The 109,753-nt window shown below is 62.9% G+C and carries 117 protein-coding genes and 1 pseudogene (2 of these 118 only partly in view); 45 read left to right on the top strand and 73 right to left on the bottom strand.

Annotated elements, in window-relative coordinates:
* The 4 genes from MESCI2_RS0128515 to MESCI2_RS0128500 all read right to left on the bottom strand — a co-directional run.
* Positions 1-331, bottom strand: the 5' portion of a protein-coding gene (locus MESCI2_RS0128515; RefSeq protein ID WP_027039441.1) for a succinylglutamate desuccinylase/aspartoacylase domain-containing protein. It extends 725 nt beyond the left edge of the window; 331 of the gene's 1,056 nt are visible here — the first part of the coding sequence; its start codon is at positions 329-331; its stop codon lies beyond the left edge, outside the window.
* Between the two features lie 87 nt (positions 332-418).
* Positions 419-1,591: an MFS transporter gene (locus MESCI2_RS0128510; protein ID WP_027039440.1), complete on the bottom strand. Its 1,173-nt coding sequence runs from the start codon at positions 1,589-1,591 to the stop codon at positions 419-421.
* Positions 1,592-1,717: 126 nt separating this feature from the next.
* Complete coding sequence (locus MESCI2_RS0128505) at positions 1,718-3,094, bottom strand: FAD-containing oxidoreductase (RefSeq protein ID WP_027039439.1); 1,377 nt, start codon at positions 3,092-3,094, stop codon at positions 1,718-1,720.
* Positions 3,091-3,552, bottom strand: coding sequence for a membrane protein (locus MESCI2_RS0128500; RefSeq protein ID WP_027039438.1), 462 nt, complete (start codon positions 3,550-3,552; stop codon positions 3,091-3,093). The genes MESCI2_RS0128505 and MESCI2_RS0128500 overlap by 4 nt, the downstream gene beginning before the upstream one ends.
* Before the next feature lie 141 nt (positions 3,553-3,693).
* Between MESCI2_RS0128500 and MESCI2_RS0128495 the strand changes: the two genes are divergently transcribed.
* The gene (locus MESCI2_RS0128495; RefSeq protein WP_027039437.1) at positions 3,694-4,251 is read left to right on the top strand and encodes a sugar O-acetyltransferase; all 558 of its coding nucleotides are present in this window, start codon (positions 3,694-3,696) and stop codon (positions 4,249-4,251) included.
* 4 nt (positions 4,252-4,255) lie between these two features.
* Here MESCI2_RS0128495 and MESCI2_RS0128490 read toward each other — a convergent pair whose 3' ends face one another.
* On the bottom strand, positions 4,256-5,245 hold the full coding sequence (locus MESCI2_RS0128490) for a GlxA family transcriptional regulator (RefSeq protein ID WP_027039436.1): 990 nt from the start codon (positions 5,243-5,245) through the stop codon (positions 4,256-4,258).
* A gap of 127 nt (positions 5,246-5,372) precedes the next feature.
* Here MESCI2_RS0128490 and MESCI2_RS0128485 point away from each other — a divergent pair, with 127 nt between their 5' ends.
* Positions 5,373-6,017: a cysteine hydrolase family protein gene (locus MESCI2_RS0128485; protein ID WP_027039435.1), complete on the top strand. Its 645-nt coding sequence runs from the start codon at positions 5,373-5,375 to the stop codon at positions 6,015-6,017.
* A gap of 59 nt (positions 6,018-6,076) precedes the next feature.
* Here MESCI2_RS0128485 and MESCI2_RS0128480 read toward each other — a convergent pair whose 3' ends face one another.
* The 9 genes from MESCI2_RS0128480 to MESCI2_RS1000000139090 form a co-directional block, all read right to left on the bottom strand.
* The gene (locus MESCI2_RS0128480; protein WP_027039434.1) at positions 6,077-7,756 is read right to left on the bottom strand and encodes a formate--tetrahydrofolate ligase; all 1,680 of its coding nucleotides are present in this window, start codon (positions 7,754-7,756) and stop codon (positions 6,077-6,079) included.
* A 313-nt stretch (positions 7,757-8,069) separates the two neighbouring features.
* Positions 8,070-9,194 (bottom strand): DUF2333 family protein, encoded by a 1,125-nt coding sequence (locus tag MESCI2_RS0128475; protein ID WP_027039433.1) that lies wholly within the window; start codon positions 9,192-9,194, stop codon positions 8,070-8,072.
* A gap of 206 nt (positions 9,195-9,400) precedes the next feature.
* Positions 9,401-10,705 carry a DUF6638 family protein gene (locus tag MESCI2_RS0128470; protein WP_027039432.1) on the bottom strand — a complete coding sequence of 435 codons (1,305 nt, stop codon included), beginning with the start codon at positions 10,703-10,705 and terminating at the stop codon, positions 9,401-9,403.
* A gap of 9 nt (positions 10,706-10,714) precedes the next feature.
* A complete protein-coding gene (locus MESCI2_RS0128465) occupies positions 10,715-12,625 on the bottom strand; it encodes an AAA family ATPase (protein WP_027039431.1) in 1,911 nt (636 codons plus the stop codon).
* 24 nt (positions 12,626-12,649) lie between these two features.
* Positions 12,650-13,795, bottom strand: coding sequence for a hypothetical protein (locus MESCI2_RS0128460; RefSeq protein ID WP_027039430.1), 1,146 nt, complete (start codon positions 13,793-13,795; stop codon positions 12,650-12,652).
* A 31-nt stretch (positions 13,796-13,826) separates the two neighbouring features.
* Positions 13,827-14,915: a hypothetical protein gene (locus MESCI2_RS0128455; protein WP_027039429.1), complete on the bottom strand. Its 1,089-nt coding sequence runs from the start codon at positions 14,913-14,915 to the stop codon at positions 13,827-13,829.
* Between the two features lie 311 nt (positions 14,916-15,226).
* On the bottom strand, positions 15,227-15,616 hold the full coding sequence (locus MESCI2_RS0128450; RefSeq protein ID WP_027039428.1) for a c-type cytochrome: 390 nt from the start codon (positions 15,614-15,616) through the stop codon (positions 15,227-15,229).
* 95 nt (positions 15,617-15,711) lie between these two features.
* Positions 15,712-16,458 carry a LysR substrate-binding domain-containing protein gene (locus MESCI2_RS01000000135840; protein ID WP_245270488.1) on the bottom strand — a complete coding sequence of 249 codons (747 nt, stop codon included), beginning with the start codon at positions 16,456-16,458 and terminating at the stop codon, positions 15,712-15,714.
* Positions 16,362-16,568 carry a helix-turn-helix domain-containing protein gene (locus MESCI2_RS1000000139090; RefSeq protein WP_245270487.1) on the bottom strand — a complete coding sequence of 69 codons (207 nt, stop codon included), beginning with the start codon at positions 16,566-16,568 and terminating at the stop codon, positions 16,362-16,364. The genes MESCI2_RS01000000135840 and MESCI2_RS1000000139090 overlap by 97 nt, the downstream gene beginning before the upstream one ends.
* A 100-nt stretch (positions 16,569-16,668) precedes the next feature.
* Here MESCI2_RS1000000139090 and MESCI2_RS0128440 point away from each other — a divergent pair, with 100 nt between their 5' ends.
* Positions 16,669-17,565, top strand: coding sequence for a DMT family transporter (locus MESCI2_RS0128440; RefSeq protein ID WP_027039427.1), 897 nt, complete (start codon positions 16,669-16,671; stop codon positions 17,563-17,565).
* Positions 17,566-17,634: 69 nt separating this feature from the next.
* Here MESCI2_RS0128440 and MESCI2_RS0128435 read toward each other — a convergent pair whose 3' ends face one another.
* Positions 17,635-18,246: a thymidine kinase gene (locus MESCI2_RS0128435; protein WP_027039426.1), complete on the bottom strand. Its 612-nt coding sequence runs from the start codon at positions 18,244-18,246 to the stop codon at positions 17,635-17,637.
* A 258-nt stretch (positions 18,247-18,504) separates the two neighbouring features.
* Here MESCI2_RS0128435 and MESCI2_RS0128430 point away from each other — a divergent pair, with 258 nt between their 5' ends.
* From MESCI2_RS0128430 to choV, 3 genes are all read left to right on the top strand, one after another.
* The gene (locus MESCI2_RS0128430) at positions 18,505-19,440 is read left to right on the top strand and encodes a choline ABC transporter substrate-binding protein (RefSeq protein WP_027039425.1); all 936 of its coding nucleotides are present in this window, start codon (positions 18,505-18,507) and stop codon (positions 19,438-19,440) included.
* Positions 19,441-19,563: 123 nt separating this feature from the next.
* Positions 19,564-20,418, top strand: a complete 855-nt coding sequence (gene choW, locus MESCI2_RS0128425; RefSeq protein WP_027039424.1) for a choline ABC transporter permease subunit — start codon at positions 19,564-19,566, stop codon at positions 20,416-20,418.
* A complete protein-coding gene (choV, locus tag MESCI2_RS0128420; protein ID WP_027039423.1) occupies positions 20,415-21,596 on the top strand; it encodes a choline ABC transporter ATP-binding protein in 1,182 nt (393 codons plus the stop codon). Before choW ends, choV begins: the two co-directional genes overlap by 4 nt.
* A gap of 50 nt (positions 21,597-21,646) precedes the next feature.
* Here choV and MESCI2_RS0128415 read toward each other — a convergent pair whose 3' ends face one another.
* A complete protein-coding gene (locus MESCI2_RS0128415; RefSeq protein ID WP_027039422.1) occupies positions 21,647-23,053 on the bottom strand; it encodes an ATP-binding protein in 1,407 nt (468 codons plus the stop codon).
* Complete coding sequence (locus tag MESCI2_RS0128410) at positions 23,050-23,766, bottom strand: response regulator (RefSeq protein ID WP_027039421.1); 717 nt, start codon at positions 23,764-23,766, stop codon at positions 23,050-23,052. Before MESCI2_RS0128410 ends, MESCI2_RS0128415 begins: the two co-directional genes overlap by 4 nt.
* Positions 23,767-24,018: 252 nt before the next feature.
* Here MESCI2_RS0128410 and MESCI2_RS0128405 point away from each other — a divergent pair, with 252 nt between their 5' ends.
* The 4 genes from MESCI2_RS0128405 (at position 24,019) to clpS (ending at position 25,619) form a co-directional block, all read left to right on the top strand.
* Positions 24,019-24,321 (top strand): hypothetical protein, encoded by a 303-nt coding sequence (locus MESCI2_RS0128405; protein ID WP_024504541.1) that lies wholly within the window; start codon positions 24,019-24,021, stop codon positions 24,319-24,321.
* A 39-nt stretch (positions 24,322-24,360) separates the two neighbouring features.
* Positions 24,361-24,594, top strand: a complete 234-nt coding sequence (locus MESCI2_RS0128400; RefSeq protein WP_013529962.1) for a hypothetical protein — start codon at positions 24,361-24,363, stop codon at positions 24,592-24,594.
* A gap of 215 nt (positions 24,595-24,809) precedes the next feature.
* The gene (locus tag MESCI2_RS0128395; protein WP_027039420.1) at positions 24,810-25,166 is read left to right on the top strand and encodes a hypothetical protein; all 357 of its coding nucleotides are present in this window, start codon (positions 24,810-24,812) and stop codon (positions 25,164-25,166) included.
* Positions 25,167-25,313: 147 nt separating this feature from the next.
* On the top strand, positions 25,314-25,619 hold the full coding sequence (gene clpS / locus MESCI2_RS0128390) for an ATP-dependent Clp protease adapter ClpS (protein WP_027039419.1): 306 nt from the start codon (positions 25,314-25,316) through the stop codon (positions 25,617-25,619).
* 2 nt (positions 25,620-25,621) lie between these two features.
* On the opposite strand, the gene MESCI2_RS0128385 is transcribed toward clpS, so the two are convergent.
* Genes MESCI2_RS0128385 through MESCI2_RS0128370 form a run of 4 tightly spaced genes read right to left on the bottom strand, consistent with a single transcriptional unit; the run spans position 25,622 to position 32,468 of the window.
* Positions 25,622-27,703 (bottom strand): membrane protein, encoded by a 2,082-nt coding sequence (locus MESCI2_RS0128385; protein WP_027039418.1) that lies wholly within the window; start codon positions 27,701-27,703, stop codon positions 25,622-25,624.
* A 3-nt stretch (positions 27,704-27,706) separates the two neighbouring features.
* Positions 27,707-30,529: a DUF4159 domain-containing protein gene (locus tag MESCI2_RS0128380; protein WP_027039417.1), complete on the bottom strand. Its 2,823-nt coding sequence runs from the start codon at positions 30,527-30,529 to the stop codon at positions 27,707-27,709.
* Positions 30,526-31,464 carry a DUF58 domain-containing protein gene (locus tag MESCI2_RS0128375; RefSeq protein ID WP_027039416.1) on the bottom strand — a complete coding sequence of 313 codons (939 nt, stop codon included), beginning with the start codon at positions 31,462-31,464 and terminating at the stop codon, positions 30,526-30,528. The genes MESCI2_RS0128380 and MESCI2_RS0128375 overlap by 4 nt, the downstream gene beginning before the upstream one ends.
* Positions 31,464-32,468 carry an AAA family ATPase gene (locus MESCI2_RS0128370; RefSeq protein ID WP_013529968.1) on the bottom strand — a complete coding sequence of 335 codons (1,005 nt, stop codon included), beginning with the start codon at positions 32,466-32,468 and terminating at the stop codon, positions 31,464-31,466. The genes MESCI2_RS0128375 and MESCI2_RS0128370 overlap by 1 nt, the downstream gene beginning before the upstream one ends.
* A 154-nt stretch (positions 32,469-32,622) precedes the next feature.
* Here MESCI2_RS0128370 and MESCI2_RS0128365 point away from each other — a divergent pair, with 154 nt between their 5' ends.
* From MESCI2_RS0128365 to MESCI2_RS0128355, 3 genes are read left to right on the top strand one after another with little or no spacing between them, the layout of a single operon-like run.
* Entirely contained in the window at positions 32,623-33,252 is a 630-nt protein-coding gene (locus MESCI2_RS0128365; protein WP_027039415.1) for a DUF1285 domain-containing protein, read from the top strand.
* Entirely contained in the window at positions 33,252-33,884 is a 633-nt protein-coding gene (locus MESCI2_RS0128360) for a CoA pyrophosphatase (RefSeq protein ID WP_027039414.1), read from the top strand. The genes MESCI2_RS0128365 and MESCI2_RS0128360 overlap by 1 nt, the downstream gene beginning before the upstream one ends.
* Positions 33,881-35,146, top strand: a complete 1,266-nt coding sequence (locus MESCI2_RS0128355; protein ID WP_027039413.1) for a CCA tRNA nucleotidyltransferase — start codon at positions 33,881-33,883, stop codon at positions 35,144-35,146. Before MESCI2_RS0128360 ends, MESCI2_RS0128355 begins: the two co-directional genes overlap by 4 nt.
* 1 nt (position 35,147) lies before the next feature.
* Here the strand turns inward: MESCI2_RS0128355 and MESCI2_RS0128350 are convergent, their stop codons facing one another.
* From MESCI2_RS0128350 to hemF, 3 genes are all read right to left on the bottom strand, one after another.
* Positions 35,148-35,333 (bottom strand): DUF1059 domain-containing protein, encoded by a 186-nt coding sequence (locus MESCI2_RS0128350; RefSeq protein ID WP_013529972.1) that lies wholly within the window; start codon positions 35,331-35,333, stop codon positions 35,148-35,150.
* A 231-nt stretch (positions 35,334-35,564) separates the two neighbouring features.
* Positions 35,565-35,825: a DUF1344 domain-containing protein gene (locus tag MESCI2_RS0128345; protein WP_027039412.1), complete on the bottom strand. Its 261-nt coding sequence runs from the start codon at positions 35,823-35,825 to the stop codon at positions 35,565-35,567.
* A gap of 311 nt (positions 35,826-36,136) precedes the next feature.
* On the bottom strand, positions 36,137-37,051 hold the full coding sequence (hemF, locus tag MESCI2_RS0128340; protein WP_027039411.1) for an oxygen-dependent coproporphyrinogen oxidase: 915 nt from the start codon (positions 37,049-37,051) through the stop codon (positions 36,137-36,139).
* 114 nt (positions 37,052-37,165) lie between these two features.
* Between hemF and MESCI2_RS0128335 the strand changes: the two genes are divergently transcribed.
* Entirely contained in the window at positions 37,166-37,423 is a 258-nt protein-coding gene (locus tag MESCI2_RS0128335) for a hypothetical protein (protein WP_027039410.1), read from the top strand.
* Positions 37,424-37,450: 27 nt separating this feature from the next.
* On the opposite strand, the gene soxR is transcribed toward MESCI2_RS0128335, so the two are convergent.
* Both soxR and MESCI2_RS0128325 read right to left on the bottom strand, forming a co-directional pair.
* A complete protein-coding gene (soxR, locus tag MESCI2_RS0128330; protein ID WP_027039409.1) occupies positions 37,451-37,894 on the bottom strand; it encodes a redox-sensitive transcriptional activator SoxR in 444 nt (147 codons plus the stop codon).
* A 130-nt stretch (positions 37,895-38,024) separates the two neighbouring features.
* Entirely contained in the window at positions 38,025-38,483 is a 459-nt protein-coding gene (locus MESCI2_RS0128325; RefSeq protein WP_027039408.1) for a tRNA (cytidine(34)-2'-O)-methyltransferase, read from the bottom strand.
* 284 nt (positions 38,484-38,767) lie between these two features.
* Here MESCI2_RS0128325 and MESCI2_RS01000000135835 point away from each other — a divergent pair, with 284 nt between their 5' ends.
* Genes MESCI2_RS01000000135835 through MESCI2_RS0128300 form a run of 5 tightly spaced genes read left to right on the top strand, consistent with a single transcriptional unit; the run spans position 38,768 to position 43,817 of the window.
* Entirely contained in the window at positions 38,768-39,391 is a 624-nt protein-coding gene (locus MESCI2_RS01000000135835; RefSeq protein WP_245270486.1) for a hypothetical protein, read from the top strand.
* Positions 39,378-41,264, top strand: coding sequence for an ABC transporter ATP-binding protein (locus tag MESCI2_RS0128315; protein WP_032901410.1), 1,887 nt, complete (start codon positions 39,378-39,380; stop codon positions 41,262-41,264). Before MESCI2_RS01000000135835 ends, MESCI2_RS0128315 begins: the two co-directional genes overlap by 14 nt.
* 10 nt (positions 41,265-41,274) lie before the next feature.
* Positions 41,275-43,158, top strand: a complete 1,884-nt coding sequence (locus MESCI2_RS01000000135830) for an ABC transporter ATP-binding protein (RefSeq protein WP_032901409.1) — start codon at positions 41,275-41,277, stop codon at positions 43,156-43,158.
* Between the two features lie 5 nt (positions 43,159-43,163).
* A complete protein-coding gene (locus MESCI2_RS0128305) occupies positions 43,164-43,505 on the top strand; it encodes a DUF6984 family protein (protein WP_027039406.1) in 342 nt (113 codons plus the stop codon).
* Positions 43,506-43,817 carry a DUF6665 family protein gene (locus MESCI2_RS0128300; protein WP_027039405.1) on the top strand — a complete coding sequence of 104 codons (312 nt, stop codon included), beginning with the start codon at positions 43,506-43,508 and terminating at the stop codon, positions 43,815-43,817.
* Between the two features lie 3 nt (positions 43,818-43,820).
* Here MESCI2_RS0128300 and MESCI2_RS0128295 read toward each other — a convergent pair whose 3' ends face one another.
* From MESCI2_RS0128295 to MESCI2_RS0128285, 3 genes are read right to left on the bottom strand one after another with little or no spacing between them, the layout of a single operon-like run.
* Positions 43,821-44,165: a cupin domain-containing protein gene (locus MESCI2_RS0128295; RefSeq protein WP_027039404.1), complete on the bottom strand. Its 345-nt coding sequence runs from the start codon at positions 44,163-44,165 to the stop codon at positions 43,821-43,823.
* A 5-nt stretch (positions 44,166-44,170) separates the two neighbouring features.
* Complete coding sequence (locus MESCI2_RS0128290) at positions 44,171-44,590, bottom strand: type II toxin-antitoxin system VapC family toxin (RefSeq protein ID WP_032901408.1); 420 nt, start codon at positions 44,588-44,590, stop codon at positions 44,171-44,173.
* Complete coding sequence (locus MESCI2_RS0128285; protein WP_027039402.1) at positions 44,590-44,880, bottom strand: type II toxin-antitoxin system Phd/YefM family antitoxin; 291 nt, start codon at positions 44,878-44,880, stop codon at positions 44,590-44,592. Before MESCI2_RS0128285 ends, MESCI2_RS0128290 begins: the two co-directional genes overlap by 1 nt.
* 260 nt (positions 44,881-45,140) lie before the next feature.
* Here MESCI2_RS0128285 and petA point away from each other — a divergent pair, with 260 nt between their 5' ends.
* The 6 genes from petA (at position 45,141) to MESCI2_RS0128255 (ending at position 50,721) form a co-directional block, all read left to right on the top strand.
* Complete coding sequence (petA, locus tag MESCI2_RS0128280; protein ID WP_027039401.1) at positions 45,141-45,701, top strand: ubiquinol-cytochrome c reductase iron-sulfur subunit; 561 nt, start codon at positions 45,141-45,143, stop codon at positions 45,699-45,701.
* 16 nt (positions 45,702-45,717) lie between these two features.
* Positions 45,718-47,019, top strand: a complete 1,302-nt coding sequence (locus MESCI2_RS0128275) for a cytochrome b (protein WP_013529985.1) — start codon at positions 45,718-45,720, stop codon at positions 47,017-47,019.
* A gap of 28 nt (positions 47,020-47,047) precedes the next feature.
* The gene (locus tag MESCI2_RS0128270) at positions 47,048-47,920 is read left to right on the top strand and encodes a cytochrome c1 (RefSeq protein ID WP_027039400.1); all 873 of its coding nucleotides are present in this window, start codon (positions 47,048-47,050) and stop codon (positions 47,918-47,920) included.
* A gap of 229 nt (positions 47,921-48,149) precedes the next feature.
* Complete coding sequence (locus tag MESCI2_RS0128265; protein ID WP_027039399.1) at positions 48,150-48,845, top strand: acid phosphatase; 696 nt, start codon at positions 48,150-48,152, stop codon at positions 48,843-48,845.
* A gap of 175 nt (positions 48,846-49,020) precedes the next feature.
* The gene (locus MESCI2_RS0128260) at positions 49,021-50,166 is read left to right on the top strand and encodes an alpha-hydroxy acid oxidase (protein WP_027039398.1); all 1,146 of its coding nucleotides are present in this window, start codon (positions 49,021-49,023) and stop codon (positions 50,164-50,166) included.
* A 9-nt stretch (positions 50,167-50,175) separates the two neighbouring features.
* A complete protein-coding gene (locus MESCI2_RS0128255) occupies positions 50,176-50,721 on the top strand; it encodes an adenine phosphoribosyltransferase (protein WP_013529989.1) in 546 nt (181 codons plus the stop codon).
* A 165-nt stretch (positions 50,722-50,886) separates the two neighbouring features.
* Here the strand turns inward: MESCI2_RS0128255 and MESCI2_RS0128250 are convergent, their stop codons facing one another.
* The 7 genes from MESCI2_RS0128250 to MESCI2_RS0128220 all read right to left on the bottom strand — a co-directional run bounded on the left by MESCI2_RS0128250 (position 50,887) and on the right by MESCI2_RS0128220 (position 57,028).
* A complete protein-coding gene (locus tag MESCI2_RS0128250) occupies positions 50,887-51,357 on the bottom strand; it encodes a MaoC family dehydratase (RefSeq protein ID WP_027039397.1) in 471 nt (156 codons plus the stop codon).
* 2 nt (positions 51,358-51,359) lie between these two features.
* Positions 51,360-51,830 (bottom strand): MaoC family dehydratase, encoded by a 471-nt coding sequence (locus MESCI2_RS0128245; RefSeq protein ID WP_027039396.1) that lies wholly within the window; start codon positions 51,828-51,830, stop codon positions 51,360-51,362.
* A gap of 123 nt (positions 51,831-51,953) precedes the next feature.
* Complete coding sequence (gene corA, locus MESCI2_RS0128240; protein WP_027039395.1) at positions 51,954-52,928, bottom strand: magnesium/cobalt transporter CorA; 975 nt, start codon at positions 52,926-52,928, stop codon at positions 51,954-51,956.
* A gap of 233 nt (positions 52,929-53,161) precedes the next feature.
* Entirely contained in the window at positions 53,162-54,265 is a 1,104-nt protein-coding gene (ychF, locus tag MESCI2_RS0128235) for a redox-regulated ATPase YchF (RefSeq protein ID WP_027039394.1), read from the bottom strand.
* A 90-nt stretch (positions 54,266-54,355) separates the two neighbouring features.
* The gene (gene pth, locus MESCI2_RS0128230) at positions 54,356-55,081 is read right to left on the bottom strand and encodes an aminoacyl-tRNA hydrolase (RefSeq protein WP_027039393.1); all 726 of its coding nucleotides are present in this window, start codon (positions 55,079-55,081) and stop codon (positions 54,356-54,358) included.
* 23 nt (positions 55,082-55,104) lie between these two features.
* Positions 55,105-55,746 (bottom strand): 50S ribosomal protein L25/general stress protein Ctc, encoded by a 642-nt coding sequence (locus tag MESCI2_RS0128225; protein WP_023809827.1) that lies wholly within the window; start codon positions 55,744-55,746, stop codon positions 55,105-55,107.
* 247 nt (positions 55,747-55,993) lie between these two features.
* Positions 55,994-57,028, bottom strand: a complete 1,035-nt coding sequence (locus MESCI2_RS0128220) for a class I SAM-dependent methyltransferase (protein WP_027039392.1) — start codon at positions 57,026-57,028, stop codon at positions 55,994-55,996.
* Between the two features lie 293 nt (positions 57,029-57,321).
* Between MESCI2_RS0128220 and MESCI2_RS01000000135825 the strand changes: the two genes are divergently transcribed.
* On the top strand, positions 57,322-59,328 hold the full coding sequence (locus MESCI2_RS01000000135825; protein WP_032901407.1) for a putative bifunctional diguanylate cyclase/phosphodiesterase: 2,007 nt from the start codon (positions 57,322-57,324) through the stop codon (positions 59,326-59,328).
* Positions 59,329-59,419: 91 nt separating this feature from the next.
* On the opposite strand, the gene MESCI2_RS0128210 is transcribed toward MESCI2_RS01000000135825, so the two are convergent.
* The gene (locus MESCI2_RS0128210) at positions 59,420-59,848 is read right to left on the bottom strand and encodes a MarR family winged helix-turn-helix transcriptional regulator (protein WP_027039391.1); all 429 of its coding nucleotides are present in this window, start codon (positions 59,846-59,848) and stop codon (positions 59,420-59,422) included.
* Positions 59,849-59,997: 149 nt separating this feature from the next.
* Here MESCI2_RS0128210 and MESCI2_RS0128205 point away from each other — a divergent pair, with 149 nt between their 5' ends.
* Positions 59,998-60,855: an alpha/beta fold hydrolase gene (locus MESCI2_RS0128205; protein ID WP_027039390.1), complete on the top strand. Its 858-nt coding sequence runs from the start codon at positions 59,998-60,000 to the stop codon at positions 60,853-60,855.
* 71 nt (positions 60,856-60,926) lie between these two features.
* Here the strand turns inward: MESCI2_RS0128205 and MESCI2_RS0128200 are convergent, their stop codons facing one another.
* On the bottom strand, positions 60,927-62,168 hold the full coding sequence (locus MESCI2_RS0128200) for an MFS transporter (RefSeq protein ID WP_032901482.1): 1,242 nt from the start codon (positions 62,166-62,168) through the stop codon (positions 60,927-60,929).
* Positions 62,169-62,341: 173 nt separating this feature from the next.
* Here MESCI2_RS0128200 and MESCI2_RS0128195 point away from each other — a divergent pair, with 173 nt between their 5' ends.
* The gene (locus tag MESCI2_RS0128195; RefSeq protein WP_027039388.1) at positions 62,342-63,226 is read left to right on the top strand and encodes an AraC family transcriptional regulator; all 885 of its coding nucleotides are present in this window, start codon (positions 62,342-62,344) and stop codon (positions 63,224-63,226) included.
* A gap of 21 nt (positions 63,227-63,247) precedes the next feature.
* Here the strand turns inward: MESCI2_RS0128195 and MESCI2_RS0128190 are convergent, their stop codons facing one another.
* From MESCI2_RS0128190 to lgt, 6 genes are all read right to left on the bottom strand, one after another.
* A complete protein-coding gene (locus MESCI2_RS0128190) occupies positions 63,248-64,183 on the bottom strand; it encodes a ribose-phosphate pyrophosphokinase (RefSeq protein WP_013530002.1) in 936 nt (311 codons plus the stop codon).
* 237 nt (positions 64,184-64,420) lie between these two features.
* A complete protein-coding gene (locus MESCI2_RS0128185) occupies positions 64,421-65,047 on the bottom strand; it encodes a hypothetical protein (RefSeq protein ID WP_027039387.1) in 627 nt (208 codons plus the stop codon).
* Between the two features lie 43 nt (positions 65,048-65,090).
* Positions 65,091-66,242, bottom strand: a complete 1,152-nt coding sequence (locus MESCI2_RS0128180; protein WP_027039386.1) for a M24 family metallopeptidase — start codon at positions 66,240-66,242, stop codon at positions 65,091-65,093.
* Complete coding sequence (pgeF, locus tag MESCI2_RS0128175) at positions 66,242-67,036, bottom strand: peptidoglycan editing factor PgeF (protein WP_027039385.1); 795 nt, start codon at positions 67,034-67,036, stop codon at positions 66,242-66,244. Before pgeF ends, MESCI2_RS0128180 begins: the two co-directional genes overlap by 1 nt.
* Positions 67,037-67,143: 107 nt before the next feature.
* The gene (locus MESCI2_RS0128170; protein ID WP_027039384.1) at positions 67,144-68,232 is read right to left on the bottom strand and encodes a class I SAM-dependent methyltransferase; all 1,089 of its coding nucleotides are present in this window, start codon (positions 68,230-68,232) and stop codon (positions 67,144-67,146) included.
* A complete protein-coding gene (gene lgt / locus MESCI2_RS0128165; protein WP_027039383.1) occupies positions 68,229-69,083 on the bottom strand; it encodes a prolipoprotein diacylglyceryl transferase in 855 nt (284 codons plus the stop codon). The genes MESCI2_RS0128170 and lgt overlap by 4 nt, the downstream gene beginning before the upstream one ends.
* Before the next feature lie 166 nt (positions 69,084-69,249).
* Here lgt and MESCI2_RS0128160 point away from each other — a divergent pair, with 166 nt between their 5' ends.
* The 3 genes from MESCI2_RS0128160 to MESCI2_RS0128150 all read left to right on the top strand — a co-directional run bounded on the left by MESCI2_RS0128160 (position 69,250) and on the right by MESCI2_RS0128150 (position 70,784).
* Positions 69,250-69,552, top strand: coding sequence for an accessory factor UbiK family protein (locus MESCI2_RS0128160; RefSeq protein ID WP_013530008.1), 303 nt, complete (start codon positions 69,250-69,252; stop codon positions 69,550-69,552).
* 345 nt (positions 69,553-69,897) lie between these two features.
* The gene (locus MESCI2_RS0128155) at positions 69,898-70,398 is read left to right on the top strand and encodes a YbjN domain-containing protein (RefSeq protein WP_013893499.1); all 501 of its coding nucleotides are present in this window, start codon (positions 69,898-69,900) and stop codon (positions 70,396-70,398) included.
* Positions 70,399-70,424: 26 nt separating this feature from the next.
* Positions 70,425-70,784 carry a tRNA-binding protein gene (locus MESCI2_RS0128150; RefSeq protein ID WP_027039382.1) on the top strand — a complete coding sequence of 120 codons (360 nt, stop codon included), beginning with the start codon at positions 70,425-70,427 and terminating at the stop codon, positions 70,782-70,784.
* On the opposite strand, the gene MESCI2_RS0128145 is transcribed toward MESCI2_RS0128150, so the two are convergent.
* From MESCI2_RS0128145 to MESCI2_RS0128130, 4 genes are all read right to left on the bottom strand, one after another.
* Positions 70,781-71,803, bottom strand: coding sequence for a glycosyltransferase family 4 protein (locus MESCI2_RS0128145; RefSeq protein WP_027039381.1), 1,023 nt, complete (start codon positions 71,801-71,803; stop codon positions 70,781-70,783). The two genes, MESCI2_RS0128150 and MESCI2_RS0128145, sit on opposite strands and share 4 nt — an antisense overlap.
* 220 nt (positions 71,804-72,023) lie before the next feature.
* Positions 72,024-73,439, bottom strand: coding sequence for an ATP-binding protein (locus tag MESCI2_RS0128140; protein WP_027039380.1), 1,416 nt, complete (start codon positions 73,437-73,439; stop codon positions 72,024-72,026).
* A 49-nt stretch (positions 73,440-73,488) separates the two neighbouring features.
* Positions 73,489-74,208, bottom strand: coding sequence for a response regulator (locus MESCI2_RS0128135; RefSeq protein WP_013530014.1), 720 nt, complete (start codon positions 74,206-74,208; stop codon positions 73,489-73,491).
* The gene (locus MESCI2_RS0128130; RefSeq protein WP_027039379.1) at positions 74,195-74,728 is read right to left on the bottom strand and encodes a MarR family winged helix-turn-helix transcriptional regulator; all 534 of its coding nucleotides are present in this window, start codon (positions 74,726-74,728) and stop codon (positions 74,195-74,197) included. Before MESCI2_RS0128130 ends, MESCI2_RS0128135 begins: the two co-directional genes overlap by 14 nt.
* 244 nt (positions 74,729-74,972) lie before the next feature.
* Here MESCI2_RS0128130 and MESCI2_RS0128125 point away from each other — a divergent pair, with 244 nt between their 5' ends.
* The 3 genes from MESCI2_RS0128125 (at position 74,973) to MESCI2_RS0128115 (ending at position 77,106) form a co-directional block, all read left to right on the top strand.
* Positions 74,973-75,866 (top strand): branched-chain amino acid aminotransferase, encoded by an 894-nt coding sequence (locus tag MESCI2_RS0128125; protein WP_013530016.1) that lies wholly within the window; start codon positions 74,973-74,975, stop codon positions 75,864-75,866.
* Between the two features lie 145 nt (positions 75,867-76,011).
* Positions 76,012-76,329: a hypothetical protein gene (locus MESCI2_RS0128120; RefSeq protein ID WP_023809804.1), complete on the top strand. Its 318-nt coding sequence runs from the start codon at positions 76,012-76,014 to the stop codon at positions 76,327-76,329.
* A gap of 138 nt (positions 76,330-76,467) precedes the next feature.
* A complete protein-coding gene (locus tag MESCI2_RS0128115; protein WP_024505622.1) occupies positions 76,468-77,106 on the top strand; it encodes an MBL fold metallo-hydrolase in 639 nt (212 codons plus the stop codon).
* A gap of 128 nt (positions 77,107-77,234) precedes the next feature.
* On the opposite strand, the gene MESCI2_RS0128110 is transcribed toward MESCI2_RS0128115, so the two are convergent.
* From MESCI2_RS0128110 to MESCI2_RS0128100, 3 genes are all read right to left on the bottom strand, one after another.
* Positions 77,235-77,663 (bottom strand): BA14K family protein, encoded by a 429-nt coding sequence (locus MESCI2_RS0128110; RefSeq protein ID WP_023809802.1) that lies wholly within the window; start codon positions 77,661-77,663, stop codon positions 77,235-77,237.
* A 183-nt stretch (positions 77,664-77,846) separates the two neighbouring features.
* A complete protein-coding gene (locus MESCI2_RS0128105) occupies positions 77,847-78,059 on the bottom strand; it encodes a cold-shock protein (protein WP_013530020.1) in 213 nt (70 codons plus the stop codon).
* A gap of 321 nt (positions 78,060-78,380) precedes the next feature.
* Positions 78,381-78,593 (bottom strand): cold-shock protein, encoded by a 213-nt coding sequence (locus tag MESCI2_RS0128100; protein ID WP_006202520.1) that lies wholly within the window; start codon positions 78,591-78,593, stop codon positions 78,381-78,383.
* A 491-nt stretch (positions 78,594-79,084) separates the two neighbouring features.
* Between MESCI2_RS0128100 and MESCI2_RS0128090 the strand changes: the two genes are divergently transcribed.
* On the top strand, positions 79,085-79,528 hold the full coding sequence (locus MESCI2_RS0128090) for a Kazal-type serine protease inhibitor family protein (protein WP_027039377.1): 444 nt from the start codon (positions 79,085-79,087) through the stop codon (positions 79,526-79,528).
* 16 nt (positions 79,529-79,544) lie between these two features.
* Here MESCI2_RS0128090 and MESCI2_RS01000000135820 read toward each other — a convergent pair.
* The 6 genes and pseudogenes from MESCI2_RS01000000135820 to MESCI2_RS0128060 form a co-directional block, all read right to left on the bottom strand.
* Positions 79,545-80,165 (bottom strand): annotated as a pseudogene (locus tag MESCI2_RS01000000135820) (flavodoxin family protein).
* 109 nt (positions 80,166-80,274) lie between these two features.
* The gene (locus MESCI2_RS0128080; RefSeq protein WP_027039376.1) at positions 80,275-80,499 is read right to left on the bottom strand and encodes a hypothetical protein; all 225 of its coding nucleotides are present in this window, start codon (positions 80,497-80,499) and stop codon (positions 80,275-80,277) included.
* Between the two features lie 106 nt (positions 80,500-80,605).
* Positions 80,606-80,743 (bottom strand): hypothetical protein, encoded by a 138-nt coding sequence (locus MESCI2_RS1000000138630; RefSeq protein ID WP_164482279.1) that lies wholly within the window; start codon positions 80,741-80,743, stop codon positions 80,606-80,608.
* A 44-nt stretch (positions 80,744-80,787) separates the two neighbouring features.
* Positions 80,788-81,057, bottom strand: coding sequence for a hypothetical protein (locus MESCI2_RS0128070; protein WP_027039375.1), 270 nt, complete (start codon positions 81,055-81,057; stop codon positions 80,788-80,790).
* A complete protein-coding gene (locus MESCI2_RS0128065) occupies positions 81,054-81,323 on the bottom strand; it encodes a hypothetical protein (RefSeq protein WP_027039374.1) in 270 nt (89 codons plus the stop codon). The genes MESCI2_RS0128070 and MESCI2_RS0128065 overlap by 4 nt, the downstream gene beginning before the upstream one ends.
* A gap of 144 nt (positions 81,324-81,467) precedes the next feature.
* Positions 81,468-81,674 (bottom strand): cold-shock protein, encoded by a 207-nt coding sequence (locus MESCI2_RS0128060; protein WP_027039373.1) that lies wholly within the window; start codon positions 81,672-81,674, stop codon positions 81,468-81,470.
* A gap of 331 nt (positions 81,675-82,005) precedes the next feature.
* Between MESCI2_RS0128060 and MESCI2_RS0128050 the strand changes: the two genes are divergently transcribed.
* Positions 82,006-82,200, top strand: a complete 195-nt coding sequence (locus MESCI2_RS0128050) for a hypothetical protein (protein WP_027039372.1) — start codon at positions 82,006-82,008, stop codon at positions 82,198-82,200.
* A gap of 198 nt (positions 82,201-82,398) precedes the next feature.
* Entirely contained in the window at positions 82,399-84,021 is a 1,623-nt protein-coding gene (locus tag MESCI2_RS0128045; protein WP_245270485.1) for a tetratricopeptide repeat-containing sulfotransferase family protein, read from the top strand.
* A gap of 143 nt (positions 84,022-84,164) precedes the next feature.
* Here MESCI2_RS0128045 and MESCI2_RS0128040 read toward each other — a convergent pair whose 3' ends face one another.
* On the bottom strand, positions 84,165-84,518 hold the full coding sequence (locus tag MESCI2_RS0128040; protein ID WP_027039370.1) for a DUF1428 domain-containing protein: 354 nt from the start codon (positions 84,516-84,518) through the stop codon (positions 84,165-84,167).
* 74 nt (positions 84,519-84,592) lie between these two features.
* Positions 84,593-85,021 carry a VOC family protein gene (locus MESCI2_RS0128035; RefSeq protein WP_027039369.1) on the bottom strand — a complete coding sequence of 143 codons (429 nt, stop codon included), beginning with the start codon at positions 85,019-85,021 and terminating at the stop codon, positions 84,593-84,595.
* A 237-nt stretch (positions 85,022-85,258) separates the two neighbouring features.
* On the opposite strand from MESCI2_RS0128035, the gene MESCI2_RS0128030 reads away from it, so the two are divergent.
* Positions 85,259-85,873, top strand: a complete 615-nt coding sequence (locus MESCI2_RS0128030; RefSeq protein WP_027039368.1) for a glutathione S-transferase family protein — start codon at positions 85,259-85,261, stop codon at positions 85,871-85,873.
* A gap of 14 nt (positions 85,874-85,887) precedes the next feature.
* Here the strand turns inward: MESCI2_RS0128030 and MESCI2_RS1000000137615 are convergent, their stop codons facing one another.
* The 7 genes from MESCI2_RS1000000137615 to MESCI2_RS0127995 all read right to left on the bottom strand — a co-directional run bounded on the left by MESCI2_RS1000000137615 (position 85,888) and on the right by MESCI2_RS0127995 (position 95,454).
* The gene (locus MESCI2_RS1000000137615) at positions 85,888-86,046 is read right to left on the bottom strand and encodes a hypothetical protein (protein ID WP_023809790.1); all 159 of its coding nucleotides are present in this window, start codon (positions 86,044-86,046) and stop codon (positions 85,888-85,890) included.
* 145 nt (positions 86,047-86,191) lie between these two features.
* Positions 86,192-86,491: a HigA family addiction module antitoxin gene (locus tag MESCI2_RS0128020; RefSeq protein WP_027039367.1), complete on the bottom strand. Its 300-nt coding sequence runs from the start codon at positions 86,489-86,491 to the stop codon at positions 86,192-86,194.
* A gap of 12 nt (positions 86,492-86,503) precedes the next feature.
* Positions 86,504-86,785, bottom strand: coding sequence for a type II toxin-antitoxin system RelE/ParE family toxin (locus MESCI2_RS0128015; RefSeq protein WP_027039366.1), 282 nt, complete (start codon positions 86,783-86,785; stop codon positions 86,504-86,506).
* A 128-nt stretch (positions 86,786-86,913) separates the two neighbouring features.
* Positions 86,914-88,440 carry an ABC-F family ATP-binding cassette domain-containing protein gene (locus tag MESCI2_RS0128010; RefSeq protein WP_027039365.1) on the bottom strand — a complete coding sequence of 509 codons (1,527 nt, stop codon included), beginning with the start codon at positions 88,438-88,440 and terminating at the stop codon, positions 86,914-86,916.
* 390 nt (positions 88,441-88,830) lie between these two features.
* A complete protein-coding gene (gene uvrB / locus MESCI2_RS0128005; protein WP_027039364.1) occupies positions 88,831-92,001 on the bottom strand; it encodes an excinuclease ABC subunit UvrB in 3,171 nt (1,056 codons plus the stop codon).
* Between the two features lie 128 nt (positions 92,002-92,129).
* Positions 92,130-93,752 carry a DUF2778 domain-containing protein gene (locus MESCI2_RS0128000; RefSeq protein ID WP_027039363.1) on the bottom strand — a complete coding sequence of 541 codons (1,623 nt, stop codon included), beginning with the start codon at positions 93,750-93,752 and terminating at the stop codon, positions 92,130-92,132.
* Between the two features lie 436 nt (positions 93,753-94,188).
* Positions 94,189-95,454 carry a hypothetical protein gene (locus MESCI2_RS0127995; RefSeq protein ID WP_027039362.1) on the bottom strand — a complete coding sequence of 422 codons (1,266 nt, stop codon included), beginning with the start codon at positions 95,452-95,454 and terminating at the stop codon, positions 94,189-94,191.
* A gap of 106 nt (positions 95,455-95,560) precedes the next feature.
* On the opposite strand from MESCI2_RS0127995, the gene MESCI2_RS0127990 reads away from it, so the two are divergent.
* On the top strand, positions 95,561-96,589 hold the full coding sequence (locus MESCI2_RS0127990) for a CapA family protein (protein ID WP_027039361.1): 1,029 nt from the start codon (positions 95,561-95,563) through the stop codon (positions 96,587-96,589).
* A 357-nt stretch (positions 96,590-96,946) separates the two neighbouring features.
* A complete protein-coding gene (locus tag MESCI2_RS0127985; RefSeq protein ID WP_050596736.1) occupies positions 96,947-97,897 on the top strand; it encodes a DUF3137 domain-containing protein in 951 nt (316 codons plus the stop codon).
* 17 nt (positions 97,898-97,914) lie between these two features.
* Here MESCI2_RS0127985 and MESCI2_RS0127980 read toward each other — a convergent pair whose 3' ends face one another.
* On the bottom strand, positions 97,915-98,658 hold the full coding sequence (locus MESCI2_RS0127980; protein ID WP_245270484.1) for a YegJ family protein: 744 nt from the start codon (positions 98,656-98,658) through the stop codon (positions 97,915-97,917).
* Positions 98,659-98,851: 193 nt separating this feature from the next.
* Between MESCI2_RS0127980 and MESCI2_RS0127970 the strand changes: the two genes are divergently transcribed.
* The 4 genes from MESCI2_RS0127970 (at position 98,852) to MESCI2_RS0127955 (ending at position 102,180) form a co-directional block, all read left to right on the top strand.
* Entirely contained in the window at positions 98,852-99,094 is a 243-nt protein-coding gene (locus tag MESCI2_RS0127970) for a DUF1344 domain-containing protein (protein WP_027039358.1), read from the top strand.
* Between the two features lie 190 nt (positions 99,095-99,284).
* Complete coding sequence (locus MESCI2_RS0127965; protein ID WP_027039357.1) at positions 99,285-100,907, top strand: FAD-binding oxidoreductase; 1,623 nt, start codon at positions 99,285-99,287, stop codon at positions 100,905-100,907.
* Positions 100,908-100,922: 15 nt separating this feature from the next.
* Positions 100,923-101,555: a hypothetical protein gene (locus MESCI2_RS0127960; RefSeq protein WP_027039356.1), complete on the top strand. Its 633-nt coding sequence runs from the start codon at positions 100,923-100,925 to the stop codon at positions 101,553-101,555.
* A gap of 94 nt (positions 101,556-101,649) precedes the next feature.
* The gene (locus MESCI2_RS0127955) at positions 101,650-102,180 is read left to right on the top strand and encodes a dihydrofolate reductase family protein (RefSeq protein WP_027039355.1); all 531 of its coding nucleotides are present in this window, start codon (positions 101,650-101,652) and stop codon (positions 102,178-102,180) included.
* Between the two features lie 27 nt (positions 102,181-102,207).
* Here the strand turns inward: MESCI2_RS0127955 and MESCI2_RS0127950 are convergent, their stop codons facing one another.
* From MESCI2_RS0127950 to MESCI2_RS0127940, 3 genes are all read right to left on the bottom strand, one after another.
* The gene (locus tag MESCI2_RS0127950; RefSeq protein ID WP_027039354.1) at positions 102,208-102,729 is read right to left on the bottom strand and encodes a hypothetical protein; all 522 of its coding nucleotides are present in this window, start codon (positions 102,727-102,729) and stop codon (positions 102,208-102,210) included.
* 150 nt (positions 102,730-102,879) lie between these two features.
* Entirely contained in the window at positions 102,880-104,010 is a 1,131-nt protein-coding gene (locus MESCI2_RS0127945; RefSeq protein ID WP_027039353.1) for a hypothetical protein, read from the bottom strand.
* A gap of 6 nt (positions 104,011-104,016) precedes the next feature.
* Positions 104,017-104,451 (bottom strand): hypothetical protein, encoded by a 435-nt coding sequence (locus tag MESCI2_RS0127940; RefSeq protein ID WP_027039352.1) that lies wholly within the window; start codon positions 104,449-104,451, stop codon positions 104,017-104,019.
* A 740-nt stretch (positions 104,452-105,191) separates the two neighbouring features.
* Here MESCI2_RS0127940 and MESCI2_RS0127935 point away from each other — a divergent pair.
* Positions 105,192-106,130, top strand: coding sequence for a YegS/Rv2252/BmrU family lipid kinase (locus tag MESCI2_RS0127935; RefSeq protein WP_027039351.1), 939 nt, complete (start codon positions 105,192-105,194; stop codon positions 106,128-106,130).
* Positions 106,131-106,222: 92 nt separating this feature from the next.
* On the opposite strand, the gene MESCI2_RS0127930 is transcribed toward MESCI2_RS0127935, so the two are convergent.
* The 3 genes in view from MESCI2_RS0127930 to MESCI2_RS0127920 are tightly spaced (each overlapping or abutting the next) and all read right to left on the bottom strand, a layout consistent with a single transcriptional unit that may run on beyond the window.
* Complete coding sequence (locus MESCI2_RS0127930) at positions 106,223-107,140, bottom strand: NAD(P)-dependent oxidoreductase (protein WP_027039350.1); 918 nt, start codon at positions 107,138-107,140, stop codon at positions 106,223-106,225.
* Positions 107,137-108,348: a mandelate racemase/muconate lactonizing enzyme family protein gene (locus tag MESCI2_RS0127925; RefSeq protein ID WP_027039349.1), complete on the bottom strand. Its 1,212-nt coding sequence runs from the start codon at positions 108,346-108,348 to the stop codon at positions 107,137-107,139. Before MESCI2_RS0127925 ends, MESCI2_RS0127930 begins: the two co-directional genes overlap by 4 nt.
* Positions 108,345-109,753, bottom strand: partial view of a GMC family oxidoreductase gene (locus MESCI2_RS0127920; protein WP_027039348.1) — the 3' portion only. 208 nt of this gene lie beyond the right edge of the window; 1,409 of the gene's 1,617 nt are visible here — the last part of the coding sequence; the start codon falls outside the window, past its right edge; its stop codon occupies positions 108,345-108,347. Before MESCI2_RS0127920 ends, MESCI2_RS0127925 begins: the two co-directional genes overlap by 4 nt.

Here is a 109,753-nt window from a genome sequence, read left to right as displayed (position 1 = left end):
CGGCGAGCAGCGGAAAGCCGCGGTTGAAATTGGTGCGCGTGCCGAGATGGAAGCGGCCCTGATGCTCGCCGAAATGATATTGCGCCCGGCCGATCGGATTGGCCCAGGGCACGATGGTGAGGTCGCCCTTGATGCGGCCTTCGGCCTCCGCCTTGGCAAGCATCGGCATCAGCGCGTCGATGGCGACGACGCCCGGCAATTCGCCGGCATGGAGTGCCGCCTGCAGGTATGCCGAAGGAGCAGCCTTGTCGGAACCAGTGAAGCGGAACAGCGGGAATTCGTAGGAAACCCCTTCGCTTTCGCCGGCGATGCGCTCGATCGATTTCTGCATGACTTCCTCCATCAAGAGCCAGAAGACATGCGATTTGAAGGCGCCGATGTCGATTGGTCCAGCCTGCCGCGCTATGGGCGCAAGAGACTATTCAGCCGGAAGCGGGACGACCGGCGCGCGCCGGTCCAGCGCCTGCGACAGCACGGCGACGGTGACCGCCAACAAAGCGAGTGCTGCGCCGACCAGCGGCAAATTGGCATAGGAAACACCGGCGGAAAGGGCCACGCCGCCGATCCAGGCGCCGCTGGCATTGCCGACATTGAAGGCGCCCTGGTTCAGCGTGGCGGCGAGGTTCGGCCCCTCGGAAGCGGCCTCGACGACCCGGATCTGCAGCGGCGGCACAACGACGAAGATCAGCAGACCCCACAGGAAGACGATGCCGACGGCAACGCTTGCGATTGCGCCGAACTGCCTGAAGCCAACGAAGAGCAGGGCCATCAGCAGCAGCGTGCCGATCACTGTCGGCATCAGTTTCCAGTCGGCCAGTCTGCCGCCGATAATGTTGCCGATGGTCATGCCCGCACCGAACAGCAGCAGAACCCACGTGACTGCGGAGGTCGACAAGCCCGATACCTCGGTGAGGTAGGGTTTGATGTAGGTGAAGACGGTGAACAGGCTTGCAGAGGTCAGCGCCGCGATCAGCATGGCCAGCCAGACCTGCAGCTTGCCCAGCACGCGCAGCTCGCCGCGCAGGCCGCCACCGCTTGGCTGGGCGACATCGGACGGCACCAGCCAGGCGATCGCTGCCACCGAGATCAGGCCGATACCGACCACGGCAACGAAGGTGGAGCGCCAGCCGAACGCTTCGCCAAGTGCGGTTCCGGCGGGAACACCCAGGATGTTGGACAGCGTCAGCCCGGCGAACATCAGCGCGATGGCGCTGGCGCGTTTGTTGCGGGGCACCAGGCTGGCGGCAACGACCGAGCCGATGCCGAAGAAGGCGCCATGGCCGAAAGCGGTGAAGACGCGCGCGGCCATCAGCGTCCAGTAGTTGGGCGAGATGGCGCAAAACAGATTGCCGACGACGAACAGCACGGCCAGCCCGACCAGCACCGGCTTGCGCGGCAAATGCGCAGTGGCCATGGCGACGATCGGGGCGCCGAAGACGACGCCCAGCGCATACCCTGTGACCAGCAGGCCCGCAGATGGGATCGACACGCCGAGGTCGGCGGCGACCTCGGGCAGCAAGCCCATGATGACGAATTCGGTTGTGCCGATGCAGAAGGACGCAATGGCAAGCGCAAGGATCGGCAAGGGCATGGAGTGTCCAGACTGAATCGGTTCAAATTCGACACTGCGCGAAGGACGCCACCGTGCGCAAGCTGCATTGCTGCATTGCAGCGATGCAGAAAAGGAAGAGCTTTGAAATGGATCGCCAACAGGCTGTCAGGCCAGCGGCTTCAGCTCCTGGGCAATGGTGGGCAGCAGTTCCGAGACATTGGGGTGGATGTGGACGGCACGCGCCAGCGTGTCGACGGGCGCCTTGGCGTACATCAGGTCGAGCACGCAATGGATAGCCTCATCGCCGCCGGGGCCGAGCACCGAGCAGCCGAGGATCTCCCTGGTGTCGGCATCGACCAGGATCTTCATGAAACCCTGCGTCTCGCCCTTTTCGATAGCGCGGCCGACGCGGGTCATCGGCCGCTGGCCGACCAGCGCGCGACGGCCGGATTTCTTAACCGCGGCCTCGGTCATGCCGCAGCGGCCGAGCGGCGGGTCGATATAGAGCGCATAGGCTTCGATGCGATCACTGACCTTGCGCGGATCGTTGTCCAGCAGGTTGGCGGCGACGATCTCGTAGTCGTTGTAGGAGGTGTGGGTGAAGGCGCCCCTGCCGTTGCAGTCGCCCATCGCCCAGATGCCGGGCACGCTGGTGCGCAACTGGTCGTCGACGGTGACAAAACCGCGCTTGTCGATCTCGACGCCGGCCCTTTCCAGGCCGAGATCGTCCGTGTTGGGCGTCCGCCCCAGCGCTAGCAGCACGTGCGAGCCGACCGCCGGTGGCTTGCCGGCGGAGAAGGTCACGGCGATGTCGTCACCCTGTCTGGCGAAAGCGATGTCGTCGGCGCCGACATGGACCGCGATGCCTTCGTTTTCGAGGATCGACAGGATGGCGGCGGAGACATCCTCGTCCTCGCGGCCGGTCAGGCGCGGGCTCTTCTCGATGACGGTGACTTCCGCGCCGAAGCGGCGGAACATCTGCGCGAATTCGAGCGAGATGTAGCTGCCGCCGACGACAATGAGATGGCGCGGCAGCACGTCGAGGTCCATCATCGACGAGTTGGTCAAATAGTCGATATCGTGGATGCCGGGCAGGTCTGGGACCGAGGCGCGGCCGCCGGTGTTGAGGAAGATCTTTTCGGCGGTCAGCAGATCGTCGCCGACGCGCACCGTGTTGGCGGATTCGAAACGCGCATGGCCGCGATAGAGGGTGCATTTGTCCATGCCGGCGATCCAGGTTTCCAGATTGCCGCGAGCGTCGTTGGCCACCTTGTCCTTGCGCGCCTTGACCACCTTGTAATCCACGCCGACAGGGCCTGAGAGCGTCACGCCATAGTCGGCGGCGCGGCGCGCCAGATGCGCGGCATAGGCGCTGGCGACCATGGTCTTGGTCGGCATGCAGCCGGTGTTGACGCAAGTGCCGCCGACCAGTTTGCGCTCGATCAGCGCCACGCTCATGCCGGCGGCCGTCAGCCGTCCGGCCAATGGCGATCCCGCCTGGCCGGCGCCGATGATGATGGCGTCGAAGGCTTTTGCCGTCATGCCACCGCCGCCACGATCAGCAAGCCGCCGATGATCGCCACCGCGTCCTCGATGAAGGCGGCGGGCGGATCCTTGCCGAAGGCGGCTGCCAGCCTGCCGCGTGCTTCGGCGCCGCCCAGCGTGCCGATGACAGCGCCGATGGCGCCCGCGACCAGGCCGCCGATGGTGGCGCCACCAGTGGCGCCGATCACCGCGCCGGTGAAAGCGCCCATGATGATGCGAGCGCCGAACTGCTGCGGTACCTTGCGGCTCGGAGTCGATGGCAACTGGTCGGTGACCAACTCGACAATGGCCAGGATGGTGAAGATGCCGACAGCCGCCCAGTGGCTCATGAAGCTCGCCCAGGTGCCGGCAACCGGCAGCCAGCCGAGATAAGCGCCCCAGGCGACAGCGGCCGGCGCGGTCATGGCGCGAAGACCGGCAATGACGCCGATCAGAAGTGCGAGAATATAGAGCATGGTCGATCCCCCTCGATCACCGGGCCAGGACGGCCTTGAGTCACAGGCTACCATAGGTCCAATATTTGACCAGTACTGGCATCGGCGCTTTTCTGTTGGCTGTACCTGTGCTTTGCAAGGACGTGAACTGGAGACCGCGTCATGGCTGAAAGCGAGCGCGTGAAGATGGTGGCCGGCGAATGGTACACCTGCCTCGATGATGAACTGGAGTCCTTGCGGGTGATAGCGCGAGATGCGGTGTTCGAGCACAACTTGCTGCCGCCGCGGCAACGCGGCAATCTTGGACCGGGTCTGAAGGCACTGCTAGGAAGAGCCGGCGAGGGCGCCCGTATCGAGGCGCCGTTCCACTGCGCCTATGGCTTCAACATCTTTCTCGGCGACAGCGTGTTTCTCAATGCCGGCTGCACCATCCTCGACACGGCGAGCGTGCGCATCGGCAACGCAACGCTGCTCGGCCCCAATGTGCAGATCTACTGCGCCGAGCACCACAAGGAGGCCAGTGGGCGGCAGGCCGGACTGGAGATCGCCCGACCGGTCGAGATCGGCGCCAATGCGTGGATCGGCGGCTCAGCCGTCATCCTTGGCGGCGTCAGCATCGGTGAAGGCGCCATTGTCGGCGCCGGCGCGGTGGTGACGCGCGACGTGGCGGCGAACGCCACGGTGGTCGGCAATCCGGCGCGGCCAGTCAAGCGGGTTTGAACGATCAGGACGACAGCACCACGCGTTCGTCCCGATCGGCCCGCCTGGAGAACTCGCGCCGGTATTGCGCCGGCGATGTCCTGAGCCTTGCCGAAAAATGCTGGCGCAGCGAGGTGGCGCTGCCGAAGCCGGCTTCGAAGGCCACCATGTCCATGGATTTCTCCGTCGCTTCCAGCAGACGCTGCGCCAGTTCGACCCGCTGGCTGGTCAGCCAATCGCCAAAGCTGGCGCCAATCGATTTCTGAAAGCGCCGGGTAAAGGTGCGGCGGGTCAGGCCGGCGGCCTCGGCGACGCTGTCGAGGCTATGCGTCTCGCCAAGCGTAGCGCGAACCGAGTCCAGGGCCTGGGTGAAGCGGTCGGCATCGGCGCCTCTTGCCACGGAATGCTCGATGAATTGTGCCTGCCCGCCTTGCCGATGCGGAGAAAGCACGATCTGGCGGGCGAGCCGCAGTGCCGCTTCCGCGCCGTAGCGGGCGCGCACGATGTGGAGACAGCAGTCGAGGCCGGCGGCGACGCCGGCCGAGGTGACGACATCGCCATTGTCGACATAGAGCACCGCGGCATCGACAGCGATGTCAGGATGGAGTGTTTGCAATTGTTCGCAATAGGCCCAGTGCGTCGCGGCACGTCGGCCGGAAAGCAGCCCGGCCGCGGCGATGGCAAAGGTTCCCAGGCACAGGCCGACGATCAAGGCGCGGCGTTGGTGCGCCCGGCGCAACGCCTCCATCAGCGGCGGCGATGCCGGCTCGCCGAGATGATGCCAGCTTGGAATGATGACGATATCGGCGCCGTCGAGCCCTTCGAGCCCATGCGGCGCGGCAATTGTCAGTCCGGCCTCGGTGTGGATCGGGCCAGGCTTAACCGCGCAGATACGGAAGTCGAAGCGCGGCAGGCCAAGTGCTGTCCTGTCCTCGCCGAAGACCAGGCACGGCACGGAAAGATGGAACGGGCTGATGCCGTCGAAGGCGAGGACGGCAATGATCGGGTCGGTCATGGGTGCTTCCGGCGGTTGAATGCAGATTGTCCCGATTCTTTCGGATGATGTCAATTGGGCCACTTTCGGCAGCTCGGCAACCCGCCTATTTTCCACCCATCGCATTCAAGCCGGAAAGGAAAACACCATGTCTGACCCAGCCAACACCACGCCACGCCGGGCGCTGATCGTCGTCGATGTGCAGAACGATTATGACGGCGGCAATCTGGCCATCCAGCATCCGCCATTCCGCGACAGCGTCGTCCATGTGGCACGCGCCATGGACGCGGCGGCAGCGGCCGGCATCAAGGTGGTGGTCGTCAAGCAGATGGCGCCCGAGACCTCACCGATCTTCGCCAGGGGAAGCCATGGCGGCGAACTGCATCCCGAGATCGCCAGGCGTGAGCGCGACCATTATGTCGAAAAGAACCTGCCCTCCGCCTTCACCGGCACTGATCTGGAAGACTGGCTGCGCGCCAACGCCATCGATACGATCACGGTGGTCGGCTACATGACGCACAATTGCGACCTGTCGACCATCATCCACGCCGTGCATATGGGCTTTGCCGTCGAGTTCCTGTCGGATGCGACGGGCTCGGTGCCTTACGCCAACAGCGCCGGCTACGCCTCGGCCGAGGAGATCCACCGCGTGGTCACGATCATCCTGCAGTCGCGCTTTGCCGCCGTGCTCAAGACCGCGGAATGGGTCGAGTGCCTGCAGACCGGCGCGCTGCCGGAGCGCGACACGATCTTCGGCTCCAACCAGCGGGCGCTGTCGCGCAGCGCTGCTTAGGGCTATCCGAAAGGGCGCCGCATCGCTGCGGCGCCCTTTCTGTTTTGAATTGAAGGACTTTAGAACAGGCCTTCGATATGGCCCGCCTCGTTGAGGAAGATCTTTTCCGAGGACGGCGCCCTCGGCAGGCCGGGCATGGTCATGACCTCGCCGCAGATGATGACGACGAAGCCGGCACCGGCCGAAAGCCTGACCTCGCGCACCGGCACGGTGTGGCCGGTCGGCGCGCCGCGCAGGTTCGGGTCGGTCGAGAAGGAATACTGGGTCTTGGCCATGCAGACCGGCAGGTGGCCGTAGCCGGCGTCTTCCCAGGCCTTGAGCTGGTCGCGCACCGACTTGTCGGCGATCGCTTCCGAGCCGCGATAGATGCGCTGGACGATGGTGTTGATCTTCTCGAACAGCGGCATGGCATCGGGATAGAGCGGCGCGAACTGCGAGGCGCCGGATTCGGCCAGTGCCACCACCTTGTTGGCGAGATCCTCGATGCCGGCCGAGCCGTGAGCCCAGTGCTTGCACAGGATCGCTTCTTCGCCCATCGAGGCGACATAGTCCTTCATCGCCTGGATCTCAGCGTCGGTGTCGGAATAGAAGTGGTTGATGGCCACCACCGCCGGCACGCCGAACTGCCTGATGTTCTCGATGTGACGGCCGAGGTTGGCGCAGCCCTTCTTCACCGCCTCGACGTTTTCCTTGCCGAGATCTTCCTTCTTGACGCCGCCATTCATCTTCATGGCACGCACGGTGGCGACGATGACCGCCGCCGCAGGCTTCAGGCCCGCCTTGCGGCACTTGATGTCGAAGAACTTTTCAGCACCGAGGTCGGCGCCGAAGCCGGCTTCGGTAACGACGTAGTCAGCAAGCTTGAGCGCCGTCGTGGTGGCGACGACCGAGTTGCAGCCATGCGCGATGTTGGCGAACGGGCCGCCATGCACGAAGGCCGGGTTGTTCTCCAGCGTCTGCACCAGGTTCGGCTGCATGGCGTCCTTGAGCAACACGGCCATGGCGCCGTCGGCCTTGAGGTCGCGGGCATAGACCGGCGACTTGTCGCGGCGGTAGGCGACGATGATGTCGCCGAGGCGCTTTTCCAGATCCTTCAGGTCGGTCGACAGGCACAGGATGGCCATGACCTCCGAGGCGACGGTGATGTCGAAACCGCCCTCGCGCGGGAAGCCGTTGGCGACGCCGCCGAGCGAGCAGATGATCTCGCGCAGCGCCCGGTCGTTCATGTCCATGACGCGGCGCCAGACGACGCGGCGGGTGTCGATGCCGAGCTCATTGCCCCAGTAGATGTGGTTGTCGATCAGCGCCGAAAGCAGGTTGTGCGCCGTGGTGATGGCGTGGAAGTCGCCGGTGAAGTGGAGGTTCATGTCCTCCATCGGCACGACCTGCGCATAGCCGCCGCCGGCGGCACCGCCCTTGACGCCGAAGTTCGGGCCGAGCGAAGCCTCGCGGATGCAGACGATCGCCTTCTTGCCGATGCGGTTCAGGCCGTCGCCAAGGCCGACCGTGGTCGTGGTCTTGCCTTCACCGGCCGGCGTCGGGTTGATGGCGGTTACGAGGATCAGCTTGCCGTCCTTGTTGCCCTTCACCGACTTGATGAATTCGGCAGAGATCTTGGCCTTGTCGTGGCCGTAGGGCAGCAGGTGTTCGGTCGGGATGCCGATCTTCTGGCCGATCTCCTGGATCTGCTTTTTCTTGGCGCCGCGCGCGATCTCGATGTCGGACTTCACTTCGGCCATGACGGCTTTCCTCTGGATTGGACGGTGGAGGGGACGGGTTTGATCTTATTGGCAAGCAGGTTGGAACCGGGCGCGGGCATGTTCTAACCCTGTCGCTGCCGCGGCGTCAACTTGTATGCAACTATGTTTCCTCTAGAGAAAATTCCTCTGCGGACCGGCCGACCTGTCGTCGGTTCTTCCTGGCTCCGTTGCCGCGCCGTATAGAAGCCAGAGGACGCGCCGTTCCGCCGTCTCAAAACAGCCGCACAATGCACGGAATGCGACAGAGGCGACGGCGCAAATTCGCCATCGCCTGGTCCCTAATGGAACAGCGCTACTGCGTCAGAACGTTGCTGATTTCGACCATGTTGGAGCGCACCCTGAGCACATAGAAGCCCATCGTCGTCAGATGCGTCGGCAACAGCCAGCCATCCTCGCGGCCATTGGCGATGATGAAAGGCTGGATCTTCAGCGCCGAAACGAACTGCGAGTCCATCGTGTCCCACAGGTTCTGCAGATGCTTTTCCTTGATGACGTCCTCGAAGTCGGCCTCGGCGCCCTTCATCAGGCCGTAATAGCCATAGAGCTGGCCATAGGCGAACCAGTAGCGGTCGTCGGCGCGGAAGTCGAACCAGCCATTGTTGTGGTTCTCGGCGCGTTCCTTGAGGATAGCCGAGGTCGAGCCGATGTCGGATGAGATACGGTCGATATATTGCTTCAGATTGTCGGCGCGGGCGTCGAATGTCGCCTGGCAGGTGGCAAGGCGAGCGTTGAAGGAACGCAGCATGCGCACGGCGTCGCGATAGTAGCTTGGCGTCGGCGTCTTGGGGCCGAACGGATTCAGGCCGAAATACCAGGTCTCCTCGTCGAACTGCAGGTTGCCGCGGGCATTCTGCAAATCGCTGTCGATCTGCGAGGTGGTGCGCACACGACCAAGATTGTCGGCGAGTTCCGTCGCGGTGCGCCGCACCGCCTGGTTGATGCCGCGCTGGAACGAAGCCTTGTTGTCCATCCACGGCGTATGGTCCCAGTCGATGCCGAACAGGCCAAGCTTGTAGAGGATCATCGACGAGATCCAGGCATTCTGGTTGACGTTGAAGTCGGTCAGATCGGCGGCGATCTGGGCAATGCCGGAGTTGCCGCAGGTCTTGGCGGTGTCGGTGCCGGCGCCGGCGGAGACCTGTTCGCCGGCGGAGACATTGCGCTTCTCGAACGTGTAGGTGTCGGGATAGTTCGGGTTGAAATTGTTCCACCATTGGGTGGCATAGAAGAAATTGGCGTAGAGGCCGATCAGCACCAGCAGAGCAAGGCCGACCGCCGCCTTGAGGATCCAGCCGCGCTGCGTGTACCAGCGCCCGGCCCACAGGAACGGCCACAGGATGACGCCGATCAACAGGCCGATGCCGCGGCCAATCCACTGGAAAATGCGGGTGAAGAAGTTCACGATCGGATCGAGCATGGCTGTATCACCCCCTCAAAGCATGATGCCAAAAAGTTGCAGACTTTTGGATAACATCATGCGCCAAAACAACAAGTTAGAACGAAATGACGGTTCATTTCGTTCTAAAGCGCGTCGCGTCGAAACGGATTCATGCGACGCGCTTTAGGTCTTTGGTTTATGCATATCGTTTTCCCAAAACCGAGGTCACTTTTGGGCGACATGCATTAGTCAGTCAGGCCGTAGAGGCGTGTGCGAAACGCCACCTTGTCCTTCAAATATGTGGTTTTGAGAACGTCCACAACATGCGATCGCCACGCGTCGCTGAAGCCGCCATAGTCCTTGTAGAAGCCGTCCTTGTTGAAGATGTAGCGCGAAACGAAGTCCGACGGCACGAAATCCGAGATCAGCCGGTTGGTCAGCCAGGCGTCGGGGTGGTCTGGCTTGGCGCGGATCACCAGGAAACGCTGCTGCGGGAAGACATCCTCGATCTTGAGGTGGCCGAGCTGGGCGATCTCGCGCTTGGCGGCGTTGAGGAAAGGGAAATTGCCGTCCCTGGTGATCAGGTCGGCATGGCTCTGGATCCAGGTCTGCAGCCAGACCTTGTCGACATTGGTCAAGTTGCGGTTCGGCTCGGCGTCGCGGATCAGCGCGCGCACCACCATCTCGGCGCGGTGCTCGAGATAGCCCGAGGCCTCGACCCAGGAGGCGCGCGGCAACTCGATGCGGCCGGTGGTGGCGAGGAACTTGTACACCTTGTCGGCGTCGTTGATCGAGAGATAGCTGACCTGCCACGGCCGCGAGCGGCGGAAACCGGGGGCGGCCGGATCGCTGATCACCGTCGTCACATCCGGGTCGACGAACACGTAGAGCCCGCCGAAATGGCTGGTCCAGTAGGCGTTGTGGCGGAAGATCACCTGGTCGGGCACCAGCGCGTTCTCGCGGATGTCGCCGCAGATCTTGGCGAGCTCGACCATGCGGTTCAGCATGGCGCTGTCGCGCCAGGCGTCGGGCTCCTGCTTCAGCCGGTCGACGAGCTTGCCGAGCTCGGCGGCCTTGCCCAGCACATCCTCGGCCGACAGCACCTTGAACTCGACCTGGCTGATCGACAGCAAATCCTCGATGTCGTTGACCTTGGGAACGGAATCCTCGATCTCGCCGTAGATGACGTCCTTGATCGTCAGCGCATCGATGGCGCGCTGGTTCTTGGACATGAACTCGAACATCAGCTGCGAGGTGTTGGAGAAGGCGGTGTGCACCACCGGCAGGTCGATCTGCGACGGCGTCAGGATGATGAAGCGGCGGTTGACCTCGTTGGGATCGAGATAGTCATAGTCGTCGCATTCCTCGGCCACTTCGGGCGAGAAGCCGGTGCGGTCGATCTGGAAGGTCTTCAGTTTCGTCGGCTTCAAGCCGAACGCGGCCAGCGCCTTGTTGTAGCGCTGGATCAGATGCGGCTCGTCGACCGTCAGCAGCCGGCCATAGATCAGCTCGTTGTCGCGCAGGAGATCGGGTTTCTTGGCGGGGCTCATTGCCTACCTCTAGGCATTCCACAGCCCCTTCTTCTTCATCTCCTCCATCTCGCGCGCGGCCCGTTCGCGCAGGCGGGCGTCGCGCAGCAGCTTTTGTACGGCGGAGTCGTCGGATTTGTCGGAATAGCGGAACTCCGAGTCGGCGTAGCGGTTGATCTCCTGCATGACCATGTCCATCGAGAACGGCCCGCGCAGTTCCTCGATCATCGCTTTCTTCTCGTCGTAGCCCTTGTGCATGAAGAGTTCCGGCTTCTCGAACCAGTCGTCGGGAAGCTCGATGTCCATGGCGCGCATCTTGATGGCGTCGGTGACGTTCTTGATGGCGCGGCCGGTGAAGCGGGGCTCGGCATCCTTGATCAGGTGCAGATAGGTGCCGATGTCGGCCATCGATTTCGGTGCGCCGTTCTCCTTCATGTAGCGTTCGTAGACCTTCATCAGCCCATCTTCCTGCGGCTTCTCGTGCTCCTCATAAGCCTCGGTCACGGCGCGCTGGATCTCCTGCGCGGCGTAGAGATCGTGGTCGCCGAGCGGGATCTTGTGGTTTTTTCCCGCCAGCAGGACAAAAATATCGATGTAGTCGTCGCGGCTCTGCGGCCCGTCGACCAGCCAGCGGGCGCCGGCGCGCTGGCGCAGCGCGTCGTCGACATTTTCGGGATAGTTGGAGAACATGCCGAACGAGCAGTTGCCGCGCACCACGGTGCCGGCACCGGCGAAGGCATCCATCAAGACGCCGGTGATTTCCTGCTGGCCGGCGGAGGCGCGGTCGTCGGAGCGTCTGGCCGCCACCTGGTCGATGTCGTCGATGGTGCCGAAACCGATGACGCGCGGGTTCAGCACATTGTTGATGAACTGGCGGCAGTTCTGGCCTGATTTGCCCTGATAGGACGAGATCTGGTCGACGCCGAAATTCTCGTAGGCAAAGGGATAGCCGGCGACCTGGCAGTAGCCGTTGACGAGGCCGGCGATCATCTGGATCAGCGTCGTCTTGCCGGTGCCGGGGGCGCCGTCGCCGATGAAGGTGAACAGGAAGCCGCCGAGCTCGACGAACGGATTGAGTTCGCGCTCGAAATCGTAGGCCATCAGCATCTTGGCGAGCTTGACCGACTGGTATTTGGCGATGTGGTTGCCGACGACCTCTTCCGGCTTCTTGAAGGTCATCACCAGCGGTTTTGAGCGCTTGCCCGGCGCGACGTCGAAACCATCGAGGGTGAAATCGTCGGCATCGATACGGATATGGGTGTTCTCGAACGGGCCGATGCCGTCGAAGCGGCCCTTGCGGGCCAGAAGCCCGTCGATGGTGACGCGGGCGAACGCACGCGCCCTTGTCATCAAATCGGCGTCGTCGGACGATCCCGATATCGCCTTGTCGAGGCCGGCGAGGATAGACTTCACCGCATCCTGCGGCGTGTCGAACAGGAAGTCCGGTTCGGGACTGTCGTTGGGCGCCTCGCCGTCGCTGTCGATCAGCTGGAAGAGATAGGAGGCGAGGCTGAAGGCCGAAATGTAAGCCGAGGCCGACAGAAGCTTCTTGAAGGTGGACGCCTCGTCGCCTTCGAGCGGGGCGCGGGTGTTCCTGGCCTGCAGGCTTTCGAGGTCCGAGCCTTCGGCGAAGACATCCGATATTGCCAGCGCGATCGCCGTGCCGCGCCGGGCGCGAAACAGGAGCGTGTGCTGCGGAATGGTCAGCAGCTGGTCGTCGGGATGAACGGCGCCGACGGTCTTGGCCAGCTCGACCTCGCGCGTGCGGCGCACCGAACCGACCGAGACGGTCGAAACGAAGCGGCGGTTGGTGCCGGCAAGCGCTGTGCCGGAGGAGCTAGACGGGTCCTCCAGCACGACGACGCGGGTGATGAAGCTCTGCGCGGTGGCGCGGTGCTTCTCGATGGCGGCTTCCGGGATGGTGGTCAGGCCGGTATCCATGAAGGGTGCTCCGTGGTGTGACGGTCAGACGTCTGAGATGACCTGTCCGTTGGACAGAATGTGAACCTTGTAGCCGGCAAAGATCTTCTGCGCCTCGCCGGCGGCGTAGAGCGCCTGATAGGCTTCGTGCGGGATCAGCGCATGGTTTTCGTAGCTCGACACACCCTGGCGCGCGGCTTCCAGATCGTCGGTGTTGATGAAGAATTCCTGCGTCGTCTTCTCGCTGGAAAACAGGCCCTTGCGGCCGGGCTTTTCTGCCTTGGAATAGACCTCCTGGATGGTCCAGGTCAAAAGCCAGGCATTTTCCGGCTTGCGCACCTTGGCCAGAACCTCGGTCACCGTCGAATTGTTGTCGGTGATGCCAGCCGAATAGAACGGGCCGAGCACAACGCGGCGCAGCTGCTTGGGATGCAGCGGCTCGAAATCCTTGTCGAGATTGACCGCGATGGTCGCCGGCGACAGCGTATAGGCGGAGTTCTTCTCGGTGAAATCGTCGAAACGGTGGGCAAGCTCGGGATTGAGCAGGCCATCGACCGGCAGCGGAATATCGATCGTCTCGTTCAGCTTGCCGTTTCTGTCGACGAGCTGGCGGATCATCGTTTCGGACGAATCTTCCACCGTCACCATGTAGACCAGAGGCAGGTTGGCGCTGCCGTCGAACGTCGCCCAGTGGACGAGATAATAAGGCCGCCCCGTCTTCGGATTGACCGAGACCTTGGCCGTTTGCGCCAGGGTGAACGGGCCGAAAGTGTTCTCGCTTTTCACGTCCTCGAGATAAAGCCGCTCGGCCATCGACTTCTGCAGCGCCTCGGGGAATTCCTTGTGGCGCAGGATGAAGTCGGCCATTTCCTCGCGCAACTCGCCGGCGAGCGGGATGTTGGCAAGCCGCGCATCGGCCTGGCGGCGGTCGTTTTCCAGTTCGAGCAGGTTCTGGAACACCGGGAAGCCGCTTTCGGCGCGCGAAATGCGGAACGTGTCCATGAAGCCCAGCCGGTTGCGCCAGCAGGAAAACGACTTGTCGAGCCGGGCGATGTATTCGGCGACGATCTTGGCGACGATGCCATGCCGGTAGAGCGGCGAGCGATCGTCGCGCATGAACACTTCAAGGCCGTTCAGCGCGGCCGTGATGGCGGAGAAATACCGTGCCGCCGCTTCGTTTTCGGGGGTCATGCCTGTGCGCTCGCGGGCAGTCCTGTCACCCCTAAGACTGCACGTAGTTTGCCGAATTGTGCTTCTTCAGCACCTCGTCGAAGCGGCGGGCGAAGGCATCGTCGGCCAGCTTCTTGCGGCGCTGGATGTCGGCCGTGGCGACCATGTTCTTCTCGTGCATCTCGAGCAGGTCGCCGATGTGCTTTTGCGAAGCGGCACCGATGCCGGCCATGGTTTCCTCGGCGGTGTTGTCGACCTGGCTGCCCAGCGTGTTGATCTTGTGGGCGACGTCCTGCTGAGCTGCGGTCTTCAGCGAATCTTCCAGCGCCTTGTAGAGCACGATGCGCTGCTCGGTATCGATGGTCAGCTTGTTGATCAGCGTCGACTGCGCGGCGATCTGGTTGTTGAGCGAATCGACGAAGGTCTGGAACATCGAGGTGTAACGCTCGAGCGTCTGGCTCTCGGCCAGAAGCTCCTGCTCCTTGGCCTGCTTTTCGTTGTATTCCGTCGCCAGCTTGGAGCGGTCGCCTTCGAGCTGCGTGCGGTCCTTCTGGCTGGTGGAAGCGGCGATCTTGTTTTCGATGTCGAGCAGCATCGGGTTGAGTTCCTCGATGCGCTTCTGCACGGCTTCGAGATTGGTCATGGTGGTCTTGCGGCGCTCGATCACCTGCGACAGGCTGGTTTCCGAGGTCTTGTAGCGTTGGTCGAGGACCTCTTTCTGCGCCTTCAATATGCCGACGATGGTGTCGGACTTGACCAGCAGTTCCTGCAGATTGCCGGCCAGCGACATGTTGCGTACGCGGTCGGTGCGCATGCGCTGCTTGCTCTGGCTGGAGAAGACGCCGATGAACTTTTCCCAGCCGGTGTAGTTCTTCATGCTCTCGAACTCGGCGCCGAAGACGTTGGTGGCGTCCTCCAGCCCGATGATCAGGTCGGCAATGTTGCCTTCCATCACCTTCTGCTGCTTCAGCACATCCTCGATGCGGGCGTTCTCGAGGTCGAAATTGGCGTCGCCGATCTTCTTGTCTGATGTGGCGAGCGTATCAAGCATGGTGCCGGACTGCTCGATCTTGGAGCGCATGTCCTGCACGACCTGCTTGGTCTTGGCAATTTCGGCGTCGAAATTCTGCAATGTCGCCATTGGGGCCTCCCGCTTCGGCATGACGTCGCTGGTCGCGAACAGCGGCGAATATATGTGGGGCATCGGGGGATTGAAAGACGTGAAGACAAGGGCGGTGTGAAAACAAAAGAATCCATCAGGGTCTTGAAAGCCAGTGAAGGCGGGGGCCTGGCGTGATTAGCTTGCCGGCCAGCCATAGTTCAGCTGTCATTGAACTTTCACGCGGCTAGGCGAAGGCGCACGGATGCCTTTGTATTGGGCAAACCACCGAAGCAATCGCGGCCGCGATATGCGAGGAGAAAGCCGGCTTTACAGAGCTGACGAACAGCGGCTCAGGGTTTGGGATCGGCCTTCAGATAGGCGATGACATTGGCGATGTCGTCGTCCTTGGTCAGGCCGGCAAACGCCATCTTGTTGCCGGGCACTTTCAGCTTGGGTGCCCTGAGATACTCGGCGAGATTGGCTTCATCCCAGACCAGGCCGGCGGCGCCGGCACTCTTCATCGCCTCTGAATAGCGGCCAAGAAAACTCTCGGCGCTTCCGGCGGTGCGGCCAACGACGCCCAACAGATGCGGACCGACCTTGTCGCGGTCGGTGGCTGCTTCATGGCAGGCCATGCACCGGTTGAAGACTTTCTTGCCAAGGGTTGGATCACCGCCGGCATGGGCGGCGAGCGAGGTGGCGAGGAGAAGAATGCTGGCGAACGAAGCGGCTCGAAACATGGCTGACCCCGGAGAGCTCTGGCTGGCGGCCTTATAGGGCCGAGGCCTTAAGAAACGCTGCACCGCGCCGGGATTGCGGAAGACAGGCCTTCGGGTCAGGCCTGTTGTGCCAGATCGCGGCGCAGGAAATCATTCAGCCGCTCGACTGCCTGGGTCGTCGACAGCGGGTTGCGCAGGATGCCGATTTCGAGGTCCGGCAGCACCGGAAGCCCTTCATTGCCGCCGACGATGCGCAGCGACGGCGGTACGCTGCGCAGGGCGAGGCCAGCCACCGCGAGCCCGGCCTGGACGACGGCGATCAGGCCAAGCAGAGAGGCGCTCGAATAGGTACAGCGATAGGAGCGGTCGGCATCGCCCAGCGCCTGCAGGACGTTCATCCTGGCGGCGCAGCCCGGTTCGAACAAGGCGACCGGAAGCGGGTCGGTCTCCCAGGCGACATGGTTGGGCGAGGCGACCCAGACGAAGCGTTCCAGCCGGATCACCTCAAGCGGCTGCTCCGGCAAGCGGGTGATGATCGCCAGATCCAGCCGCCCCTCCGCCAGCGTCTTCACCAGCGCGGTCGACTGTTCGCAGATCAACTCCACCGTCACCAGGGGATGCTCCGCCGCAAAGCGTGAGAGCACGGGCGGCAGGAGGAAGGCGGCATAATCGTCGGGCACCCCCAAGCGGACGCTGCCTGTCTCCTTGGGCCGGGTGACGCTTGCCCAGGCTTCATCCGACAGTTTCAGCAACCGGCGCGCATAGATCAGGAAATCCTCGCCGATCGCATTGGGAGTGACGGTTCTGGGACCACGCACCAGAAGCTGGTTGCCGACCATCTCCTCCAGCCGCTGCATCTGCATGCTGACCGCGACTGGCTGCGGCCGACCCTGGGTGCTGCATTGGAAAGGCTGCCGCTCTCGACGACGGCGACGAAGGTTTTCAGCAGATTGAGATCGAGTGGCGCGGCCATGGTGCTATCAGCATATCGAATAGGTCATTCCAAATCTATTCGCTTGTTTGAAGGTGGTGCCAGTGACCAGATGGTTGCTGGGATCGCTGGGAACCACCACATGACGGACGTCTCGACAGCCCGCTTCCCGGCCGCGAGCCTTGCTCTGGCAATGGTGATCGCAGGCACGGTCGGCGCCTTCGCCACGGAATCGGGGCTGCATCCCGTCGCCGTCGTCTTCTGGCGATGCGTGTTCGGCGCGATCTTCCTTCTCATATGGTGCCTGTTGCGCGGCTACCTGCCGGATCGGACGCTGTTGCCGTCCCGGCTTGCCCTTGCAGCACTTGCCGGCGTGTGCATGGTGCTGAGCTGGACGGCCTTCTTCGCAGGCTTCGCCATGACGTCGATCGCCACGACGACGATTATCTACCATATCCAGCCGTTCTTCGTGGTCCTGATCGGTGTCGTCTTCCTCAAGGAGCGCATCTCGCCCGACCAACTGCTGTGGATGCTCGGTGCGTTTCTCGGCGTCGTGCTGGCCAGCGGCCTGGTCTTCGCGCACGGCCATGCCGATGCCAACTGGGCGCCGGGCATTGCGCTGACGCTGGGCGGCGCACTGCTCTATGCCGTTACAACGATCCTCGCTAAAGGCCTTGGCCAGCAGCGCGCCGAAATCACGGTACTCTGCCAGACGGTGGTGGGGGTCGTCATGCTCGCCCCGTTCGCCGGCATCGGCCAACATATTGCGCCTGCGTCGTGGGGCTGGCTGCTCGGCATCGGCGTGCTGCACACTGGTATCGCCTATGTGTTGATGAATTCGGCCTTTCCGCGCCTGACCACACCGGTGATCGGCGTCATCACCTTCATCTACCCGGTCGTCGCCATCATCGTCGACTGGGCGATCTATGGGCATCCCCTCGGACCGGCGCAGGCAGTCGGCATGGCGCTGATCGCGTTGGCGACGCTTGGTGTCCGGCTTGGCTGGCGGTTTCCGAGACGGCGTGTCTCGACCGTGTGAGCCCGGAGCAAATCCCGGGAAAGCACATAGCGCTTCCCCTGGAATTGCTCCAAAAGCCAAGAGACAGAGTCAGCCTTTGATGAAGCCGATGAAATCGTCTGGCGTGGCGCGGCCCATCTCTTCCTCCCAGTGGCGGCGGCAGAGCGACACATAGACGTCCTTGCCGATCGCCACCTGCTCGCCCTGGCGCGCCACCTTGCCATCGGGGCCGAGGCGCACGACCATCGTCGCCTTGCGGCCGCAGCGGCAGATGGTGCGCACTTCGCGTAAATCGTCGGCGATGGCCAGCAGCGCGCGCGAGCCGGAAAACAGCTTGCCCTGGAAATCGGTGCGCAGGCCGTAGCACATGACCGGGATGTTCAACCGGTCGGCGATGCGGGCGAGCTGCCAGACCTGTTCTTCCTCCAGGAACTGCGCCTCGTCGACGAAGACGCAATGCACCGATGTATGCGCGTGATGATCGGCGACGCGGGCGAACAGATCGTCGCCATCGCGGAACATCTCGGCTTCCGTCTCTAGGCCGATGCGCGACGAGATCAGGCCGGTGTCGCCCTTGCGGTAGTGGCCGGCGACGAACAGCATCGTGCCCATGCCGCGCTCGCGATAATTGTAAGAGGCCTGCAAGAGCATCGTCGTCTTGCCGGCGTTCATGGTCGCGTAGTGGAAGTAAAGCTTGGCCATGCCGCTCTTTTAAGGCGACTTGCCCTGATACGGGGAGGGGCGGTCGCCCGCATTCCCCTGAAAAAGCCGGCCGGTCTTCGAAAAAGCCGTCCGGCATGGCAAAAGCGCCTGATGTGTCGCTGATTGGCCAGCCCGCGCCGTTGATCGTGATTGCCTTAATGCTTGAAACCACACCAGAATGGTGTTTGGCTGACGAAACAAGGCGGGCAGAGAAACCGTAGCTACGCTTCGCCAAAGAATCACAATGGGAGACTGTCTATGTCGCGTATGAACTCTTTCGTCGCCGGCCTCGGCCTGGCGGCTTTTTTGTCCACCAGCGCTGCCTTTGCCGGCGATCCGGCGAGCTGCAAGGCGGTGCGCCTTTCCGATGTCGGCTGGACCGACATCCAGGCGACGACCGGCGTCGCCTCCGTGCTGCTGACCGCGCTCGGCTATGAGCCGCAGACGATCCAGCTGTCGGTGCCGGTGACCATGGCGTCGCTGAAGAACAAGGACCTCGATGTCTTCCTCGGCAACTGGATGCCGTCGATGACCAACGACATCAAGGACTACACCGCCGACGGTTCGGTCGAGACCATCAGCGAAAACCTCAGTGGCGCCGGCTACGGCATCGTCGTGCCGACCTATGTCGCTGACGCCGGCGTGAAATCGCTGACCGATATCGGTAAGTTCAAGGACAAGTTCAACGGCAAGATCTATGGCATCGAGGCCGGCAATGACGGCAACCGCATCATCCTCGACATGATCAAGAACCCGAAGGACAATCTCGAAGGCTTCGAGCTGGTCGAATCCTCGGAGGCCGGGATGCTGACGCAGGCCGAGCAGTCGATGAAGAGCAATGAATGGATCGCCTTCCTCGGCTGGACGCCGCATCCGGTGATGGGTGCCATGAAGATCACCTATCTCGATGGCATGGGCGACAGCGGCTTCGGCGCCGCCACCGTGCACACCAATGTGCGCAAGGGCTACACCACCGAGTGCCCGAATGCTGGCAAGTTCATCGCCAACCTGAAGTTCAATCTCGACATGGAAGGCGAGATGATGGACGCGATCCTGAAGGGCGCCGACGCCAACACGGCCGCGACCGACTGGCTCAAGAAGCATCCGGACGCGGTTGCCCCGTGGATCGCCGGCGTGACCACTTTCGATGGCGGCGACGCCGCTGCAGCCGTGAAGACTGCGCTCGGAAGCTGAGCAGGTCTTGCGTTCGGCGTGACCGATCAAGAGGGGCAGTCACTGTAGAAAGGGCTGCCCTTTTTCATATCCTGTGACAAGATGACCGTCCGGCAAGGACGGCGACTGCCAAAGAGGGGCAAGATGGATCCGATTTCAAAATTCTTTGTCAGTTACAAGATCCCCATAGGCGAATGGGGCAAAGCGTTCTTCACCTTCCTTACCGATAATTTCAACACCTTCTTCCGCGGTCTCTCCGGCGGTTTGAATTTCCTGCTCGACGGAGTGGTCGACTCGCTGCTGCTGGTACCGCCGGTCCTTCTCATCGCGCTGATTGCACTGCTTGCCTATTATCTGCAGCGATCGAGAGGCTTGGCCGTGGCCGTATTTTTCGGGTTGCTGTTCATCCTCAACCAGAACCTCTGGAAGCAGACGGTAGAGACGCTGGTGCTGGTGGTTGCCGCCGCCGCCGCCTCGATGGCCATCGGTGTGCCACTCGGTATCTGGGCGGCGCACAAGCCGAAGGTCTATCGCGTCATGCTGCCGGTGCTCGATTTGATGCAGACCCTGCCGACCTTCGTCTACCTCATCCCGGTGCTGACGCTGTTCGGCCTCGGCAATGCGCCCGGCCTCATCGTCACCATCATCTTCGTCATCCCGACCGCGGTCAGGCTGACGCATCTCGGCGTCGTCTCGGTGCCGAAGTCGATCGTCGAGGCCGGCGAGGCGTTCGGCGCCACCAAGAGCCAGTTGCTGTGGAAGGTGGAGCTGCCCTCGGCGCTGCCCACCATCATGGCCGGTCTGACGCAGTGCATCATGCTGTCGCTGTCGATGGTGGTGTTTGCCGCACTGATCGGCGCCGGCGGCCTCGGCACCGAAATCAACCGGGCGCTGGGTTCGCGCAAGATCGACCTCGGGCTTGAGGCGGGCCTCGCCATCGTCGTTTTGGCCATCGTGCTCGACCGGATGACCCGCATCGCCGTTGGAGGCAAGAAATGACCGTCGCCGTCGATTTCCGGAACGTCGATATCGTCTTCGGCGCCGACCAGGCCGGATCGCTGAAGATGATCGACGCCGGAGCCAGCCGCGCCGAGATCCTCGAAAAGACCGGCAATGTACTGGGTTGCGCCGGCGCCAGCCTGACGGTGAACGAGGGCGAGATCTCCGTGCTGATGGGCCTCTCCGGTTCGGGCAAGTCGACATTGCTGCGGGCGGTCAACCGGCTGAACGTCGTGTCGCGCGGCCAGGTTCTGGTCAAGGATGGCGACAAGACCGTCGATGTCGTCACCTGCGACGAGGCGACGTTGCGGCGCCTGCGCCAGAAACAGGTGGCGATGGTGTTCCAGCAGTTCGGCCTTTTGCCCTGGCGCACCGTGGAGGAGAATGTTGGTCTTGGCCTCGAACTCGCCGGCGTACCGGAGCAAGAGCGCAAGGAGCGCGTGCAACGCCAGCTCAAGCTGGTCAATCTCGACCAGTGGTCGAAGAAATACGCGCATGAGCTGTCGGGCGGCATGCAGCAGCGCGTCGGCCTGGCGCGGGCCTTCGCCACCGAGGCGCCGATCCTGCTGATGGACGAGCCGTTCTCGGCGCTCGACCCGCTGATCCGCACCAAGCTGCAGGACGAATTGCTGCAGCTGCAGGCCGAATTGAAGAAGACCATCATCTTCGTCAGCCACGACCTCGAGGAGGCGCTGAAGATCGGTTCCCACATCACCATCATGGAGGGTGGGCGCATCGTGCAAACCGGCGCGCCGGAGGACATCGTGCTGCGCCCTGCCAACGACTATGTCCGCGACTTCATCGCCAATGTGAACCCGCTGTCGGTGCTGACCGCCTGGAACGTGATGCGAGACCGTCGCGATCTGGAGCACGGCAAGGACGGCTGGGTGTGGCTCGACCGCCGCAAGACGACGCGCTTCAAGATCGACGATCACGGGCTGGTGGCGGCCGCCGAACGCGATGGCAAGCCGGCGGTCTGGGTGTCGTGCGCCGATGTCGAAGGCCAATCCGAGGAAGCCGCGCAAGTGTTCTGGGCCAATCCGGGCACCTCGCTGAAAACCGTGATGCTGGCCATGCACCGTTCGCAGACCGCTCCCGTGGCGCTGTTCGACGATCAGTCGCGCTTCGTCGGCGCCATCGGCATCCGCGACGTGCTGAGCGCGGTGCTGAGAAGGTAGGTTCTTCGGAACTCAATATCGACGAGGCAGCGACCAATCGCGCCTCTTTTTTAAGCCGCCAGCGGCAGGCGCAGTTGCGTCAGCAGGCCGCCGCCCGGGTTGTTGGACAGGCGGATCTCGCCGCCGGCGGCGCGCGCGATGTTGCGGGCAATGGTCAGGCCGAGGCCCAGGCCGCCGGTCTGGCGGTTGCGCGACTGTTCGAGGCGCACGAACGAGCCGAACACGGCATCGATCTGTGCCTGCGGTATGCCCGGCCCCTCGTCGCGGATGGTGAGCAGGATCATGTCTTCCGACCGGCGCAGCGAAAGATGCGCCTTCTTGCCGTAGGTGACCGCGTTCTGCACCAGATTGGTGACGCAGCGCTTGAGCGCGACCGGCCGCGCCATGCAGATCAGCCCGCGCGAACGGGTCTCGTCGTCGAACGACACGTCGTCATAGCCGTCGGCGATCGATTCCACGAGCGACCAGAAATCGATGCGTTCGCTCTTCTCCTCGGTCACTTCGAAAGTGGCGAAGTCGATCACCGAGCTGGCGATGCCCTCGACATCGGCGAGGTCGTGCGCCAACGCCTCGCGGACCGCCGATTTGCGCAACAGCTCCAGGCGCAGGCGCATCCTGGTCATCGGCGTGCGCAGATCATGCGCCAGTGCCGCTGCCAGATGTTCGCGGTCCTCGACATATTCGCGCAACCTTGCTTGCATGGCGTTGATCGCCTTGGCGGCGGCTCGCACTTCGCGGCTGCCGCTCTCGGCGATCGGCGGGCTCTTCAGATCCTTGCCGATCCGGTTCACGGCGGTCTCCATCATCCGGTAGGGCGCCGTCAGCCGGCGCAGCGACCAGATCGACATGATCACCACCAGCCCTGCGATCAGCGAATAGAGCGGCAGGCTGTCGAAGCTCAGGATCGGGCCGACCGGCGTGATCGGCTCGGTGAAGTTCAGCCATTGGCCGTCGGCGAAGCGCAGCGAGGCCGTCAGCTTGTCGCTCTGGGCGAAGTCGGCGGCCAATACCAGAAGGTCGCGCTCGACCTGGCCGATGTCGGGTCCCGGCGTCGTGCCGTCCGCGTCATCACCCTCGCGCGTCGCCGGATCGCGGCGCACGCGTGCATCGGTGATGCCGAATTTCGACAGCCTGCCGACGAGGATGTCTTCGAGTTCGGCTAGTTCGTCATCACCGGCGATCGACGAAGTGACCGCCGGCGTGTCCGAAACGGTGAGCGCGTAGGTTGAATTGAACAGGCCGGTCGCCGTCGCCTTGCGCTCGTCCGGACTGGCGTCATGCATGAGCTGAACCAGCGAGAAGGCACGGTCGTTGAGCCGGTAGAGGTCGACGACGTCGTTGGCGGCGGCGCGGTCGCGCGACACGATGTAGAGGGTCGCGACCTGGCTGATCAGCAGCCCGGCAATGACGATCAGCAGCACCCAGACAGGCAAGGTCTGCGGCAGGAAACGTCTCATTCGGAGGTCGTCTCGGGCAGGAACTGGTAGCCGCCGCTGCGCACGGTCAGGATCAGTTTGGGCGTTTTGGGGTCGTCTTCCATCTTGCGCCGCAACCGGCTGACAAGGATGTCGATGCTGCGGTCGAAGGAATAGTCGCTGTCGCCGCCGGACAGTTCGATGAGCTGGTCGCGGGTCAGCACGCGCTGCGCGCTCTTGACGAAGGTCTGCAGCAGGTTGAATTCGGCCATGGTCAGCTCGACCCTGACATCGTCGGGTGCGATCAGCCGGCGCCGAGCACAGTCCATCGTCCAGCCGGCGAAGCGGTAGATCTGCTTGGTGGAGGCGCGCTTGGGCTCGGCGGCGCCATTGCGCCTGAGCACGGCGCGGATACGCGCCAAAAGCTCGCGCGGATCGAATGGTTTGGGCACATAGTCGTCGGCGCCCATTTCCAGGCCGACGACGCGGTCTGTCGTCTCGGTGACGGCGGTCAGCATGATGATCGGCGTCGAATACTGGGCGCGCAGGTCGCGGCACAGCTCCAGCCCGCTTTTGCCGGGCAGCATCACGTCGAGGACGATGAGGTCCACCTGAACGCGCCGCAGGATGGTCTCCATCTCGATGCCGTCGGCGGCAACCGAGGTGTGCAGGCCTCGCTTCTGGAAGAACTCCTGCAGCAGGTCGCGAATACCCTTGTCGTCGTCGACGATCAGTATGTGTGCGTCGGATTTCACAGCAGCCCTGTCATTGTTGCCAAGCCCTTCTGTCTTTGATTGCCAAGCCCTTCTGTCGCAACCCACACGATAGAATTCAGGCCATATGTTGGCCAGTGGCTATGATGGGTTCACACCGGCTTTCTCAGACACACTCCAGAAACAAAATTCTACAGTTCAGAAAAACTCCTGAAAAATTTCAAGGGCATAACTGATCTCGTGGCGGTCAGGTCATCGGCTGCGACGCTAGTCTCCGGGTTTACGGATAAACCGATGCCAAGGTTGTCGATCAGTTTGTTGGGTGCGTTGCTGGGCTTCTGCCTGGTCACTGCCGCTGTCGGACAATCGGACGCAAAGGCCACGCTCACAACCCGGAGCGAACGGTGCGCCAATCTCAGCCACCAATTTGATGAAGCCCTCGAAACCCATGCCACGGCAACGCAGGTCACCGCGGCAAAGGCACTTCAGAGAAAGGGCAACCGGTACTGCGCCGCCAAGAAACAGGCGCAGGGCATCCGGATGCTCGCCAATGCTTTGAAGCTGCTTGGAGTGACGCCGAACGACCCGGTTCAGTAGCACTCAGAAACTTGACCCGCATAAAAAGGAAACGAAGCCATGAAAAAGTCCATCCTCTCCGCCACCGGTCTCGCCGTCGCTCTCGCTTTCGCGATGCCGGCTCTCGGCAACGCCGCCGCCACCACGACCGCTGCTCCGGCTGCTTCGACGACCACCGCTCCGGCGACTGCCGCTCCGGCCAAGGCTGCTCCGAAGAAGGTCGTCAAGAAGACCGTCAAGAAGCACAAGAAGGCTGCCGAGAAGGCCGTCAAGAAGGACGCCCCGAAGACCTGATAAGGTCCGGCACAAAATGCCGGCCTGTTGACCAAGGCCGCTCCAGCTGGTTTCGGCTGGAGCGGCCTTCTTCCTGTCCGAACCGCTGAAGCCCTGACGTTGGCGATGAAGCGGGTCGATGGGCTCAACTGATCTTGACGAAGTCTGGCACCGGCAGCTTCCGCCTCGACTGACACTTAACCCGTTTGCAACGCCGACCGTGTAGGACAATCCGCATGAAGAAGCGGCTTTCGTCCATTTTGCGCTCGATGGTGATCGGCGGCCTGGTTGCCACCGGCGTCGCCAGGGTGCTGATCCTGTTCACCGCCAGCCCGGTGCCCGATCCGGCCAGCGGACGCACCGAGCCTTCGCTGTTCGCGCCGGCGATTTCCACCAACTGGGACTATATCACGCCGGCACAGACCTGGCTGCTGGTCATGCTGACCGGCGCGACGCTGATCTGCGTCGCCGCATGGCCGATCGCCACCTGGCTGGAACGCCGGGCGGATGCCGGTGGAAACCGCTTTCGGTCCAATATGCCGTCGGCCACGGCCGCTCGGCAGATTCCCAGCCGCCGCATGTTCGGCCGTTAGGACCGTTGAACGGCAACCGACACCTTCCCACATGATTGTGGATGGCCGCGTCGGCGGACACCGGTTTCGCGCGTCGATCAAAATGGACGACCGTTTTCACCGGTACCAGAATGACGGTCACGTCGCTTACGCAAATTGTTGGTTCCGATGCCTGAAATCACCACAAAACCGCGCGTCCAGGTCAAGCCGCAGGTCGAACGGCCAAAGCTGTACAAGGTCATCCTCATCAATGACGATTTCACGCCGCGCGAATTTGTGGTGACGGTGCTGAAGGGCGAGTTCAAGCTCAGCGAAGACCAGGCGCATCGCGTGATGATCACCGCGCATCGTCGCGGCGTCTGCGTCGTCGCCGTGTTCACCAAGGATGTCGCCGAGACCAAGGCGACGCGCGCCACCGATGCCGGCAAGGCCAAGGGCTATCCGCTGATGTTCACGACGGAGCCGGAAGAGTAGCCCTACCGTCCCTCGCGGTACCACATCGAACCCATTGCCAGAAGCAGCAGGCCGAGGCCGAGGAAGCCGCCGAACAGCGGCACGCGCGAGACGGCCTTGAGCACGCTGTCGTCCGTGGTGCGCAGTCCGATCCAGTCGTTGCCGGACGCGGCACCAGCCGAGCGCACCGGCACGATGGAGGGTAGCGTCACGTCGCTGCCAAGGGCTGTGGACGGCGCCAGCCGGCGCACGCTGCCGCCGGTGGCTTCAGCCGGCGCTTTCAGCCGGCTTTCGGTGGAAATCACGTCGGCGAATTCCGGTGCGTTGACCGGCCCGACATGGGCGAGCGCGGTGAGGTCGCCATTGGCGACCTGATAGAGGCCGATCTCGCTGGTCTCGACGCTGCCGAGGAAAACGCCGGGCTCGGATTTCTCGAGCTTGACGGTCAAGGTCTTGCCGGACGGGGTGATGATCTGGGCGGGGCCGGGATCGTCAGCCATCGTCTGGCGGCGGATTTCCAGCACCATGCCGCGGCCGTCGGCGGTCAGCCGCTCCTCCTCCAGTTCAGGCTCCTTCATCAGCCAGTGCGCGATGCGCCGGTAGAGCTGGACATGCGGGCCGCCGCCCTCGAAGCCGCGCGCCCACAGCCAGCCCTGATCGGACAGCAGCATGCCGACGCGGCCTTCGCCCTTACGGTCGAGCAACAGCAGCGGCCGGTTGTCGGCGCCCTTCATCACCACTGCGCCTTCGGGATTCTGCACGCCGATGGTGCGGAACCAGCGGCTCCAGTGCGGCGGCTCGGTGGCAGAGCCATCCAGCCCACGCGTCACCGGATGGCGCTGGCCGAGTTCGGTGAGGCGCGGATAGAAGGCCTTGTCGACCACCTCGCCGGTCGGCATTGCCGGCAGGGCGGACATCAGCGGCGTGCGCGCGATCGAGCTTTCGCCGGCATATTCGGGGCCGGCCGCGATCAGCAGCGCGCCGCCCTTTTCGACATATTCGGAGATGTAGTCGTAATAGAGGATCGGCAGCACGTCGCGGTGCTGGTAGCGGTCGAAGATGATGAGGTCGAAATCCTTGATCTTTTCGACGAACAGTTCGCGGGTCGGGAAGGCGATCAGCGACAATTCGTTGATCGGCGTGCCGTCCTGCTTTTCCGGCGGCCGCAGGATGGTGAAATGGACGAGATCGACCGAGGCGTCGGATTTCAGCAGATTGCGCCAGGTGCGTTCGCCGGCATGCGGCTCACCGGAGACAAGCAGCACACGCAGATTCTCGCGAATGCCGTCGATGAGCGCGATGGCGCGGTTGTTGGTGTCGGTCAGTTCGCCCGGTTCGCGGTCGATGGCGAGTTCGACGATGTTGCGGCCGGCGCCCGGAATGGTGACCTGCAGCGGCATCGCCTGGCCGACAGTGGCGTGCTCGACCGCGACCTGCTCGCCATTGACCGAGACGCGCACATCGACCGGGCCGGTCTCGTTTTCGGTCGAGATGACGCGGTAGGTCATGTCGAGGGGCTTGCCGACTAGGCCGAAGCGCGGCGCGTTCTCGAAGCGGATGCGGCGGTCCTTTTCGTGGTCGTTGCCGGTGATCAGGGCATGCAGTGGGGCGTTGAAATCGGGCGCGGCCGGGGGAGCGTCATGGACCTCGCCATCGGTGATCATGATGGCGCCGCCGATGCGTGACGGCGGCACGTCGCGGAAGGCGCCTTCAAGCGCACCGAACAGCCGTGTCTCGGTGCGCTCCTCGGCGGCCTCGGATTTGCCGGCCTCGACGACGCGCACGTCGAACTGCTTGAAGCGGCCAAGACGCTGCTGCAGCCCGGCCAGTGCCTCGTCGGTCTGCTTGGTGCGGTCGCCGATATCCTGGCTCTGGCTGCGGTCGACAATCAGCGCGACGACGCTTTTCAGCGGCTCGCGCTCCTCGTTGAGGAACACCGGGTTGAACAGGGCGGCCGCGAGCGCCACCAGGGCAATGAAGCGGAAGACCGAGCCGCGCTGGCGAAACCACAGGCCGACCAGTGCCAGCAGCGCCAACGGCACCAGCGCCAAGGCCAGCAAGGGCCAGGAGATCAGCGGTTCGAAAGAGATCGACCAGTTCGTCATGACTTACTGCCCCAGCCGTTCGAGCAGTATGGGCACGTGCACCTGGTCGGATTTGTAGTTGCCGGTCAGCATGTACATCATGATGTTGACGCCGGCACGCAGCGCGTAGATGCGCTGCATCGGGTCTGCCGGTACGGTCGGCAGCAGCGGATCGCCATTCTCGTCGACCGCCCAGGCGCCGGCGAAATCATTGGCGGTGATCATGATCGGCGAGACGCCGTCGCCGGTGCGCACCGGCCGGTTCTCGGCATTGCTGGCGTCGAGCGAGGCCTCCACCCACAGTGGGCTGCCGGCGAAGCGGCCGGGGAATTCGGGCAGGATGAAGAAGGATTTGGTCAGCACGTGGTCGGATGGCACCGGCTCCAGCGGCGGCACGTTGAGGTTGCCGAGGATGTCGCGCAGCCGCTCCGTCGCGGGGCTGGTCGAATCGGCGCCGATGCCGTTGGCGAACTGGTCGCGGGTGTCGAACAGCACCGTGCCGCCCTGCTGCATATAGGCGTCGATGCGGGCGATGGCGGCCTGGCTCGGCATCGGGGCGGCCGGATCGATCGGCCAGTAGATCAGCGGATAGAACGACAACTCGTCCCTCGAGATGTCGACGCCGGCCGGCTCGCCCGGTTCCAGTGCCGTCTTCTCGACCAGAAAGCGCGTCAGGCCCTCGAGCCCGGCGCGGCTGATCGAATCGTCGCCCGGCACGCCGGTCAGCACATAGGCGATGCGGGTCTTCGAAATCGCCTCGATGGCCACCTCGTCTCCCGGCTTGGCGTCGTCGGCGCGGGCACGGTCGGCATGACCGAACAGGCTACCCAGCGCAATAAGGACCGCGGCGGTGGTTGCCACGGCACCGGCGCGGCGCGGCCGGCGTGAAAACAGGCCGCCGATCCAGAATACCGCCAGCGTGTCGAGCAGCATCAGCACCAGGGCGGCCGCCACCAGCGCGCCCTTCAAACTGCGCGATTCGTCAAAGGCATACTGGATCGAGGTGATGGGAACAGTGATTTGCGGGCGCGCCAGCGGGGCCAGCGTGCTGTCGGCTTCAAGCAAATTATGGGCAAATACACCCGTCTCGGAACCATAGAGACCGGGCGGGTTTTCAAAAGTCACCGGCAGCGCGCCGGCGCCCGGTACAAGCGGCCGCGCATCCGGCGTCGGCGGCACCAGTGAGCCGTCGGCTGCAATCATGCGATAAGGCGCCAGCGATGCCGCGGCGGCTTCGGCATTGGCGATGGCCGCGCCCTGGTTGCGCGACAGCTGCACGATGCGGCGCAGCATCTCGACGAAGCTGCCAGAGATCGGCAGGTTCGACCAGGTCGCCTCAGGGGTGACGTGGAACAGCACCAGCGTGCCCTTGCCTTTCTTCAGTCCGGTGACCAGCGGCGTGCCGTCGGCAAGGGCCGCCCAGGTGCGCTCGACGATATCGGGTGTCGGCTCGGCCAGCACCTGCCTGCTGACGGTGACCTCGGTCGGCGGCGCCAGATCGGCGAACGGGCCGGCCTTGGGGAATTCGGTGACAGGCTGCGGCGACGTCCATGACAGCGCGCCGCCGAGCGAACGCTCGCCGGTGCGCAGGCGGACCGGCAGCAAATCGTCGTCATCGCCCGCCGTGGCCAGCCGCGAACCGGCGAAACGCACCAGCGTGCCGCCATTGTTGACCCAATCGACAAGTCTCTGCCGGACCTGTCCGGGAATGGTGCCGATATCGGCCATGACGATCATCGCGGGCTTCTGGTCGAGGATCTGCGGGATGGCGTCGGCAAGATCGGCGCTGGAGGGTTCGACCAGATCGGCGAAGGGCTGCAGCGCCCGCCTGATGTAGTAGAGCGGCGACAAGAGCGGCTGCGCCTGGTCGGCCTCGGCCTGCGACAGCAGCCCGACGCGGCGGCGCTTGGAGCTTTCGTCGAGGACGCGGACGGCACCGGCCTGGCGCTCGCCGTCGAGCGCGATCGAAGCGAAGTCGTTGCGCAGCTCAAACGGCACCGCCATGGTGCCGGTGGCGGTGGTTTCGCCAGGCGAAAAGGTCAGCGTCGCATCGGCGATGCGGCGGCCCTTGTCATCGAAGGCGCCGGCGGTGACCTGAGCCGGGGCAGGGTCGCCCGGCGCGCGGATGGCGGTCAGTGCAAAGCCATCGACCTGGTTGTCGGCGGCGGTCAGGCCGGTCAGCGACAGCCTGTCGGCGGTTGCCCAGACGACACGCGTAGCATTTTTCGACAAAAGCGTGTTGAAGGCGGCTTCATCGCCTTTTGCCGCCAGGCCGTCGGCAAGCACGGCGACGCTGGCCCCGGGCAAGGTCTCCAGCACGCCGGCGACGCGGGCATAGACGGCGGGCCGGTCGGTCGGGATCGGCCGCGGCTTGGCGGCACGCAGCCGGTCAAGGGCGGTGGCGGCATCGAACGGGCCGATCTCGGCATTGGCCTTTTCGGCGGTGAAGGCGATGACGACCGGCACGCCGTTGGCGCCGGCATCGTTGATCAGCCGCTCGGCGGTGGCGACGCGTTTGCCCCAGTCGGCGGCACTTGCCCAGTCATTGTCGATGACCAGGGCAAGGGCGGCTCCCTCGGCCGGCAGCTTTTCGCGCGGGTTGAAGACCGGGTCGGCCAATGCCGCGACGATGAGGGCCGCCATCAAGAGCCTGAGCAGCGTCAGCCACCACGGGCTCTGCTGCGGCGTCTCCTCGCGCTTCAGCACGCGCGCCAGGATCTTCAGCGGCGGGAAGATTTCGGTCTGCGGCTTGGGCGGCGTCAGCCTGAGCAGCCACCAGATCACCGGCAGTGCCAGCAGGCCCCACAGCACCATGGGGGCGCCAAAGGAAAGCGGCAGCCAACTCATGCGACAGCCTTTCCGGCACGACCGCCGGCGGTCGGCCTGACCGAGGGGCCATCAGCGGTCATCGCCATGTGCAGCCGCACCAGCGCGTCGGAGGCGAGCCGATCGGTGTGGTTGACGGTAAAGCTCCAGCCAAGCCGCTTGCACCAGGCCGCCAGTTCATGGCGGCGGGCGGCGTAGAGCAGGCGATACTCATCACCCAGCATTTCGGCGCGGCCGGCGGTCAGCTTGTCGCCGGTCTCGGGATCGGTGAATTCGGTGCGGCCGGCATAGGGGAAGGTCTCCTCGGCCGGGTCGGCGACCTCGATCAGGTGGGCACGCACGCCGTGGCGGGCCAGCACGTCGAGCCAGGCCATCGTCTCTTCGACCGGATCGAGGAAGTCGCTGACGATGACGATGTCGCAGAAGCGCCTGATGTCGGACAGGTCGGGTTTTGCCGGCAAATCGCCCGCATGCATCAACTGGGCGGCGATGCGTTCGGCGCCGTTGCGGGCGGTGAACGGGTCGGTGAGGCCCGGCCAGGCGATGCGCTCGCCGCTGCGCGACAACAGTTCGGCCATGGCCAGCGCCAGCACCAGCGCGCGCGATTGCTTGGAAACGCTGGCGCCGGTCGATTTGTAGAGCATCGACGGCGAGGGGTCGGCCCACAGCCAGACCGTATGGGCGGCTTCCCATTCGCGGTCGCGCACATAGGTGTGGTCGTCGCGGGCCGAGCGGCGCCAGTCGATGCGCGAGGAATCACCCTCGACATAGGGTCGGAACTGCCAGAAATTCTCGCCGATTCCGCGCTTGCGGCGGCCATGCCAGCCGGCGATCACGGTGTTGACGATGCGGCGCGCCTCGACCAGCAGGTCTGGCACAAGCGAGGCTCGCAACCGGCCACGGGCGAGCGCGTCGCGCGTCGCTGCCGGAGCCTGGACCTCGCCGATGCGCGGCATCAAATCCCTTTCACGAGTTTCGCCACCACGTCACGCACGCTGGTGCCTTCGGCGCGGGCGGCGAAGGTCAGCGCCATGCGATGCTGCAGCACCGGCTCGGCCAGCGCACGGACGTCGTCGACCGAGGGCGCCAGCCGTCCGTCGTAAAGCGCGCGCGCCCTTGTGCACAGCATCAGCGCCTGGCTGGCGCGCGGGCCGGGACCCCAGGCGACGTTCTTGTCTGTCTCGGCATTGCCTTGGCCGGGACGCGCCGAGCGCACCAGCGTCAGGATCGCCTCGACGACGCTTTCAGGCACCGGCATGCGGCGGATCAGCGTCTGGATCTCCTTCAGCCGCACCGGCTGCAGGACGTTCTGGGCTTTCGCGTCCTCGATGCCGGTGGTTTCCAGAAGGATGCGGCGCTCTGCCTCGATTTCGGGATAGAGGATATCCACCTGCATCAGGAAGCGGTCAAGCTGGGCCTCGGGCAACGGATAGGTGCCTTCCTGCTCCAGCGGGTTTTGGGTTGCCAGCACGTGGAAGGGCGCCGGCAGGTCATGGCGGGCGCCGGCAATGGTGACGTGGTATTCCTGCATGGCCTGCAGCAGCGCCGACTGGGTGCGCGGCGACGCGCGGTTGATCTCGTCGGCCATCAGCAACTGGGCGAAGATCGGCCCGGAGATGAAGCGGAAGGAGCGTTTGCCGGTTTCGTCCTGCTCCATCACTTCGGAGCCGAGGATATCGGACGGCATCAGGTCCGGCGTGAACTGGATGCGACGCGAATCGAGGCCGAGCACGATGCCAAGTGTTTCGACCAGCTTGGTCTTGGCGAGGCCCGGCACGCCGACCAAAAGCGCATGGCCACCGGCCAGCAGCGCCACCAGCGTGCGCTCGACGACGCTTTCCTGTCCGAAGATGACCCGGCCGACCCCGTCGCGGATACGGGAGATGTCGGCAAGCGCCTTTTCGGCCTCGGCGATCATGTCCTTTTCGCTGATCGGGCTTTCCTTGACCATCACGCTCATGCCGCATCGATCCTTGTGGTTGGAATACCATGGCTGGAACAACGGCTGCACCATACCATAAGTTGCCGCGATTCGGCCTCGCGTGGCGCCTATGTCGAAACTTAAATCACAGACTTAGGCTGACAAGCGCAACAACAGTGACTATTTCGTGACCATGACGGGACCCTTGGGACATCGTGAAGAAAGCCTGACTGATGCCACCGAGGCGCGTGGCCTCGAGGCGCTCATCTCTCGCGCCGCCCGTGCCGGCAAGGGCGCAGCACCCGTCGAACGCTGGAATCCCGACTTCTGCGGCGATCTGGACATGGAGATCAAGGCCGACGGCACCTGGTTCTATCTGGGCACGCCGATCGGGCGCATGCCGCTGGTGCAGCTTTTCTCCTCGGTGCTGCGCAAGGACGCCGATGGCAGGACCTATCTGGTGACGCCGGTGGAAAAGGTCGGCATCCGCGTCGCCGATGCGCCGTTCATCGCCGTCGAAATGGACGTTTCGGGTGCCGGCGAAGCGCAGACCATCACCTTCCGCACCAATGTCGGCGATGTGGTCGAGGCGGGGCCGGAACGGCCGTTGCGGTTTGTCGACGAGAACGAGACCGGCGGATTGAAGCCCTATGTGCTGGTGCGTGGCCGTCTGGAGGCGCTGGTGGCGCGGCCGGTTATGTATGAACTGGTCGGGCATGGCGAGGAGATCGAGATCGGCGGCAAGACGATGTTCGCGGTGCGCTCCAAGGGCGCCGTGTTCCCGATCATGCCGGCGGACCAGTTGAAGCGGCTGAGCGCGTGATGGACCAGGTGACGCCGGCGCCGTTTTCATCCGCGGATTTTCGGGCGCGTTTTGCCGTGCAGCCGGATGCGCATGCCGGCGACGATTATGGCGATCATCGCTTCAACCCCGGCCATCCGCGCCTCAACCAGGGCAAGGCGCTGCGCAATGCCGCGGTGCTGATCCCGGTCGTCGATCATGAGGGCGATGCGACGGTTCTCCTGACCAAACGGGCCGAAAAGCTGCGCAGCCATTCGGGGCAGGTGGCATTTCCCGGCGGCACCATCGATCCGACCGATCCGAGCCCTGAGGCGGCGGCGCTGCGCGAGACCTTCGAGGAGATCGGGCTTGGGCAAGACCGCATCGAGATCATCGGCCGCATGCCCGACTATGTCGCCGGCAGCGGCTACCGCATCGCGCCGGTGCTGGGCATCGTGCGGCCCGGTTTCCAACTGACGCTCAACGCCGACGAAGTCGATGCCGTCTTCGAAGTGCCGCTGCGCTTCCTGATGGACCCGGCCAACCACAAGCGCGACAGCCGTATATGGAACGATCTCGAATGGTTCTTCTACGACATGCCTTACGGCGACCGGCGCATCTGGGGCGTCACCGCCGGCATCCTTCGTACCCTCTATGAAAGGCTCTATGCGTGAGTGTCTCGATCGCGGGCAGGGCTGATTGGCTCACCGACAAGCATCTGCAGCGCCTGCTGTTCGCACTGACCGAAGGCGGTGAAGAGGCGCGAGTCGCCGGCGGCGCGGTGCGCAACACGCTGATGGGCCAGCCTGTCGCCGACATCGACATCGCCACCACCTGCCTGCCGCAGGAAACCCTCCGCCGCGCCGAAGCGGAAGGCTTCAAGGCGGTGCCAACCGGCATCGAGCATGGGACAATCACCGTGGTTGCCGGCGGAAAACCTTATGAAATCACCACGTTGCGCGCCGATATCGAGACCGACGGGCGGCGCGCGAAAGTGTTGTTCGGGCGCGACTGGAAGCTCGACGCCGAGCGGCGCGACTTCACCATCAACGCGCTTTATGCCGAGGCCGATGGTAAGGTGGTCGACCTGGTTGGCGGCATTGCAGACATCGAGGCACGCCGGCTGCGCTTCATCGGCGACCCGGAAGCGCGTATTCGCGAGGATTATCTGCGCATCCTGCGCTTCTTCCGCTTTTTCGCCTGGTACGGCAACGGACGGCCGGATGCCGAAGGACTGAAGGCCTGCGCCCGGCTTAAGGAAGGGCTGGCCCAGCTTTCGCCCGAGCGAATCTGGTCGGAACTGAAGAAGCTTTTGTCGGCACCTGATCCCTCGCGGGCGCTGCTCTGGATGCGGCAGGCCAGTGTTTTGACCGCTGCGCTGCCGGAAAGCGAGAAATGGGGCATCGACGCCATCCACGGGCTGACCAGGGCAGAGAAGGATCTGGGGTGGGCAGCCGACCCGCTGCTCAGACTGGAAGCGATCGTGCCGCCCGATGCCGCTCGCATGAAGACGCTTGCCGAGCGGCTCAAACTCTCGACCGCCGAAGCGGATCGCCTGCGCCACTGGGCGCTTGCCACCGCCGTCGAGCCGAAGACGACCGAGGCCGAACTGGCGAAAAGGCTCTATCGCGGCGACCGGAACGGGTTTGTCGACCGTCTGCGGCTGTCGCTTGCGGCAGCCAGGGTGCGCGCCGTCGAGGACAATGAGGCGCTGCTCGAAGCCGGTGGCTTTTCGCGCCTGCTTGCCTTCGCCGTCAAATGGGAGAAGCCGTTGTTTCCGCTGAAAGGTGCCGATCTCACGGCGCTCGGCGCAACTCCAGGACCGAAACTCGGCGAAATCCTCAGGAATCTCGAGGCGGAATGGGTCGAAGCCGGGTTTACCCCTGATCGCGACGCGCTCCTCAAGCGCGCCGCCGAAGCCTTGAAGGCCGGGTAGATCAGGCCGCGTCGCGGGTCTTTTCGATGCGCGAGCGGATCGCCTCGATCATCGTCTCGCGGATGACCGTTTCGCCATGCGTCTCGCGCATGTGCTCGACGGCACGGCGCATGACCTCGGCCTCCTCGTCGGCACGCGTGTGCCAGTCACAGCCGGGCACGAGCGACCCGCAGTGAAATTCCTTCATGGGATTTTCTCCTTTTCCTCCGTGGAGCCTGGTCGAGGCTCCGGTACTTTTTTTGGCTCATGACCGGTCCCAGGGTTGAAACCGCGGACCGCGAGCGGGTGAGAAGCATAACACAGATGGGGTGGTATTGGTTGCCGTCAACGGCAAAAGGGCGGAGCGGCGTCGCTCCGCCCTTGCGCTACGCCGAAAAAGGAAAGGATATCGTCTCATCCTGCCCTGGCACGCAAGCCATCATTTTGCGGCCTTGACGGCCTCGGCGACCTTGTTCTTGCCCTTCATATCCCATGAGACGCGGACCTTTTCACCGACCGTCAGGCCAGGGTCCTTGAAGGTCTTGGGAAGCGTAAAAGACGATCCATCATCGAGGACCAGGCTCATGGCCGTCGTGTCAAAGGTCTTGATCGTCCCGGTGGTGTGCTTGACGGCGGCGAACGCCATCGAACCGGAAGCGAGAAGGGCAGCGGCGGCAGCCGAAACAATGATCTTGCGCATTGCGAAGTACTCCTGGAAAGGCGGGTATCTTTTTGACGAAGATGTCCCGCATCGTCTTGGGCCGTCCGGTCGCGTCGGGTCGCGGCTCGCTTTGTCTTGACGCAATTCCGGTCGGAAAGCCGTTTCGCACTTTCCTGGAATTGCGCGCAGGCGAACCGCCGGCGCTTCCCGACCCGGTGCCACAAATAGACCAGTCTTTTCAACAGCCTATTAGACGAAAAAGAAATTTTTCGCCGCACCGCGCGCCACATTCCATGCCCATTTCGAGCGAATGGGACATCAATGCGGCTCACGCCGGGCTCACCATTTTGTTACGGCCAGCGGACCTCGGGCGGCAGGCTGGAGAGAATGGACGCGACATTGCCGCCGGTCTTCAGTCCGAAGATGGTGCCGCGATCGTGAAGCAGATTGAATTCGACATAGCGGCCGCGGCGGATGAGCTGTTCGTCACGGTCGCCATCGGTCCAGTTCTCGTTGAAGTTGGCGCGCACGAGGTGACCGTAGACGACGAGAAAGGAGCGGCCGACATCCTGGACGAAGTTGAAATCGGCATTCCAGCCGCCTTTGTCCTCGCCCGAATGCAGCCAGTCGAAGAAGATGCCGCCGGTGCCGCGCGGCTCGTTGCGGTGCGATAGATAGAAGTACTCGTCGCACCAGGTTTTGAATTTCGGGTAATCGGCGACCGCGGCATTCTTCTCGCAAGCGAATTGCATGGCGCGGTGGAAGGCGACCGTGTCGGGGTCGTCCTGGGTGCGGCGGCGATCGAGCACCGGTGTCAGATCGGCGCCGCCGCCGAACCATTGGCGCGATGTTACCACCATTCGCGTGTTCATGTGCACGGCCGGAACGTTGGGATTCCAGGGATGCGCGATCAGCGAAATGCCGGATGCCCAGAAGCGCGGGTCTTCCTCGGCACCGGGCATCTGCTTCCTGAATTCGGGCGAGAACTCGCCATGGACGGTCGAAGTGTGAACGCCGATCTTTTCGAAGACGCGGCCGTGCATCATCGACATGGTGCCGCCGCCGCCGCGCCCCTCGTCACGTTCCCATGGCGTCTTCTCGAAGCGGCCGGGCGACCACGAGGCCAGCGGCCCGCCAAGGTCCTGCTCGATCTGCTCGAAGGTGGCGCAGATGCGTTCGCGCAGCGCCTCGAACCAGAGGCGCGCCTTCATCTTCTTTTGTTCGATGTCGGCGGGCAGCCCTGCCGGTATTTCAGGTCGTTCCAAGTGCCGTCTCCGGTTGCGGGGCGTGAGTCGACAAAAGACTCGTCTTTTCCGGGCGCGATCCCTAATCTCTTAGGGGACAGGGTCAAGTGTCATAACGGTGCAAGGAGTTGTTTCGTGCGCACCCCGGCAAGACCGCCGCTGGATGGCCTGAAGAAGAGGCTCGACCAAAGCCGGGCCGAACACGCGCGCATGCCGCGCGATGGTTTCCTGCGCGAGACCTTCGTGCTGCCGCGCTCGGATGCGCGGCTCAAGGCCAAGGAATGGTTCGAGCGCTTTCCCAAGCAGGCCTACTGGACCGAGATCGAAAGCTGGTTCGAGCGGCCGGGCGACCTGATCGAGTTCACCATCAGGCGGTTGCCGGCGGCGGACTGAAAGGCGACTTGCCTCCCGACAAGGGGTTCAGCCGGCCACCAGCCGCCTAGCCCCTGTGCCTTCCCTCGCCAGCCGGTCGCCCTTATTGCGCAGCGGGCATTTGTCGATCGACATGCAGCCGCAGCCGATGCAGTCGGTCAGCCCGTCGCGCAGTTTCTTCAACTGGGCGATCTTGTGATCGAGCCCGTCGCGCCAGGCGGTCGACAAAAGGTTCCAGTCATCGCGTGTCGGCGTGCGGCCTTCGGGCAGCGATGCCAGGGCTTCACCGATCTCGGCCAGCGAGATGCCGACCTCCTGCGCCACTTTGATGATCGCCACACGTCGCAGCACGTCGCGGCCGTAGCGGCGCTGGTTGCCCGACGTGCGGTGGCTGCGGATCAGGCCGCGGGCCTCGTAGAAATGCAATGCCGATACCGCCACCCCGCTGCGCATGGCCACCTGGCCGACCGTCAATTCCGTTACAGGCGCCATGTCTGATTTTCCGCCCCAATTTGCGCTTGACCTCAAGTTAAGTTGAGCTTGTAGCGAAGAAACCCTGGATGTGCAAACGAAGGAGAAGGCGATGTGCGCCTGGGTCAAGATGACGGGAGACGGAGTGCCGTTATCCGAGTTGCCGGATGGCTTCGCCCGCCACCATGGCGACGGAAAGCGCGACGTTGATGCTGCGCGCCGTACCCTGCATGGGAATGGTCAGCCGCGCATCCGCCGCCTGATGGACAGGATCCGGCACGCCTGCGGATTCCCGGCCAAACAGAAGAATGTCGCCATCGGCGAAGGTGAAGCTGGTGTAAGCGGTCGTGGCCTTGGTCGACAGCAGCACCACTCGGTTCGCGCGGGCTTTCCGCCAGTCCTCGAAGGCGTGCCAGTCGACATGCCGGGTCAGGGCAGCCATTTCGAGGTAGTCCATGCCGGCTCGCTTGAGCGCTTTGTCGGAGAGCGGAAAGCCGGCCGGTTCGATGATGTCGACGCCGAGCCCGAGGCAAGCGGCGAAGCGCAGGATTGTCCCGGTGTTGCCGGCAATATCCGGCTGGTAGAGCGCGATGCGGAGACGACAGTTCATTTCCGCGTCCTTCTAATAAGTGGCAGATCGGCCACAGCGTATCAGCGGTTTTGGAAATTGCTGGACCTGCGGGTGGCCATTTTCTGCGAAGTCGGGTATGTCAGTTCCATTGTCAACCCGAACCGATGGAGGGGAAATTCATGATGACCATGCACATCCAGCGCCCCTCTCGTGGGCTTACCTGCCTGCCGGCGGCTTCGGTACGACGATTCTCCTGACTCTCTAAGACTTGATCGCACCGATTCCCGCCGAAACGATTTTCCGGCTCTTGAAGGAATCCTGCGATGTTTTTCAAAAAGTCAAAAGGGCTGAACGCCCCACCTGAACCTGTCCAGACCGATGCTCGCCATCGTGTCCGGACCGACGATCGTCGTCATGTTCAGACCGACGCAATGCGTGCCTCCGGCCGAATGCCGGCGGACGAAATTGCTTCGCCTTTTTATCTCTATTTTCACACGGAGGACGGACCGATGTTCGATCCCTACAGAATACCGGGCTCAAGGAGCCTGCATATCCACCGACTGCCTACCTGGGCGCTGCTGATCGGCGATACCTATTCGTCGGCGGTTCACGCCGAGATCCGCCGCCGGCCACATCGCGGCATGCTGCCGGACGTCGATTTCTCGCGCGCGGTTCCCGACCCGGGCCGGCCGTCGCTGGTGCGCCGGATCATCCGTTTGATCCGGCCCGGCGCGAAAATCCGGATCGTGAACAGTGCGCCGTCAGGATCGTCAGGCGCGCCTGTCGGCGAAAAGCCCGCGAGCCCCTATATTGCGCGAAGCAGGCCGACGGTCCGGATGATTCCAGACCGTCGGCCCTTGACGCCATGGGTTCCGGGGACTTCGTACGCTCACGTGCCGCGTAAGCGGCAAACACATTTCACAGGCATGACCTATGTTGTTGTTTAGCTGGTTTGAAAAAAGGCTCGATCCGTTCCCCGCGGCGGAACCGGTCGAGCCGCCCAAGACGCTGGTTGCCTTCTGCGTGCATTATACGCGCGGCGCGTGGCCCTACATTCTTTTCGACGCGGTGCTGGTGACGGCCATCGCGATCGCGGAAGTATGGATGTTCGGCTTCCTCGGGCGCATCGTCGACTGGCTGTCGGGGCAGAATCGCGAAACCTTCCTGCAGACGGAAGCCTGGAAGCTCGCCGGCATGGCCTTCATCGTGCTGTTCGCGCTGCCGGGCACGGTATGGCTGCATTCGCTCCTCAATCAGCAGACGCTGATGGGCAATTATCCCATGCGCATCCGCTGGCAGGTGCACCGCTATCTGCTCAAGCAGTCGATGAGTTTCTACCAGGACGAGTTCGCCGGCCGCATCGCGACCAAGCTGATGCAGACGGCTCTCGCCGTGCGCGAGTGCGTCATCAAGGTGATCGACGTCCTGAACTACGTTATCGTCTATTTCCTCGGCATGCTGCTCATCGTCGGCTCGGCCGACTGGCGGCTGGCCGCGCCGCTCGGCGTCTGGCTGGTCGGCTATATCCTTTTGCTGCGTTTTTTCATTCCCCGGCTGGGCAAGGTCGGCGAGGAACAGGCCAATGCGCGCTCGATCATGACAGGCCGGGTCGTCGACAGCTACTCCAACATCCAGACGGTCAAGCTGTTCAGCCACGCGCGCCGCGAAGCGTCATTCGCCAAAGACGGCATGTCCGGCTTTCTCGAAACGGTCTACCGGTCGATGCGGCTGGTGACAGTGCTTTTCGGCTCGCTCTACATACTGAACGCGCTGCTCTTGTTCTCGGTGACCGCGATGGCGCTGTGGCTGTGGCTGGGGCAAGCCGTGACGATCGGCGCGGTCGCCGTGGTCATCGGCCTTGTGCTCAGGTTGTGGGGCATGTCGCAATGGATCATGTGGGAAATGTCGGGCCTGTTCGAGAACATCGGCACGGTGCAGGACGGCATTGCCTCGATTTCGCTGCCGCGCCTTGTCGAGGACAGGCCGGACGCGAAGGAGATCAGCGTTTCCAGGGGTGAGATCCGCTTCGAGGATATCCGCTTCCACTACGGCAAGCAGAAGGGTGTGATCGAAGGCCTGTCGCTGGCGGTGAAGCCGGGCGAGAAGGTCGGCATCGTCGGCCGCTCCGGCGCCGGCAAGTCGACGCTGGTCAACCTGTTGCTGCGCTTCTACGACCTCGAAGCCGGGCAGATATTGATCGACGGCCAGGAGATCGCCGGTGTGAAGCAGGATTCGCTGCGTGCGCAGATCGGCATGGTCACGCAGGACACATCGCTGCTGCATCGTTCGGTGCGCGAGAACATCCTTTATGGCCGGCCCGATGCCACCGACGAGATGCTTGTCGAGGCGGCGCGGCGCGCCGAGGCGCTGGACTTCATATCAGGGCTTTCGGATGCCAGCGGCCGCAAGGGCTTCGATGCCCATGTCGGTGACCGCGGCGTCAAATTGTCCGGTGGCCAGCGGCAACGCGTCGCGATTGCTCGCGTTATGTTGAAGGACGCACCTATACTTATCCTTGACGAAGCGACCTCGGCGCTTGATTCCGAAGCCGAGGCGGCGATCCAGGAGAATCTCTACAAGCTCATGCAAGGCAAAACCGTCATCGCCATAGCGCACCGGCTGTCGACCATCGCGGCGATGGATAGGCTGGTGGTGATGGACAAGGGGCGTGTCATCGAGGAAGGTTCGCACGAGGAACTCGTCGCCAAGGGCGGGCTCTACGCGCAGCTCTGGCAGCGCCAGTCGGGCGGGTTCCTGCTTGAGGACGGTCCCGCCGACGCCGCCAACGACGCACTTGCAAAGGGGCAAGCCGCAGAATGATGGCCGCCGCATGATGACAGCCGTCTATCGCTGGTTCGAGAACTGGGTCTATCCGTTCAGGGAGCCAGCGAATCTTCGGCCACCGACCAGCGTCGGCGGTTTTCTCTGGCACTATGTCGGCCAGGCGAAGTTCGCCTTCTTCGCCATGCTGGTCATCGGCGGCATCGCGCCGCTGGTCGAGGCCGGTCTGTTCTACTTCGTCGGGCGGCTGGTCGATATTCTCGACCAGCTTCCCGCCGAGCGCAGCTGGCACGCATTGTGGGCCGCCGCCGGCCCTGAACTGGTTTTCATGGCCGTGGTGGTGCTGGTCATCCGCACCGTTGTCGTTGGCCTTTCTGCCCTGGTCGACGAACAGACGATCACGCCGGGCTTCTACAATCTGGTGCGCTGGCAGGCTCACCGGCATGTCTCGCGCCAGTCCTACGCCTTCTTCCAGAACGATTTCGCCGGCCGCATCGCGACAAAGGTCTGGCAGGCGGGGCAAGCCACCGGCGACCTGATGGAAAGCTTCATCGAGGTCGTCTGGTTCATGATCGTCTACACGGTGACGACGCTGGCGCTGGTCGCAGGCCTCGATCTCAGGCTGGCGGTGCTGGTGGTGATCTGGATTTCCGCTTTCGCTTGGCTGGCCAAGCTCTATTTGCCGGCAATCCGCAAGCATGCCGAGGAAACCGCCGAGGCCGGCTCGATGATCACCGGCCGCATCGTCGATTCCTATTCCAACGTGCAGACGCTGAAACTGTTCTCGGCCGACGGCGACGATCGCTACATCAGGAACGGTTTCGACATCTACCTCGACGCATTGCGCCCGTTCACCCGCCGGCTGACGGGCGTGCGCATGGCGCTGACGACGCTGTCGGGCATCATGATCACGGCGATCGGCTGTTTTGCCGTCTATCTCTGGGTCGAGGGCTCGATCACCGTCGGCGCGGTTGCCTTCACCCTGTCGCTGGTGCTGCGGCTCAACATGCTGCTCGGTCGGCTGATGATGCAGCTCAACAGCATCTTGCGAAACCTCGGCGTGCTGGAGAACTCCAAGGCGCTGATTTCGCAGCCGCTCGGCCTCACCGATGCGCCCGACGCCAAGGAACTCGTGGTGGCAGGCGGTCGTATCGAGGTGAACAACGTCGAGTTCCATTACGGCAAAGGTTTCGGCGTGCTGAACGGCATCGACCTTGTCGTCAAGCCGGGCGAGAAGGTCGGGCTGGTCGGGCCGTCCGGGGCCGGCAAGACGACGCTCGCGAACCTGATCCTGCGGCTCTACGATCTGGAGAGCGGGTCGATCACCATCGATGGCCAGGATGTCGCCAAAGTCACGCAGAATTCGCTGCGCGCCAATATCGGCGTCGTCAGCCAGGACACGGCGCTGTTCCACCGTTCACTGCGCGACAACATCAAGCTCGGCATGCCTGACGCGACCGATGCGGAGGTGATCGCGGCGGCGAAAAAGGCCGAGGCGCACGAGTTCATCCTGACCTTGCGCGACAACAGGGACCGCGCCGGCTACGAGGCCTTTGTCGGCGAGCGCGGCGTCAAATTGTCGGGCGGCCAGCGCCAGCGCGTGGCGATCGCCCGCGTGTTTCTCAAGGATGCGCCGATCCTGATCCTCGACGAAGCGACCTCGGCACTCGATTCCGACATCGAGGCGGCGATCCAGGAGAATCTGACGCGGCTGATGGAAAACAAGACGGTCATCGCCATCGCCCACCGGCTGTCGACGATCGCGGCACTCGACCGGCTGGTGGTGCTCGATGGCGGCCGCATCGTCGAGCAAGGCACGCATGACGAGTTGGTGGCGCTCGACGGGCTCTATGCGCGGCTCTGGAAGCGGCAGTCCGGCGGTTTTCTCTATCACGAGGACAGCGTGCTCGAAGAGACACGCCCGGCGGAGTAGCTTTTATGACTGCTGTCTTGCCGCTTCAGACTGAAGCGCTCAATGAGTTACGGTTTGGCTTGCTTACATTCCTCTCCGACTGTTCGGGGCTTTCCACGCCGGTCGCCGTCTCGTTTACAACACTGGACGATGGGGGCATGGGAAGCTTCGAAGTCGTAACTGTTGGATATTCTTTGGCGGCCAAGCCGCGACTCATCTCTGATTTCACCTACACGGATATCGACGGTATGGGCGTTTTGGTGTCCGCGTTTTCGGATGGACACATTATTTCCGTTGTGGATTTTTGGAGATACGATTTCGCTCCTATTTTGTCTTTTCCTGAAGCTAAGGACTTGGAGGCCCGCTGAATGTCTCTGCGATCCCCTCACGGTCCAACGAGTGCTACCGCTGCCGAAGCCGCCTTCGACGCGCTCGGCCATGAAATATTGGCGGAAAAGGCGGCAGCACTTGGCCGCGCCGGCCAGCGGGTAGAGGAAACGCTGGCCAGGCTGCGCGACAATGCCGACGAGCAACTGCGCCCCCGGCTGCTCAAGGATGCCGCCGAGGCGGTGCATGGCTATTTCATCCAGCGCGAGCTGTGCGGCTTGCGCAAGCACGATGCCGTCATTCGTGAATACAACATCCCGAAAGCGGTGCTGGCCAGGCTCGGCGCGAAATAGGGATCACTCCAGCCATTCGGTGATAAAGCTGCCGTTTTCATGGATGTCGGTCGTTTCCAGCGGGCCTGGGCCGAGATTGGTGAATTTGTGCGGCGTGTTGGGCGGCACGATCAGGATCTGGCCGGCGGATGCCTCGATCTCCTGGTCGCCGACGGTGAACAGGCCGGTGCCCTGGCGGATGATGAAAATCTCCGCGTAGGGATGTGTGTGCAGCCGTGGACCGCCGCCGACATCAGGCAGGTGGTTGAAGATCAGGCAGGAGTTGGAGCCGTAGGCGCCACATTGCAATTCGCCCTTCCAATGGTCGGAGCGAACGGCCCAGGTGTCGCGGTCGATGATATGTGCCATGGGCCCTAACCCTTCGCCGGTATCCATGGATTGAAAAGCTTCACGCCGGTACCTTCGAAATCCCTCGTGTTGCGAGTCACGACCGTCAAATTATTGACGAGCGCTGTGGCGGCGATGTAGGCGTCGCGGTCTGGCTTTGGATCCGGAACGTGGAGGGGTGCGCAGCGCAGCGCGACAGCGAGATCCACGGGCAATATGCGCTCTGCAATTTCGGCAACCAATCCGTCGATCCAGGCGCGCAGAACGGCTGCTTTCTTCGTGTCCTTTCGCTCGGCTCTCAGAGCGCCGATCTGGGCTTCGAGAATACTGACGGCCGAAACATGAAATTCGGCTGGATTTCGGTCCTCTGCCCAGGTCCGAACGTTCGGGTCGCATCGGTCCCTTCGCCTGAGTTCGGAAATGACATTCGTATCGAGCAGATACATCAGTCGAACTCGGGCGGACGCAGGGAAAAGCCCTTGAGTTGCGGGATTTCGAAATCAAAATCCGCTTCCGGCCGATCATCCGCCAGAACGTCCGCAAGGCTTCTATGCTTCTCTGATTTGCCCAAGGCTTTCAGTTTCTCAAATTCCTCCATCGACATCAGCACATGGGATGGCTTGCCACGGTCGGTGATGATGACCGGTCCGTTCCTGGCAGCCCGCTTGGCAAGCGCCGTGTCCTGGTTGAATTCACGGCTCGACATGATGGTGATCGTCTTCGTCGAGATGTTCATTTCAGCACCTCCCTGGAGAAGATGTAGACATATTGCTACATTCAGCCAAGCCCGTCAAATTCATCGCTGTGCGGAACCCCCGCGACAATCTGCCCTTGTGCCTTCACCCGTCTGGACAAAAACGGGCTTCACGCATAAACCGAAGTCCAAATGCCGGAGGAATTCGCAAGCCTGTTCGCCATGCGCTGTCGGGTTGGCGTAATTGAGCGGGGAACAAGGCTCAACCACCGGCACGGAAGAGGCGAAAGGATCAGGCACCCGTGAGCGCAACCGACACCCAGGATCCCAACCGTCGTGATTTTCTCTACGTCGCCACCGGCATGGCCGCAGTGGTCGGCGCGGGTGCTTTCGCGTGGCCGTTCATCGACCAGATGCGCCCTGACGCCTCGACGCTGGCGCTCGCCTCGGTCGAAGTCGACGTTGCCTCGCTGACGCCGGGCATGTCGCTGATCGTCAAATGGCGCGGTAAGCCGGTCGTGGTCCGCAACCGCACCGAACAGGAAATGAAGGACGGCGAGGCGGTCAAGCTGGCCGATCTCAAGGACCCGATCGCGCGCAACGCCAATCTGCCGGCCGACGCACCCGCGACCGATGCCAATCGCACCACGCCCGGCAAGGAAGCCTGGATGGTGATGGTTCAGGTCTGCACGCATCTCGGCTGCATTCCGCTTGGCCAGGAAGGCGATTTCGGCGGCTGGTTCTGCCCGTGCCACGGCTCGGTCTACGATACGGCCGGCCGCATCCGCAAAGGCCCGGCGCCTGAGAACATGGCGGTTCCGGTATTCAAGTTCATTTCCGATACCAAGATCCTTATCGGTTGAGGCAGGGGATATTTCGATGAGCGAGGGACACTCGACCTATACGCCCAAAACCGGTCTCGGACGCTGGTTCGACGCCCGCATGCCGCTGCCGCGGCTGGTCTATGACAGCTTCGTTGCCTATCCGGTGCCGCGCAACCTCAACTACGCCTGGACGTTTGGCGGCATCCTGTCGATCATGCTGGTGGCGCAGATCCTGACCGGCATCGTGCTGGCCATGCACTACACGGCCGACACCAATCTGGCCTTCGGCTCGGTCGAGAAGATCATGCGCGACGTGAATTCGGGCTGGCTGCTGCGCTACATGCATTCGAACGGCGCCTCGTTCTTCTTCGTCGCCGTCTACATCCACATCTTCCGTGGCCTCTATTACGGCTCCTACAAGGCGCCGCGCGAGCTGCTGTGGATCCTCGGCTGCATCATCTATCTCCTGATGATGGCGACCGGCTTCATGGGATACGTGCTGCCATGGGGCCAGATGAGCTTCTGGGGCGCCACCGTCATCACCGGCTTCTTCAGTGCCATTCCGCTGGTCGGCGACTGGATCCAGCAGCTGCTGCTCGGCGGCTTTGCCGTCGACAACCCGACGCTGAACCGCTTCTTTGCGCTGCACTATCTGTTGCCGTTCATGATTGCCGGCGTCGTCGTTTTGCACATCTGGGCGCTGCATGTCGTCGGCCAGTCGAACCCGACGGGCATCGAGGTCAAGTCCAAGACCGACACCGTCGCCTTCACCCCCTACGCGACCATCAAGGACGCGTTCGGCATGATCGTGTTCCTGTTCTTCTTCGCCTATTTCGTCTTCTACCTGCCGAACTATCTCGGCCATCCCGACAACTACATCGTCGCCAACCCGCTGAAGACGCCGGCCCACATCGTGCCCGAATGGTATTTCCTGCCGTTCTACGCGATCCTGCGCGCCATCACCTTCAATGTCGGGCCGATCAACTCCAAGCTCGGCGGCGTGCTATGCATGTTCGGCGCCATCGTCATGTTGTTCCTGGTGCCGTGGCTCGACACTTCGAAGGTGCGCTCGGCGGTTTACCGGCCCTGGTACAAGCTGTTCTTCTGGTTGTTCGTGGCCGATGCCATTCTGCTTGGCTGGCTGGGCTCGCAGCCGGCGGAAGGCAGCTATGTGTTCATGGCGCAGATGGCGACATTGTTCTACTTCGCCTTCTTCCTGATCGCGCTGCCGGTGCTCGGCCTGATCGAGACGCCGCGACGGCTGCCGAATTCGATCACCGAGGCGGTGCTCGAGAAGAACAAGGGCGGCAGCGGACATCCGGCGGGCGCTACGGCGGCTCCGGAAACCAAAGGCTGAGCGGGTAGAGAATCTAAGGGGATTTGGCATGAAAAAGATTCTCACCTCGCTGGCGCTGATCGGCCTTGTGGCTGTCGCCGCTGGGGCCGCGGGCACTCGGGCGATCGCCGCCGAAGAGGCACACAATGTGGCCAATCCGACGCATTTCCCGATCGACGAGCCGAAGGAAATGGACTGGAGTTTCACCGGCCCATTCGGCACTTACGACAAGGCGCAGCTGCAGCGTGGCCTCAAGGTCTACAAGGAAGTCTGCTCGGCCTGCCATTCGATGAACCTGGTGGCGTTCCGCACGCTGTCGGACCTCGGCTATTCCGATGCGCAGATCAAGACGCTGTCGGCCGAGTACACGATCCACGACGGCCCCAACGATGCCGGCGACATGTTCGACCGTCCCGGCAAGCCGTCCGACCACTTCCCGCCGCCCTTTGCCAATGAGGAAGCCGCCGCTGCCTCCAATGGCGGTGCTGCTCCGCCCGACATGTCGCTGCTGGCCAAGGCGCGCGGCGTCGAGCGCGGCTTTCCGCAATTCGTCTTCGACATCTTCACCCAGTATGACGCGGGCGGGCCCGACTATATCCACTCGCTGCTGACAGGCTATAACGAGACACCGCCTGCCGGCATGGTCATCCCGGAAGGCACCCACTACAATCCGTACTTCATGTCCGGCGTGTCGCTGAAGATGCCCAACCCGCTCTCCGACGGCCAGGTGACCTATGATGACGGTGCGCCGCAGACCGTGGACCAGTATTCCCGCGACGTCTCCGCCTTCCTGGCGTGGGCGGCCGAGCCGCATATGGAAGACCGCAAGAAGACCGGTTTTCGCGTTCTGGTGTTCCTGCTTTTGTTCGGCGCGCTGGTCTATCTCACCAAGCGCAAGGTGTGGGAAGGCGTGGCCCACTAGACCGGTTCACCGTTTCACGGAAACGGGGAACCGCTCCAGCTCCTTGTTTTGGCGCAATTCCGGACGGAAAACCGTTTCACACTTTTCCTGGAATTTCTCCAGGCCACACAATCAAGTGAACGCAAAGGGCGCCGAGAGGCGCCCTTTTGCATTTCCGGATGCCGGTCGTGTCACATGGCCGTCACCGCATCCGGCGATCCTGTGCTGCTCTCATCAAAGGATCGCATTCATGAAAAGATACGCATCGCTCGCGGCAGGCCTTTTGCTGCTCATCGTCGGCTCGGCCGCGCAAGCGGAAGACGCCCAGCCCTTCGTCACCAACAAGGATATCGACCTGACGATGATCCTGCCGCCGCCGCCGGCAAACGATTCGGCACAGACCAAGGCCGAACTCGGCGAGGTGCTGACGCTGCAGGTCACACGCACGCCCGAGATGGTAGCCAGCGCCGTGGCCGACGCCGAGGAGAATGTCTGGCGCTTTGCCGACGTCATGGGGCCGAAATTCAACAAGGAAACGCTGCCAAAATTCAGCGCCTTCTTCGATCGCGTCGTTGCCACCGAAGGCGCCGTCGTCGATCCGGCCAAGGATGTCTGGAAGCGCCCGCGCCCGCACCAGCTCAGCGACCTCGTCAAGCCGGCGGTCAAGCTGTCGAGTTCCGGTTCCTGGCCGTCCGGCCACGCCACCGTCGGCACCATGATGGGCATCATTCTGTCCGACATGGTACCGGAAAAGCGCGCCGAGATCATGGCACGCGCGAGCAAATACGCTCACAACCGCGTGGTTGGCGGCATCCATTTTGCGTCCGATGTCGAGATGGGCAGGATTTCCGGCAGCGTCATTGCCGCAGTCCTGCTCAACCGGGACGACTTCAAGGCTGAATATGAAGTGGCCAGGGCCGAGCTTCGTTCCGATCTCGGCATGTAATCCTCGTCAGCCGGATTAGACCAGAAAGGGGCGCTTCGGCGTCCCTTTTTTTGCTCATGGCCATGTCCGGAGGGCAGCTCGAAAAATAGTCCGTTGGCATGGCGGCATCAGGTTGATATTCGACGCATCAACGGCGGCGAGCGACTTGCCCCGGCATGGCCTTTGGAATTCGATGATGCGGCTCAGCGACTGTCACAACTTTTCCGATTTCCGGCGGATGGCGCAGCAGCGGCTGCCGGGGCCGATCTTCAATTACATCGACGGCGCGGCGGACGACGAGGTCACCTACCGCCGCAACGCCGAAAGCTTCGAGACCTGCGATCTGGTTCCCAACGTGCTGCGCGGGGTGAGCGAGGTCGACATGTCGGTGACGGTCATGGGCCAGAAGCTGGCGATGCCGTTCTATTGCTCGCCGACCGCCTTGCAGCGCCTGTTCCACCATCAGGGGGAGCGCGCGGTTGCCAGGGCCGCCGCCAAATACGGCACCATGTTCGGCGTCTCCTCGCTGGGCACCGTCAGCCTCGAGGAGGCGCGCAGCATCAGCAGCAGCCCGCAGGTCTACCAGTTCTATTTCCACCGGGATCGCGGTCTTAACCGGGCGATGATGCAGCGGGCAAAGGCGGTCGGCGTGGAGGTGATGATGCTGACCGTCGACAGCATCACCGGAGGAAACCGCGAGCGCGACAAACGCACCGGCTTTGCCATTCCCTTCAAGCTCAACCTCGCCGGAATGGCGCAGTTCGCGCTCAAGCCGGCCTGGGCGATCAACTATTTCACCCATGAGGGGTTCAAGCTGCCGCAGCTCGACGAGCATGTCGACATGGGTGGCGGCACGATGTCGATCAGCCACTACTTCACCGAGATGCTAGACCCGTCGATGACGTGGGACGACGTCGCCGAGATGGTCAAGCTTTGGGCGGGTCCGTTCTGCCTCAAGGGCGTCATGTCGGTGGAGGATGCAAGACGCGCCGTCGACATCGGCTGCAGCGGCATCGTGCTGTCGAACCATGGCGGCCGGCAGCTGGACGGTTCGCGGGCGGCGTTCGACCAGCTTGCCGAGATCGTCGACGCCGTTGGCGACAGGATCGACGTCATCATGGATGGCGGCGTGCAGCGCGGGACCCATGTGCTGAAGGCGCTGTCGCTCGGTGCCAAGGCCGTTGGGCTCGGCCGCTATTATCTGTTTCCGCTCGCGGCGGCCGGCCAGCCCGGCGTCGAACGGGCGCTTGAGCAGATGCGGGTCGAGATCGAACGCGGCATGAAGCTGATGGGCTGCAGTTCGATCGAACAATTGTCGCGCAACAACCTCCGTTTCAGGTAATCTCGAACCATGAAATCCTCCCTTGAAGACACGCTGCTTGCCGCGATCCGTACCATTCCGGATTATCCCAAGCCCGGCATCCTGTTTCGCGACATCACCACCCTGCTCGGCAATGCGCGCGCCTTCCGCCGCGCCATCGACGAACTGGTGCATCCCTATGCCGGCCAGAAGATCGACAAGATCGCCGGCATCGAGGCACGCGGGTTCATCCTTGGCGGCGCCGTCGCCCATCAGCTCTCGGCCGGCTTCGTGCCGATCCGCAAGAAAGGCAAGCTGCCCTACGAGACGGTGCGCGTCGCCTATAGCCTGGAATATGGGCTGGACGAGATGGAGATGCACAAGGACGGCGTTGCTCCGGGCGAGAAGGTGATCCTTGTCGACGATCTGATCGCCACCGGCGGCACCGCGGAAGCGGCGGTCAAGCTGCTGCGCCAGATCGGCGCCGACATCCTCGCCGCCTGTTTCGTCATCGACTTGCCGGACCTCGGCGGCCGCGCCAAGCTGGAGGCGCTCGGCGTGCCGGTCAGGACGCTGATAGGGTTCGAAGGACATTAGGTTTCTCCCTCGCCCCGTTTACGGGGAGAGGGAAGCGAAGCGAGCAACGCGAGCGGAGCAGGGTGATGGGTAAGTACGACCGTCGAGTTTAAGACACCAACGCTGGCGCCGCCCCTCATCCGCCCTTCGGGCACCTTCTCCCCGTAAACGGGGCGAAGGAAAAAGCTACTCCACCTTCACCAGAACGGCGCTTTCGAACTCGAGCACCTTGTCGCCGGTGGAATCGAAAGCTTCCGAACGCAGCGCCAGAAGCCGCCAGCCGGGGCGTGAGGCGATCGGGCGGTGCGACAGCGCGGTGCGCGTGAAAGTGATGGTTTGCCCGGCATAGACCGGCTTCAGCCATTTCAGGTTCTTGAAGCCGGGCGAGGGGCCGAATTCCGGTACCGGACCGGGACCGCTCCACGCAGCGATCTCGGCGTCCATACGGTTTTCCAGATTGAGTTTCATCCAGGTCGCGGCCGTGTGCCAGCCGGATGCGCAGAGCCCACCGAGCACGCTTTTCTTTGCAGCCTCCTCGTCGATATGGAAGATTTGCGGATCGTATTTGCGGGCGAAGACCTTGATCGCCTCGGGCTCGAATGTGTGCGAGCCGAGCGTGACGGTGGTGCCGATACGGAAGAACTCGTCCAGTGTCATGCTTAGCTCCCCGCGGCATCGCGCGTTAGGAACATGACCGAGTTCTCGAGTTCGAAGACGCTTTCGCCACGCTGGTTGAACAGTTCGCTGCGCATGGTGACGAAGCCGAGTTGCGGCTTCGATTTCGACAGGCGCTTGGCAACAACCACCAGGGTCCCGGTCAGTTGGTCGCCGGCCAGGACCGGCTTCTTCCATTTGACCTGATCGACTCCGGGCGCGCCCTGGCAGGTCGAGTCCAGCAGGAACGCGTCGCACAGCATGCGCATGAACATGGCGCAGGTGTGCCAGCCCGACGCGGCCAGCCCGCCGAGGATGCTGGCCTTGCCGGCCTCCTCGTCGAGATGCATCGGCTGTGGGTCGAATTCTCCGGCGAATTCGACGATCTCGGCGGCACTCACGAGTTTCGAGCCGAGGTCGATCGATGCGCCCTCGATGAAGTCCTCATAGGCCCATGTCTTTATCTCTGCAGTCATGGTCTGGAATCCGGCTTGTCGACCCACAATCCCCAGGATCGGGGTTTCCGGATGCAGGCCGGCGTTCATTTGGTCAAGCGATTTCTACTGCGCCAGCCTGGGGCAGCCGATCGACAAGGCCACTCAGAGCCAGCCGCGGCGGCGGAAATACCAGAAGGGCAGGATCGCCGACAGCACCATCATGGCGATGGCGAAGGGATAGCCAAGTTCCCATTTCAGCTCCGGGATGACGTCGAAATTCATACCGTAGATCGAGGCGACCAGCGTCGGCGGCAGGAAAATGACGGCGGCGACCGAGAAGATCTTGATGATGGCGTTCTGCTCGATCGAGATCATGCCGAGCGTGGCGTCTAGCAGGAAGGAGATCTTCTGCGACAGGAAGGTGGCGTGGTCGGCGAGCGACAGCACGTCGCGAGACAGCGTCTTGATGCGCGCCTTGGTGTCCTTGCTCATCTTGGTGCGGGTCGAGGCATGGGCGAAAAAGCCTGCCAGGCGCTGCAGCGAGATAAGGCTGTCGCGGATCGAAGACGCGATGTCTTCCTTGCGGCCGATGGCTTTCAACAACTCCTGGAAGTCGCGATTGCGCTTGGAAACCTTGGTCGAGCGCGCTTCGAAGATATCGCGCGAGATTGCCTCGATGTCGCGGCCGGCACGTTCCAGAATATCGGCGAGGCGGTCGACGATCGCCTCCAGCAAGCCGATCAGGATGGTGTCGCCGCTGGTGCAGCCGGTCGCCACCTTCTCGGCGCGCTGCGGAAAGGTCTTGAACGCTTTCGGTTCGTGATAGCGCACGGTGATCAGCCTGGTGCCGGCGAGCACGAAGGTGACAGGCGACATCAGGGGATCGTCGACCTCGGTCTGGGCGGGCAGGGTGGCGGTCATGAAATAGGCGCCGTCCTCGACATAGAGGCGGCTCGAAATCTCGATCTCCTCCATCTCCTCGCGCGTCGGAATGGCAACGCCGAGCCAGGTCTCGATCGTCGCTTCCTCTTCCTTTGACGGGTTGAGCAGGTCGGCCCAGACGACATTGTCGCCGTCTTGCAAGAGATCGTCGACGGCGCGCAGGCGGTCATTGTCCACGACGAAGGCCTTGATCATCGCCTGATATCCCTTGCTGGGGTCAAAGGGTGCGTTCAGAATGGACGCGTCGTGTCGGATTGCCACGGTTCTCGGCGCCAGCGCCGACCGTGCGTCTGCCGCTTAGACCTGTGACATGACAAAATCAAGACAAGCTGCCGTCCGGCGGATGGCCGCCGTCCGCTTGGAAAACTCGTCGAGAAAGCTTCGCAGACAGCTCGCCGAGATGTTTTGGATGCCCGGCCGCCGAGGCGTCAAGTATTGAACTTGAACAGCAGGATGTCGCCGTCCTGGACGACATATTCCTTGCCTTCGTCGCGCGCCTTGCCGGCTTCCTTGGCCGCCACTTCGCCGCCCAATGTAACGAAGTCGTTGTAGGCGATGGTCTGGGCGCGGATGAAGCCGCGCTCGAAATCGGTGTGGATGACGCCGGCGGCTTGAGGGGCCTTGTCGCCCTTATGGATGGTCCAGGCGCGCGTCTCCTTCGGCCCGACGGTGAAATAGGTGATGAGGTGCAGCAACTCGTAGCCGGCGCGGATCACCTTGTTCAGGCCGGGCTCGTCGAGGCCGAGCGAGGACAGGAATTCCATCTCTTCCTCATCGGAGAGTTGGGCGACCTCGGCCTCGATCGCGGCCGAGATGACGACGGTGCTGGCGCCTTGCGCCGCAGCCATGTTCTCCACGACTTTGGTGTGCTCGTTGCCGGTGGCGGCGTCGGCTTCGGCGACGTTGCAGACGTAGAGGACCGGGTGCGAGGTCAAAAGATTGAGCCCCTGCAGGATGCGCAGGTCTTCCGCCGAGATGCCCTTGAGCAGGACGCGGGTCGGCTTGCCGGCTTGCAGCAGTTCGAGCGCCGCCTCCATCATCGGCAGCACGGTGGTTGCTTCCTTGTCCTTGCTGCCGGCGCGCTTGCGGAATTGCACGATGCGGCGCTCGAGGCTGTCGAGATCGGCGAGCATCAGCTCGGTTTCGACCGTCTCGGCATCGGCCACCGGGTCGATGCGGCCTTCGACATGGGTGATGTCGTCATCCTCGAAGCAACGCAGCACATGCACGATGGCGTCGACCTCGCGGATGTTGGCAAGGAACTGGTTGCCCAGCCCTTCGCCTTTCGAGGCGCCACGCACCAGGCCGGCAATGTCGACGAAGGAGATGCGGGTCGGAATGATCTCCTTCGACTTGCCGATGGCCGCGATCTTCTGCAGGCGCGGATCGGGCACCGCGACCTCGCCGGTGTTCGGTTCGATGGTGCAGAACGGATAGTTGGCGGCCTGCGCCGCCGCCGTCCTGGTCAACGCGTTGAAAAGCGTCGACTTGCCGACGTTGGGCAAGCCAACGATGCCGCATTTGAAACCCATTGTTATCGGTCCTATCGGGAAAATCGAAATTTGATCAGGGCTATGGGCGATAGGGGTGATGAACGTCAAGCCCTGCGGCGCCGATCCCGCTCAGTCCTTGCCGCCGAACAGCTTCTTCAGCATGGCGGCCATCGGGCCGGATTCCGGCAGCTTGGCGGGCACCTGTTGCGGGCGGGCCTGGCGGATGTGGCTCTGCTGCTTTGAGCCTTGCTGCTTTGGCGCCGGCTTTTCCGGTTCCGCGCCGGCCTTGCCCTGAACGGCGAGGCTGGCCTTGTTCATGAAACCGGATTCGTCGCCCTTGGCGATCATGGCGGCGTTGTCGGCGATCGCGTCGAGCAGCGGTTCGAGCCATTCGCGGTCGGCCTTGTCGAAATCGCCGAGCACATGATGCTGGACCATTTCCTTGACGCCGGGATGGCCGACGCCGATGCGCACGCGGCGATAGGCATTGCCGACATGGCCGTCGATCGAGCGGATGCCATTGTGGCCGCCGGCGCCGCCGCCGGTCTTGATGCGCAGCTTGCCTTCGGCAAGGTCGATCTCGTCATAGAAGACGGTGAGCGCGGAAAGCTCGAGCTTGTAGAAGCGCAGCGCTTCGCCGACCGACTGGCCGGACAGGTTCATGAAGGTCTGCGGCTTGATCAGGACGATCTTTTCGCCGCCGAGCGTGCCCTCGGCGATCAGGCCCTGGAATTTCTTCGACCAGGGCGAAAAGGAATGGCGGCGGGCGATTGCGTCCGCCGCCATGAAACCGACATTGTGCCTGTTGTTGGCATATTTCGCGCCCGGATTGCCGAGGCCTGCAAAGACAAGCATCGTCTGCTCCGGGCGGGAAAGAGTTACTTCTCTTCGGCGGCAGGAGCCGCTTCAGGTGCAGCCGCTTCAGCCGTCTCTTCCGTCTCCGGCTTCATCGCCGACGAACCGGCAATAGTCGCGATGGTGAAGTCGCGGTCGGAGATCACAGGCTTCACACCAGCCGGCAGCTTGACCGCCGAGATGTGGATCGAGTCGCCAATGTTGGCGCCGGTGAGATCGACGGTGATGAATTCCGGGATCGCATTGGCCGGGCAGTGGAACTCGACTTCGTGACGGACGATGTTGAGCACGCCGCCGCGCTTGATGCCGGGCGACTTGTCCTCATTGATGAAGTGGACAGGCACGTCGACATTGACCTGGGTGTCCTTGCCGATGCGCAGGAAGTCGACATGGACAGGGAAATCCTTGACCGGGTCGAGCTGGAAGTCCTTCGGCAGGACCTGGATCTTCTTGCCGTCGACATCGATCGTGGCGATCGTGGTCAGGAACCCGCCGCCATGGATCTTGTAGTAGATGTCCTTGTAGGTGAGCGCGATAGCCAGGGGAGGCTGCTTGTCACCATAGATTACTGCAGGCACTTTACCGTTGCGGCGAACTGCACGGGCGGACCCCTTACCGACCTGTTCGCGTGCTTCGGCCTTGAGCTCGTAAGTGTCGTGGCTCATGGCATTTCCTTTCGGTTTGTTCTGGAGCGCTCACGGTTGGCAGAGCCTGGACCGTAAACGTCGAAAGCCGACATACCCATGCATGATCTGGTCCGAAAACCGGAATCCACTTTTCGGGATCATGCGGGAAGGCGGCCTTCCGCCGCGTTGCCTCCAAGGGTGTCTACGCGGGTGGCGGCTCTATAGCGGAAGGCGGCCGGAGGTGCAAGCCAAAGGCACGCCCGGCCTGGTGCAGTCCAGGGGGGCGCTATCCGCGCTTTTCGATGACGGCATAAAGCACGTTGCGGTTCTCGCCGAAGAACACCTGCGCCTCGACGGTGTTGCGGTCGACGCTGGCATTGACGATGTTCCACATATCGATCTCCGATCGCAGCAGCAACACCCAGTCCATGAATGTCTCCCGGTAGCCGGCGTCAGGCGTGCCCTCGGCGTAGTTTGCAAACAGGAACGTCCCGTTCGGCTTCAGCATCTGCAGGCAGGTTTTCGTGAGTTTCACGGCGACGTTGTGGGCGAGGTAGTCGTAAAGGCCGGAGGCGTAGATGAAATCGAATTTGCCGAGCTTGTGGCCCCGCGTGAGCACGGTTCGCACCGAGCCGTCGATGGCTTCGACCACGGTGCCCTGGAAGTCGCGTGAGATCAATCCGACGCTCTGGGGATCCTGATCGAGCGCAACCCAGCGCTTGAGACGGCCCTCCGCCAGGGCGACCGAGCGATTGGCCTCGCGCAAATGGCCGGCCGCGATCGCCAGGACCTCGGTTTGCGGTCCATTCTTGGTTGCGATCTCATCGACATATCGGGTCAAGAGATCGCGCCGTTCCCGCGCAGCGACGCATGACGGTACGTTCTGGGTATGGCTATAGAGCGCCTTGCCGACCTCCGAGGCGTTCGCCACGCTCTCTGCCACGTGCGGATCGCAATAGATGTAATCAAGCAACTGCGCGTCGCCGGAATAGCCCCTGGGCTTGGTGAAGGACCAGTGCGTCAGCGGATCCTCGAGAAAATACTTCAGGATCGGATGGTTCTGCGCCACCGGTATCAACGCATGCCAAACGTCGGGATGAACCTTGGAATGCAGGCCATTGAGGAAGGACAGCAAGCGACCGACGATCTCGGCGGGGTTCTTGTCCTGTTCGATCTGCTGCTGTGTCGCGTGGAGAATGAGCGCCAGCTCCGCGCGCGCGGTTTCGAACGCCTCCCCATGATGCTCGAGCTTTCCCCGAGGCAGCGTGCCGGCGAGCATCTCGGCAGTAATCAAGCTTTTGCCATCAAGAACGGTCTGCACGCCATCACTCCATAGTTAACAGTCGGTTAACTTATTGCGTAGAATGCTCCCTTTGCCAATGTCGGGCCGACGGCATTTTATCTTTATGATTAATTTCCCGCAAACCATGTTCCTCTTTAGACGGCTTCCGGCCCGAATTCCGGGTTCGAGTTAACGGAAACTTGTCTTGCCCGATTGCATTTGTTTGCCCGGCGTCGCAATCGCCGTCCCGTCCTAAGGAGCCGGCCCGCGTGGGGGCAGAAGCTGGAAATGAGTTCGGAAAACAAAATCCCTTTCAAACGGGGTCTATTGTGATGAACGAACACCTGTCATCCGTGTTGGTCGATGCGGTTGATGCGGAGCCGTACGAGCCGCGCTATGAACTGAGCGCCGACGAGCTCCGCACCCTTTACCGCACCGAAGCGCAGGCGACGCGAAGAGGAGAAGCCAGGCCAGGGCTTTGGATCGCGGTTGCCATCTATCTCTTGTTTTCGGCAACCGATCTGCTGCTGATCCCGGATGTTGCGGCCTACACGATCACGGCGCGCTTCGCGGTCGGCTTGAGCGCGCTTTTGATCCTCGAAGCACAGCTTCGCCGGGGGATTGGAACGGAATGGCTCGACGTGACCTGTGCCGGAGCCATCATCTTCGGCTATGTTGGTTGGTTGTGCCCAGCGGTTCTTGGCGCGGACAAGGAAAGCGTCTCCTACTATATGGTCTTCGGGACCATATTCATGATGAGCGCAAACCTTTTCTTTACGTTCAATTTCAAGCTTTCCATCGTAACTTCCGCAATAATATTGTGCATACTTTACATCGTGAATTATTTCGTTCCTTCAACCCTTACATACAAAATGGTATTCGGGGCTTTCTATATATCCTGTTTCACGTTCACCTCGTATGTGAACTGGAAGCTGAATGAGGAACGCTACAACGTCTTCCTGAATGCCCTGGAAGCCAAGATCCAGCACAATGAGGCGACCGAACGCGGCAAGGCCCTGCTGAGATTGTCGCGGACCGATCCGCTTACAGGTCTGGAGAACCGGCGCGCGATCGACGAGAAGCTGCGGGACTACTGGAGCGATTGGCAAAAGGTCGGCACCAGTTTCGGGGCAATCCTCATCGACGTGGACTTCTTCAAGAAATTCAACGACTGCTACGGCCATCAGGAAGGCGACCGCTGCCTGATCCATGTCGCCAATGCCCTTAGCGAGATGATCAAACAGTACAATGGCTCCATAGGCCGCTATGGCGGTGAAGAGTTCATCGTCCTGGCTCGCATGGAGAAAAAAGAGCAGATCCTGGATATAGCGGAAGCCATTTGCAGTACGGTCGAGAACCTGGCGCTGACGCACGAGCTGCGGCGCGACGGCGTCTCGATCGTAACCGTGAGCGTTGGCGCGGCATTCACCAGGACGCAGACCGGCGCCAAGCTTGAGAAGATCATCCACGAGGCCGACCGCGCGCTTTATCTGGCAAAAGCCGGTGGCCGAAACTGTGCCCGGCTGTTCGACCCAACCGATCCGCAAAGCAGCGACGAGAGCGAGAACATTGCGGCTTTGCTGAAGATAGCGATCGGCCAGAATCTCGTTTCACTGGTTTATCAGCCTATCCAGGATGTCAAATCGGACCGGGTTGAAGCGGTAGAGGCTCTGATGCGCCTCAAAATGCTGGACGGCACATCGGTTCCGCCGAGCCTGTTCATTCCCGTCGCGGAACGAACAGGCGCGATCCTGGAACTCGGGCGTTGGGCGATAAGGACGGTGTGCGCCGAACTCCTGGCTGACGACCACGTCCGTGTCGTCAGCGTCAACGTCTCCCCGATCCAGCTTAAGACGCCTGGCTTCGCAACGTCTGTCGCGACCATTCTGGGCGAAACCGGCGTCGCCGGCAGCAGGCTGGCCTTCGAGATCACCGAAGGGCTGGAGATGGAGATGCACTCGGACATTCTGCGCTGCATCAGCGACCTGAAGCTGCTCGGGATCAAGATATGGCTTGATGATTTCGGGACGGGCTTTGCGGGCCTTTCGTGGCTTCGCCTGATCGATTTCGACACGGTGAAGATCGACCGCTCTTTTCTGCACGACTGCAGCTCCCTGAGCGGCAAGGCGATGCTGCAGGACATCATCACCCTGGTTCGAAATCGCGGCCACAAGATCCTGGTCGAAGGGGTGGAAACCGACGAACAGATGGCTCTGATGCGCGAATTCGGCATAGACAAGATCCAGGGCTTCCATGTCGGCCGCCCCGCTCCCGCCGTCAGTTTCCAGGCAAAGCGGGCCATGCGCAAACGGTCATTTGCCGTGCTTAAGTCCGCATGATGGTGGCCTCTTTCCGACGTTTGGCTTAGCCGCCCTCAAAAGCCGTGCTGATTGCAATCAACCCATGACTGGCCAAGCGGCTACGTAGGGGCTACCGGTCGCCGGTCAACGCGTTGCGTAGCGCCTGGATCTGCCGGTTCAAGGCATCGAGCTCGGCCAGCGTCATGCCCGAGCGTTCGACCAAGGTCTCGTTCAGACAGGTGCATTGCACCAGCAGCCCGCGCCCGGCTGATGTCAGATCGACCTGCACCTGGCGTTCGTCGGTCTGACTGCGCTGGCGGGTCACCAGCCCGGCCTGTTCCATTCGCTTCACCAACGGCGTGACGGTGCTCGATTCCAGAGCGAGCCTGTGGGCGATGGTGCCGACCGACATGCCGTCGGCCTCTCCAAGTGCGTTCAGCACCAGGTACTGCGGATAGGTGATGCCCATCTCGTCCAGCATCGGCTTGTAGGTGCGGTTGATCGCCATGCTGGTGGCATAGAGCGTGAAACAGAGCTGATTGTCCAACGGGAGAGGCACGGCGCATTCCTTTTGCCAATGGGCATCAATTCGATACCACGAAAAATGATATCGCGATACATATTTTTGTAGACAAGGGTTTTGGGCCTCGTTAGCTGTATCGTTATCGCGATATTGTTTATCGCGGAAATTACCAGAAGGAGATTGAGATGACCTCGCAAACCAAGCCCAGCTCCGGCAGCGGCACGATCACCACCAAGGACGGAACCCAGATTTACTACAAGGACTGGGGGACCGGGCAGCCTGTCGTCTTTCATCACGGCTGGCCGTTGAGCAGCGACGATTGGGACGCCCAGATGCTGTTCTTCCTGTCACAGGGCTACCGTGTCATTGCCCATGATCGCCGAGGCCACGGCCGCTCGACCCAGACGGATATCGGTAACGAGATGGATACCTATGCCGCCGATGTGGCGGAACTTGCCGCCCATCTGGGTCTCAAGAACGCCATTCATGTCGGCCATTCGACCGGCGGCGGCGAAGTGGCACGTTATGTCGCTCAATATGGCGCCGGCGGTCGTGTCGCCAAGGCAGTGCTGATCGGCGCGGTACCGCCAATCATGCTCAAGACCGCGGCCAATCCCGACGGCCTGCCGATCGAGGTTTTCGATGGCTTCCGCTCCGCCCAGGCAGCCAATCGCGCCCAGTTCTTCCGCGACGTTCCATCAGGTCCGTTCTACGGCTTCAATCGCCCCGGTGCGGAGGTATCGCAGGGCGTCATCGACAATTGGTGGCGCCAGGGCATGATGGGCGGCACCAAGGCGCATTATGATTGTATCAAGGCCTTCTCGGAAACCGACTTCACCGAGGATCTGAAGGCGATCGACGTGCCTGTGCTGGTCATGCACGGCGACGACGACCAGATCGTTCCCATCGCCGACTCGGCGCTGCTGACGATCAAGCTGCTCAAGAAGGGCGAACTCAAGGTCTACAAGGGCTTCCCGCACGGCATGGCCACGACCCATGCGGACGTCATCAACGCCGACCTGCTGGCCTTCTTCAAGGCTTAAGGCCTTTCCGAAGGGACTACAAAGCACCCGCCCTCAGGCGGGTGCAGTTTGTGGGTTCAGCCCCGCCTGATCTAGGCGGCTGCCTGCGCCTTGCGTGCTTCCTTCATGTTCGGCAGGAACACGGTCAGCAATCCAAGGAACGGCAAATAGGAGCAGATCTGGAAGACATAATCGATGCCCTTCATGTCGGCGACGACGCCGAGCACGGCCGCCGCGATGCCGCCCATGCCGAAGGCGAAGCCGAAGAAGATGCCGGCGATCATGCCGACGCGGCCCGGCACGAGTTCCTGCGCAAAGACGACGATGTTGGAGAAGGCCGAGGACAGGATCAGCCCGATCAGCACCGTCAGCACCATCGTCCATTCCAGATTGGCGTAGGGCAAGGCGAGCGTGAAAGGCAGCACGCCGACGATGGAGAACCAGATCATCGCCTTCTGCCCATAGCGGTCGCCGAACGGGCCGCCGAGCAGGATGCCCAGCGCCGAGGCACCGAGGAACAGGAACAGCATGACTTGGCTCATCTGCACCGAAACGCCGAACTTATGCATGGAATAAAAGGTGTAGTAGCTGGCGAGGCTGGCGATGTAGGCATTCTTGCTCAGCACCAGCAGTGTCAGCACGATCAATGCGTTCATCACCTTGCGGCGCGGGAAGGGCGAAACGAAGCTTGGCGCCTTGCGGGTGCCCTGCGCGGCACGCAGCCGGCTGTACCAGCCGCCGACCTGCCACAAGACGATGATGCCGATCAGCGAGCCGATGGCGAACCAGGAAATGCTGGTCTGGCCGAACGGCACGACGATGAAGGCCGCCAGCAGCGGCCCCATGGACTGTCCGAAATTGCCGCCAACCTGGAACAGCGACTGCGCCAGGCCGAAGCGGCCGCCGGAGGCGAAGCGGGCGATGCGCGAGGATTCCGGATGGAAGATCGCGGAGCCGATGCCGATCAGCGAGGCGCCGATCAGGAGCAGCGAATAATGCCCGGCATAGGCGAGCACGATCAGGCCGATCAGCGATGACGCCATGCCGTAGGGCAGCGAATAGGGCATTGGCCGCTTGTCGGTGATCATGCCGATCACGGGCTGCAGCAGCGACGCGGTCACCTGGAAGGTGAAGGTCAACAAGCCGATCTGCCAGAAATCGAGGCCATAATTCTCTTTCAGGAGCGGGTAAATGGCCGATAGCAGCGACTGCATGATGTCGTTGATGCAGTGGCAAAAGCTCACCGCCAGGATGACGGTGAAGGCCGTCGCCTGGGCTGAAGCGTGACTGGTGGTCGCCGGTGGGGCGACGCTGGCCGCTGTCGTATCGGTCAAGGTAGGCTCCGTGGTCTTTTTGGCGGGCACACCCGCAGGCAGTTGACGGACGCTCCTGCGGCCGCCTTGTCGGACGCTCCTGTGGAGCGCCTGGGGACGGTGCCTTATAAGCCGCTTGCGACACGACTTCTTTCGTGGTTTGGTCCAATAGTTTCGCGAGTGGGCCATATCGAATGCCGCACGGCAAAGAAGTCTTTCACGCCGGCAATGCCAATCTCGGCCAGTTGCACGAGAGCCGCTGGCAGTGGCTTGAGCAAGTGGCGGGGCCGGCGGTGGCATTGCCGACCGAATATCCCGACGGCTACCGCGTGCCGCAGCACCGCCACAGCCGCAGCCAGCTCTTGCATGCGCTTGTCGGCGTGGTGCTGGTGACGACGCGCTACGGGCGCTGGATGGTGCCGCCCGACCACGCGATGTGGATTCCAGCCGGCACCGAGCATTCCGTCGAGATGCTGGGCGATGTCTCGATGCGTTCGGTGTATGTCATGCCACAGGCGATCCCCGGGCTGCCCGAAGGCTTGCGCGTCGTCGGCGTCACCGACCTGATGCACAGCCTGATCGTGGAATCGGAAAAGCTGCCGCAAGGCGGCGTTCTGGAAGGACGTGGTGGGCTGATCATGAACCTTTTGCTGCACGAAATCCCGACCTTGCCGGAACGGCCGCTCGGGCTGCCATTCCCGTCCGACCCAAGGCTGTCGGCGCTGTGCCGGCGCTTCGTCGCAGCACCATCGCCGCACGCGACGATCGATGAATGGGCCGATGCAACCGGCATGAGCCGGCGTTCGTTCACGCGCGCTTTCCAGCGCCAGACCGGCCTGTCGCTGTCGACATGGCGCCAGCAGGCCTGCCTGTTCGCGGCGCTGCCCAGGCTGGCGGACGGCGAGCCGATCACCAGGGTGGCGCTTGATCTCGGCTATGACAGCGTGCCGGCCTTCATCACCATGTTCAAGCGCATGCTGGGGACCTCGCCGCGCGGCTATATGCGCGGCGCACGCGAGAGCGTCGAAGTCGCTCGTCGCCTGATCGGGCCGGTTCGGTTGGAAATCCCTGCGCCTTAGGGAGCGGGTGCCGATCCTAAATTAGTCGAACAGGCTCGATACCGATTCCTCGGTCGCGGTGCGCGAAATGGCTTCGCCCATCAGGTCGGCGATCGAGATGACGCGGATGTTGGGCGCGTCGAGCACGCCCTGGGTGGGCTGGATGGAATCGGTGATCACCAGTTCCTGCAGCTTCGAGCCGCTGATGCGGGCAACCGCACCGCCCGACAGCACGCCGTGGGTGATGTAGGCGGTGACGCTGGTGGCGCCGTTGGCCAGCAGAGCATCGGCGGCGTTGCACAGCGTGCCGCCGGAATCGACGATGTCGTCGATCAGCAGGCAATCCTTGCCGGCGACCGCGCCGATGATGTTCATGACTTCCGATTCGCCGGGCCGTTCGCGGCGCTTGTCGACGATGGCCAGTTGCGCATCGAAGCGCTTGGCCAGCGCACGGGCGCGGACCACGCCGCCAATGTCGGGCGAGACGACCACGACGTTGCCGAGTTGCTTGTATTTGGCCTTCACGTCGCGGGCCATCACCGGCACGGAGAACAGATTGTCGGTCGGGATGTCGAAGAAGCCCTGGATCTGGCCGGCATGCAGGTCAAGCGTCAGAACGCGGTCGACGCCGGCGCGGGTGATCATGTTGGCGACCAGCTTGGCCGAGATCGGCGTGCGGCCGGAGGCGCGGCGGTCCTGCCTGGCGTAGCCGAAATAGGGGATGACCGCCGTGATGCGCTTGGCCGAGGAACGCATGAAGGCATCGATCATGATGAGCAATTCCATCAAATGATCGTTGGTTGGGAACGAGGTCGATTGCAGGATGAAGACATCCTCGCCGCGCACGTTTTCCTGGATTTCGACGAAGATTTCCTGGTCGGCGAAGCGCCTGACCGTGGCTTTGCCCAGCGGGACGTTGAGGTACCGGGCGACCGCTTCGGCCAGCACCCTGTTGGAATTGCCCGCGAAGAGTTTCATGCACGGTTCCTGGTGGAGGATGATGAGACCTGACGGACTCGCTTGCGCCCTTTAACCGGGCTTTTAGCGGCCCGCGCCGGTATTGCAAGCGCCGAGATCGGGAATCCGCCGGCTAAACTCAAGAAAGCTCCGCGCCATCGCCGGGCTGCAACAGGGAGCAGCGGACTTGTGCTGCTCCTTCTTCCCGTTGGGCATCGGATTTTCCCAAAACCGTCTCCACTTTGGGGTCCGATGCCTCTAGCCCGCCTTGCCGCCGAGCCAGGCCGCGAATTGGTCGATGGTCTGGTCGGCGATCGCCTGCATGGTGGCCGGCGAGACCCCCTTCCAGCTGTCGCCCCCCGCGCTGGCACCGGATTTCACCGACGGCGCCTTCTGCTGGCCGTTGATGCGGTGCAGGCGGTTGCCGGCGGGATCATAGACGTCCCAGACATAGATGACGGTGGTGTCGGCGCCTTCCGACATCGTCGAGAAATAGCCCTTCAGCACATGTGTCACGGTCTGGTCGGCGCTGCCGGCGAGCGTGATGCCGCGCTGCCTGGCGCGGGTCTGCAATTCCGCCGTCAGAGGTGTCGCGGCTTCCACCGAAGCGCCGACGATCGGCGCGATCTGCAGGCGGGTCTTCGACAGGATGGCGGCGCTTTGGGCTGAAGTGACCGGTGCGGCGGTGGTTGCGGGAGCGCCCGCCGTGCTGGTGGCGGGCCCGGCCGGAACCGTTGCTGCCGTGTTGCCTGACGTTGCGGGCGTCTGGGTCGACGACGCCGGCGGGGTGATCGCCGACGGTTCGAGCACGTCCTTTGCGTTGGTGCAGGCGGCAAGAGCCAATGCCACAAGCAATGACACGGTCGTCACATGCGATCGTCTCATTTGCCTTCTAACTCCTTGGCGAAGAACGCCTCCCATTGTGGATTCACTTTACGATCAAGTCGAGATCATGGCGGGACAGCGGCTTGGGCTGGGATTCGGTGGTCAGGTAGGTGCGGCCAAGCGTCATCGCCGTCTCGGTGTCGGAGTCCATGATGATCATATGGGCGAACAGCGTCATGTTGGGCGCGATCGGTTCGGGATTGCCCTGGTAGAACATCGGCATGTCCATCCAGGACGGGGTGAAGCGGGCGCCGACCGAATAGCCGCAGGCGTTCAGCCGGTGCTTGGTGAGGCCGTGCGCCTCCATGGTGCGGGCATGCGCATCGAAGACGTCGCCGAAGCTGTTGCCCGGCATCATCGCCTTCTCGACAGCCAGGAGTGCCGCGCGGGCGGCGTCGAACAGTTCCTGATGGCGCTTCGACACCTTGCCGGTCAGCACCGTGCGCATCATCGGCGCATGGTAGTGGTTGAAGACGCCGGCCCATTCGAGCGTCAGCTGGTCGTTCTTGGTAAGCTTGCGGCGGCCGGCCTTGTAGCGGCACAGCAGCGCATCGACGCCGGAGCCGATGATGAATTCGTTGGCCGGATAGTCGCCGCCGCCGGCAAAGATCGCACCCTGCATGGCGGCCAGGATCAGGGCTTCGTCGCCGCCTTGCTTGATCAGCGGCAGCGCCGCGTCGAGCGCATCGTCGGAGAGATTGGCGGCCTTTTCGGCCTTGGCGATCTCGGCCGGACTCTTGAACAGGCGCAGCCGCCCGACAATGCCGGACGCATCGGCGATCTGGCCGAAGGTCTGCAACTGCTCGTCCAGGCGGCGGCCATTGAACGCGGTCAGGCCGTGGGTGTCGTATTCGACACCGATGCGGGCACCGAGCAGGTCGAGTTCGTTGAGCAGATTGCGCAGGTCTACCGCCGGATTGGCGCCATTACGGTCCGTCCACAAGACGATGTTGTCGATAATCGAGGTCTGACGCGCCTGGCGCAGATCGGCCGAGCGGGTCAGGAGCACCATCGAACCGTCGGCCTTCACCACCAGGCACTGGAAGAAGCAGAAGCCGAACGTGTCGTAGCCGGTCAGCCAGTACATGCTCTCCTGCGCGAACAGCAGGATGGCGTCGAGCTTCTTTTCGGCCATCTCGATGATCAGCCGGTCACGCCGCGCGTCAAATTCAGATCGTTCAAAATGCAGCGCCATTATTCCCTCTCCAAGACAATTGCCGAAACCTGCCGGCCGTAATCGGGCTCCTTGCGATGCGTGGTGCGCCGGTAGGAGTAGAACAGGCCTTCCTCGGCGTAAGTGCAGCGGTCGAGCCCCTCAGCCGTCACGCCGGCCTTGGCCAGCCGGTCAACCGTGTAGCGGTTGAGGTCGAACATGGCATGGCCGGCATTGGCGGACGGTGCGAAATAGACGATGTTTTCGGCGTCGGCTTCGACAAAGCGGGCGACGAATTCCGGGCCGACCTCGTAGCTTTGCGGGCCGATGGAGGGGCCTAGCACGGCGACGATGTTTTGGCGCCGGGCCCCGAGGCTTTCCATCGCCAGGATGGTGTTTTCGAGCACGCCGGTGAACGCGCCTTTCCAGCCGGCATGCGCGGCGCCGATGATGCGCGCCTCAGCATCCGCGAACAGCACGGGGCCGCAATCGGCGGTCGAGGCGCCGATGGCGATGCCCGGCCGGTCGGTGACGATGGCGTCTGCCTTGGGTCGCTCGCCGGCAAAGGGTTCGCTGACGATGATGACGTCGGGCGAATGGACCTGCCAGGCGGTCAACAGATGGCTCGCCGGCACGCCCATCCAGGCGGCGACGCGGCCGCGGTTCTCGGCGACCAGCGCCTGGTCGTCATTCGATCCGGTGCCGATGTTGAGGCCCTGGTAGATGCCGCTGGAGACACCGCCGATGCGGGTGAAATAGCCGTGGCGGATGCCTTGTGCCTGCGCCTTGTCCAGCAGCGGCGACCGAACGGGATCCGGTTTGGTCTGATTCAGCATGCGGGCGTTGTTGTCCGTGTGGGCGGTTTCGTCAAGAAGAAGGTGCTTGGTCGAGAACAGGCGCCGCAAAGCGCGGACGGGAGATTGGGAGGGGCGGCGGTAAAAAGTCAATCCGCCCCGGCGAAGGGCCGAACCGCCACGCCGCGAGGCAGTACCGCAAGCACCTTGAACAGCTCGCCCATGGCTTGCGGCCCTGCGAGGCGCTCGACGTCGCCGGCGATCTTTTCGCGCGCCGCCTGGCCGGCATCGGCGCCAAGCCGGCCGGCGCGCTCGAGGATGCCCATGCCGAGCAGGAAGTCGCCCTGTGTCGTCAGATGGGCTTCGAGGCCATGTGCACGCACGATCGCGGCAAGGGCGGCGAAATCGACGTGAGAGGTGAGGTCGGCCTCACCGGGATTGGCCAGCACATCTTCGTGATCGTGGCTGCGCAAGGCCTGCAGCGTGTCCCCGACACCCGACTGGAGATGGCCGTAGTCGAGAAACAGGCCGGCGCCACCATGCCTGAATATGCGCTCGGCGATTGTTGCCATGAGCGCGGTGCGGGCTGGCGCCACTTCGGCGATCGAACCTTGGGGCGCGTCAGCGGCATCGGCGGGCAGCAGCGTCGGGTCGACCGCGCCGGCGCCGGCGAAGAAGCAAAGGTCGTTGGTCTCGTCGAGGCCGACCATGCGCTCGCGCCAGCCGGCGCCGGCGCGGATGAACTGGCGGATGGGCACGGCGTCGAACAGTTCGTTGCCGACGATGAACAGCGATTGTTGCGGCAAGGTCTCGATGGTTTCATGCCAGCCAACCGCGAAAGGTGTGACGCCAAGCGTCTTTTTTTGCACCTCGGTCAGGCGCGGGCTGGTCTCGATCATGGCGAAGGTGGCGCCGTTGGCCAGGTCAGGATCGAGCCGCGACAGCGTGCGCAGCATGTCCTTCATCAGCGTGCCGCGGCCGGGTCCGATCTCAGCGATGGTGGCCGACCGCGGCCGGCCGCTCGCCAGCCAGGCTTGATAAAGCCACACGGCGACCAGTTCGCCGAACATCTGGCTGATCTCCGGCGCGGTGATGAAGTCGCCGCCCGCACCAAAAGGCTCGCGCGTCGTGTAGTAGCCGTCCGCCGGGTCGAACAGGCAGAGCGCCATGTACTCGTTGACGGGAAGCGGCCCCAGGGCCTCGATCAGGTCGACGATGCGGGTCTTCAGCCGTGTCATGCCGGCTGCGGCTGTGTCACCGGCTTGGCGGTCGCCATCGCCCAGATGCCGGCCAGCACCATCGGCGACGACAGGATCATGCCCATGGTCAGCCAGTTGGTGCCGAGGAGATAGCCGAGCTGCTGGTCGGGCTCGCGGAAGAACTCGACGAAGATGCGCGACAGGCCATAGCCGCAGATGAAGGCGCCGCCGACGAAGCGCGGCGTCTTCAGCTTGAGGCGCGAATGGGTGAGGACGCGCAGCACGAGGAACAGCACCACACCCTCGAGCAGCGCCTCGTAGAGCTGGCTCGGATGGCGGGCAAACGGCCCGCCATTGGGAAACTCGAAAGCCCAGGGCACGTCGGTTGGCCGCCCCCAAAGCTCGGAATTGATGAAATTGGCGACGCGCACCAGGCCAAGGCCGACCGGCACGCCGGCCGCCACGACGTCAAACAGAGACCAGGTGCGGATGCCGCGCTTGATGGAAAACAGAGTCATGGCGAGGATGACGCCGAGCAGGCCGCCATGGAACGACATACCGCCTTGCCAGACCGCCAAGATGTCGAGCGGGTGGGCGATGTAGCGCGCCAGATCATAGAACAGGACATAGCCGGTGCGGCCGCCCAGCACGACGCCGATGGCCGCCCAGACGATGAAATCGTCGAGATCCTCCGGCTTCATCGGCAGGACGCCGTTCGGCCACAGCCTGGCATTGCCGGCGAGCCGCTTGGCATACCACCAGGCAAACAGGATGCCGACGATATAGCCGACGCCGTACCAGTGCACCGCCAGCGGCCCGATCTGGATGAGGATCGGGTTGATGTTGGGGAAGGGCAGGGAGGCCAGCGGCAGCAGGAAATATTCGTTCAACGGGGAGCTCTCGGTTGCGATCGCATTTGGTCGCGGACCATGCGGCAGGGTTTTGGCAGGGTCAAGGCAAGGTGGGCGCCCTCGACTTGATGCCGCAGCGCGGCGCAACATGCTTGCATTCGACGCGCAGCGCCACTAACTCAATTCAAGCAAGCGAGGATTTGCCATGTCGACCGGACCGAACCGCATTCTCGATGAATTCGCCAAGCTGATGACCGACGCCGCCGGCGCCGCCCAGGGCGTGCGCCGGGAGGTGGAGACGGCCTTCAAGGGGCAGGCCGAACGCATTCTCAACACCATGGACGTGGTGCAGCGCGAAGAGTTCGAAGCCGCGCGCGAGATGGCCGCCAAGGCGCGGGAAGAAAACACCCGCCTTGCCGCCCGCATCGAGGCGCTCGAGGCGAAGCTTGCCGAACTGGCCGGCGACGCCACACCGGCGACGGCGGCCAAGCCGCGCACAAAAAAATAATCGTTAAACTTTTCCACATAGCCCGATCCTGAAAAGCGCTTTGCCGTGAATCGCTTAACGGCATTGCATGAATCTTTGTGACAGCGGCTTTCCACATGCGAATGACGCAGTGCGAAAAATTGGGCTGTTCACGCGACTCCCGATCAATAGACTGAATTTGTTGCATGATTCGGAGCTGGGTCATGCGACCGGGCGGTGGGGTCCGGTCTGGGGTCTTTGCGTCGAGAAGTAGTCTTTTGCGCGAAGAAAGTCCTGGCCGTCCGAGTTCTAGACAAGATTGTTCGTTGTGTGTGCCCTCCCGCGGAGCGTGTGGCGGCGCTCGTACAGAACGACAGGAAGCATTCCATGGAACTTCTCGAACTCGAATTCTCCCGCGAAATCCATCCGGTGGATGTTATCGAGCAGGTGGCCCACAACAACGACTGGTCCTTTGAGCGGGCCGGCGACGACGAGATTTCGATCTCGGTTGCCGGAAGCTGGACCGACTATCACGTCTCCTTTTCGTGGATGGAGGATTTCGAGGCGCTGCACCTGGCCTGCGCCTTCGACATCAAGGTGCCGGAGACCCGCGCGCTGGAAGTGATGCGGCTCTTGTCGCTGATCAACGAGCAGATGCTGTTTGGCCATTTCGACCTCTGGGAGCAGGAGGGCGCGATCATGTTCCGCCAGTCGCTGCTGCTGGCCGGCGGGGTCGAGCCGTCGAGCCAGCAGGTCGAAGTGTTGCTGTCGTCGGCGCTGGAAGCCTGCGAATGCTATTTCCAGGCGTTCCAGTTCGTCGTCTGGTCGGGAACCTCGGCCAAGGACGCCCTGGCCGGCGTGCTGTTCGAGACCTACGGCAACGCCTGAGTCCCCCTAAGGCAGACAAGACCAAGATGAGTTCGAACAGCGAGCGCAAGCCCGAGATCATTTTTGCCGATTTCGATCGTGTCGACATCCGTGCCGGCACGATCGTCGAGGCCGAACCGTTTCCGGAGGCGCGCAAGCCCGCATTCAAGCTGAAGATCGATTTCGGCGCCGGCATCGGCATCAAGAAATCGTCGGCGCAGATCACCAAATACTATACACCGGAGACGCTGATCGGCCGGCAGGTGTTTGCGGTGGTCAATTTCCCGCCGCGCCAGATCGGTCCATTCATGTCGGAAGTGCTCACGCTCGGCTTTCCCGACGAAGAGGGCGCCGTGGTGCTCGGCGCGATCGAGCGTAAGGTGCCGGATGGCGGGCGGCTGTTTTAGGCCGCCAGCTTGCGCGTCGTGCCCAGCGCTTCCTCGACCGTATCCATGAACATTTCCGCACAGACCTTCCAGCTGTAGCGCATGGCGCGTTCGCGGGCTTCGGCACGGTCGACGTTGAGCGCGGCGAGTGAGGCCTCGCGCAGATCGTTGGAGACCGCGCCGCCAAAGCCGTCGCCGACGATGTCGATCGGCCCGGTCACCGGATAGGCGGCGACCGGTGTGCCGCTGGCCAGCGCCTCTATGATGACGTTGCCGAAGGTGTCGGTGCGGCTGGGGAAGACGAAGACGTCGGCCGAGGCATAGATCTCGGCCAGTTCGTCATTGGGGCGGTGGCCGAGGAAATGTGCTTGCGGGTATTTCGCCTTGAGCCTGGCAAGCTCGGGGCCTTCGCCGACGATCACCTTGCTGCCCGGCAGGTCGAGGTCGAGGAAGGCGGAGAGGTTCTTTTCGATGGCGACGCGGCCGACGCAGAGGAAGACCGGGCCCGGGAAGCCGAGGTCCTTCTTCTTGTCGGGCCGGAAATGGTCGGTGTCGACGCCGCGCGTCCACGGCCGCAGCTTGGTGAAGCCGCGCGCCGAGAGGTCGTCTGCGAGCGACTGGGTGGCGACCAGCGTGCCCTGGCCGGAATTGTGGAAATCGCGCAGCCAGCGATAGGCCCAGCTTTCCGGCACCGGCAACCGTGCGCTGAGATATTCGGGAAAGCGCGTGTGATAGCTGGTGGTGAACGGACGGTCGGCATTGCGGCAATAGCGCCGCGCCATGATGCCGAGCGGTCCTTCGGTGACGATGTGGATGTGGTCGGCCTTGCCGGCGTCGATCAGGCGCGCGACATGGCCGGGCGTGGTCAGCGCCAGCCTGATGTCGGGGTAGGTCGGCAAGGGCAGGGTGCGAAAGATGTTCGGCGTCAGGAAATCCACCGCGACATCGAAGGATTTCAGCGTCTCGGTGAGCCGCTCCAGCGTGTGGACGACGCCGTTGACTTGCGGGCGCCAGGCGTCGGTGACCATCAATATGCGCATGGCGGCCCTTTGCAGGAAAGGTCGACGGTTGCCTTGAGACGATGCCGGAACGGCGACCAGCCTGCTGCTCTCGCTTCGCTCCAGCGCACCCGGACGGGTACGGGGTCGAAGGGAGGCGGCAAGACCGAATCAATTGAGGTCGCGCGCTTCATGCGCGCTCTTGATCATGGTTTCATGACGGGCGGATGAAGCCAGTCTCCACTTTTCGGAATCGTGCCGGTTATGCGGGAACCTTGATGATGGCGCGCAGTCCGCCGAGCGGGCTGTCTTCAAGAGTGATGTCGCCGCCATGCGAGCGGGCGATGTCGCGGGCGATCGACAGGCCGAGCCCGGTGCCGCTGGCATCGAGGTTGCGGGCCTCGTCGAGCCGCACGAAAGGCTTGAACACGTCTTCGCGTCGGTCGGCGGGAATGCCCGGACCATCGTCGTCGATGGTGACCAGCAGCGAGCCGCGGCCATGGGTGGCGTTGACCTCCACCGTCTTGGCATAGCGGAAGGCGTTGCCGATGACGTTGGACATCAGCCGGGCAAAGGCATTGGGCCGCACATGCACATCGGGCTCTCCGGCAAGCGTCGTCGACAGCTTGCGCTTGCGCAGCCTGGCTTCCTCGTCGAGCTTCTCGAAATAGGCCTCGAGATCGAACCGTCCGGCGTCTTCCGAAGCCTCGCCACGGGCAAAGGCGAGATAGCCTTCGAGCATCGACTGCATATCGTCGATGTCCTGGTCGAGCGCGGCCTTGGTCTCGGCCTTGCCGCCGGAAAGCGCCAACTGCAGCTTGAAGCGGGTGAGGATGGTTCGCAGGTCATGGCTGACGCCGGTCAGCATGGCGGTGCGTTGCTCGATCTGGCGCTCGATGCGCTCGCGCATCTGCATGAAGGCAAAGCCGGCGCGGCGAACCTCCTCGGCGCCGCGCGGCCGGAAGTCGCGCGGCATCGGCCGGCCCTTGCCGAAACTTTCGGCGGCTTCGGCGAGCATCAGGATCGGCCGGATCTGGTTGCGCAGGAAGGGAATGGCGATCATCAGGAGCACCAGCGAGGTGCCGACCATCCAGATCAGGAAGATGTGGGTGTTGGAGGCATAGGCCTGGCTGCGGCGCACGAAGACGCGCAGCACCTTGCCCTCGAGCTGCACGCGCACCTCGACGATGTTGGAGTTGCCGACCGTGTCGATCCAGAACGGCCGGTTGATCTGGCGGGTGATCTCCGACGAGAGAACATCATCCAAAATCGAGAAAAACGGTTTTGGGCCGGGCGCGGGCAGCGGGTCGGGCGGCAGGAGGTCGACCTTCAGCTGCATGCGGTCCTGGGCGATGCGGATGATGTTGGTGTAGTCGGCATCGCGCGGATAGGTCTCGATCAGGTCGATGATGGCGGCGATGTCGCGCACGGTGGCCTGCGACAGGCGCTGCGTCACGGTTGCCCAATGACGTTCCATGAAGACGAAGGCAACGACCGATTGCAGCAGGATCATCGGCGCGATGACGATGATCAGCGAGCGGGCATAGAGCCGCTTGGGCATATAGAGCGAGACAAGGCGCCAGAAGCGGTTCCAGGCGCGCGGCACCGCCTTCAGCGTCCGCGCGGCGCGTGCGCTCAAGCCGCCATTGCCCGGCTGTTCCAGTTCCGTGGTTGCCATTCGCTCTTTTCGCTTGCCCGCAGCCGTTCAGCCGGCCGCAGGCGGCATTCTATTCCACGCTGAGCCGATACCCAATACCGCGTACGGTCTGCAGCCAGACCGGGTTGGACGGATCGCGCTCGATCTTGCGGCGCAGCCGGTTGATCTGGACGTCGATGGTGCGCTCGCCGACTTCCGAATCGTCGCCGACAAGCTCGTGGCGGGGTATCGTCTCGCCCGCCCGCGCGGCGAAGATCGCCAGGATCTCCTGCTCGCGGTCGGTCAGCTTCAACGCCTCGCCGCCGCGCTTCAATTCGCGCCGGGCGATCTGGAAGGTGTAGGGGCCGAAGACCAGCTGCTCGACCTTGGGCGTGGTCGCAGGGCCTCCGCGGCGCAGGATGTTGTTGATGCGCAGGATCAACTCGCGCGGATCGAACGGCTTTGGCAAGTAGTCGTCTGCGCCAGCCTCCAATCCTGAGATGCGGCTGTCGGTCTCCGATAGCGCCGTCAGCATCAGGATCGGTACGTTCTTTTCGGCCCGCAGCGACTTGGTCAGGTCGACGCCCGTCTCGCCGGGCATCATGACGTCCAGCACCAGAAGGTCGAAGTCGAGGCCGGCAAGCTTGCGCCTGGCTTCGCCGGCATTGCCGGCGACGGTGACGCGAAAGCCATTTTCGGTCAGATACTGCTTGAGAAGATTGCGGATGCGGGTGTCGTCGTCGACGACAAGCAGATGCGGCGCGTCGTCGTCCGGCGCGGCTGCGTGATCGACCCGTTCAGTGCTCTCCATGGCTTTTCCCTGACATTTTTGCGGACCCAACGTCGATCTGCGCCCTCAGTTCCGGATTGACCATCGCTTCGAGGAACCGTTCCACCAAGGTCCGTTCGGTTACTCCGGAATCCCCCAATGCAGCATGGATGCGGCGCGACTGTGGCCGCGCCAGCGCCAGCGCCAGCGCACGGCCTTTGGCTGTCGGATAAAGTTCGCGCTGGCGGCGGTCGCGCGGACCTTGCAACTGCACGACATGGTCGGTGTCGATCAGTTGCTTGAGCACACGGGCCAGGCTCTGCTTGGTGATCTTCAGCACGTCGAGCAGTTCGGCGACCGTCAGGCCCGGCCTGCGGTTGACGAAATGCAGCACCCGGTGGTGGGCCCGGCCGAAGCCGTAATCGGCCAGGATCTGGTCCGGATCGGAGGTGAAGTCGCGATAGGCAAAGAAGAGCAGCTCAATGATGGCGAAGTCGATGCCGTCCTCGACCGACATCGCGGTCCTGATCGGTTTTCCGGCGGCTGGGCTTCGATCCGTCATTATTTCTCCGTGGGAAAGAGATTATGTCAGTACTATTGACGTAATTTCCCTGCAATGGTAATTTTTGACAAGCTTTTGGGCGGATTGCGAACGAAAAGGCAAGGGAAGCCGGTTTTTCCGGAACTTCCTGAGTTTGCCAGAGCGCAATTATCCGCCTACGCTCCACCACAAAAGCCGCTTTGGGCGGCCGACACGAAACACACAACGATAAAACTATCCGGGCTGCCGCCCGTGGGAGGTTAACATGGCATCCGTTCCCTTCGATCAACTCGATGGCTTCATCTGGATGAACGGCGAATTCGTCCAATGGGGTGACGCCAAGATCCATGTGCTGACGCACGGGCTGCATTACGCCAGCGCTGTTTTCGAGGGAGAGCGCGCCTATGGCGGCGAGATATTCAAGCTCAACGAACACACCGAGCGCCTGCATGAATCGGCACGCCTGCTCGGTTTCAAGATCCCCTATTCGGTAGCCGAACTCAACGACGCCTCTTCCACGCTTCTCAAGAAGCAGGGTTTCCAGGACGCCTATGTCCGGCCGATCGCCTGGCGCGGCAGTGAGCAGATGGGCGTCTCGGCGCAGAACAACCGCATCAACTGTGCCATCGCAATTTGGCAATGGCCGAGCTATTTCGATCCTGCGCAGAAGCTGAAAGGCATCCGTCTCGATGTGGCGGAATGGCGCCGGCCCGACCCGCGCACCGCGCCTTCCAAGTCGAAGGCCGCCGGGCTCTATATGATCTGCACCATGTCCAAGCATGCCGCCGAGGCCAAGGGCTATGCCGACGCCATGATGCTCGACTGGCGTGGCCAGGTCGCCGAAGCGACAGGAGCCAACATCTTCTTCGTCAAGGACGGCAAGATCCACACACCCAAGCCCGACTGCTTCCTCGACGGCATCACCCGCCGCACGGTCATTGGGCTGGCCAAGGATCGTGGCCTGGAGGTGATCGAACGCGCCATCTTGCCGGAAGAGCTGGAAAGCTTCGAGCAGTGCTTCCTGACCGGGACGGCAGCGGAAGTGACGCCGGTTTCAGAGATCGGACCTTACCGATTCGAGGTCGGCGAAATAGCCAAGAATCTTATGAATGACTATTCTGCGGCCGTTCAGCCCAAGCACGCGATCGCCGCAGAATAACGAAAGTCACAGCTTTTTTAGGAAGTAGGGGCGGTTTTCGGGCCGCCCCTTTTATTTCAGCGTTTCTGCATTTGACTTTCGTCCAATTCGGCGTCTCATGATGGTGTCGGCCCGGGAGGCTGACAGCTATGGAGGGACTAATCATATGGACATGAACACGCTTCTTCCGATCATCATACAGGTGATTACTGGCGTCATCGGTGGTCAGGCGGTCGGTGCGGCGCTCAAGACGGCGGCGATGGGTCAGCTTCCCAAAATCCTGGGCGGAGCCATTGGCGGTGTCGGCGGTGCGGCGATCCTCGGCAGCCTGCTGGGTGGCGGTGCGGTCGATCCGGCGGCTGCGGCAGCAGCAACGAGCGGTCTCGGTAGCGCGCTGAACCTGCAGAACATCGTCGGTGGCGCCGGCGGCGGCGCGATCCTGACCGCCATTCTCGGCGCGGTCATGGGCGCCATGAAGAAGTAAGCAGGCCGTTTCGGTCTTTTCAAATGGGCGGCTTCGGCCGCCCATTTCCGTTTTGGGCTACTGACTGTTCGCCTTTCGAGGGGTGGACGCCCTTCGCCCGCGCCTCTACATCACCGCGGGAACATCGAAAGGACGATCATGGGTCAGCTCAATGCCGGCATCGTGCCGGTCACACCCTTCCAGCAGAATTGCACTATCCTGTTCGACATGGATGACAAGCATGGCGTCGTCGTCGATCCGGGCGGCGATATCGACAAGGTGCTGGCGGTGCTGAAGGACAATGCGATCTCAGCCGGAGCTATCTGGATAACGCATGGCCACATCGACCATGCCGGCGGCGCAATGGAGTTGAAGGAGGCGCTCGGCGTCGAGATCATCGGTCCGCATGAGGCCGACAAGTCGCTGCTCGACAATCTGGAAAACCAGGGCAAGCGCTACGGCATCGCCGGAGCACGCAACTGCGTGCCCGACCGGTTCCTGGCCGAAGGCGAGACCGTGTCGTTCGGCGGCCATGTGTTCGAGGTGCTGCACTGCCCCGGCCATGCACCAGGTCACGTCGTTTATTACAACCGCGCAGCCAAGTTCGCCCATGTCGGCGACGTGCTGTTCCGCGGCTCGGTCGGCCGCACCGACTTGCCGGGCGGCGACCACGCGGCGCTGATCGCTTCGATCAAGGACAAGCTCCTGCCGCTCGGCGACGACATCGGCTTCATCTGTGGCCACGGTCCCGGCGGACGTTTTGGCGAGGAGAGGCGGACCAATCCGTTTTTGACTTGAACCAGGCTCGGAACCGCAGCAGTTTTTCATCAGCCTCAAGCAGACGGTTGACATTGTAGAGACCACAACAAAAAAGCGCTGGCCTTGCGGTCAGCGCTTTTCTGTTTTGGGGCAGGGAAGCCCTTGGTTTAATTGGCGGTGCAGAAATGCTGTTCGCCGTCATTGCCGGTGAACGTGCCGGTACGGGAATTGAAGCTGCGGTAGCGGTCCGAGCAGTATTCGTACCAGTCACGCGTCCATGGTTCGGCATAACGATCGGCGTAGACCACTCGCGGCTCCGCATAGTAGCGGCGCACCGGGGCCGGGCGTATCACGACGTCACGATCGTAACCGTCATCGTAGTAGCGGTCAGCGCCGGGCGGCGGCCGGTCGTTGGCCAATGCACCACCGATCAGCGCGCCGGCCGCGAGGCCGAGCACGCCGGCGGCAATGGCATCGCCGTTGCCATGATGGCCATGATGACGGCGCCAGTCGCGCGCATTGGCGGCGGGCAAGGCCGTGAGCGTGGTAGCGACCACGGCAGCGGCCAGGACGGCGGTTTTGAAAATTCGGTTCATGTCGGTCTCCTTCGTGCCGGCCCGTGCAGTTTCGGGGATGCGGTCCGGCTTTACCGAAGACTAATATGCGACCGTGGCTGAACGGGGGCTGAACGGATTTTTACGTGTTTTTTCAAAACAGACGTCAAAAATCATAGGCTCTCAAGGCAGCGACCTGCCCGGGATCGCCCGTTTGAAGCCGGCTCAGCCGACTGACAGGTTGACGGCCTTGGGACCCTTGCCGCGTTTGTCCGGCTCGGTGTCGAACGACACTTTCTGGCCATCCTCGAGACCGGGAAGGCCGGACGCTTGCACAGCTGAAATATGGACGAAAACATCCTTCGCGCCATCATCGGGCGTGATGAAGCCGAAGCCCTTGGCATGGTTGAAGAATTTGACGGTGCCGGTCTGCGGCATGGGAAGCTCCTTTGTCCCATAGACTCCAGTCTCGGGCCGGCAAATGCCCGAGTGGAAATTTGTCCTTTATTTTAGCGTCATCGGCAAGGGAAAGTTTTGCGGGCGTCTAAAGCACGTTGCGGCATGCTTTGGGTCTTTGTTTTTATGCAAGTCGTTGCCCAGAACCGCGCCGCTGGGACCACATGCACTGGCCCGTGCCTTCGATAAGGAAAAGGCGCGACGAAGATCGCCGCGCCTTTCAAAATTCAAATCCCTCTCCAGGCCGGTTACAGGCGTGGAGCCTCCGTCGCACGTCCGAGTGACATGCGGCGCGCCGATGGCTCAGGCTGCGCGGAGGTTGACGGCCTTGGGACCCTTGCCCATGCGGTCCGGCTCGACGTCGAAGGTGACCTTCTGGCCGTCAACGAGCGTGCGCAAGCCGGAGGCTTCGATCGCGGAGATATGGACGAACACATCCTTGGCGCCACCATCGGGCGTGATGAAACCGAAGCCTTTGGTCGCGTTGAAGAATTTAACGGTGCCGGTCTGGGCCATTGGGGAAACTCCTTCACCCGTTCAGTCTTTGTTGGTCCTGCCCGCCGCCTGGCGCAAAGGGCAGTTCCCGGTGGTTGCTTCGGCAGTCATGCATTGGCGCATGGTCAAACCCCCCGCCGAAAACGGGGCCGTCAGAGATTCACAGTATCGGGGAAAGGTCGTCCAAAACGTTCCGCTCTCCGGGTCGCAAATGCCCGAACACGGAATTTATCGCACGGAAACGTGATGGTTGCAAGATACCGCCGCGGGCCGCCGTACTGGCGCATCCCGACGCATCAATCGACTGACCTGAGCATCGATGGGCTCGGCATAGGCTTGCTTGCCGGCCGGGTCATCGGCCAGAGCCGGTCCACGAATGGGCCAGACATCGGCGGCGCGCTGCCCTCCCTTGCGGTCCAGGCGCCGTTGTCGTTTGCGAGGCTCAAACGGGGTTGCATTTGGCAAAGGAATGGCGAGGATCGGTAACCGGGGACCGATCGTGGGAGATCATCATGAAATTTCTGGCGGCAATCTTTTCGCGGCAGGGTTTTGTCATCCTATTGCTGTCGGCAGTTCTTGCCGCCTGCACCGTCGTCGTCGATGAGGGACCGGGGCCACGTCCGCGTCCGCCACGGCCGGAACCGCAATATTGCAGCAAGCAGTACGAGCCGGTCTGTGCCCGGCGCGGCGGCGACCGCCAGACCTTCGCCAATGCCTGTCTTGCCGACCGGGCCGGCTACCGCATCGTGCGCGACGGTCCGTGCCGCGACGGCGGTGGTGGCGGCGGTGGCAGTGGCGGTGGCGGTGGCGGTGGCGGTGGCGGTGAAGAGCAGACGTTCTGCACCCGCGAATATGCGCCGGTGTGCGCGCGCCGGCATGGCGAGATGCGCACCTTCCCCAATTCCTGCGAAGCCCGTGCCGCGGACTATCGCGTCGTTGGCGACGGGCCGTGCTGAGAAGGCTGGGATCGGGCTACTGATCCACCACGCCGACATAGGCCTTGCCCTTCAGCAGGGCGGCCAGATGAGCGGCATTTGACGCGGCCATCTCGATCATGCCGGCGACCGCTTCCGGGGTCTTCGGCAGGTCGACATAGTTGACGTCGCCCATTGCTTCGCCGACCTAGTAGACGCCGCCATTGGCCGGAATGGTGAAGCCGACATCGTTGAGCGACTGAAAGCATGCAGCGTGGCAATGATGCGCGCCATCCTCGTTGCCGACGATCGCCACCAGCGCCACCTTGCCGGCCGCAGGCATGCGGCCCTTGTCGTCGGTTTCCTCGAGAAAGGCGTCCATGCGCTCCATGACGCGCTTGGCGACGCTCGACGGCTGGCCCATCCAGATCGGGAGGCCCAGGATGAAGATATCGGCGGCGACGATCTTTTGGCGCAGCTTCGGCCAGTCGTCGCCCTTGCCCATGTCGGAGAGCACGCCGGGCTTGATGTCATGATCGAGGGCGCGCACGACCTCGCCCTTCACGCCATACGGTTTCAGGGCTGAAAGCAGATCGGCGATGATCTTGTCGGTGGAGGATTTTTCCTTGTCGCTGGAGGCTTTCAGCGAGCAGTTGATGGCAAAACCGGTGAGGGACATTGTGGGAGCTCCTGCATGTGGCTGTGCAGGCTCAACGTTGCGAGGCGCTTACCGTTGCGCGGGAATCTCACCCGATGACGGGAGCTTCCACCAAAAGGGGCGGCGCTTCTCACGCTTCCGCTGGATATGCTCCGTCGGCCGGGCCGGCGTAAAGCTCGCTACCGTCTTGGTCGCAAATGCGCAGGCGATCGGGGATTTGCGGCATGGCCAGCGTGTGGAACAGTGCCGTGGCACCCTGCAGCGCGGCGCGCAGGTTCGGCGCCTCCAGCGACACCTTGTCGAGGGTGGCTTCGTCAGCGTCGCGCGACCGGTAGAACTCGATGACGAAGTTCAAGCGCGCCTCCGTGGTGGGCAGGTGTTGCGCAGGCCTGTTGTGTCCGTCCGTCGCCTCACATGGGGTGGGCGACGGAGAGGGCGCACGAGGCGCGCCCTCCAGTTTGTCAGCCCTTCGATTTCGGCTTCAGGCTGCTCTCGGCCTGCTTGACCGACGAGCCGAACGGGGAGGCGGGCTTGGCCACGACCTTGTCCTTCTTCGGCTTGCGTGTCTCACGGTTGCTTCGCTGTTGACCCTTGGACATGTCGTGCTCCTGCTGGTTGTTGGCTTGGCTTTGCGGTGGGGATCTCAGACGGTGACAACCGGGCTGTCGGCAACAACCGGATCGGCCGGTTCGAGATTGTCTTCGGTGGTGACCCGCTCATGGGTCTCCTGCTCGCTGCGGATGCGGTACTGCGGCGAGCCGTCCTTGACCGGCAGCCTGCTCTTGATCTGGAACAGTTCGGCGGTCTTCTGGACGAGGCCGGTGCGGCTCTTCATGCGCACGGTCTGACCGATCGCAAACTGGTGCGCGGGCGTGTCGGTGCGCGGGCGCACATTCTGCTGGAAACGGATCATGCTGCATTCTCCCTGTCGCGCTTCAGCGCTGTTTCGAGTTCGAGGTAATCGATGGCGACAAGCTGGCTGGTGGGCGGGTTTTTCACTGCCCTTGCCGGCAGATGGATGAAGGTCGCGACGCGGCGCCAGGCAAGCCGCGACATGCCCTCGATCAGCTCTTCGTCGTGATCGATGTCGTAGTCGCCGGCCGGCAGCTGCCCTTCCAGTCCGCCGAGCACGAAAGGTGCCGTGAAGTGCGCGATGGAGTGGGTTGTGCGGTCCGGCATTGTCTTACCTGTGCAAAGCAGCGGTCCTGAAAACAAAAAAGCGGGGACGAGCCCCGCTTTCCTATTTCCGGCAGTCGCTGGAAATAAGCCGCTTTCGAGAGCTGCCAGTACATCCGTGGTCAGCGTTCATCGAATTCGGCCGGATCAGATCAATTGCAAATTGGCGGCCGACTCGCGGCCCTTGGTGTCACGCTCCAACTCGAACTGCAGCTTCTGGCCTTCGGCGAGCCCGGGGAAGCCGGCGCGCTCCAGCGCGCTGACATGGACGAAAACGTCCTTGCCACCATCGGTCGGCTGAATGAAGCCAAAGCCCTTCTGGCCATTTGAGAACTTCACGGTTCCGGTGTTCATGTGGATCTTTCGAAGAATGAGACATGGCCGCGGAGCGAATATGCCGCGCGCCCGGTATCGAAGATTTGGAATGAGATTGGCGGGTCGAGAACCTCTGACGCCGCGAGATGCCAATTCTGGCCCAAAGCGATCTCGTACAGATATGCCTTTGTCGCAATTTAATCAAGGCGTTTTAAAATAAAATTGGGCATCATTCAAAAAATTGCGCGCTGTAAATATCAGAAAAATGATGATACAAATTCACACAATTCAAAAAATTGTTTGAAACCTTGCGGGAATAATTCTCCCGGTATTCTCACTTTTCTTGTAAATTGAAGAAGGAGATCTCGTGATGTCCGTAATGACGCCAACAGGCACCCCCGTAACGATTACGCCGATCGCAAAACCGGCAATGGCAAAGCCGACCGTTATCCAGTCGCCCCGGCTGACCGTCAGGAGTGACGAGGCGGCAAAGCGAAGGATCGCCGACACCGATGGAACGGTCCGGCGTGCCAGGCAGGTTGCCGAGACCAATCGCCTGATTTGATCTTTCCGCACCGACGAAAGGACGAGACAGCAAGCGAAGCCTTGAACCTGCGGCGCCGATGGCCTAGATCGCCACAGGCGGACAAAACACGGCAGGTTTCCCATCAACAGAGATCAAAGACGAGCGGCGAGTGCAGGAGCCAGGTCTGGCGCAGGCGGACAGCCGCCGCTGGGCCTCGACCAGTATGTGCAGCAGGCGTTGCAACTGCATCAGGCCGGGCGCCGGCAAGAGGCTGAGACGATCTACCGGCAGGTGCTGGCGCGTCAGCCCAAGCACGCCGCCGCCGCGCATTTCCTGGGACTGCTGCTGCACCAGACCGGGCGCAGCGAAGAAGGGCTGGATCTCATCGAACGGTCGGTGAGCCTGCAGCCGACGAATCCCGATTTCCTCAACAATTTCGGTACGGTGATGCGCGACCTCGGCCGCCCTGCTGCGGCCATCGATTTCTTCCGCGGGGCGGTGGATCTGCGGCCGGACCAGCTCGCGGCGCGCGACAATCTCGGCTCATCGCTGAAGCAGGTCGGCCAGTTCGAAGAGGCCGAAGAGATTTATCGCGGCACGGTTGCACGCAACCCATTTCATGTGCGCGCCCGCATCGGGCTTGCCGAAACCATGCAGGAAGCCGGGCGGCTGGATGAGGCGCTGGCTGCCTTCCGCGAAGCGCTGGCGATACGTCCCAAGGATGCCGACCTGCTGCACGGGCTCGGCGTCGGGTTGATGGAAAAGGGCAAGCTCGACGAGGCGGCCGACCTGTTCCGGCAGGCGTTGGCGATCAACCCCGCCATGGCCACAGCCTGGCTGATGCTGACGCAGGTCAAGCGCCAGAAGGAGCGCGACAGCGAGCTTGGGGGCATGGAAGCCCAGCATGCCAAGGCGCCGCAGGACAGTCTGGCACGCATGCAGCTGTCCTTCGGACTCGGCAAGGCGAATGACGATCTCAGGGATTATGGCCGGGCCTTCGACTATTTCGCCGAAGGCAATGCGATCCGCCGCAAAGGCATCGACTACGACCAGGCCAGGACGCGGGCCGAGTTCGAGGCGATGAAGGCCACCTTCGATGCCGGCTTCTTCGAGAAGCACAAGCCCAGCTCAATCAGCGACGACACGCCGATCTTCATTGTCGGCATGCCGCGTTCGGGCACGACGCTGGTCGAGCAGATCATTGCCAGCCATCCGCAGGTCTACGGCGCAGGCGAGCTCAGCATCTTGAAGAAGGCGGTCGGCAAGCAGTTCCCGGCGACCATGCCGGGTGGCTTCCCATGGGGCGTATCGGATACCGGCGATGCGGATTTTGCCGAGGCCGGCCAAGCCTATCTCGACATGCTGCATGCCCGCTATCCGAACATGCGCCACGTCACCGACAAAATGCCGGGCAACTTCCTGCTTGTTGGCTTCATCCATATGATGATGCCCAAGGCCAGGATCATCCACTGCGCGCGCGATGCGGCGGCCACCTGCCTGTCGATCTACAAGGTGCATTTCCGCGGCGACAGCCACCGCTATGGCTACGATCTCGGCGAGCTCGCCGACTTCCACAATCTCTACACCGACATCATGAAGCATTGGCACACGGTGCTGCCGGGCGTCGTGCATGATGTACGCTACGAGGATTTTGTCGCCGACCAGGAAGGACAGACGCGGGCCCTGATCGCCCATCTCGGCCTGCCCTGGGACGATGCGGCACTATCGTTCCACGAAACCGACCGACCGGTGCGCACGGCTTCAGCCGCACAGGTGCGCCAGCCGATGTATCAGGGGTCGGTCGATCTGTGGAAGCGCTATGGAGACCGGCTCAAGCCGTTGCTGGACAAGCTGGATTAGCGCAACGCTATCTAGCTGATCGTGGCCTTAGAGATTGGCCTAAGCACCCGCGTCGTCATCCTAGGTCTTTGCGACGGAGCTTCGCTCCTGCTTGCCCTAGGATGACGAAGCTGTGGGGCTTCTTCTAATCTGCTACCGGCTGCTCAAAGCTCAATGAATGGCTTGAAGCCACCGAAGATCATGCGCTTGCCGTCGAACGGCATGTCCGCCCAATCGGCTTTCAAGCGCGGGTCTGCCATGACCTTGGCCATGACGGCATCCCGGCTCTCACGCGATTCATAGACGGCCCAGGCGAAGACGACGATCTCGTCATCCTTGGCCTGCACGGCACGCGGGAAGGACGTGACCTCGCCATAAGGCACGTCGTCGCCGATGCATTCGACATAGGCGAGCGCGCCGTGTTCCATCCAGATAGGGCCTGCGAGGTTGGCCAGCTTCTTGTAGTCATCGAGTTTTGCCTTGGATACGGCAAGCACGAAGCCATCGACATAGGACATTTCGGGTCTCCTCCTGAAGTTCAAAGGGCCTCACCGGTGCCAACCGGTGAGGGGCTTGCGCCATTGGCGATAGGTCAGGTTTTCTTCACCGGCGCGTTCATCGCCCACTCGACGCCGAACGGGTCGCGCATATTGCCCCACTGGTCACCCCAGAACATGATTTGGAGCGGCACGGCGACTTCGCAGCCGGCATCGACGGCGCGCTTCCACCAGGCTTCGATATCGTCGCTGCCGAGGTGAAGCTGCATGGTGTAACCCTGCGGCTTGACGGCGGGCATGCCGTTTTCGGGATAGAAGTCGGAGAGCATCAGCGTCGAGCCGTTGATGTGGAGGTGAATGTGCATGGTGCGGCCTTTTTCGTCCGCCGGATAGGCAAAGACCTGCTCCGCGCCGAAGGCCTTCTTGTAGAATTCGGCAGCCTTGAAGGCGCCATCCAGTTGCAGATAGGGGGTCAATCCGCCGAGCACTTTGGCCGCGGGCTGAACGGGGGTCTGGTCGGTCATATCTTGCTCCTCTTTGCGTTTGGCCTTGCGAGCCATAGGACGGATGAGGCGCCGGCGATCCTACATGGCCGGGAGATTTTTTTGGCCGACCGACCCTGGACTGGCCAGGCAGCCGGCAGCTGAACGAGAGACGTGAAACGAACTTGCGTCGACCGCCCCCAATCAGAGCGCAATTCTCGCGGCTCGCAGGCTAGAACAGATGGATCACCCGAACGCCGCTTCAACCCCGGGACGACAATGATCCTCTACTATCAGACCCACTCACCCTTCGCGCGCAAGGCGCTCGTCTTTGCCCATGAGGTTGGCATTGCCGATCGGCTCGAGGTCATTCATCACGAGACCAGTCCAACCTTGCGCAATGCTCGCGTCTACGCCGAAAATCCGCTTGGCAAGGTGCCGGTGTTGTTGCGGCCCGACGCGTCGCCGATCTTCGATTCCGATGTCATCTGCGCCTATCTCGACACACTGCATGACGGCCGCAAGCTGCTGCCGCAGGACGGCGAGGCGCGCTGGCAGGCGTTGCGGCTGCAGTCGGTCGCCCAGGGCTTGGCGCAGACCGGCATCGCGTTGCGCTGGGAGACAGAGAGAAGACCTGAACAGCTGCGTTATAGTGCTCTCGCCGATGGATACCGGGAAAAGATCGAGGCGAGCTACGACTGGATCGAAAGCACGCTGGACGACGAGGCACCGCTCCATGTCGGCCACATCGCCTTGGCCACCACGCTGTCCTGGATGGCATTCCGCCACCTGCCGCCTTTTCGCTCGCGGGCGCGGCTGACGCACTGGTTCGAGGCTTTCGAAAAACGCGTATCGATGCAGGCGACGCCGCTTTCAGGCGATACGCATGACTGACTGGCCTCGCGAGGTCAGGGGCGGCGGCCGTTTTGCGCGTCGAAGACGTCCGGAAAGCCGATATCCTTGCGCAGCGAGGCAGGCAGTGAAAGCAGGATGCGCTCGCTGCGGTGACGAGCGCGCGCTGCCGCATATCGAGTTGCGATGCGACCGATGGATGAAAGAACCGACATGATAATTCTCCCTGGGTTGGCGCCGGCATCATCGTGTCGGCATCCCAAGGACGGGGCTGGCTGAGGCTATCCGACAGACCGTCGAAATTTTTTAATCGCTACCTTCGTAGCCTGCTTGAAGCGGGTTGTTGCCAACGCGATTATTTCAGGCCGCGGTTTGTAGACGTTCGATTGTTTCAAGATCGGCCTTCTTCGCCTCTCCCTCTACGGCGAGGTCGTAGCTCGCCTGCATATTCATCCAGAACTGCGGCGTGGTTCCGAAGAACTTCGCAAGGCGCAAAGCGGTATCGGGCGTTACCGGTGTCGTCTCGCTGGCCAGGCGCTCGATGCGTGTGCGGGGCACATGCAGCTTTTTGGCCAGCGTGTAAGGCTTCAGATTGAGCGGCACGAGATATTCCTCACGGAGAATTTCTCCGGGATGGATAGGTGGGTTGATGTTCAGCATTTTGAACCCTCTTCAATGATAGTCGGTGATTTCAACATCCTCCGCTTGCCCTTCCACCCACCGAAAGCAGACGCGGAATTGATCGTTGATGCGGATCGAATGCTGGCCCGCACGGTTACCTTTCAGCGGCTCAAGCCTGTTGCCGGGAGGCATCTTCAGATCCGACAATTCGGCGGCGTTGTCGATCATGAACAGCTTCCGCTGGGCTGAGCGGACAAGGTCCGAGGGGAAGCCCTTCGGAGCCTTGCCGTTCGAAACGGCTTCGCTGGTCTTGTCTTTGAACGAGCGTATCATCTTGCCGACCCGAGTGGCGTACCATGGCATGATACGCTTCGGAAGTCAAGAAGACGTCTCGTAACATGATACGAAACTCCGGCCTGCGCTCGACAGGCCGGAACTTCATCGGCAGTTTTGTTCACCGATTAGCCAGCGCCCTCCGCCACTGAGCGGAAGAAATCCTCGGGATCCTCGACCTCAATCAGCCGCCGCTTTTCGATCAGCCAGAAGCGGTTGCCGATGGCGCGGATGAAGGAGCGATCATGCGAGGCGAGCACGCAGCTGGCCTGATGCGCGAGGAGTTCCGCTTCCAGCGCCTCCTGGCCGTCGATGTCGAGGTGGTTGGTCGGCTCGTCCAGCAGATAGAAGTTGGGATTGGCGAGCCTGAGCGCCAGCATCATCAGCCGCGCCTTCTGGCCGCCGGACAGCACGCCGATCTTTTTCTCCTGCATCTCGATGACCACGCCGGCGCCGGCCAGCAAGGACCGCGCGCGCTGCTCGCCGACATCGTAACGGCGTGAGACCAGCGCCAGCGGCGTGTCGTCGCCGCTGATGCCCGACAGCGCCTGATCGCTGTAGCCGAGCACCGTCGACGGCGTCACCTTCACATTCCGCACCGTGTCCGGTTCGACAATGGCATTGCGGATCAGGGTGACGAAGCGCGACTTGCCGACGCCGTTGCGGCCTAGCAGCACGATGCGGTCGCCCTGGCAGATGTGGCGCTTGCCGGTCCGAAACAGCAGCGTGCCATCGGGTGTTTCGACAGCCGTGTCGTCGAGCGTGATCAGCACTTTGGCGTGGGTGCCGCGATTGGCCAGTTTTATGGCACCCGCCGACTTCTCGCGATGCGCCGGGTTCGCCGCTTCCTCCAGTTTTTCGGCCCGCTGGTTGAGCTGCCTGGTCTTGACCGTCAGCAGGTCGCTGCCCGAATTGATGCCGATGTTGTTGAGCTTGGCCGCCTGTCGGCGCAATTGCTGCGCTACCTTCATGTCGCGCTGGAACTTGCGCTCGTTCGAGGCGTCGACCTCGTCGAGTGCCTGCCTTGCGCGGGAATAGGGCAAGGCAAACACAGGCGACTGTTCAGGGCGCAGGAACAGCGTCCGGTTGGTGGTGGCGTCGAGGAAGGCCCGGTCGTGACTGGCGATGACGACCGGCACTTCGCGCGGCAGCGTGTTCAGCCAGGTTTCGAGCTGGCTGATGCGGGCCAGATCGAGATGGTTGGTTGGTTCGTCGAGCAGCAGCACGTCCGGATCGGTGACCCAGACGCGGGCGATCAGTGCCAGCCTCTGCCAGCCGCCGCTCAGCGCCTGCATTTGCCGCTCGCGCATAGGCTCCGGCACATCGAGCGAATCGAGAACCACGTCGACACGCCACATCTCGCTGTCGGCCTGCTCGGCCGGCAAGGCATCCGCCACCACCTGGTGGAACGTCCGGCTGAGGAGGGCCGGGGCAACCGACTGTTCGACATGACCGACGCGCAGGCCGCGCGTGCGGGTGATGTCGCCGGAGGTCGGCTCCATCTCGCCGGTCAGGCATTTCAGCAAGGTCGACTTGCCGCGGCCATTGGCGGCGACAATGCCGAGCCGGTCGCCGGTGCCGATGGTGAGGTCGAGATTGGCAAACAGCGGCGCACTCATGGTGACGCCGAGGGATTTGAGGCTGATCAGGGCCATTTTGATTTCTCTGGTCTTGCCGGAGGAAAAGTCCGGCTCAATGCACTTTGACGGTGCGCGTGCTGGCCATCAGGCTCGGCGTTGCAGCACCACGAAGGGCAGACCAAAAAATCGAAGCGGGAAAAACCCGTCCCTGGTCAGCCCTGCAAGCAAGCTCGCAGGGCAGAAATCGGGCCACGCTGACGATGGTGACGATGAAACGTAAACACGTGAGCCCTCCTTTCGAGACGTTCGAGTGTGCGGAGCGATTACACCAAAGGCGGGGGTGGAGGCAAGGGGGGCGGCCCAGGAGGGAGCGATGCGGTGAAGCTGCCAATCTCCCCCCTCGTGGGGGAGATGTCCGGCACGACAGAGGGGGGCTGTCCCGCCAGCGTCTCGAATAATTTGAACCTACTTCCCCGGTCTGCCCGTCTTGCCAGGCCGGCGCTTCTCGCGGCGGGCGTCGCCTGGGTCCTCGTAGGAGCCGATGCCGGCGCGCTGGCGAACGATTGGTTTGCCGTCGCGTTCCTTCGCGCCCCCCTCTGCCCTGCCGGGCATCTCCCCCACTTGGGGGGAGATTGGCTGCGGCTTGGCCGGCACTTTTCCTTCGACCGGTTTTTCCGTGCGCCGCACGGTCATCTCATCCAGCGAGTTCTTCTTGAACAGCGGCTTGGTGGCGTCGCCGGGAATGCCGAAGTCGGAACCGTGCGCCTCTTCGGCCGACTGTTTCTTGAACAGCGAGCGCGACACCGCGCCGGCCGGCGTCGGCATGTCGGTGCCCGGACCCATGTCGTCGATCGAGGGTTTCGAAAACAGCGGCTTCTTCACCGGTATGGCGCCATCGGCGCCCATCTCGTCGAGATCAGGCTTGCGGAAGAGGTTGGGCCGGGCAGCCTTGGCCGCCTCTTCTGCGGCACGCGCCGCGTCGAGCTTGCGGAAACGCTCCTGTTCCTCTGCTGTCCGATGTTTGGCCACGCCCTTGTTGTGCTTGCCCTTTTCGCGACCTGAGGCAGGACTTTCCATATCGGCGTATTTGGCCAGTGGGTCTTCGGAGATGGACAGTTCCATCTCGCGCAGGCGCTTGATCTCGTCGCGGATGCGAGCCGCCTTCTCGAAGTCGAGATTGGCCGCGGCATCGCGCATCTGCTTTTCCATCGCGTCGAGATGGGCCTTGAGGTTGTTGCCCATCATGGCGCCGGCACTGTCGGTGAACTGCGAGATGTCGGCGCGGACGTGGTCCTTCTCGTAGACCGAATCCAGGATGTCGGAGATGCGCGATTTGACCGATTCCGGGGTGATGCCGTTGGCTTCGTTCCACTCCACCTGCTTTTCGCGGCGACGGTTGGTTTCGGCCATTGCCCGTTCCATCGAGCCGGTCACCTGGTCGGCATAGAGGATGACCTTGCCGTCGACGTTTCTAGCGGCGCGGCCGATGGTCTGGATCAGCGAGGTTTCCGAGCGCAGAAAACCTTCCTTGTCGGCATCGAGAATGGCGACGAAGCCGCATTCGGGAATGTCGAGGCCTTCGCGCAGCAAGTTGATGCCGACCAGCACGTCGAAGGCGCCGAGGCGCAGGTCGCGCAGGATCTCGATGCGCTCCAGCGTGTCGATGTCGGAGTGCATGTAGCGGACCCGGATGCCTTGCTCATGCAGATATTCGGTCAGGTCCTCGGCCATACGTTTGGTCAACACGGTGACCAGCGTGCGGTAGCCGGCCTTGGTGGTGTCGCGGATCTCGCCGACGACATCGTCGACCTGGTTTTTGGCCGGGCGCACTTCGACCGGCGGGTCGATCAGGCCGGTGGGGCGGATGACCTGCTCGGCGAAGACGCCACCGGCCTGCTCCATCTCCCAGCCGCCAGGGGTCGCCGAGACGGCGACCGAAAGCGGACGCATGGCGTCCCATTCCTCGAAGCGCAGCGGCCGGTTGTCCATGCAGGACGGCAGACGGAAGCCGTATTCGGCGAGCGTCGCCTTGCGACGAAAGTCGCCTCGATACATGCCGCCGATCTGCGGCACGGTGACATGGCTTTCGTCGATGAAGACCAGTGCGTTGTCGGGAATGTACTCGAACAAGGTCGGCGGCGGATCGCCCGGCTGGCGGCCGGTGAGATAGCGCGAATAGTTCTCGATGCCGGCGCAGGAGCCGGTGGCTTCCAGCATTTCGAGGTCGAAGCGGCAGCGCTGTTCCAGCCGCTGCGCCTCAAGCAGGCGGCCGGCCCGCTCCAGTTCGACCAGCCGGTGCTTGAGCTCTTCCTTGATCGACTTGATCGCCTGGTTCAGCGTCGGGCGCGGCGTCACATAGTGCGAATTGGCGTAGATCTTGACGCTTTTCAGCTCGCCGGTCTTCTGGCCAGTGAGCGGGTCGAACTCGGTGATCTGCTCGATCTCGTCGCCGAACATCGAGATGCGCCAGGCGCGGTCTTCCAGGTGGGCCGGGAAGATCTCGATCGTGTCGCCGCGCACCCGGAACGAGCCGCGGACGAAATTGATGTCCTGGCGCTTGTACTGCTGGGCGACGAGATCGGCGAGCAGCGCGCGCTGGTCGAGCCGGTCGCCGATCTGCATCTGGAAGGTCATCGCCGTATAGGTCTCGACCGAGCCGATACCGTAGATGCAGGACACAGAGGCGACGATGATGACGTCGTCGCGCTCGAGCAGCGAACGCGTCGCCGAATGGCGCATGCGGTCGATCTGCTCGTTGATCGAGGATTCCTTCTCGATGAAAGTGTCGGTGCGCGGGACGTAGGCTTCCGGCTGGTAATAGTCGTAGTAGGAGACGAAATACTCGACGGCGTTTTCCGGGAAGAATTTCTTGAACTCGGAATAGAGCTGCGCGGCAAGCGTCTTGTTCGGCGCCAGGATCAAAGCAGGGCGCTGCGTCTCCTCGATCACCTTGGCCATGGTGAAGGTTTTTCCGGAGCCGGTGACGCCGAGCAGCACCTGGGTGCGGTCGTTGTTGTCGACGCCTTCGACCAGATCCTTGATGGCGGTCGGCTGGTCGCCGGCCGGCTCGAAGTCCGACACCATCTTGATGGCAATGCCGCCTTCGGACTTTTCCGGGCGGGCGGGGCGGTGCGGCGTCCACAGCACGCCGTCCTTGTGCAGCGGATTGCCGGATTCGATCAGCGCCGACAGTGCGGCTACGGTCGCAGTGACGCTTCCTGAAGCCATCGTCTCGGCGTCTTCCAGCGAAATGTCGAGGCCGGCGACCGGATTGAGGCCGGCTGCCGTGCGCTCCCTGGCTGACGCCGCGCCACCCATCGAGGTGCCGCGCGAACTGCGTCCGGGCGAGCTTGAGCGCTCGGGTATCTTCTTCGACGGCTTCGGCGATTTGCCGCCGTCGCCCTTGCCGGCAAGACGTCCTTCCTTTTCGGCTTCCTCCTCGATCTGCTCGGCCCAGTCCGCGATCGAACCGGTCAGCGGCGTGCCAGAGAGCTCTGGCTGCGGCATCTCGGCAAAGCCGCCTCTGTGCAGCGGCTCCGAAGCGTCGAGGAAATCGGTCAGCGGACTGCGCCGCTTCGGCGCGGCGCGGTCATCATTCGCCGTCGGCGGCGTTTTTTTGTCGGGAGATTTGGCCATGTCCCGAATATGGGATTTCCTGGCCAAAATGGAAAGAGTGCGGTGGGGAGAGGCGTGCCGGACAGCGCTGCTCCTGACAGCAGGCTGTCAGGAGCAGGCGGGAAGGTGCGCCCGAAAGCCTCTTGTCGCTACACGCCCCTGGCTGCTGACGCGACCTGCGTCGCCGATCCGTTCAGGCGCGGCACCACGACGAGGCGCTTGATTTTGCCCTTCTTGAAGGCGGCGAGGAAGCGCGCATAGTCCTTGAAGGCGACGCAGCCGCTCGACTGGGCGTAGCGGCCCCGAAGCAGGTAGGTATGAGCCAGCAGGCCGTCGCGATTGTATTTGTTGCGGCCATCGACCGGTGTCAGGCGCAAGGCCTCCACTCCGTGGAAGCGCGACTCGCGCATCGACAGATTGTAGGTGTTGGGCGGCGTCGGCCCGCGGTTCTTCTGGTCGGCATAACGCGGCTGATCCGCCATGGCGCCGATGCCTGAATGCGCCTCGAGCTTCGAGCCGTCAGGCATGTAGACGGTCGCGCTGCTGATGTCATAGACGGCGACGCCATTTCCCGCGCCGCTCCTGGACCCTGGCGAGTTGAACAGGTTCCTGAACGCCTTGCCAAGGCCGCCCGAAGGCGTGTCCGGCTTGGCATAGGCCAGCACGTCGCCGCCATCGGCCGGCCGGCCTTGCCGCGCCGGTTTTGCCGGCTGGGCCTGCTGGACCGACTCGCGTGCCGGCTTCGATTGCTGGGCGAGCTTGGGCTGCTGAACAGATTTGGGCTGCTGAACGGACTTAGGCTGCTGCTGCACGATTTTGGGCTGCGGTGCGTCGAATTTCGGGCGGCGGGTCGGCAACGGCACGTCGTCGGTCAGCGCGTCCGGCAGCGAGGCGGCATCGCCGGGCTGATCCTGCTGGGTTTCGACGGGTGAAACCGCGACGTCGGCTGACGATTCCTCGATCGGCAGCGGTGAGGCGAACGCCTCATCGTCGGCCGGCAGCGACTGCACCAGGGCAAGCGCCAACTGCGAATTGTCTGGCGTATCGGATTGGGCGAAGCCCATCGGCGGCGGTGCGGTCTGCACGACCACCGAGTCGGTATCCAGCCGGGCGAAACGTTCGGTCGCCGGAACTGGCATGCTGTCGGACAGGCTGGCTGTGACCGGGACGGAGGGCACCAACGACGCCTCGGCAATTCGCGGTGCGACGGTGGAGATCACCGGGCGGGTGTTGGCACTGGCGGCAGGCTTTCCGGCGTCGACAAAGGCAGCGGCCAGCTTCATCGGCGAAAGCGACGCTTCCATGCGTTCGAAGCGCTCTTGCGCCTTCGACTTCACGGCGGCGGGCGTCGGCTTTGCCTGCGCCACAAGGCGTTCGGACTTTTCCGCCTGCGAGCTTACCCTGGCCAGCTTGAAACAGCTGGCACCGCACTGCACCGAATGATCATGCAGGGCCTGAGTGCCGCCATTGGCATTGGCCAGCACGAAGGGTGCTTTCAAAAAGTGCTGTTTCAGCGGATCGGTAAGTGCGAGCGATCCCGGCATGGACAGCGTCTGGGGCAGGCCAACCGAAGTCGCCGACAGCGAGGCGCCGACGGAACTGAGGCCGGCCATGGTGCCGATCAGCCAAAGGCCGATGGCGGTGCTGGCGCAAGGCAGCGCGACCCAGCGGGCCACCCGGCCAGCGTTGAAGGAAGAGGAACGCGGAGCATCGACGAACTCGCCGCCCTCACGCAGTCCATGGATTTTTTTGTGTGTACTCAACAACGCCATGCAACCAATCTCGCTTCAATCGGTTTCCCCGTACGTGGCCTTGAGAGCCGCGACGACCATTCTGTGAGTGATCCCAGGTGGTCCCCGACGCGTTTGCCGCGTCTGTAGTTGGTTGCCGATTGCTTCAAAATATGGACAAAGTTGGTTAATCAATTCCTCTCAAAACCAACGACGAGATGTGGATTTGGGCCAAATTTGGCTTCGTCCACGGCCAGGAAAGTGGTGTTGTCGCCCTTCCGACCTGGTTTTGCTGCCTGTTTTTGGCGGCCGAGTCAAGCAAAACAGCCGCTGCTAATTTTTGCGAGCGCCTCCGCGCGGCATATGCAGTGAGGTGACTGGCAGCAGACATCGCCTGGGAATGGCGCCTGCTTCCAGTAAAAATGTTGCCGGTCTTGCCAAGATTTCCCCCTGCGGAAGGGCCTCAAACATCCCGCCCTCAGTTGAACCAGAGCGCAAAAGTCAGAAACCCGCCGCCGCCGAACTGGCGCTGGATCTGGTCGAAATCGTCGCTGGTCACGAGCTCGCCGCTTTCGAGGTAGGGCGCGATGGCCGGGCCGGTGATCGACAGCACGAGATCGAAGTTTTTCGGGTCATCGAAGAAGCGCTTCATGTTGATGCCAAGCCCAGTGCTGGCGGTGACGCGGAAATGCGGCAGCAGCTTGCGGCCTTCCAGGAGATCCTCGGCCATGGTCAGGGCGGCGAGCCAGGCCTGGACCTGCTCCTCGCCGACTTCGAGGCCGGTGAGCGGGTTCTCGCCCTTCTGCTGCGGTCCAGGCAGCCATTCGCGGTCATTGTCGGTCTCGGCGCGGATCGCCTTCCAGTCCTCGCGCGACAGCCGGATCATTTCCAGCAGATGACGGCGCGCCGCTTGCCGGCGCTCCGGTTCGACCACGGGCCAGTTGATGAGATGCACCATGGAGATGAAATCGGCGATGCGCCATTCCGACGAGAAGATGCTCGAGCCCATGTCGCCGGCCGGCGGCACGAGAACATCCTGCAACGGCAGCTTGGCGCGTGGGAACAGCATGTGGAACGAGCCGTCGAAGGTGCTCCTGAAATCATGCGCCAGCCAGAAATCGGCCTGGGCCATCAGGAACTCGGCATAGCCCTGCAGCCAGTACCCGTCGGCGCGGTCGAAACGGAAGGTGAGCGTGGGGGCGGCGGCGTCCGATGTAATGCCGCCGCGGGACAACGCGGCGATGATCGCCGCCATGCTCTCGTCCGGCGCGATGGTGCCGTCCTCGTTGAGGTCGATGCCGGCATGGGTGAGATCGATCGCCATGCCGATATCGGCGTTCGCCGGCACCGACGCAAACGTGGCCGCGGATTTTTCCAGCCGGTCGCGGAAGCCGACCAGGATGGCGCGGAACTGCTCGTAGGTCAGCGGCTCGGGATTGGGATTCTCCGGCACCGGCAACCGCATCAGCGGCAGCATGAAGGATTGCGGGCTTTCGAAACCATGACGGTGCAGACCGGTGGCCAGGATCTCCAATGCGGTGAAGAACTCGCCCGCCCCGGCCGCATAGGCGGATGCCGGGTCTTTTGGCGCGGCGGTCTCCAGCACTGACAGGGCAGTGTCGCGCGCGGCCACGGTCTTCGCCTTAAACAGTGCGGTTGCCGCTTCAGGCATTGCCGCCGACGCGGAAGACAGCGGCAGGAGCAGAATGAAAGCGGATGTCAGCAGGCCTGCCAGTGGTGTCATCTTTTCCCCCAATATTTGTCGCGCAGCGCAAATATACACCATTTGCAGCGCCGCGCTTCAACCCGCCCCGCGGACGGTCTACACAAGGCAAACAATTGGGCGCTTCGTGTCGAATTATCCGCTTTCCTACAAGCTGTCCTGGCTGCCGCGTTTCCTGAAGCCGTCGCTGGCCGGAGACGTGCGAGACTTTGCGCCGGCGGCTGGGATGCTGATGGATCCGCCGCCGAAGCAGGCTGTGCGGCTTGCCTTTGTCGGCGACATCTCGGCAGTAGCCAACCGCAGCGCGCCGAATTGCGACCCGGCGATCAAGGCGTTGCTCGTCGCTGCCGATCTGGTGATCGGCAATTGCGAAAGCCCTGTGGTGGACAGACCAAGCGCGGCGCTGGGGACAAGGCTTGGCACGCATCATGCCATGAGCGAGTCATTTCTGGCCGAGGCACTGGCGGCGGCTGGTATTGCGCGGGAAAGGCTCGTGCTGTCGCTGGCCAACAACCATGTGCTGGATCAGGGCGTCGCCGGTTTCGACGAGACGGTCGCGGCGTTGCAGCGGCTCGGCATCCGCACGATCGGCCTGGCCGCCGACGGTCCTGTGGTGCCGGTCCAGGTTGGATCGCTTGATATCGGCTTCGCCGCATTCACGCTGTGGCGCAACGCCGATGAAAAACTGTTTGCCGGGCGGGTGTCGATGGACAGCGATCCGGCCGGCTGGCCGCGCGATGGTTCCGACCTTCTCTGCGCCGTGCCGCATTGGGACTGGGAGTTCCGACATTTTCCGCGCGACGGGACGCGAGCGCTGGCCAGGCGGCTGGCCGGGCAAGGCGTCGGACTGATCGCCGGCCATCACGCCCATGTCGTTCAACCGGTGGAAAAGATCGACGGGACGATCGTCGCCTATGGGCTCGGCGATTTCCTCGGTACCGCCTTTGCCCGCCAGCCATGGCCGGGCCGCATCGGGTCTATCCTCACTGTCGATGTCAGTGCCGATGCCGGTATGCGCGGGACGATCGCGTCTTACCGGCTGCATCCCTTCATGCGCCTGCGCGCCGGCGACCATGAGCGGTTGGTGTTGGTGAAGGCTTTGGAGGGCCGAGTGCGTGACAAGGTCGAGAGGCGACTGAAAGCGATCTTTCCTTAGTGCTGCAAGTGACGAGACGTTGCCTATGGGGTCCATGGCTGGCGCATGCATTGTCTTTTGCTGCGCTGGTCGACCCCCACTCCGTCTCGGCTTCGCCGAGCCACCTCTCTCCCCCGATCGACGGGGTAGAGGAAAGGCGCCAAGCTTTTTGCCGTCAGCGCTCGTCCAGCAACGCTCCTTTCCTTTCCCTCCGGAGGGGGGAAGGTGGCGCTGCGAAGCAGCGACGGATTGGGGGAACCACGTGGTAATCAGGCGTGGACATTTGTTGAAGAGGCACTGCAGTCGATACATCGAACAAAACCAGCTATCATGAATTTGTCGAGGCTTGCGGGGGTAGCGGTGGAAACAGCGGATTTCATGCCGAGCGAAACGGTCATCGCCGGCATCCGGAAAGACATCGAGGCCTATGAAACGGCGAGGGCTTCGGCGGTCCGGCAGGTGCGCTGGCGGGTGCCGGTGTTCGTGGGGCTGGTGCTGGTGGCCGTGGTGCTGGTCGCGTGGCTGTTCAACAAGGTCGCCGACCCCAACGAGCAATGGGTCTCGACGCCGCATGTATTTCTCTATGTGATCGGCTTCGCGGCTTCGATCCTGCTCTATTTCCAGGCCAGGAAACCGGCGACGCGGCTGCAGCAATCGTTCCGCGAGACGCTGCTGCCGATCATCTTCGGCTTCATCGCCGACATGCGCTACCAGCATGGCGTGACGCCGAATTCCTTCGACCGGTTGCCGCGCACAGCGGTTGGTCCGTTCAACCGCCAGGCGTTCGACGACATCGTCGCGGGCCGCTACGAAGGGTTTCCGTTCGAACTCTACGAGGCGCATCTGCGGGAAGGGTCGGGCAAGGGCTCGTCGACCGCCTTCCAGGGCGTCATCGTCGCCTTCGAGACCATCGCGCCGTTCCCCGGCATATTGGTGGCGACGCGCCGGACCAACGCGGTCATCAGCTTCTTTCGCGGCATATTCGCCAGCAAGCTGCAGGAGCTGTCCAGTGGCGATGCTTTGCTCGATGCCGCCTACGAGTTCCGCACCGACAATCTCGGAGCGGCACAGCCACTGGTGAGCGGCCGGCTGGCGCAGGCGCTGAAATGGCTTGGCGAAACCTGGCCCGACGATCCGGCCCGTGTCGCGCTCAATGGCAGCGATGGGTTCCTGCTGCTGCCGCAGACGAAGAACTTCTTCGAACTGCCGGATATTTCGGTGCCGCTCGACTACAGCAGGCATGTCGCGCCGATGATATCGGACATGGGCGCGATGCTGGCGACGGCGGCGCTGGTGCGAAAGATCGGCGGGAGGGACGAGGCAAGCTAGTCCGGCCGAGCATACGATCAACAATCGTAACCGGAGTTGTCACGCATATAGTCCGCTTCATCCTTCGACATTCTCTTGAACATCACACAGACGGTGAAGCTGCCGACTTGCCGCCCGTCGCGTCTGTATCCCCAGTCGGAAACATCGTCCCTGGTGAATTCTATATTCTGGCCGAGGACGACATTGCGCACTGCCTCCGGCTGGTTTGCCAATATGCCGACGAAGCCGGTTTCCGTGCGGCGGAACGGGATGACCCAGAAGTGCTCGCGGACATTCCCATCGCGCACCTCGACCTTCAATTTGAACCTGTCCGTGCCCGAGGGCGGTGCTTCGGCCAGGGCCAGGAACTCATCCAAGCTGGCATGCGCCTTCGCAGTCGCTACCGCCATCTCGGGATCGTCCCTGGCAAACATAACCGTTTTGTCGTCGCCCGAATCCGCGCCTTGTGCGCCGGCCGATCCCGGAGCAAGCGCGAGCATCAGGGATATCATGGCCCGGACTGCAAGCTTCATGGAAGGCCCCCCTTCATCGTAACGACGCACCATCCTGCATCCGTTCCCGATTTGCAACCGGAGCGCGAGTTTTGATCCGCTTTGGAGTTGCGGTTTTGAACTGATCCATGAAACAAAATGTGTACCGAAGACCGGTCGGCAGTCTGTTTCGTGATGCCGCCCGAGACGGATTGCGGCGGCCGCGCCGTGATCGAAACCGCCCGCCACATCTAGGCTAAACGACTCTTTTCGTGGACAGAAGTGCGCCATTGGGGGAGCCGAAGCGGCCTGAAATGATCTTGGCCGCAGACAATGTGTCGGAATTAAGCCTATGATATTGTTTGCGAAAATTCACCCAACGTGATTTGCGGAGGGAGCGCTTTCCGTTCCAGTTTCAGGCCGTCCGGTGCTGTCGTTTCCCAAGGCGGCGGTCCGGAAAGTGAAACAGCACGGAGTGCTTACCATGAAGAAGACCCTCGCAACCACCGCCGCTCTGCTCGCCTTCCTAGGCACCGCCTATGCCGCGACTGTTCAGGGCACCATCCAGGCCGTCGACCCGACGACCAAGTCGATCACCCTCGACGACGGCAAGATCTACCAGCTATCGCCGGAAGCGGCGGTCGGCAAATTGAAGGTCGGCGCCAAGGTAGCAGTGACCGTCGATGACAAGACCGGCATCGTGACGTCGATCAAGAAGGCTTCGTAAGGCGTGAGCGCCGTGCGTCAGCAGACCTGCTGACGCAATTTTCAGACCCTGCTCCATTTCTGGCCGGTTCCTCCGGGAACCGGCCACTTTCGTACTCTCCACCCCTCGATGCCAGGCGGAACGCTGTCCGGCGGCACCGCTATGGTTTTTGCCAAAGAGCCGCGCTATCCCTTGGCCAACGGGGATATTCATGGCTGACGAACAAAAGGGGTTTCGCCTGTCGCGGCGACTGCTGCTGGGTGCGGCTGTCGTCGGCGGCGCGATGCTGTGGGGCGGCAACACGGTGGCGCGGCTGGCGCGCGGGCCTTCGGGCCCAAAGAACGCAGGACGGATAGCCGATATAGACGGCTTCCCGCTGCCTCTGAAGCTGCCGGACAATGCGCCGGCCTTCGATGCGTCGCTGCCCTGGTCGGCAAAAGGCGGCGACATCAACGATGCCAGCGGCCTGTCGAGGACGCCGGTCTACGGCGTCGTCGAGGTCAGCGAGGACGAGCACATCGCCAAGGCGCTGGCCTTCGCGCATGCCAATGGCCTGAAAGTCTCACTGGCCGCCATCCGCCATTCGATGGGCGGGCATGCCTTCGACGACAACGCTCTGGTACTCGACCTCAGAAAGTTCAACAAGGTGACCGTGGATGCTGCGGCGAAGACCATGACCTTGCAGCCGGGCGCGTGCTGGCACGACATCCAGAACCTTCTGCATCCGCACTTTGCGGTGAAGGCCATGCAATCAACCGACATCTTCTCGGTCGGCGGCTCGCTGTCGGTCAATGCGCACGGCATGGACCACCAGGCAGGTTCGGTGGCGGGCTCGATCCGCTCGATGCGGGTGATGCTGGCCGACGGCTCGGTGACGACCTGCTCGCCCACCGAGAACACCGATCTGTTCCGCCACGTCGTCGGCGGCTATGGCCTGTTCGGCGTGGTGCTGGAGGCGACGCTCGATATCGTCGACAACGCCGTCTACCGCACCTCGCGCGAAATCATCAGATCGGACGATTTTCCGAAGTTCTTCGCCGAGGTGCTGGAGCCGAACAAGGAGATCGGCCTGTTCTACGGCCATCTGTCGACGGCGCCCGGCAATTTCCTCGAGGACATGATCGTCTACCGTTACGACAAGGTGGCCGAGCAGCCGCCGGCGGATCAGCCCGAGATCGGCGAGCCGGGATCGGTCGGGTTGAAGCGGGTGATCATCAACCTGGCGAAATGGGGCAGCCTGTTCCAGGAGCTGAAGTGGTTCACCGAAAAGACGCTGGAGCCGAAATTCGAAAGCTGCACGGTGGCGCGTACCTCGGCGATGGCCGAGGGCGAGGCCTGTCTTGTCACCCGCAACAACCCGATGCACGATTCGGTGCCCTATCTCTTCAACGACCGGATGGAAGAGACCGACATCCTGCACGAATATTTTATTCCGCGTGCCGCCTATGTCGAATTCATCGCGGAAGCGCGCGAGATCCTGCGCAACCAGACGCTGCCGGTGCTCAATGCTTCGGTGCGCATCGTCCACAAGGAGGATGTGGCGCTGACCTACGCGCCGGAGCCGGCCTATTCGCTGGTGCTCTACATCAACCAGCCGACCGATGCCGACGGCAATGCCAGGATGCGGGCGCTGACCCGGGCGCTGATCGACGTAACGATCAAGCATGGCGGCCGGTTCTTCCTGCCCTACCAGCTGCATTATACGGCCAGGGAATTGCTGGCCTCCTATCCCGAACTGCCGGCCTTCCTGGCGGCGAAGCGGCAGTATGACCCGACGGAACTGTTTTCCTCGACCTTCTACCGTGCCATCAAGGCGCTGAGCGGGGTGGCGTAGACCTTAGGAGACTTCATGCGCAAGGTATCGGCCGCGGCACTCATCCTCATCGCGCTGTGCGCTGGCCCTGCCGGAGCCGAGGATCTCAAGGCCTTCAAGCTGACCATCGACGGCGTGACGGTCGATATCGATCCCGGCGAGAGCGCCGATGTGACGTTGCCCGGCGGCAAGCAGAGCAAGGTGACGCTCGAGCGCAACGACTTCGCTACCTTTTCCGGCAGCGATTTTTCCTTCGTCCATCCCAGCGGCATTTCGGTGACCAAGACCGATCTCGGCGAGAACATCACGCAATATTTGATGGCATCGGCTCTCGGTACGATCGTCGTCGTGCAGGAATACGGCAAGATGAATCCGGTGTCGCTAAACCAGCTGATGCTGCAGGAGATGACCAGGGAATCGGTGCAGGCCGGCGCCAAGCTGACGCAGGGGCCGACCACGCGCAAACTCGCCGACGGCAAGGAATTGACCGGCATCCGGGCCGAGGTGAAGACACGCACCGACACCGCCGATTTCGAGATCGTCGGCTTCGGCCTGGCCGATCGGGGGCTGCTGTTCATCACCCGCATTGCCGGCGAGGATGCAGCGGCCGAAAAGCCGCTCATCGACAAGTTCTGGCAGAGCCTGAAAGTCAAGTTGCAGCGGGACTAGGGTCGTGTCTCGGTTTGGATTTCGGTTGGGGCCACACTTTTGCGTAACGGCGGCGCAAGTTATTCTGACGATCCGGATGTGGAGATCCTGCAGCATGGCGAAGCTCATTTTCAGAATGAACCAGTCCCTCGACGGTTACGTCGACCACCAGAAAATGCCGTCGGGCCCGACAATCTTTCGTCACTGGATGGAGCAAGTGCGCAATTTGAGCGGCAGTGTTTACGGTCGCGGCATGTACGAGGTCATGCGCTATTGGGACGAAGACAGTCCTGAGTGGAACGCGGAGGCGCACGAATTCGCGGCGGCGTGGCGGAGCCAACCGAAGTGGGTTGTGTCGCGCTCGCTGAAGTCGGTCGGCCCCAATGCCACACTTGTCGCGGATGACGTCGAGGCAGTGATACGTGGGCTTAAGGCTGAACTCATGGGGGAGATTTCAGTTTCCGGACCAGACCTGGCACGAAGCTTGACCGACCTTGGTCTTATCGATGAATATCAACTCTACCTCCACCCGTTCGTGCTCGGTCAGGGCAAGCCATTTTTCGCCGGCCCCCGGCCGCCGCTTCGCTTCGTGGCCAGCGATCTGATAGGCGACGACGTGATCAGGTTGACCTATGTGCCTGCCTGACCACGCGGTCGTCAAACGCCAGCAGGACTACAGCCCCTTCGGCATCAGTCCGGCCAGCCAGTTCACAGAGCGTTTCGCGGCGTCGGCGGTCACTGATGCGGCGCGGCCAAGATCGGTCTTGACCACGGCGTAGCCGTTTTTCGTGCGATAGAGCACGCCGGTTCCGCCATCGACCACTTGTTCATAAGCGACGGGCCGGGCGGCGTCGGCTTCCATGGCTGTCGTCGGCGAACCCACCGAGACGCTTGGCCGGTGGCTCAGTTCAGGCGGCAACGGGCTTTCGGTTCGAACAACGCGGCTGGCGGGCTTCAATTCCGGGCGCGATGCGGTCGCGGCCAGTTGCGAGGAGGACGACGAACCCTTCGTGCGGCAAATGCCGGAGACGAGCGGATAGTTGAAATTGCGCTCGTGCAGCATCTGGCTTTTCATCGCGGCTTCGCACTCGGCCACGGTCGACCATTTGGCCGGCGTCTCGCCGATATATTCGCACAGCTTGGCATCGCAGTCGCAGCCGACAATGGTCATGGCGACAAGGGCGGTCTTGATCACGGTCTTGTCCCTTCGGGATGCCCCCCGGCAGCCCTTCCATTTCTTCCCATTCCTTCGCGCGCGAACAAGGCGGGATTTGGCCGCGATTGTGGAATGGGCGTGGCGGAGGCCAGGAAATGCGTAATCCTGGCCGGGCGTGGCCGAAAGGCCTCAGTAATCGTAGACGTGTTCAAGCCGGGCGCCGGCCTTGATCAGCGTCGGCAGCACGAGATGCAGCTTGCGCACGGCGACGATCATGCCGGTGCGGCGCGTGGATTGATCGGCCGGCAGCGGATAGCTGAACAGGATGCGCATGCCTTCGGGGATGGCGATCGTATCGGTGGAGAGCACGGTGACCATGATCTCGTCATTGCCGCCGATCTCGACGAAGGAGACGCCCTTGTCGATCAGGCGCGGGATCATTTCGGTGAAGACCTGATAGCGCCTGGTGACGAAGATGGTGCCGTCAGCGCCCATGTCGCGTTCGAGCAAGGTGTCGGGCTCGTTGCGCGTGGCTTCGCCGACGGGTCCCTTGGCCCAGACATGGATGTCGAGCAAGGCAGGGTCCATCGTGGCGGCGAGCGCCTGCTTGATCAGGTCGGCATAGCCCTGCTTGATGGTGTCGGCGAGGCCGAAGGCCAGCTTGCGTTCGCTGGTGCGGATTGAGCTGTCGCCCGGCGCCGGCTGCACGGCAAACAGGCCGGCGCGCTTGTCGGCATAGGGGAACTGATACCAGGGCACCTGGTCGAGGAAAGCGGCATAGTCCGCCGCCACCTTGGCTTGATAGATGTCGGCGGCGGTGCGCTTGGCCGTCGTCGCCTCGGTGATGCGGCCGACCGTGTTCTCATAGGCCCACTGCAGGATATGCTCGATCGAGTGGCTGGTGCCGATGATGACCAGCATCTGATGGTTGGCGTAATTGAACTTGTAGGGAGCGCTGGCGCGGATCACCGTGGCGTAGTCCTGCCAGAAGCGGCCGACATAGGACCAGTAGGGGAAGCCGCTCGACTGATCCTTGTCGACGAAGCCGGCATATTCGCGCGCGGCGTAGACGATCGCCCATTCCGGATAGGTGAGGAAGGTCGATTCCTCCGGCCGCTGGTAGCCGAAGATCTCGGCGCGGACCTTGTCGGCCAGCGCCTTGGGCGGTGCGCCATCGGCAATTCCGGGCAGCGGCGTCTTGTCGAGCGAGGACGTCGTCAGAAAGCCGTAGCTCAGCCCGGCGATCGGGATGAGAATGACGATGACGATCACCCACAGGATCGTCTTGATGATGCGCTTCAGCCAGCGGAACAGGAACATGGCCGATCAGGCCGTGGCGAAGTGTTCGTGTATGCGCCTGGCCAGCCGGAAGCCGACATAGACGGCGAAGCCGCCAATGACGAGGTGCGGCAGGTTGGCGAAGAAGCGGGCCGGGAATTCGATATCGTTGAGGGAGCGGAAGCCGTTGATGAAGATACCGGCATCGAGGCAGCCGGAACCGGTGACCAGACCGAGCACGCCGTCGAACAGGTAGACCGAACCGAACAGCTTGAAATAGAACACCGCCTGGCGGTGCGAGATGAAGGCGGCGGCCAGTGCCCAGACGCCGGAGAAGGCGTGCAGCAGGTCGTCATACCATTGCAGCGAGAACAGGCCGAACAGATTGCCGTTGGCATCGTTGAACGCCGGTATGTAGCCTATGGCGACGACGCCGAAGAACAGGAAAGCATAGGCGACGGCAAGCTTCTGGATCAGCGTCATGAAGTATCCCCCTTCTACGAGTCCGCTTTGCAACAGACTCTGACGACGCAGCGATACTAACCGATTTTAGCGCGTGGAGAAGCGGCGCTCGCAAGATCGCCGCCAAAGGGCATCGGGGGGCCAAAAAGACAGTCGGCGCCGGGATTTCTCCCAGCGCCTCCCTGTCAGATCAGGACGCGGTCGCGGCAGCAACTTCCGTAAAGTCGTCGCGCCTTGCCGGCCTTGATTTTGACGGTCCTGCCAGTCCGCCGCCCGAGAGCAGCGTCCGTTCGGGACCACGCCGGTCTCCACCCTTGCGGGCTTTGCCCTGCGCACCATCGAAGGTTTTTGCCGTCCTTCATGGCAGCATCGGTCCGCCGTCGGCGTTGGCACGCTTTCCGCGGCCCCGTAGGTCTCGGCTCCGTCCCTCGAAACAGGCAAGCCTGCTCTCGCTTCGGGCCGTACGGGCCTCAGGAAATCCGCCTTTCACTTCGCCTTTCGGCTTGATGATCGGTAGCCGCCTGAGATGGGTTTAATGTACGCCGGGTAAGGGTCCCGGGGAATGACCTGAGGCCTGTGGATAGCGGGATTATCGGGGATCGTTTGCCACAACCCTGGGAATTCGAGCGCCGGCTGCGTTAGACAGCCCGCCCGCTTTTTTGCGTACGAGCCGACAGCGCCCCTTGCTCCGCCGGTGGGCGCGGGCTTCAATGCCGGCAAAGGATCGGACCTGCATGTCCGGCGCCGGGGAGGGCGGGTATTTGAAAGTCGGAGTGGTTCTCAACCCGATTGCCGGTGGCGGCCGGCTGAAACGGCATTGGCCTGATGTCGCCGTGTCGCTGAAAAAGCATTTTGGCGAATTCGAGCTGCGCGAGACGCAAGCCGAAGGTGACGCCGAAAGGCTGGCAATCGATCTCGCGATGATTGGCTTCGATCTGGTGATCGCGGCCGGCGGTGACGGCACCGCCAGCGAAGTGGCCGACGGGCTGTTGCAGGCGGCCCAGGAGAGCGGCCGGACCACCGAGCTTGGCCTGTTGCCATGCGGCACCGGCATCGATTTCGCACGGGGGCTCGGCCTGCCGAAAGAGGTGGATGCCGTGCTGAAGCGGATCGCCGAAGCCAAGCCCCGCAAGGTCGATGCCGGGCGCATCTGCTACATCGACGATCGTGGCGCGCTGGCCAGCCGGCACTTCATCAACATTGCCAGCCTCGGCCTTTCCGGCGCCACTGACCGCGCCGTCAATGCCGACAAGCGCAAGGGCAGGATGTCGGCCAAAGTGCTGTTCCTGTGGCGCACCGTGGTCGAGTTCATCCGCTACCGCTTCCAGGACGTCAGGATCACCGTCGACGACGGCACGCCGGTCGAAGCGCGCATGGCGCTGGTGGCGGTGGCCAATGGAAAGTTCTTCGGCGGCGGCATGATGATCGCGCCGGACGCCGACCTGACCGACGGGCAGTTCGACATCGTCATCCTGCGCGCGGCCGGTAAGCTGAAGCTGATTTGGGACATCCGGCTGCTCTATGGCGGCCGGCATCGCAATCATCCTGCGATCACCATCCTGCGCGGCCGGAAAGTGGTGGTCGAACCGCTCGGCGACTTAGAGAAGAACGGCGCGCTGGTCGACATAGACGGCGAGTCGCCGGGATGCATACCCGCGACCTTCGAGATTCTGCCCGGTGCGCTGACCTTAAGGTATTGATTCAGGCCGTTAAGGAATTGATGCAGGCAGCTGCGGGCATGAATCCGGTGGTCCGCTCAATGCCATGAAATCGTTTGTAAAATTTAGCCGCCTCAGATTTCCAGCTTTGCGGGAAAGCCAGGCGCGCGCAGGTCGGTGCCGACGGCATCTTCCAACAATTTGACGATCTGGGTCGACCAGGCGCCGCCGCCATAGGCGGCCTTGCCTTGCTGAAAAATCGCGTTGACGCGCGATGCCAGCTCAAGCGGCACGCCGGACTGTTCGCCCATGGCGAGCGCGAAGCCGAGGTCCTTCAGCGCCAGGTCCATGGTGAAGCCGATGTCGTAGGAGCCGTTGAGAACGAGCTGGCTTTCGGTCTCGTGGACGAAGCTGTTGCCGGAGGAGGCAACGATGGCGTGGTAGGATTGGGCGAGGTCGAGCCCGCCCTGCTTGGCCAGCATCAGCGCTTCGCCGGCGGCGACGAGATGGATGAAGGCGAGCATGTTGGTGATCACCTTGATCACCGCCGCCGAGCCGATCGGACCCATCAGGAAAGACTTCGCGCACATCGCTTCGATGGCCGGACGATGGCGCGCATAGAGTGCGGTGTCGCCACCGACCAGCGCGGTGATCTTGCCGGCCGCCGCCAGATGCACGCCGCCGGTGACCGGGCATTCCAGCGTCTCGACGCCCATGGCCGAGGCGAGGGCTGCGAGGCGAAGGATCTCGTCGCGGCCATTGGTCGACATCTCGATCCAGGTGCCGCCCTGAGGCAGGCCCTCAAGCAGCCCATCAGGACCGATCAGCACCGCTTCGCTGACCTTGGGCGAGGGCAGGCACGTGAAGGCGTTGCCGGCCCGCGCGGCTGCCTGGGCGGGGCTGGCCGCTGCGGTGGCGCCGAGCGCCACCAGTCGTTCGACGGCGGCGGGATCGCGGTCGAAGACGGTGATGGCAAAGCCGTTGCGGACCAGGCTGGCGGCAAGGTTGCTGCCGAGATGGCCGAGACCGATGAAGGCGTAGCTTTCGCTCATGGCATCAGCGGCGTTTGCATCATCTGCAGATGCAGGTCCTTGCCCGTATAGGGATGCGCGTCGCAGACGGTCTCATTGAGCTCGACGCCGAGGCCGGGCTCCTTTGAGGGGATGACTTTGCCGTCCTGCCACTCGATCTTTTTCTTCAGCAGCGTGGCGTGAAAGCCGTCCCACTGCTTCAGCGATTCGAGGATGAGGAAGTTGGGCAGCGTCACCGCCAGCTGGATATTGGCGGCACCGACGATCGGTCCGCAATAGCAGTGCGGTGCGATCTGGATGTGGTAGGCCTCGGCCATCGCGGCGATCTTCTTGGTTTCGAGGATGCCGCCGGAGCGGCCGAGGTCCGGCTGCAGGATGGTCGCGGCGCGGTTCTCGATGACGCGGGCGAATTCGAATTTGGTCGTCAGCCGTTCGCCGGTGGCGATCGGGATCGAGGTCGCGCGGGCTACTTGCGCCATCACCTCTGGCATGTCCGGCGGCACCGGCTCCTCGAACCACAAGGGATCGTAGGGCTCGATGGCGCGTGCCATGCGCAGCGCGCCGGAGGCGGTGAACTGGCCGTGCGTGCCGAACAGGATGTCGGCGCGGGTGCCGACCGCCTCGCGGATCGCCTTGATCATGCGGGTGGACAGGTCGATATCGGCAAGGCGCGGCTGATGGCCGTCGAAGGCGGTGTAGGGGCCTGCCGGGTCGAGCTTGACGGCATTGAAACCCTGCTCGACATATTCGAGCGCGCAGGCAGCGGCGAGATCGGGGTCGTTGTAGACGTTCTTGCCGTGCGCATCCTCGGAATGGACGCTGCCGGTGTGCGGGTAGAGATAGGTGTAGGAGCGCAGCGTCTCGTGCACCTGGCCTCCGAGCAATTTGTAGACCGGCTTGTTGGCTTCCTTGCCGATAATGTCCCAGCAGGCCATTTCCAGCGCCGAGAAGCAGCCCATGCCGGTCACGTCGGGCCGCTGGGTGAAGCCGGAGGAATAGGCGCGGCGGAAGAAGTTCTCGATGTCGTGCGGATCGCGGCCGACGAGATAGCGCTCGGCCATGTCCTCGATCATCTTGGCCGTGACATGGGCGGAGAAGGTGGCGTTGTAGGCCTCGCCATAGCCGACGACGCCGCCATCGGTGGTCAGCTTGACGAAGATGAAATACTTGCCGCCGATGCCGGGCGGCGGATTGCCGACAACCCAGGTCTTGACGTCGGTGATCTTCATTTTTGGTCCTCCAGAACCAGTTCGGCGCCCTTCCAACCGGTCATGATCGAGGCGGCGTTGGTGTTGCCGGTGATGTTGTCGGGAAAGATCGAGGCATCGATGACGCGCAGGCCTTCGAGGCCATGCACCTTGAGGCGCGGATCGACGACGGCGCGCGCGGGATCGGGGCCCATGCGGCAGGTCGAGACCGGGTGATAGACGGTGCCCGAGCGTTTCCGGAAATCCTGGACCAGATCGGCGTCCGAGGTGATCGACGGGCCGGGCAGGACCTCTTCCTCGATGATCTCGGCCATGGCGGGCATCGAAGCGATCTTGCGCACGAATTTCACCGCTGCCAGCATCTCCTCGACATCGGCATTGGTGGAGTAGGCATTGGCCGTTATCCTGGGGTAGTCGCGCGGATTGGCCGAGCGGATCATGATCTCGCCACGGCTCGACGGGCGGCAATTGGACAGGCCGATGGAAAAGCCCGGCCATGGGTCCGGCGTCAGGATCGGGCGCTCGCCGCTCTTGGGAATGACGGTAGAGAAGGCCTGGAAATAGAGCTGCATGTTGGGCCGCGTCGCCGCAGGGTCGGTGCGGAAGAAGCCGCCGGCATTGTTCATCGACAGCGACAGCGGGCCCGAACGGGTCAGGATGTATCGCATGCCGACCAGCAGCTTACCCCACCAGGGGCGCAGCGTCTGGTTGAGCGTCGGCAACTTGCCCTTGAAGGTGTAGTTGATGCCGACATGGTCCTGCAGATGCGCGCCGACATTCTCGTTGGCGTGGACGATCGGGATGCCCAGGCCTTTGAGCAGGGCGGATGGGCCGATGCCGGACAGCTGCAGCAATTGCGGCGAGTTGACCGAGCCGCCCGACAGGATGATTTCGCGGCCGGCACGCGCCGTCTTCGTCTCGCCGCTTTGCTGATACTCGACGCCGACGGCGCGCTTGCCCTCGAACAGGATTTTTGTCGCCAGCGCCTTCATCTCGACGCGGACATTCCCGCGCTTCATCGCCGGGCGCAGGAAAGCGCGCGCCGCCGACATGCGGCGGCCGTTGCGGGTCGAGATCTGGTAGACGCCGACGCCTTCCTGCGCAGCGCCGTTGAAATCCGGGTTAAGCGGCAGGCCGGCCTGCTCGCCGGCGGCCAGATAGCGCCTGGTCAGCGGATGGACGGCGTTTGAACAGTCGGTGACGTGCAACGGGCCGCCCGTGCCGCGCCATGCATCGGCGCCGGCCTGGTTGTCCTCGAGCGCCTTGAAGGCGGGCAAGAGGTCGTCATAGCCCCAGCCGGGATTGCCGGCGGCGGCCCATGCATCGAAATCCTCGCGCGCGCCCCTGATCCAGACCATGGCGTTGATCGAGCTCGAACCGCCGAGCAGCTTGCCGCGCGGCCAGTGGTCGGCATTGCCGGCAAGTC

Origin of the sequence: Mesorhizobium ciceri WSM4083, from assembly GCF_000519305.1 — a bacterium.
GTDB lineage: Bacteria > Pseudomonadota > Alphaproteobacteria > Rhizobiales > Rhizobiaceae > Mesorhizobium > Mesorhizobium ciceri_B.
Note: the sequence above shows the minus strand (reverse complement) of the source record. Positions and strands in the feature narration are given on the sequence as shown.

Coding starts and splice junctions, on each gene's coding strand:
- MESCI2_RS0128510 (WP_027039440.1), bottom strand. CDS start 1,591: ATGCCCTTGCCGATCCTTGCGCTTGCCATTGCGTCCTTCTGCATCGGC.
- MESCI2_RS0128505 (WP_027039439.1), bottom strand. CDS start 3,094: ATGACGGCAAAAGCCTTCGACGCCATCATCATCGGCGCCGGCCAGGCG.
- MESCI2_RS0128500 (WP_027039438.1), bottom strand. CDS start 3,552: ATGCTCTATATTCTCGCACTTCTGATCGGCGTCATTGCCGGTCTTCGC.
- MESCI2_RS0128495 (WP_027039437.1), top strand. CDS start 3,694: ATGGCTGAAAGCGAGCGCGTGAAGATGGTGGCCGGCGAATGGTACACC.
- MESCI2_RS0128490 (WP_027039436.1), bottom strand. CDS start 5,245: ATGACCGACCCGATCATTGCCGTCCTCGCCTTCGACGGCATCAGCCCG.
- MESCI2_RS0128485 (WP_027039435.1), top strand. CDS start 5,373: ATGTCTGACCCAGCCAACACCACGCCACGCCGGGCGCTGATCGTCGTC.
- MESCI2_RS0128480 (WP_027039434.1), bottom strand. CDS start 7,756: ATGGCCGAAGTGAAGTCCGACATCGAGATCGCGCGCGGCGCCAAGAAA.
- MESCI2_RS0128475 (WP_027039433.1), bottom strand. CDS start 9,194: ATGCTCGATCCGATCGTGAACTTCTTCACCCGCATTTTCCAGTGGATT.
- MESCI2_RS0128470 (WP_027039432.1), bottom strand. CDS start 10,705: ATGAGCCCCGCCAAGAAACCCGATCTCCTGCGCGACAACGAGCTGATC.
- MESCI2_RS0128465 (WP_027039431.1), bottom strand. CDS start 12,625: ATGGATACCGGCCTGACCACCATCCCGGAAGCCGCCATCGAGAAGCAC.
- MESCI2_RS0128460 (WP_027039430.1), bottom strand. CDS start 13,795: ATGACCCCCGAAAACGAAGCGGCGGCACGGTATTTCTCCGCCATCACG.
- MESCI2_RS0128455 (WP_027039429.1), bottom strand. CDS start 14,915: ATGGCGACATTGCAGAATTTCGACGCCGAAATTGCCAAGACCAAGCAG.
- MESCI2_RS0128450 (WP_027039428.1), bottom strand. CDS start 15,616: ATGTTTCGAGCCGCTTCGTTCGCCAGCATTCTTCTCCTCGCCACCTCG.
- MESCI2_RS01000000135840 (WP_245270488.1), bottom strand. CDS start 16,458: ATGCAGATGCAGCGGCTGGAGGAGATGGTCGGCAACCAGCTTCTGGTG.
- MESCI2_RS1000000139090 (WP_245270487.1), bottom strand. CDS start 16,568: ATGGCCGCGCCACTCGATCTCAATCTGCTGAAAACCTTCGTCGCCGTC.
- MESCI2_RS0128440 (WP_027039427.1), top strand. CDS start 16,669: ATGACGGACGTCTCGACAGCCCGCTTCCCGGCCGCGAGCCTTGCTCTG.
- MESCI2_RS0128435 (WP_027039426.1), bottom strand. CDS start 18,246: ATGGCCAAGCTTTACTTCCACTACGCGACCATGAACGCCGGCAAGACG.
- MESCI2_RS0128430 (WP_027039425.1), top strand. CDS start 18,505: ATGTCGCGTATGAACTCTTTCGTCGCCGGCCTCGGCCTGGCGGCTTTT.
- choW (WP_027039424.1), top strand. CDS start 19,564: ATGGATCCGATTTCAAAATTCTTTGTCAGTTACAAGATCCCCATAGGC.
- choV (WP_027039423.1), top strand. CDS start 20,415: ATGACCGTCGCCGTCGATTTCCGGAACGTCGATATCGTCTTCGGCGCC.
- MESCI2_RS0128415 (WP_027039422.1), bottom strand. CDS start 23,053: ATGAGACGTTTCCTGCCGCAGACCTTGCCTGTCTGGGTGCTGCTGATC.
- MESCI2_RS0128405 (WP_024504541.1), top strand. CDS start 24,019: ATGCCAAGGTTGTCGATCAGTTTGTTGGGTGCGTTGCTGGGCTTCTGC.
- MESCI2_RS0128400 (WP_013529962.1), top strand. CDS start 24,361: ATGAAAAAGTCCATCCTCTCCGCCACCGGTCTCGCCGTCGCTCTCGCT.
- MESCI2_RS0128395 (WP_027039420.1), top strand. CDS start 24,810: ATGAAGAAGCGGCTTTCGTCCATTTTGCGCTCGATGGTGATCGGCGGC.
- clpS (WP_027039419.1), top strand. CDS start 25,314: ATGCCTGAAATCACCACAAAACCGCGCGTCCAGGTCAAGCCGCAGGTC.
- MESCI2_RS0128385 (WP_027039418.1), bottom strand. CDS start 27,703: ATGACGAACTGGTCGATCTCTTTCGAACCGCTGATCTCCTGGCCCTTG.
- MESCI2_RS0128380 (WP_027039417.1), bottom strand. CDS start 30,529: ATGAGTTGGCTGCCGCTTTCCTTTGGCGCCCCCATGGTGCTGTGGGGC.
- MESCI2_RS0128375 (WP_027039416.1), bottom strand. CDS start 31,464: ATGCCGCGCATCGGCGAGGTCCAGGCTCCGGCAGCGACGCGCGACGCG.
- MESCI2_RS0128370 (WP_013529968.1), bottom strand. CDS start 32,468: ATGAGCGTGATGGTCAAGGAAAGCCCGATCAGCGAAAAGGACATGATC.
- MESCI2_RS0128365 (WP_027039415.1), top strand. CDS start 32,623: ATGACGGGACCCTTGGGACATCGTGAAGAAAGCCTGACTGATGCCACC.
- MESCI2_RS0128360 (WP_027039414.1), top strand. CDS start 33,252: ATGGACCAGGTGACGCCGGCGCCGTTTTCATCCGCGGATTTTCGGGCG.
- MESCI2_RS0128350 (WP_013529972.1), bottom strand. CDS start 35,333: ATGAAGGAATTTCACTGCGGGTCGCTCGTGCCCGGCTGTGACTGGCAC.
- MESCI2_RS0128345 (WP_027039412.1), bottom strand. CDS start 35,825: ATGCGCAAGATCATTGTTTCGGCTGCCGCCGCTGCCCTTCTCGCTTCC.
- soxR (WP_027039409.1), bottom strand. CDS start 37,894: ATGGCGCCTGTAACGGAATTGACGGTCGGCCAGGTGGCCATGCGCAGC.
- MESCI2_RS0128325 (WP_027039408.1), bottom strand. CDS start 38,483: ATGAACTGTCGTCTCCGCATCGCGCTCTACCAGCCGGATATTGCCGGC.
- MESCI2_RS01000000135835 (WP_245270486.1), top strand. CDS start 38,768: ATGTTTTTCAAAAAGTCAAAAGGGCTGAACGCCCCACCTGAACCTGTC.
- MESCI2_RS0128315 (WP_032901410.1), top strand. CDS start 39,378: ATGTTGTTGTTTAGCTGGTTTGAAAAAAGGCTCGATCCGTTCCCCGCG.
- MESCI2_RS01000000135830 (WP_032901409.1), top strand. CDS start 41,275: ATGATGACAGCCGTCTATCGCTGGTTCGAGAACTGGGTCTATCCGTTC.
- MESCI2_RS0128305 (WP_027039406.1), top strand. CDS start 43,164: ATGACTGCTGTCTTGCCGCTTCAGACTGAAGCGCTCAATGAGTTACGG.
- MESCI2_RS0128300 (WP_027039405.1), top strand. CDS start 43,506: ATGTCTCTGCGATCCCCTCACGGTCCAACGAGTGCTACCGCTGCCGAA.
- MESCI2_RS0128295 (WP_027039404.1), bottom strand. CDS start 44,165: ATGGCACATATCATCGACCGCGACACCTGGGCCGTTCGCTCCGACCAT.
- MESCI2_RS0128290 (WP_032901408.1), bottom strand. CDS start 44,590: ATGTATCTGCTCGATACGAATGTCATTTCCGAACTCAGGCGAAGGGAC.
- MESCI2_RS0128285 (WP_027039402.1), bottom strand. CDS start 44,880: ATGAACATCTCGACGAAGACGATCACCATCATGTCGAGCCGTGAATTC.
- MESCI2_RS0128275 (WP_013529985.1), top strand. CDS start 45,718: ATGAGCGAGGGACACTCGACCTATACGCCCAAAACCGGTCTCGGACGC.
- MESCI2_RS0128270 (WP_027039400.1), top strand. CDS start 47,048: ATGAAAAAGATTCTCACCTCGCTGGCGCTGATCGGCCTTGTGGCTGTC.
- MESCI2_RS0128265 (WP_027039399.1), top strand. CDS start 48,150: ATGAAAAGATACGCATCGCTCGCGGCAGGCCTTTTGCTGCTCATCGTC.
- MESCI2_RS0128260 (WP_027039398.1), top strand. CDS start 49,021: ATGCGGCTCAGCGACTGTCACAACTTTTCCGATTTCCGGCGGATGGCG.
- MESCI2_RS0128255 (WP_013529989.1), top strand. CDS start 50,176: ATGAAATCCTCCCTTGAAGACACGCTGCTTGCCGCGATCCGTACCATT.
- MESCI2_RS0128250 (WP_027039397.1), bottom strand. CDS start 51,357: ATGACACTGGACGAGTTCTTCCGTATCGGCACCACCGTCACGCTCGGC.
- MESCI2_RS0128245 (WP_027039396.1), bottom strand. CDS start 51,830: ATGACTGCAGAGATAAAGACATGGGCCTATGAGGACTTCATCGAGGGC.
- corA (WP_027039395.1), bottom strand. CDS start 52,928: ATGATCAAGGCCTTCGTCGTGGACAATGACCGCCTGCGCGCCGTCGAC.
- ychF (WP_027039394.1), bottom strand. CDS start 54,265: ATGGGTTTCAAATGCGGCATCGTTGGCTTGCCCAACGTCGGCAAGTCG.
- pth (WP_027039393.1), bottom strand. CDS start 55,081: ATGCTTGTCTTTGCAGGCCTCGGCAATCCGGGCGCGAAATATGCCAAC.
- MESCI2_RS0128225 (WP_023809827.1), bottom strand. CDS start 55,746: ATGAGCCACGACACTTACGAGCTCAAGGCCGAAGCACGCGAACAGGTC.
- MESCI2_RS01000000135825 (WP_032901407.1), top strand. CDS start 57,322: ATGAACGAACACCTGTCATCCGTGTTGGTCGATGCGGTTGATGCGGAG.
- MESCI2_RS0128205 (WP_027039390.1), top strand. CDS start 59,998: ATGACCTCGCAAACCAAGCCCAGCTCCGGCAGCGGCACGATCACCACC.
- MESCI2_RS0128195 (WP_027039388.1), top strand. CDS start 62,342: ATGCCGCACGGCAAAGAAGTCTTTCACGCCGGCAATGCCAATCTCGGC.
- MESCI2_RS0128190 (WP_013530002.1), bottom strand. CDS start 64,183: ATGAAACTCTTCGCGGGCAATTCCAACAGGGTGCTGGCCGAAGCGGTC.
- MESCI2_RS0128185 (WP_027039387.1), bottom strand. CDS start 65,047: ATGAGACGATCGCATGTGACGACCGTGTCATTGCTTGTGGCATTGGCT.
- MESCI2_RS0128180 (WP_027039386.1), bottom strand. CDS start 66,242: ATGGCGCTGCATTTTGAACGATCTGAATTTGACGCGCGGCGTGACCGG.
- pgeF (WP_027039385.1), bottom strand. CDS start 67,036: ATGCTGAATCAGACCAAACCGGATCCCGTTCGGTCGCCGCTGCTGGAC.
- MESCI2_RS0128170 (WP_027039384.1), bottom strand. CDS start 68,232: ATGACACGGCTGAAGACCCGCATCGTCGACCTGATCGAGGCCCTGGGG.
- MESCI2_RS0128160 (WP_013530008.1), top strand. CDS start 69,250: ATGTCGACCGGACCGAACCGCATTCTCGATGAATTCGCCAAGCTGATG.
- MESCI2_RS0128155 (WP_013893499.1), top strand. CDS start 69,898: ATGGAACTTCTCGAACTCGAATTCTCCCGCGAAATCCATCCGGTGGAT.
- MESCI2_RS0128150 (WP_027039382.1), top strand. CDS start 70,425: ATGAGTTCGAACAGCGAGCGCAAGCCCGAGATCATTTTTGCCGATTTC.
- MESCI2_RS0128145 (WP_027039381.1), bottom strand. CDS start 71,803: ATGCGCATATTGATGGTCACCGACGCCTGGCGCCCGCAAGTCAACGGC.
- MESCI2_RS0128140 (WP_027039380.1), bottom strand. CDS start 73,439: ATGGCAACCACGGAACTGGAACAGCCGGGCAATGGCGGCTTGAGCGCA.
- MESCI2_RS0128135 (WP_013530014.1), bottom strand. CDS start 74,208: ATGGAGAGCACTGAACGGGTCGATCACGCAGCCGCGCCGGACGACGAC.
- MESCI2_RS0128130 (WP_027039379.1), bottom strand. CDS start 74,728: ATGACGGATCGAAGCCCAGCCGCCGGAAAACCGATCAGGACCGCGATG.
- MESCI2_RS0128125 (WP_013530016.1), top strand. CDS start 74,973: ATGGCATCCGTTCCCTTCGATCAACTCGATGGCTTCATCTGGATGAAC.
- MESCI2_RS0128120 (WP_023809804.1), top strand. CDS start 76,012: ATGGACATGAACACGCTTCTTCCGATCATCATACAGGTGATTACTGGC.
- MESCI2_RS0128115 (WP_024505622.1), top strand. CDS start 76,468: ATGGGTCAGCTCAATGCCGGCATCGTGCCGGTCACACCCTTCCAGCAG.
- MESCI2_RS0128110 (WP_023809802.1), bottom strand. CDS start 77,663: ATGAACCGAATTTTCAAAACCGCCGTCCTGGCCGCTGCCGTGGTCGCT.
- MESCI2_RS0128105 (WP_013530020.1), bottom strand. CDS start 78,059: ATGCCGCAGACCGGCACCGTCAAATTCTTCAACCATGCCAAGGGCTTC.
- MESCI2_RS0128100 (WP_006202520.1), bottom strand. CDS start 78,593: ATGGCCCAGACCGGCACCGTTAAATTCTTCAACGCGACCAAAGGCTTC.
- MESCI2_RS0128090 (WP_027039377.1), top strand. CDS start 79,085: ATGAAATTTCTGGCGGCAATCTTTTCGCGGCAGGGTTTTGTCATCCTA.
- MESCI2_RS1000000138630 (WP_164482279.1), bottom strand. CDS start 80,743: ATGTCCAAGGGTCAACAGCGAAGCAACCGTGAGACACGCAAGCCGAAG.
- MESCI2_RS0128070 (WP_027039375.1), bottom strand. CDS start 81,057: ATGATCCGTTTCCAGCAGAATGTGCGCCCGCGCACCGACACGCCCGCG.
- MESCI2_RS0128065 (WP_027039374.1), bottom strand. CDS start 81,323: ATGCCGGACCGCACAACCCACTCCATCGCGCACTTCACGGCACCTTTC.
- MESCI2_RS0128060 (WP_027039373.1), bottom strand. CDS start 81,674: ATGAACACCGGAACCGTGAAGTTCTCAAATGGCCAGAAGGGCTTTGGC.
- MESCI2_RS0128050 (WP_027039372.1), top strand. CDS start 82,006: ATGTCCGTAATGACGCCAACAGGCACCCCCGTAACGATTACGCCGATC.
- MESCI2_RS0128040 (WP_027039370.1), bottom strand. CDS start 84,518: ATGTCCTATGTCGATGGCTTCGTGCTTGCCGTATCCAAGGCAAAACTC.
- MESCI2_RS0128035 (WP_027039369.1), bottom strand. CDS start 85,021: ATGACCGACCAGACCCCCGTTCAGCCCGCGGCCAAAGTGCTCGGCGGA.
- MESCI2_RS0128030 (WP_027039368.1), top strand. CDS start 85,259: ATGATCCTCTACTATCAGACCCACTCACCCTTCGCGCGCAAGGCGCTC.
- MESCI2_RS1000000137615 (WP_023809790.1), bottom strand. CDS start 86,046: ATGTCGGTTCTTTCATCCATCGGTCGCATCGCAACTCGATATGCGGCA.
- MESCI2_RS0128020 (WP_027039367.1), bottom strand. CDS start 86,491: ATGCTGAACATCAACCCACCTATCCATCCCGGAGAAATTCTCCGTGAG.
- MESCI2_RS0128015 (WP_027039366.1), bottom strand. CDS start 86,785: ATGATACGCTCGTTCAAAGACAAGACCAGCGAAGCCGTTTCGAACGGC.
- MESCI2_RS0128010 (WP_027039365.1), bottom strand. CDS start 88,440: ATGGCCCTGATCAGCCTCAAATCCCTCGGCGTCACCATGAGTGCGCCG.
- uvrB (WP_027039364.1), bottom strand. CDS start 92,001: ATGGCCAAATCTCCCGACAAAAAAACGCCGCCGACGGCGAATGATGAC.
- MESCI2_RS0128000 (WP_027039363.1), bottom strand. CDS start 93,752: ATGGCGTTGTTGAGTACACACAAAAAAATCCATGGACTGCGTGAGGGC.
- MESCI2_RS0127995 (WP_027039362.1), bottom strand. CDS start 95,454: ATGACACCACTGGCAGGCCTGCTGACATCCGCTTTCATTCTGCTCCTG.
- MESCI2_RS0127985 (WP_050596736.1), top strand. CDS start 96,947: ATGCCGAGCGAAACGGTCATCGCCGGCATCCGGAAAGACATCGAGGCC.
- MESCI2_RS0127980 (WP_245270484.1), bottom strand. CDS start 98,658: ATGGCGCACTTCTGTCCACGAAAAGAGTCGTTTAGCCTAGATGTGGCG.
- MESCI2_RS0127970 (WP_027039358.1), top strand. CDS start 98,852: ATGAAGAAGACCCTCGCAACCACCGCCGCTCTGCTCGCCTTCCTAGGC.
- MESCI2_RS0127965 (WP_027039357.1), top strand. CDS start 99,285: ATGGCTGACGAACAAAAGGGGTTTCGCCTGTCGCGGCGACTGCTGCTG.
- MESCI2_RS0127960 (WP_027039356.1), top strand. CDS start 100,923: ATGCGCAAGGTATCGGCCGCGGCACTCATCCTCATCGCGCTGTGCGCT.
- MESCI2_RS0127955 (WP_027039355.1), top strand. CDS start 101,650: ATGGCGAAGCTCATTTTCAGAATGAACCAGTCCCTCGACGGTTACGTC.
- MESCI2_RS0127945 (WP_027039353.1), bottom strand. CDS start 104,010: ATGTTCCTGTTCCGCTGGCTGAAGCGCATCATCAAGACGATCCTGTGG.
- MESCI2_RS0127940 (WP_027039352.1), bottom strand. CDS start 104,451: ATGACGCTGATCCAGAAGCTTGCCGTCGCCTATGCTTTCCTGTTCTTC.
- MESCI2_RS0127930 (WP_027039350.1), bottom strand. CDS start 107,140: ATGAGCGAAAGCTACGCCTTCATCGGTCTCGGCCATCTCGGCAGCAAC.
- MESCI2_RS0127925 (WP_027039349.1), bottom strand. CDS start 108,348: ATGAAGATCACCGACGTCAAGACCTGGGTTGTCGGCAATCCGCCGCCC.